At 41.9% G+C, this 113,186-nt stretch carries 82 protein-coding genes, 2 tRNA genes and 1 pseudogene; 38 read left to right on the forward strand and 47 right to left on the reverse strand.

Annotation, left to right across the window (positions count from 1 at the left end):
* Window positions 1–158: 158 nt before the first annotated feature.
* The 3 genes from H6F42_RS19440 (at window position 159) to H6F42_RS19450 (ending at window position 1,850) form a co-directional block, all read left to right on the forward strand.
* Window positions 159–683: a DUF1993 domain-containing protein gene (locus H6F42_RS19440; protein WP_190401042.1), complete on the forward strand. Its 525-nt coding sequence runs from the start codon at window positions 159–161 to the stop codon at window positions 681–683.
* A 13-nt stretch (window positions 684–696) separates the two neighbouring features.
* Complete coding sequence (locus tag H6F42_RS19445; protein ID WP_190401043.1) at window positions 697–1,185, forward strand: AAC(3)-I family aminoglycoside N-acetyltransferase; 489 nt, start codon at window positions 697–699, stop codon at window positions 1,183–1,185.
* Window positions 1,186–1,412: 227 nt separating this feature from the next.
* Complete coding sequence (locus tag H6F42_RS19450) at window positions 1,413–1,850, forward strand: HHL1-like protein (RefSeq protein WP_190401044.1); 438 nt, start codon at window positions 1,413–1,415, stop codon at window positions 1,848–1,850.
* Between the two features lie 45 nt (window positions 1,851–1,895).
* Here the strand turns inward: H6F42_RS19450 and H6F42_RS19455 are convergent, their stop codons facing one another.
* Complete coding sequence (locus tag H6F42_RS19455) at window positions 1,896–3,680, reverse strand: DUF3685 domain-containing protein (RefSeq protein WP_190401045.1); 1,785 nt, start codon at window positions 3,678–3,680, stop codon at window positions 1,896–1,898.
* A gap of 381 nt (window positions 3,681–4,061) precedes the next feature.
* Here H6F42_RS19455 and H6F42_RS19460 point away from each other — a divergent pair, with 381 nt between their 5' ends.
* From H6F42_RS19460 to opcA, 7 genes are all read left to right on the forward strand, one after another.
* Entirely contained in the window at window positions 4,062–9,938 is a 5,877-nt protein-coding gene (locus H6F42_RS19460; protein WP_190401046.1) for an AAA family ATPase, read from the forward strand.
* Window positions 9,939–9,969: 31 nt separating this feature from the next.
* Window positions 9,970–12,891 (forward strand): GAF domain-containing protein, encoded by a 2,922-nt coding sequence (locus tag H6F42_RS21695; protein ID WP_199289202.1) that lies wholly within the window; start codon window positions 9,970–9,972, stop codon window positions 12,889–12,891.
* Between the two features lie 95 nt (window positions 12,892–12,986).
* The gene (locus H6F42_RS19470) at window positions 12,987–13,439 is read left to right on the forward strand and encodes a response regulator (protein WP_190401047.1); all 453 of its coding nucleotides are present in this window, start codon (window positions 12,987–12,989) and stop codon (window positions 13,437–13,439) included.
* A 307-nt stretch (window positions 13,440–13,746) separates the two neighbouring features.
* Window positions 13,747–16,494, forward strand: a complete 2,748-nt coding sequence (locus H6F42_RS19475; protein ID WP_190401048.1) for a DNA topoisomerase (ATP-hydrolyzing) — start codon at window positions 13,747–13,749, stop codon at window positions 16,492–16,494.
* 48 nt (window positions 16,495–16,542) lie between these two features.
* Window positions 16,543–17,388 carry an AAA family ATPase gene (locus tag H6F42_RS19480; RefSeq protein WP_199289204.1) on the forward strand — a complete coding sequence of 282 codons (846 nt, stop codon included), beginning with the start codon at window positions 16,543–16,545 and terminating at the stop codon, window positions 17,386–17,388.
* 98 nt (window positions 17,389–17,486) lie between these two features.
* Window positions 17,487–19,016 (forward strand): glucose-6-phosphate dehydrogenase, encoded by a 1,530-nt coding sequence (gene zwf / locus H6F42_RS19485; protein WP_190401049.1) that lies wholly within the window; start codon window positions 17,487–17,489, stop codon window positions 19,014–19,016.
* A 101-nt stretch (window positions 19,017–19,117) separates the two neighbouring features.
* Window positions 19,118–20,239 (forward strand): glucose-6-phosphate dehydrogenase assembly protein OpcA, encoded by a 1,122-nt coding sequence (gene opcA, locus H6F42_RS19490; protein ID WP_190401050.1) that lies wholly within the window; start codon window positions 19,118–19,120, stop codon window positions 20,237–20,239.
* Between the two features lie 85 nt (window positions 20,240–20,324).
* Here opcA and H6F42_RS19495 read toward each other — a convergent pair whose 3' ends face one another.
* The 3 genes from H6F42_RS19495 to H6F42_RS19505 form a co-directional block, all read right to left on the reverse strand.
* Window positions 20,325–20,645: a hypothetical protein gene (locus H6F42_RS19495; RefSeq protein WP_190401051.1), complete on the reverse strand. Its 321-nt coding sequence runs from the start codon at window positions 20,643–20,645 to the stop codon at window positions 20,325–20,327.
* 177 nt (window positions 20,646–20,822) lie between these two features.
* On the reverse strand, window positions 20,823–21,923 hold the full coding sequence (locus H6F42_RS19500; protein WP_190401052.1) for an AI-2E family transporter: 1,101 nt from the start codon (window positions 21,921–21,923) through the stop codon (window positions 20,823–20,825).
* Window positions 21,924–22,005: 82 nt separating this feature from the next.
* Window positions 22,006–22,707, reverse strand: a complete 702-nt coding sequence (locus H6F42_RS19505) for an ATP-binding cassette domain-containing protein (protein ID WP_190401053.1) — start codon at window positions 22,705–22,707, stop codon at window positions 22,006–22,008.
* Between the two features lie 196 nt (window positions 22,708–22,903).
* Between H6F42_RS19505 and H6F42_RS19510 the strand changes: the two genes are divergently transcribed.
* The gene (locus H6F42_RS19510; RefSeq protein WP_190401054.1) at window positions 22,904–23,635 is read left to right on the forward strand and encodes a Uma2 family endonuclease; all 732 of its coding nucleotides are present in this window, start codon (window positions 22,904–22,906) and stop codon (window positions 23,633–23,635) included.
* A 60-nt stretch (window positions 23,636–23,695) separates the two neighbouring features.
* On the opposite strand, the gene H6F42_RS19515 is transcribed toward H6F42_RS19510, so the two are convergent.
* The gene (locus tag H6F42_RS19515; RefSeq protein ID WP_190401055.1) at window positions 23,696–25,099 is read right to left on the reverse strand and encodes a DUF2079 domain-containing protein; all 1,404 of its coding nucleotides are present in this window, start codon (window positions 25,097–25,099) and stop codon (window positions 23,696–23,698) included.
* Between the two features lie 183 nt (window positions 25,100–25,282).
* Here H6F42_RS19515 and H6F42_RS19520 point away from each other — a divergent pair, with 183 nt between their 5' ends.
* Window positions 25,283–26,662 carry a hypothetical protein gene (locus H6F42_RS19520; protein WP_190401056.1) on the forward strand — a complete coding sequence of 460 codons (1,380 nt, stop codon included), beginning with the start codon at window positions 25,283–25,285 and terminating at the stop codon, window positions 26,660–26,662.
* A 66-nt stretch (window positions 26,663–26,728) separates the two neighbouring features.
* Here the strand turns inward: H6F42_RS19520 and hemF are convergent, their stop codons facing one another.
* The 5 genes from hemF to H6F42_RS19545 form a co-directional block, all read right to left on the reverse strand.
* The gene (gene hemF, locus H6F42_RS19525) at window positions 26,729–27,748 is read right to left on the reverse strand and encodes an oxygen-dependent coproporphyrinogen oxidase (RefSeq protein WP_190401057.1); all 1,020 of its coding nucleotides are present in this window, start codon (window positions 27,746–27,748) and stop codon (window positions 26,729–26,731) included.
* A 371-nt stretch (window positions 27,749–28,119) separates the two neighbouring features.
* Entirely contained in the window at window positions 28,120–28,689 is a 570-nt protein-coding gene (locus H6F42_RS19530; protein ID WP_190401058.1) for a hypothetical protein, read from the reverse strand.
* Window positions 28,690–28,993: 304 nt separating this feature from the next.
* Complete coding sequence (locus H6F42_RS19535) at window positions 28,994–30,295, reverse strand: glutamyl-tRNA reductase (protein WP_190401059.1); 1,302 nt, start codon at window positions 30,293–30,295, stop codon at window positions 28,994–28,996.
* Window positions 30,296–30,581: 286 nt separating this feature from the next.
* A tRNA-Arg gene (locus H6F42_RS19540) sits at window positions 30,582–30,655 on the reverse strand.
* A 66-nt stretch (window positions 30,656–30,721) separates the two neighbouring features.
* Window positions 30,722–32,023, reverse strand: a complete 1,302-nt coding sequence (locus H6F42_RS19545; RefSeq protein WP_190401060.1) for a TldD/PmbA family protein — start codon at window positions 32,021–32,023, stop codon at window positions 30,722–30,724.
* A gap of 405 nt (window positions 32,024–32,428) precedes the next feature.
* On the opposite strand from H6F42_RS19545, the gene H6F42_RS19550 reads away from it, so the two are divergent.
* Both H6F42_RS19550 and H6F42_RS22375 read left to right on the forward strand, forming a co-directional pair.
* Window positions 32,429–33,925, forward strand: a complete 1,497-nt coding sequence (locus H6F42_RS19550; RefSeq protein WP_190401061.1) for an Ig-like domain-containing protein — start codon at window positions 32,429–32,431, stop codon at window positions 33,923–33,925.
* Window positions 33,926–34,150: 225 nt separating this feature from the next.
* A complete protein-coding gene (locus H6F42_RS22375) occupies window positions 34,151–36,133 on the forward strand; it encodes a HAMP domain-containing sensor histidine kinase (RefSeq protein WP_190401062.1) in 1,983 nt (660 codons plus the stop codon).
* Window positions 36,134–36,285: 152 nt separating this feature from the next.
* Here the strand turns inward: H6F42_RS22375 and H6F42_RS19560 are convergent, their stop codons facing one another.
* A complete protein-coding gene (locus H6F42_RS19560; RefSeq protein ID WP_190401063.1) occupies window positions 36,286–37,992 on the reverse strand; it encodes a flavin reductase in 1,707 nt (568 codons plus the stop codon).
* Window positions 37,993–38,324: 332 nt separating this feature from the next.
* Here H6F42_RS19560 and H6F42_RS19565 point away from each other — a divergent pair, with 332 nt between their 5' ends.
* Entirely contained in the window at window positions 38,325–38,567 is a 243-nt protein-coding gene (locus tag H6F42_RS19565; protein ID WP_190401064.1) for a 2TM domain-containing protein, read from the forward strand.
* Between the two features lie 33 nt (window positions 38,568–38,600).
* On the opposite strand, the gene cpdA is transcribed toward H6F42_RS19565, so the two are convergent.
* Window positions 38,601–39,425, reverse strand: a complete 825-nt coding sequence (gene cpdA, locus H6F42_RS19570; RefSeq protein ID WP_190401065.1) for a 3',5'-cyclic-AMP phosphodiesterase — start codon at window positions 39,423–39,425, stop codon at window positions 38,601–38,603.
* A gap of 230 nt (window positions 39,426–39,655) precedes the next feature.
* On the opposite strand from cpdA, the gene H6F42_RS19575 reads away from it, so the two are divergent.
* Complete coding sequence (locus H6F42_RS19575) at window positions 39,656–40,882, forward strand: HD domain-containing protein (RefSeq protein ID WP_190401066.1); 1,227 nt, start codon at window positions 39,656–39,658, stop codon at window positions 40,880–40,882.
* A gap of 117 nt (window positions 40,883–40,999) precedes the next feature.
* Here the strand turns inward: H6F42_RS19575 and H6F42_RS19580 are convergent, their stop codons facing one another.
* Together H6F42_RS19580 and pdxH are read right to left on the reverse strand one after the other, a co-directional pair.
* Window positions 41,000–42,130 (reverse strand): CO2 hydration protein, encoded by a 1,131-nt coding sequence (locus H6F42_RS19580; protein WP_190401067.1) that lies wholly within the window; start codon window positions 42,128–42,130, stop codon window positions 41,000–41,002.
* A 202-nt stretch (window positions 42,131–42,332) separates the two neighbouring features.
* Window positions 42,333–42,971, reverse strand: a complete 639-nt coding sequence (pdxH, locus tag H6F42_RS19585) for a pyridoxamine 5'-phosphate oxidase (protein ID WP_190401068.1) — start codon at window positions 42,969–42,971, stop codon at window positions 42,333–42,335.
* Window positions 42,972–43,256: 285 nt separating this feature from the next.
* On the opposite strand from pdxH, the gene H6F42_RS19590 reads away from it, so the two are divergent.
* The 5 genes from H6F42_RS19590 (at window position 43,257) to H6F42_RS19610 (ending at window position 47,507) form a co-directional block, all read left to right on the forward strand.
* On the forward strand, window positions 43,257–44,747 hold the full coding sequence (locus H6F42_RS19590) for a hypothetical protein (protein ID WP_190401069.1): 1,491 nt from the start codon (window positions 43,257–43,259) through the stop codon (window positions 44,745–44,747).
* 69 nt (window positions 44,748–44,816) lie between these two features.
* Window positions 44,817–46,172: a tetratricopeptide repeat protein gene (locus H6F42_RS19595; RefSeq protein WP_190401070.1), complete on the forward strand. Its 1,356-nt coding sequence runs from the start codon at window positions 44,817–44,819 to the stop codon at window positions 46,170–46,172.
* A 190-nt stretch (window positions 46,173–46,362) separates the two neighbouring features.
* A complete protein-coding gene (locus H6F42_RS19600; protein ID WP_190401071.1) occupies window positions 46,363–46,590 on the forward strand; it encodes a hypothetical protein in 228 nt (75 codons plus the stop codon).
* Window positions 46,591–46,602: 12 nt separating this feature from the next.
* Window positions 46,603–47,154: a peptide deformylase gene (gene def, locus H6F42_RS19605; RefSeq protein WP_190401072.1), complete on the forward strand. Its 552-nt coding sequence runs from the start codon at window positions 46,603–46,605 to the stop codon at window positions 47,152–47,154.
* A complete protein-coding gene (locus H6F42_RS19610; protein ID WP_190401073.1) occupies window positions 47,145–47,507 on the forward strand; it encodes a DUF2237 domain-containing protein in 363 nt (120 codons plus the stop codon). The genes def and H6F42_RS19610 overlap by 10 nt, the downstream gene beginning before the upstream one ends.
* Window positions 47,508–47,537: 30 nt before the next feature.
* Here the strand turns inward: H6F42_RS19610 and pyrF are convergent, their stop codons facing one another.
* Window positions 47,538–48,248 carry an orotidine-5'-phosphate decarboxylase gene (gene pyrF / locus H6F42_RS19615; protein ID WP_190401074.1) on the reverse strand — a complete coding sequence of 237 codons (711 nt, stop codon included), beginning with the start codon at window positions 48,246–48,248 and terminating at the stop codon, window positions 47,538–47,540.
* 177 nt (window positions 48,249–48,425) lie between these two features.
* Here pyrF and H6F42_RS19620 point away from each other — a divergent pair, with 177 nt between their 5' ends.
* Both H6F42_RS19620 and H6F42_RS19625 read left to right on the forward strand, forming a co-directional pair.
* Window positions 48,426–50,984: a mannose-1-phosphate guanyltransferase gene (locus H6F42_RS19620; protein WP_190401075.1), complete on the forward strand. Its 2,559-nt coding sequence runs from the start codon at window positions 48,426–48,428 to the stop codon at window positions 50,982–50,984.
* A gap of 163 nt (window positions 50,985–51,147) precedes the next feature.
* Window positions 51,148–51,219, forward strand: a tRNA-Gln gene (locus H6F42_RS19625).
* A 52-nt stretch (window positions 51,220–51,271) separates the two neighbouring features.
* Here H6F42_RS19625 and gloB read toward each other — a convergent pair.
* The 7 genes from gloB to H6F42_RS19660 form a co-directional block, all read right to left on the reverse strand.
* Window positions 51,272–52,048 (reverse strand): hydroxyacylglutathione hydrolase, encoded by a 777-nt coding sequence (gloB, locus tag H6F42_RS19630; RefSeq protein ID WP_190401076.1) that lies wholly within the window; start codon window positions 52,046–52,048, stop codon window positions 51,272–51,274.
* Window positions 52,049–52,116: 68 nt separating this feature from the next.
* A complete protein-coding gene (locus H6F42_RS19635; RefSeq protein ID WP_190401077.1) occupies window positions 52,117–52,521 on the reverse strand; it encodes a hypothetical protein in 405 nt (134 codons plus the stop codon).
* Between the two features lie 72 nt (window positions 52,522–52,593).
* Window positions 52,594–53,196, reverse strand: a complete 603-nt coding sequence (locus tag H6F42_RS19640; protein ID WP_190401078.1) for a VWA domain-containing protein — start codon at window positions 53,194–53,196, stop codon at window positions 52,594–52,596.
* A 245-nt stretch (window positions 53,197–53,441) separates the two neighbouring features.
* Window positions 53,442–54,071 carry a retropepsin-like aspartic protease gene (locus tag H6F42_RS19645; RefSeq protein ID WP_190401079.1) on the reverse strand — a complete coding sequence of 210 codons (630 nt, stop codon included), beginning with the start codon at window positions 54,069–54,071 and terminating at the stop codon, window positions 53,442–53,444.
* A gap of 332 nt (window positions 54,072–54,403) precedes the next feature.
* Window positions 54,404–56,806 (reverse strand): glycosyl transferase family 36, encoded by a 2,403-nt coding sequence (locus tag H6F42_RS22380; RefSeq protein WP_190401080.1) that lies wholly within the window; start codon window positions 56,804–56,806, stop codon window positions 54,404–54,406.
* 309 nt (window positions 56,807–57,115) lie between these two features.
* The gene (gene thiO / locus H6F42_RS19655; RefSeq protein ID WP_190401081.1) at window positions 57,116–58,198 is read right to left on the reverse strand and encodes a glycine oxidase ThiO; all 1,083 of its coding nucleotides are present in this window, start codon (window positions 58,196–58,198) and stop codon (window positions 57,116–57,118) included.
* Between the two features lie 33 nt (window positions 58,199–58,231).
* Entirely contained in the window at window positions 58,232–58,882 is a 651-nt protein-coding gene (locus H6F42_RS19660; protein WP_190401082.1) for a class I SAM-dependent methyltransferase, read from the reverse strand.
* A 509-nt stretch (window positions 58,883–59,391) separates the two neighbouring features.
* Between H6F42_RS19660 and crtR the strand changes: the two genes are divergently transcribed.
* Entirely contained in the window at window positions 59,392–60,270 is an 879-nt protein-coding gene (crtR, locus tag H6F42_RS19665; RefSeq protein ID WP_190401083.1) for a beta-carotene hydroxylase, read from the forward strand.
* Window positions 60,271–60,363: 93 nt separating this feature from the next.
* Here the strand turns inward: crtR and H6F42_RS19670 are convergent, their stop codons facing one another.
* Together H6F42_RS19670 and H6F42_RS19675 are read right to left on the reverse strand one after the other, a co-directional pair.
* Window positions 60,364–60,663: a DUF760 domain-containing protein gene (locus H6F42_RS19670; RefSeq protein ID WP_190401084.1), complete on the reverse strand. Its 300-nt coding sequence runs from the start codon at window positions 60,661–60,663 to the stop codon at window positions 60,364–60,366.
* Window positions 60,664–60,798: 135 nt separating this feature from the next.
* Complete coding sequence (locus tag H6F42_RS19675; RefSeq protein ID WP_190401085.1) at window positions 60,799–61,167, reverse strand: single-stranded DNA-binding protein; 369 nt, start codon at window positions 61,165–61,167, stop codon at window positions 60,799–60,801.
* Between the two features lie 333 nt (window positions 61,168–61,500).
* Here H6F42_RS19675 and H6F42_RS19680 point away from each other — a divergent pair.
* A pseudogene (locus H6F42_RS19680) lies at window positions 61,501–61,611 on the forward strand (IS5/IS1182 family transposase); the annotation flags it as partial.
* Here H6F42_RS19680 and H6F42_RS19685 read toward each other — a convergent pair.
* The 3 genes from H6F42_RS19685 to H6F42_RS19695 form a co-directional block, all read right to left on the reverse strand.
* Window positions 61,612–64,296, reverse strand: a complete 2,685-nt coding sequence (locus tag H6F42_RS19685; protein WP_190401086.1) for a response regulator — start codon at window positions 64,294–64,296, stop codon at window positions 61,612–61,614.
* A 52-nt stretch (window positions 64,297–64,348) separates the two neighbouring features.
* Complete coding sequence (locus tag H6F42_RS19690) at window positions 64,349–69,022, reverse strand: PAS domain S-box protein (RefSeq protein ID WP_190401087.1); 4,674 nt, start codon at window positions 69,020–69,022, stop codon at window positions 64,349–64,351.
* Between the two features lie 247 nt (window positions 69,023–69,269).
* On the reverse strand, window positions 69,270–71,297 hold the full coding sequence (locus H6F42_RS19695; protein ID WP_190401088.1) for a serine/threonine-protein kinase: 2,028 nt from the start codon (window positions 71,295–71,297) through the stop codon (window positions 69,270–69,272).
* A 305-nt stretch (window positions 71,298–71,602) separates the two neighbouring features.
* Between H6F42_RS19695 and H6F42_RS19700 the strand changes: the two genes are divergently transcribed.
* Window positions 71,603–72,499, forward strand: a complete 897-nt coding sequence (locus tag H6F42_RS19700) for a branched-chain amino acid ABC transporter permease (protein WP_190401089.1) — start codon at window positions 71,603–71,605, stop codon at window positions 72,497–72,499.
* 63 nt (window positions 72,500–72,562) lie between these two features.
* Here the strand turns inward: H6F42_RS19700 and H6F42_RS19705 are convergent, their stop codons facing one another.
* Both H6F42_RS19705 and moeB read right to left on the reverse strand, forming a co-directional pair.
* Window positions 72,563–73,024, reverse strand: coding sequence for a DUF29 domain-containing protein (locus tag H6F42_RS19705; RefSeq protein WP_190401090.1), 462 nt, complete (start codon window positions 73,022–73,024; stop codon window positions 72,563–72,565).
* Between the two features lie 89 nt (window positions 73,025–73,113).
* Entirely contained in the window at window positions 73,114–74,286 is a 1,173-nt protein-coding gene (gene moeB / locus H6F42_RS19710; protein WP_190401091.1) for a molybdopterin-synthase adenylyltransferase MoeB, read from the reverse strand.
* A gap of 393 nt (window positions 74,287–74,679) precedes the next feature.
* Between moeB and H6F42_RS19715 the strand changes: the two genes are divergently transcribed.
* Both H6F42_RS19715 and H6F42_RS19720 read left to right on the forward strand, forming a co-directional pair.
* Complete coding sequence (locus tag H6F42_RS19715; protein ID WP_190401092.1) at window positions 74,680–74,934, forward strand: hypothetical protein; 255 nt, start codon at window positions 74,680–74,682, stop codon at window positions 74,932–74,934.
* Window positions 74,935–75,214: 280 nt separating this feature from the next.
* Window positions 75,215–75,538, forward strand: coding sequence for a DUF1825 family protein (locus H6F42_RS19720; RefSeq protein WP_190401093.1), 324 nt, complete (start codon window positions 75,215–75,217; stop codon window positions 75,536–75,538).
* Window positions 75,539–75,593: 55 nt separating this feature from the next.
* On the opposite strand, the gene H6F42_RS19725 is transcribed toward H6F42_RS19720, so the two are convergent.
* From H6F42_RS19725 to H6F42_RS19750, 6 genes are all read right to left on the reverse strand, one after another.
* Window positions 75,594–76,337, reverse strand: a complete 744-nt coding sequence (locus H6F42_RS19725) for a ComF family protein (RefSeq protein WP_190401094.1) — start codon at window positions 76,335–76,337, stop codon at window positions 75,594–75,596.
* A gap of 27 nt (window positions 76,338–76,364) precedes the next feature.
* On the reverse strand, window positions 76,365–76,910 hold the full coding sequence (locus tag H6F42_RS19730; RefSeq protein WP_190401095.1) for a DM13 domain-containing protein: 546 nt from the start codon (window positions 76,908–76,910) through the stop codon (window positions 76,365–76,367).
* A 101-nt stretch (window positions 76,911–77,011) separates the two neighbouring features.
* A complete protein-coding gene (locus H6F42_RS19735; RefSeq protein WP_190401096.1) occupies window positions 77,012–80,767 on the reverse strand; it encodes an AAA family ATPase in 3,756 nt (1,251 codons plus the stop codon).
* A gap of 197 nt (window positions 80,768–80,964) precedes the next feature.
* Window positions 80,965–81,504, reverse strand: coding sequence for a hypothetical protein (locus H6F42_RS19740; RefSeq protein WP_190401097.1), 540 nt, complete (start codon window positions 81,502–81,504; stop codon window positions 80,965–80,967).
* A gap of 249 nt (window positions 81,505–81,753) precedes the next feature.
* Window positions 81,754–82,323 carry an aspartyl/asparaginyl beta-hydroxylase domain-containing protein gene (locus H6F42_RS19745; protein WP_190401098.1) on the reverse strand — a complete coding sequence of 190 codons (570 nt, stop codon included), beginning with the start codon at window positions 82,321–82,323 and terminating at the stop codon, window positions 81,754–81,756.
* Between the two features lie 18 nt (window positions 82,324–82,341).
* The gene (locus H6F42_RS19750) at window positions 82,342–83,700 is read right to left on the reverse strand and encodes a cytochrome c biogenesis protein (protein ID WP_347272337.1); all 1,359 of its coding nucleotides are present in this window, start codon (window positions 83,698–83,700) and stop codon (window positions 82,342–82,344) included.
* 360 nt (window positions 83,701–84,060) lie between these two features.
* Here H6F42_RS19750 and lpdA point away from each other — a divergent pair, with 360 nt between their 5' ends.
* Window positions 84,061–85,464, forward strand: coding sequence for a dihydrolipoyl dehydrogenase (gene lpdA / locus H6F42_RS19755; protein WP_190401099.1), 1,404 nt, complete (start codon window positions 84,061–84,063; stop codon window positions 85,462–85,464).
* Between the two features lie 112 nt (window positions 85,465–85,576).
* On the forward strand, window positions 85,577–86,749 hold the full coding sequence (locus H6F42_RS19760; RefSeq protein WP_190401100.1) for a VWA domain-containing protein: 1,173 nt from the start codon (window positions 85,577–85,579) through the stop codon (window positions 86,747–86,749).
* A gap of 124 nt (window positions 86,750–86,873) precedes the next feature.
* Here H6F42_RS19760 and H6F42_RS19765 read toward each other — a convergent pair whose 3' ends face one another.
* The 3 genes from H6F42_RS19765 to H6F42_RS19775 all read right to left on the reverse strand — a co-directional run bounded on the left by H6F42_RS19765 (window position 86,874) and on the right by H6F42_RS19775 (window position 91,184).
* Window positions 86,874–88,436 (reverse strand): AMP-binding protein, encoded by a 1,563-nt coding sequence (locus tag H6F42_RS19765; RefSeq protein WP_190401101.1) that lies wholly within the window; start codon window positions 88,434–88,436, stop codon window positions 86,874–86,876.
* A 172-nt stretch (window positions 88,437–88,608) separates the two neighbouring features.
* Window positions 88,609–89,979: a hypothetical protein gene (locus H6F42_RS19770; protein ID WP_190401102.1), complete on the reverse strand. Its 1,371-nt coding sequence runs from the start codon at window positions 89,977–89,979 to the stop codon at window positions 88,609–88,611.
* A gap of 65 nt (window positions 89,980–90,044) precedes the next feature.
* On the reverse strand, window positions 90,045–91,184 hold the full coding sequence (locus tag H6F42_RS19775) for a cysteine synthase family protein (RefSeq protein ID WP_190401103.1): 1,140 nt from the start codon (window positions 91,182–91,184) through the stop codon (window positions 90,045–90,047).
* Between the two features lie 105 nt (window positions 91,185–91,289).
* On the opposite strand from H6F42_RS19775, the gene rppA reads away from it, so the two are divergent.
* The 4 genes from rppA (at window position 91,290) to cutA (ending at window position 94,599) form a co-directional block, all read left to right on the forward strand.
* Window positions 91,290–91,976, forward strand: coding sequence for a two-component system response regulator RppA (rppA, locus tag H6F42_RS19780; RefSeq protein ID WP_190401104.1), 687 nt, complete (start codon window positions 91,290–91,292; stop codon window positions 91,974–91,976).
* Window positions 91,969–93,351 (forward strand): two-component system sensor histidine kinase RppB, encoded by a 1,383-nt coding sequence (rppB, locus tag H6F42_RS19785; protein ID WP_199289208.1) that lies wholly within the window; start codon window positions 91,969–91,971, stop codon window positions 93,349–93,351. The genes rppA and rppB overlap by 8 nt, the downstream gene beginning before the upstream one ends.
* A gap of 112 nt (window positions 93,352–93,463) precedes the next feature.
* On the forward strand, window positions 93,464–94,174 hold the full coding sequence (gene psb29 / locus H6F42_RS19790) for a photosystem II biogenesis protein Psp29 (RefSeq protein WP_190401105.1): 711 nt from the start codon (window positions 93,464–93,466) through the stop codon (window positions 94,172–94,174).
* An 89-nt stretch (window positions 94,175–94,263) separates the two neighbouring features.
* Window positions 94,264–94,599 (forward strand): divalent-cation tolerance protein CutA, encoded by a 336-nt coding sequence (gene cutA / locus H6F42_RS19795; RefSeq protein ID WP_190401106.1) that lies wholly within the window; start codon window positions 94,264–94,266, stop codon window positions 94,597–94,599.
* Between the two features lie 30 nt (window positions 94,600–94,629).
* Here the strand turns inward: cutA and H6F42_RS19800 are convergent, their stop codons facing one another.
* From H6F42_RS19800 to ndhL, 4 genes are all read right to left on the reverse strand, one after another.
* Window positions 94,630–99,318 (reverse strand): PAS domain-containing protein, encoded by a 4,689-nt coding sequence (locus H6F42_RS19800; protein ID WP_190401107.1) that lies wholly within the window; start codon window positions 99,316–99,318, stop codon window positions 94,630–94,632.
* A gap of 356 nt (window positions 99,319–99,674) precedes the next feature.
* Entirely contained in the window at window positions 99,675–101,372 is a 1,698-nt protein-coding gene (locus H6F42_RS19805; protein WP_190401108.1) for a hypothetical protein, read from the reverse strand.
* Complete coding sequence (locus H6F42_RS19810) at window positions 101,369–101,698, reverse strand: DUF3007 family protein (protein ID WP_190401109.1); 330 nt, start codon at window positions 101,696–101,698, stop codon at window positions 101,369–101,371. The genes H6F42_RS19805 and H6F42_RS19810 overlap by 4 nt, the downstream gene beginning before the upstream one ends.
* A gap of 367 nt (window positions 101,699–102,065) precedes the next feature.
* Window positions 102,066–102,299 (reverse strand): NAD(P)H-quinone oxidoreductase subunit L, encoded by a 234-nt coding sequence (gene ndhL, locus H6F42_RS19815; protein ID WP_190401110.1) that lies wholly within the window; start codon window positions 102,297–102,299, stop codon window positions 102,066–102,068.
* 188 nt (window positions 102,300–102,487) lie between these two features.
* On the opposite strand from ndhL, the gene rpsJ reads away from it, so the two are divergent.
* The gene (rpsJ, locus tag H6F42_RS19820) at window positions 102,488–102,802 is read left to right on the forward strand and encodes a 30S ribosomal protein S10 (RefSeq protein ID WP_009625825.1); all 315 of its coding nucleotides are present in this window, start codon (window positions 102,488–102,490) and stop codon (window positions 102,800–102,802) included.
* Between the two features lie 56 nt (window positions 102,803–102,858).
* On the opposite strand, the gene H6F42_RS19825 is transcribed toward rpsJ, so the two are convergent.
* Window positions 102,859–103,014 carry a hypothetical protein gene (locus H6F42_RS19825; protein ID WP_190401111.1) on the reverse strand — a complete coding sequence of 52 codons (156 nt, stop codon included), beginning with the start codon at window positions 103,012–103,014 and terminating at the stop codon, window positions 102,859–102,861.
* 70 nt (window positions 103,015–103,084) lie between these two features.
* Between H6F42_RS19825 and H6F42_RS19830 the strand changes: the two genes are divergently transcribed.
* Together H6F42_RS19830 and H6F42_RS19835 are read left to right on the forward strand one after the other, a co-directional pair.
* On the forward strand, window positions 103,085–104,098 hold the full coding sequence (locus H6F42_RS19830; RefSeq protein WP_190401112.1) for an MBL fold metallo-hydrolase: 1,014 nt from the start codon (window positions 103,085–103,087) through the stop codon (window positions 104,096–104,098).
* A gap of 88 nt (window positions 104,099–104,186) precedes the next feature.
* On the forward strand, window positions 104,187–105,086 hold the full coding sequence (locus tag H6F42_RS19835; protein WP_190401113.1) for a M23 family metallopeptidase: 900 nt from the start codon (window positions 104,187–104,189) through the stop codon (window positions 105,084–105,086).
* A gap of 23 nt (window positions 105,087–105,109) precedes the next feature.
* Here H6F42_RS19835 and H6F42_RS19840 read toward each other — a convergent pair whose 3' ends face one another.
* Together H6F42_RS19840 and H6F42_RS19845 are read right to left on the reverse strand one after the other, a co-directional pair.
* Window positions 105,110–105,937, reverse strand: coding sequence for an A24 family peptidase (locus H6F42_RS19840; protein ID WP_190401114.1), 828 nt, complete (start codon window positions 105,935–105,937; stop codon window positions 105,110–105,112).
* 134 nt (window positions 105,938–106,071) lie between these two features.
* Complete coding sequence (locus tag H6F42_RS19845) at window positions 106,072–106,470, reverse strand: DUF4189 domain-containing protein (RefSeq protein WP_190401115.1); 399 nt, start codon at window positions 106,468–106,470, stop codon at window positions 106,072–106,074.
* A gap of 108 nt (window positions 106,471–106,578) precedes the next feature.
* Between H6F42_RS19845 and H6F42_RS19850 the strand changes: the two genes are divergently transcribed.
* Window positions 106,579–107,373, forward strand: coding sequence for an RNA methyltransferase (locus tag H6F42_RS19850; protein ID WP_190401116.1), 795 nt, complete (start codon window positions 106,579–106,581; stop codon window positions 107,371–107,373).
* 43 nt (window positions 107,374–107,416) lie between these two features.
* Here the strand turns inward: H6F42_RS19850 and H6F42_RS19855 are convergent, their stop codons facing one another.
* Together H6F42_RS19855 and H6F42_RS19860 are read right to left on the reverse strand one after the other, a co-directional pair.
* The gene (locus tag H6F42_RS19855; RefSeq protein ID WP_190401117.1) at window positions 107,417–110,884 is read right to left on the reverse strand and encodes an AAA-like domain-containing protein; all 3,468 of its coding nucleotides are present in this window, start codon (window positions 110,882–110,884) and stop codon (window positions 107,417–107,419) included.
* A gap of 135 nt (window positions 110,885–111,019) precedes the next feature.
* Window positions 111,020–112,945, reverse strand: a complete 1,926-nt coding sequence (locus H6F42_RS19860) for an AAA-like domain-containing protein (RefSeq protein WP_190401118.1) — start codon at window positions 112,943–112,945, stop codon at window positions 111,020–111,022.
* Window positions 112,946–113,186: the final 241 nt, after the last annotated feature.

Here is a 113,186-nt window from a genome sequence, read left to right on the forward strand (position 1 = left end):
CCTGCGTTATACTCTGACCAGTTGCGGATCTGATATTGCTCTTTCATTGGCTGTTTTGCCATCCTTATTTATATTTAATCTACCCTTCCATCCCTCTTTTATGCAACAACGCCATGTAAAATTAAAGAAGAGACATCAAGAAATATATAAAAAGTAAAATGGAAAATCAGCAGATCAAAGCGCTACAAAATATCTTTAGTTCTAGACTCGACACGTTGAGCCATTTCTTAACGTTAGCGGAGAGCCATTTCGGAACCGATGTGGAGTCTATATTGCAGCGCCGTATAGCTCCCGATATGTTTCCCTTCGGCACACAAATTGTATTTACTTGCAATCAGCCTCGCAACTTCGCATTGTGGTGCTTTGGACAATCGCCGAACAACTTGCCCCCTGACTTAGCATCTTTAGGTGAGGCTCGTGGTCATATTTCCTCCACTCAGGAACTGTTAGCAAGTATCGATGTTCCTGACGCTACGCTGTCAGAGACCAAGCGAGTTGAACTTGGGCAAGGTCTATACCTCGAACTATCTGGACTCTCATACGTGGACGATTTTCTAATGCCAAACTTTTACTTCCATTTGACGACAGCATACGACATTTTACGTATGGAAGGAGTACCCATAGGTAAGCGCGATTTTATGAGGCATTTGATGCCTTTCGTAAAGACCCAAGGTAACTCATAACATAGAGTGAAAAATGTCATTATCCGAAACAATTAGCATTCAGCAGCTTTCCGCCAACGACTTGGCACTTATGGAAGGATTATTAACTGTCTTTGGTGAAGCCTTTGAGGAAGTTGATACCTATAGCTCATCTCGTCCAAGCGATGCCTATCTCAAGCGCTTGCTGGGTAGCGATTATTTCATCGCACTTGCAGCGCTAAAAAATGGAGCAGTAGTCGGAGGTCTCACCGCTTATGAACTTCAGAAATTTGAACAAGAGCGGAGTGAAATCTATATTTATGATCTAGCTGTTGCCGCAGAACATCGGCGTGAAGGCATTGCCACAGCATTAATTCAGGAATTAAAGAAAATTGCTGTAGCACGAGCAGCTTACGTTATTTTTGTACAGGCAGATATCGGCGATGACCCTGCGATCGCACTCTATACAAAGCTTGGTGTGCGTGAAGATGTACTTCATTTTGATATTGCTGTTGACGATGCTAGCGATCGCCTTGAGGACTAGATCTTTCGCTGACTTAGCGATCGCCGTGGATATTACTTTTAAGCTAAGTTTGAGGTCTATGGCGTTCTTGGCGTTTGGACTACCTACTTAAAGAATGATTGTGTTTAAGTCATCTACTAAAGTAAACTTTTGTAAAGACATTTAGTAATTACCAAGATTTGGTGTGTGCTGTGAAGGCAGCATATACCAAACAACTCAAAACTATTTTAAAAAACAAAGGTTAAGCTATGCCTGTAACTAAACCAACTGGATTTGCCCAGACTTCTGGTCAGCCTAAGAAAAAGAAAAAAACACCCAACAAGCATCAAGTCGCTGCCAATAAATATGACGAGATGAAAGACAAGGGTTTGCCTGAGTTCAATATTTATATTCGGATCAAGGGCAAAGAATGGGTTCCTGCGGGTTCGATGGCAGTGGAACGTAGTAATCAAATCAGTCGAGCTATTTTTCAACAAGAGGACGCTCTGTTCAAAGGTGCGGTGCGGCTCTATCCCATCCTGCGGAAGTTCAAAGAGGATCTTGAGTATGGCTACCGTCTGAAGGAATTTCCTGATGAGGAAATCACCGTAGCCGTTCTTCCTAAGCCGACGATTGGAGACAAGGTGAAATATGCTTTTGCAAAGGCTAAGGAATATTTTAATAGCGTCACGAAGAAGTCTAAATAGAAGTAATGAATATATGTTGCCTGCTATGCAGGCGACATATATTCATTACTTCTTGGAGCGATTGTCTTGCCAAGCATTTCCAATCCCTTGCAACACACCTCGTCCAATCAAGCCTATCCCTTGCCCAATCACATTAGTTAAGACATATACAAATCCACTACCCAGAAACCTGAGCGCAGATTTTAGTCTGGGCGCGATCGCGTCCTGTAGTTCTAACACTAAAGTTACGGCAAGTTGAACTCCTTCTAATTGCTCAAGCTCTAAACTACGTGGTGCGTAGATACTTACTTTTCTTATACAGGGATTGGCAAAGACAAAGAGAATATGGCGACTCTCAAAGATTAATTGAGGATCGGTAATATATTTTTCTAAGCGATATTTCCAAGAAAGGTCATTGCGAAAACGCTCAATCTCACGGGTAGCCAAAAGGTTATAACGATAAAACTTTTGCTTGATTTCTTCTAAATCTGCAAAGTGATTTAATAATGGCTGAATAACAGCATTGGCAATTTGGATAATTAAATTATCTAAGATTAATTCGGCTCTTTGCATTGCTTCGGGCGTTCCAATAGCAGCACTGGAATTGTTAATTATTAATTCTGTATTAAACAATAAGTGAGAAATCAAATTATCTAGCTGCGGTATTTTATCGAGAATTTCTACTTGAACAATATCGATATCTTTGAGTAAGACATCAACAATATTTATTTCTGAATCAATGGGGTCACTAACTCGATAATATTTACCAAAAAAGTTAATGACCGTTTCTTGCCAAATATTTTTTAAGATAGTTGGGATTTGTTCGCCTAGTTGTGATGGTTGAATTTGGGCAAAGCGAAGTTCTGTCAAGCTATTCTCTACCTGTCGCAGGGCAATATATAGAAGTTCGCGTTTCTTATCCTCTTTGAGAATATCAATTTCTAAGGAGGTTTTACTGATATTGCTTAAATTAGCCTGTAGTTTAGTAACGGTAAGATCCCACAAACTCGCTTGAACAGCCAAAATATTATTCAGATTATTGGGGTTTCGTTCTTTATTTAAATCATCAACGACTTCTACGGAAGGTTGAGAAATTTCTCTTTCTACATTGTTAGATATTTTTTTTGTACCCCATAGTTGATTTATGAGCCAACGTGCCGCTTGTAATTCCCTTGCTTGACCTGCCAAAACCATTTGACTTAAGCGATCGCTTAATGGATTTTCTACGCCCAGATTTGCGGTGATTTGAGCTTGTATTTGCGTTAACTCGCGATCAATGCGTTTGAGTCCAGATAAATAGAAATTGTTTCGGATAATTGCTAAAACGCTCACAGGTTCATTGGGAAGATTGGTAACTTGTCTTTCACTTAGTTCTATTCCTAAACTATCGCGATCGCGATAGTATTGATGCCCTGTGGCAACTTGGCGAATAGCTCTAATTAACTCTTCGGGCGGAGTTGCTTTGAGGCAAACGCCTTCAATCCCTGAACGTAAGGCGATCGCTACCAAGTCAGATCGCAGTGACGAAGTTAGTAGCAGAATAGGCAAATGGGGATATGTGGCTTTCAATTTCTGACCTAGCGCCAAGCCTCCTGCCCCTTGAGATTTATTAATTTCCCCGATAGGCTCTAGCGACTCGTTCAAGTTAAGATCGAGTAATACTAAATCAAGTTCTAATTTCCCCTCTGAAGTTTTGGGTATTTCTTGGCTCAAAATCTCTAAGGCAATTTCCGCAGCATTCGCTTCAGCGACAATTGATATATCTGCGAACTGTTCCAGCCAAGAGCGCATTCCCAGACGAAAAATGCGATCGCCATCAATCAGCATTAGTCTATATATATCATTACTCATTGGCTATTTTATTAGATTACTTTGAGCTGTATTGAATTCTTTTGAAAGTATATAGCAATCCTAAATGAGTCATGAGAAACAGAAGCTTATCACAAGGGGCTTAAGCCTCTTGCCTTTTTCATAAATGAAATAAGATTGCTATATTAGTTATAAACGAGAGTTATATGGCTGCTGCCATTCTTGTGAGGTCACAAAACCAGAAGACGAATTGTGGCGCAAAGCGCCACAACTCGATTAAATATAAAACCCCAAAACCTGTGGCGCACGCTGCGCGTGCGCCACAGGTTTTGGTTCTGGGCTTTAATTATGCCCAGCTACTTATAACTAAACTAAAATTTCCATGCGTATAGCTCAATAAAAATATCACCGAACTATAAAACAATGCTTAATATAACTGGATATACGATCGCCGAGAAAATTTACGAAAGCAATAATTCTCATGTTTATCGAGCTATTCGTCAGCAAGATAGCTTGCCCATAGTAATTAAAATTTTGATGACCGAATTTACTACTTCCCAATTAATGGGCCGATATAAATTAGAGTATGAAATCACCAAAAAACTTAGCTCAGATTTTATTGTTGAGGCTTATGATTTAATCCCCTATCAAAATGGATTTGCGATCATTTTAGAGGATTTTGGTGGAGAATCTCTAAGTGACTTTTTGACAGAAAATGAGCTAGAACTAGAGCAGAAATTAAAGTTAGCCATTCAAATTTGTGAAGGAGTGATTCAAATTCATTCAGCGAATATTATTCACAAGGATATTAATCCGTCAAATATAGTTATTAATGCAAATACTAATCAACTAAAAATCATTGATTTTGGTATAGCTTCATCCATACAAAAGGAAACCTCCTTAGTTGCTGGACAAAATGATTATCTAGAAGGTACTTTAGCCTATATGTCTCCTGAGCAAACAGGACGGATGAATCGATCGCTGGATTATCGGACTGATCTCTATGGGATGGGTGTCACTTTTTATCAAATATTAACCCAAAGATTACCATTTCAGTCTGAGGATCAATTAGAGCTAATTCATCAACATTTAGCCCTAGAGCCAATCCCCTTAAATTTAATTGATGCTCAACTTCCTCCCATTCTATCGGACATCATCTTAAAACTACTAGCCAAGAATGCGGAACAAAGATATCAAAGTGCGTGGGGCGTAAAGGCAGATCTAGAAGAATGCTTAAAGATGTTACAGACTCAAGGAGTAATTGAGCCTTTTGAGTTAGCAATACAGGATATTGCTGATAAGTTTTTGATTTCCGAAAAGCTTTATGGCAGAACAGAAGAAGTCAAAGTTTTATCATCTGCAATGGAGCGAATTGTGGATCGAGATAAACCTAGCGATCGCCTAGAGATTATTTTAGTCTCAGGCTACTCTGGCATTGGAAAATCTAGATTAGTTCAAGAATTTCTCAAGGCAATTACTAAAAATCACGGTTATTTTATAACAGGTAAATTTGATCAATATCAGCGTAATATTCCCTATTCAGCTTTTATTCAAGCTTTTCAAAATCTAATTAAATATCTTCTCACTGAGAGCGCTGAATCGCTGAACAATTGGCGTATTAAACTTAGGGATACTTTAGGGGCTAATAGCCATTTAATTACACAGGTGATTCCCAACTTGTCAATAATTTTAGGAGATACATCGCCTAGTTCGGAGGTGGATATAGACAAAAACATATCTGCAAGTGAATCGCGAAATCGTTTCAATTTAGCCTTTCAAAATTTTATTAGCCTATTTGCTCAGCCTGAACATCCTTTGGTGATCTTTCTGGATGATTTGCAATGGGCTGATCTTGCCTCTTTAGAGTTATTAAAAAATTTAGCTTCTTCCTCGGCAAAAAAATCTCTACTTTTAATTGGAGCCTATCGCGATAATGAAGTAAATGCTGCTCATCCGATGATGCAAATCATGGAACTTATTCGGCAAGATAATGGAATAATCAATCATCTTTATTTGTCAGAATTAAATATTTTTGATGTTAATCAGCTTATTGCCGATACATTACATTGTTCTCCAGAAGATTCCTCTGCCTTGGCGGAACTACTGCAACAAAAGACAGGTGGCAATCCGTTTTTTATGAATGAATTTCTTAAGTCGCTGTATGACGATCGCTTAATTAATTTTGATTACCTATCTCGACGTTGGCAATGGTCGATTACCAAAATTCAGGAGCGAGAAATCACTGACAATGTGGTGAGTTTCATGGCTGACAAAATCCTCAGACTCCGCGATCGCACCCAATATTTATTACAAATTGCCGCCTGTATTGGTAATCAATTTGATATTGAAACTTTAGGTATGTTAGCTGAACTCTCCCCAGTTGAGACTATGCATAGTTTGATGGAGGCGATCGCGGAGGGGCTGATCTTAACTTTGGGGCATAATCCTCAATCACTTTATTACAGCATCGAATTTAGCCAAACTAAATCTCATATCATTTATAAATTTGCCCACGATCGCATTCAGCAAGCGGCTTATTCGTTAATTCCCGAAGCAGATAAAGCGCTATTGCATTATGAAATTGGCAAACTATTGTTAGAAGATTTACTGGCTAAGTCGAAATCCAGTGCTACATCCCTTACTAAATCCAGTACTATCTCAAGCGCTAATTTCCTAGAAAACATCCTTCAAGATAGCTTTGACCATCAGATTTTTATGATTGTCAATCAATTTCGTTTAGGTATTCAAGAGGTCGCGGAGTCAGATTCCCGTGTTTATATAGCCAGACTCAATCTGAGGGCAGGTCATAAAGCAAGGCTATCCTATGCCTATGAATCAGGTTTGCAATATTGTGAAGTAGGTTTACAACTTTTAGGTGATGAGCCTTGGACAGATCAGCCCCAATTAACACAGGATTTATATCTAGAAGCCACCACTCTCGCTTGTTTAGCGGGAAGATTTGATCGCGTTGATGAAATGTCCGCGATTGCATCTGACCATATTCGAGACATCCTCGATCGCGCTAAATTTGTAGAAGTCCAGATTCAATCCTTAATTGCGCGAAATCGATTGGGAGAAGCGATCGCGATTGCCTTAGATATGCTGCATCATTTGAGCGTAGATTTGCCGCAGCAGCCACAATCTGAAACAATGCAGCAATCCCTAGCCAATATTGCCCAAATTATAGCCATTGTCGGGAATGTCTTAGCCTTGCCCCAAATGAGCGATAAATTCATTCTGGCGGCTATGAAGATTTTGAGTAATATGGCTTCGGCGGCTTACATTGGTTCGCCTGCGCTGTATCCCCTTATCGTTCTGAAGCAGGTAGAGCTTTCCTTAGGATTTGGCAACACCTTAGAAACAGCCTATGCTTTCTCTACTTACGGCTTAATTTTATGTGTAGGCGATGACATCGTGGCAGGTAATCAAGCAGCCGATATTGCGCTAGCCCTGATGAATAAGTCCCATGCCCTTGGATTTAAAGCCAAAATATTCAATCTGATCTATCACTTTGTCCGACCTTGGCAAGAGAGCGTGCGGCAATGCTTAGCCCCCTTACTTGAGGGCTATCAAGCGGGACTCGAATCTGGCGATCTAGAATTTGCGGCTTATTGTGTATATAACCACTGCCAGCTAGCCTATTTTGGCGGCGAAAATCTCCTCAAAGTTAAGCAAGATATGCAGAACTATGGCGAGGCGATCGCGCTTTTAAAACAGGAAATAGCCCTCAATTTCCATCAAATTGGGCAGCAGGCTGTTTTAAACTGGCTGGGCGAAGCCGAGAATCCACTGCTCTTAAAGGGTGCGGTTTATAACGAAGAGGAGCGATTACCTTTGCATATAGCCGCAGGCGATCGCTATTCCATTGGGACTTTTTATGTGCAGAAGTTGATTTTGACCTATCACTTTGGGCAATCACAGGAGGCGATCGCGATCGCCAAACTTGCCAAGCAATATAGTACGGGGCTGGTGGGCGCAATTCAATCTACGGCTTTTTATTTCTACCATGCCTTAACTCTCTTGACTGCTGATGAAATAAAAGAAGCGGATTCTGAGATTTACCAAGAATTTACTCAAGATCTCGAAAAGCTTGATTTTTGGGCTACCCACGCTCCTTCTAACTTTAGTCATCGCTGTCAACTGCTGCGTGCCGAATTAGCGCGAATTTCTGGACAGAGACTAGAAGCGATGGATTTATACGATCAGGCGATCGCCTCCGCTAAGGCTAATCAATATATCCAAGAAGAAGCCCTTGCCAACGAACTAGCCGCTAAGTTTTATCTAGCCCAAAACAAGGTGGTGATTGCTAAAGCCTATATGCTGGAAGCCCAATATGCCTATTTGCAATGGGGTGGGCTAGCGAAAATTCAACATCTCAAAAATGAATATCCGCAACTACTCGCCCACATTACTACCGAACTGACAACTACTACAAAAAAACCTAAGCCCACCACAAATCCTAGCCTGACTCAATCATCCTCTAGTAAATTAGAACATCTAGAACTAAGTGCAGTATTGAAATCCTCTCAAGCGATCGCCAGTGAAATTAATCTGGAGCGCTTACTGGAATTACTGATGAGTATTCTCATTGAGAATGCAGGCGCACAGATAGGATATCTACTCTTGCCAACTCAGATCTTTATTGATTCCTCCAATATGGAAATAGAGAATGAATGGCAATGGCAGATAGAAGCCGTCAAATCTATTAACGATCAAAATGTTCAAGTAGTCCAGTCGCAACCCATCGATCTGACCGCGACTAGTCAAGATCAAGAAACTTTAGTCCCTGTATCTTTAGTAAATTATGTAATTCGTACCCATGAAAAGATTGTGCTTCACGATGCCACCCATGAAGGCGATTTTCAAAATGATTCATGGATTAGGCGACATCAGACAAAATCACTTTTATGTATGCCCTTGATCAACCAAGGCAAACTCATCGCCATTGTGCTTTTAGAAAACAATTTAGTTGCCCAAGCCTTTACTCCAAATAGGGTAGAGATTTTACACTTACTTTCTTTTCATGCCGCGATTTCCATCATTAAGGCAAAGCTATTACAGCAGCAACAAGAACGAGAAATTGCCCTCCAGCGATCGGAAAGAACTTTACAAAATATCGTAGCTGGAACTTCGGCAGTTACAGGGGATGATTTTTTCAAGGCTTTAGCCCAACACATCGCTGAAGCCTTAAATGTTAAATATGCATTAGTGACTGAACTAGTGGATAACAAACTGCACACTCTCGGATTTTGTGCCAACGGAGTGCTGCTACCTTCTATCTCTTATCTTCCCGCCCAAACGCCCTGTGAAATCGCTTTAAATCATGGCGAATTTATCTGTAATAGCCTTGTGCAGCAAATGTTTCCCGAAGATTTAGATCTCGTCCATATGAGAGCCGATAGCTATATGGGAATTGCGCTGAAGGATACGCAGGGTCGAGGGATCGGCAATTTATGTATTCTCGATACGGAACCACTTCGGGACATCGAAAGGTTTGGCAATATCTTACAAGTATTTGCGGCAAGAGCATCGGCAGAACTTCAGCGCGAATCCGCCAATAAGGCTTTGTATGAACTAAATCAATCCTTAGAAATGAGGGTAAATCAACGCACGGCTCAACTAGAAGCTGCTAATAAAGAATTGGAGTCTTTTGCCTATTCTGTTTCCCATGATTTACGTGCACCGCTTAGGGCGATTGTCGGGTTTTCGCGCATATTGCAAGAGGATTATGGCGATCGCCTAGATAGTGAAGGTAATCGATTTATCAAGGTAGTACGAGATAATGCCCAACGCATGGGAGAACTAATTGATGACCTCTTAAATTTGTCGCGCTTAAATCGCAAGGAAATCTCCCGTCAGTCCATTTCAATTAACAGCATGGTACAGAGAATCTTAAAAGATTTTGATACCGAGATTAATAATCGACAAGTTGAGGTGAGCGTTGATGATTTGCCTGATTGTCAAGCAGACAGTTCACTGCTCACTCAAGTATGGATTAACCTCATTTCCAATGCAGTGAAATACACCAGCAAAATTGCCAACGCCCAAATTAAGATCGGGGTTCAGTCCCACAATCAGGAAATTATCTACTTTATTCGCGATAATGGAGCTGGATTTGATATGCAATATGCTGACAAGTTATTTGGAGTATTTCAAAGAATGCATCTTGAACAAGAATTTGAAGGAACTGGCATTGGACTGGCGATCGCCCAAAGAATTGTTCAACGTCATGGCGGACGTATTTGGGCTGAGGCAGCCGTTAATCAAGGCGCGACTTTCTACTTCACAGTTCCTGACTAAGTTGTAGATAAAAATGAACTTAATAAAAAATTTGAAATCAAAGTTGTTTCTCAGTCGCCCAGCGATCGCCTTAATCATTCTTATAATCACGGGATTTGTCGGAAACTATTGTCGCTGGACGTTATTTTTTGATATTGATTTTATATTTGGTTCGATCGCTGTTTGGATTGTGGTTTGTCTCTATGGCTTAAGATGGGGAACCTTAGCAGGGTTTATTGCGGGATATTGTACTTATGTAATTTGGCATCATCCCTATACCACCGTAACTTTTACCGCCGAAGCATTATTTGTGGGATGGCTATTTCATAATCGACAGCAAAATAATATTGTTTTGCTCGATGCGCTTTTTTGGCTATTAATTGGAATGCCATTAGTCTGGTTATTTTACGGGGTGATTCTGGGCATTGATCAAACTCAAGTTTTGATTATTTTAATGAAGCAACCTGTCAATGGGATTTTTAATGCACTCATGGCAAGTTTAATGCTTACTCACTTGCCGATTCATCATTGGATAAAACGACCTGCCTCGATCAACAATTTATCATTACAACAAACTCTTTTTAATTTATTAGTTTTATTTGTATCAGTCCCCACACTTTTGTTAATTGTTCTTTCAAGCAATCAGGTCGTTGATGATATTAAAAATACAGTTCGCTTAAATCTAAATGATGCATCGCGTTATTTAATTGTTGAAGCACAAGGCTGGTATGAAAGACGGTTAGTGGCAGCAAATGGACTTGCCGAATTAGCATCAACTACACCAATACAGAACAACTTAATTCGCCAAAGAGTTGCATTTACGCGACTTAACTTTCCTGATTTCAAACATATTTACTTTTTAGATGAAACAGGAACTACTGTTTTTGATTTTAACAGTGATAATAAGATAGTTGAAAGCGCTTTTAATCAAAATGACTATTTCGAGCAGCTTAAGAAAACGCCTCAGCCTATTCTCTCGCCTGTAATGTTTCAACCCGATAGATCTAAATTCGCAATCGCTTTATTAGGTGTGCCAATAAAACGGGATGGTAAATTCGTGGGTGCGGTTTTAAGCGAGATAGATTTAAGCAAACTGACAAATTTATTTCAGTCTAGTTTAGACGGAGAAAATTTAGATATTTTACTGCTCGATCAACAGCAGACTGTTGCTTCTAGCACCAAATCAGAATTAATTGGCAATCCAAAATTTGACTGGCGCAAAGATGGCAAAATCAGTCAAATTGATGAAAATTCTTACCATGTACTTTCAGTCAAAAGCAGCTATCTCGTAATGGTACAGTGGCAAAAATCTCAGTTTATAAAAGAATTTAAATTAAATACAAATTTCCCTTGGACAATGGTTGTCCAGATCGCCGCAAAACCCTATGTCCAGCAAATTGAACGTATTCACACTCGTAACATGGCGATATTGCTATCAGTGTCAGCATTAGCGCTAATTTTAGCAGCTCTAGTCAGTCGTCAAATAGCAAAACCGTTACTCCAGTTAGCAGAAATTACCACCAACTTACCAAATAAACTCCTAGATCAAGAACCAATCTATTGGCTACGCAGCTCAGTTACGGAGTTAGTAATATTAATCAAGAATTTCCGTGCCATGTCTTCTAGTTTGCAACAGAAATTTCGAGAAATTAATCAAGCTAATGAACTTTTGGAATTGCGTGTTCAAGAACGAACTCAAGATTTGAGTGAACAAAATCGTCGTATAGAAATTTTTGCAAAAGTTACCCTAACAATCCGTCAATCTATTGAACTTAAAGAAATTCTGCATAGAACAGTTATCGAAATCCACAAAATCCTCCAAACCGATCGCGTATTTATTTATCAAATCAATCCCGATTTAACAGGAGATGTTGTAGAAGAATCTGTAGTTTCAACTTATCCAGCTTTAATTGGTTTTAAAATATTTGATCCTTGTTTTCCTGATTGTATAAATGATTATGTTCATGGGCGTATCAGCGTAATTAATGACATCGCTAATTGCGAGCTTAAATCTTGTTATCTTGATTTCCTTAAACAATTTGATGTCAAGGCAAACATCATTGTGCCAATTTTACAAGCTGATCAGCTTTGGGGATTGTTAGTTGTGCATCAATGCGATCGCCCACGTCAGTGGCTACCCTTTGAGATTGAGTTTCTATTGCAATTAGCAAACCAATTGAGTATTGCGATATTTCAAAGTGAACTAGTCGTTAACCTTCGCCAAAACGAACAATCTTTACAGCATCTCAACGAACAACTCGAAAATCGTGTGTCGCAGCGTACTGCTGAGCTAGAATCTGCTAATAAAGATCTCGAATCTTTTGCCTATTCTGTTTCCCATGACCTCCGTGCACCATTGAGGGCGATCGATGGATTTTCGCGCATATTGCAAGAGGATTATGGCGATCGCCTAGATAGTGAAGGTAATCGATTTATCAAGGTAGTACGAGATAATGCCCAACGCATGGGAGAACTAATTGATGACCTCTTAAATTTATCGCGCTTAAATCGCAAGGAAATCTCCCGTCAGTCCATTTCAATTAACAGCATGGTACAGAGAATCTTAAAAGACTTTGATGCCGAGATTAATAATCGACAAGTTGAGGTGAGCGTTGATGATTTGCCTGATTGTCAAGCCGACAGTTCACTGCTCACTCAAGTATGGATTAATCTCATTTCCAATGCAGTTAAATACACCAGCAAAATTGCCAACGCCCAGATTAAGATCGGGGTTCAGTCTCACAATCAGGAAATTATCTACTTTATTCGCGATAATGGAGCTGGATTTGATATGCAATATGCTGACAAGTTATTTGGAGTATTTCAAAGAATGCATCTTGAACAAGAATTTGAAGGAACTGGCATTGGACTGGCGATCGCCCAAAGAATCGTTCAACGTCATGGCGGACGTATTTGGGCTGAGGCAGCCGTTAATCAAGGCGCGACTTTCTACTTCACAATTCCTGATAAGTAGCTAAGCCCCAAGGCTATGACGTACACCGTACGCCACAGCCTTGAGGGTTTATATAATTGCGTCCAGCTACTTAGCGAATAACCTAAATTAATCTTATGACAGATCAATTTCTAAGCCAATCCGTCTTTATTTTGTTAGTAGAGGACAATCCTGCCGATGCCGAATTAGCAATTCGAGCTTTACGTCGTGGTCGGATTAGTAACCCCATTCAAGTATTAAAAGATGGTGCTGAAGCTCTCGATTTTATTTACTGTCGTGGTGATTATACGCATCGGGAATTTACAGACTTCCCCAAGTTGATTTTGTTGGATTTAAAGTTACCTAAAATTAGTGGTTTAGATGTATTAAAACACCTTAAGTCCGATCAAAGTACGCAATCAATTCCTATTGTGGTTTTGACTTCTTCGGCACAAGATAGCGATGTCATTGAGAGCTATAAACTAGGTGTCAATAGTTATATTGTTAAACCCGTTGATTTTGAGCAATTCAATCAATCCATTGAGCGACTAGGATTTTATTGGGTCGTGATCAATAAAACACCGTTTTAAAGCCCAACCAATTAATTTTTTAAAGTTCTGCAAGCAGAACTTCAAAAAATTAATTGGTGTTACGATGAAAATTTCATAAAAACCAGAGTCAAAAGCTGTGATGCTTGCTGTATGTACATCACAGCTTTTAAAATTTTATATTTAATTGCAACCCGCTACTTAGAAGAAACGATCGCTTCAGCAGTCAATTGAGCGGCGATCGCAGGAAAAATCCTTACGCATCGGAGCCAAAGACACTACACGACTTGATTTTGCTGTTACATTGTTTTTGTTATCGTGATTTTCATGTACAGCGTTCGTAGATTTTATGGCAAAGCAAGGGCAGCAACAGCTAGATTTTTGGTCGGAGTCTAATGGGGGAAACATCATACCGACTTCACTGCATACCGAAATGCAGCGATCGTATCTAGAATACGCCATGAGCGTCATTGTCGGTCGGGCTTTGCCTGATGCCCGTGACGGTCTCAAACCTGTGCATCGGCGCATTATCTACGCAATGCATGAGCTTGGGCTAGTCCCCGATCGCCCCTTTCGGAAATGCGCCCGCGTCGTTGGGGATGTGTTAGGTAAATATCACCCCCACGGCGATCAATCGGTTTACGATGCCCTTGTGCGCTTAGTGCAGGATTTTTCGAGCCGTTATCCCTTGCTGGCAGGGCATGGCAACTTCGGCTCGGTGGATAATGACCCTGCGGCGGCGATGCGTTATACCGAATGTCGTTTGGCAGCGATCGGCAACGAGGCTTTGCTGGGGGAAATCGAGGAAGAAGTCGTTGATTTTGTCGATAACTTTGATGGCTCAGAACAGGAGCCTGCGGTACTGCCTGCTCAATTGCCGATGCTATTGCTCAATGGGGCGACGGGTATCGCCGTGGGGATGGCAACAAATATTCCGCCTCACAATTTAAGTGAAGTAGTAGATGGCGCGATCGCCTTGATCGATAATCCCCATCTGTCCGATGAGCAGTTGCTCAGCATAATTCCTGCGCCCGACTTCCCCACAGGTGGGATCATCATGAACGAGGAGGGGGTGCGCGAAGCCTATCTGACGGGCAAAGGTAGTGTGACCATGCGCGGTGTTGCCTCCGTCGAGCAGATGGGCGGCAAAGGCACTGGCAAGCGCCAAAAGCAAGCAATCATCGTTACCGAGTTACCCTATCAGGTAAATAAATCGGCATGGATCGAGAAAATTGCCGAACTGGTGAACAATAACAAAATTGACGGTATTTCCGATATTCGGGATGAAAGCGATCGCACGGGAATGCGGGTAGTTATTGAATTAAAAAAAGATATTTCCCCTGAAGCGGTGATTGATCAGCTATATCGCCAAACCGCTTTGCAATCAAACTTTGGGGTAATTCTCCTTGCGCTCAAGGGTTCTCAACCCAAGCAAATGACTTTGCGCGAATTGCTGCAAGAGTTTCTCGAATTTCGTGAAGAAACCCTATCGAAACGCTTCCGCTATGAATTAAAAAAAGCACAGGAAAAATCGCATCTATTGGAAGGATTAGTCATCGTCCTTCAAGATATTGATCGCCTGATTAGAATTTTGCGATTTGCCAATAATAGCGCCCTTGCTAAGACGGATTTGCAGACCGAGTTTGCCCTTTCGGAAACTCAAGCGGAAGCGATTCTCTCGATGCCTTTGCGCCGTATCACCGCCATTGAGCAACAAAAGATTCGTGAGGATTTGGATGGGTTGCAGCAACAGGTGGCGAGATTAGAGAGATTGCTAAGCGATCGCCGCGAGTTAATGAAATTTCTGAAGAAGGAATTGCGCGATCACAAAAAACACCACAGCGATCCAAGGCGTACTCGTCTGGCATGGCAGTTATTAGAGAATTATCAAAATCAACAAAAGCCCGTAGAAGTTGCTGCGAGTTCTCCCGAACCGACAAAAGCTAAGAGTAGTAAAGGCGATCGCGCAGTCCCGAAAACTGCTCAGGAAACCTCGATTCCCCCCACGGTAGAAGTTGCCACCGTTAAGGAAAAAAGTCCAGAGAAAAAATCTCGTACTTCTCCTAAAACCTCTCAACCCGTAGAAATTCCACTTCTATCTTTAACTACGGAGCTAAACATTCCCGTTGCCGAACCACAGGATATTACGGTGCAACTTACCCATAAGGGCTATATCAAGAGCTTTGAGAGTAGTGCCAAAATCTCGCAATCGGTGGATCTCGGTGAAGATGTGACGATCGCTTCCTACAATACCCGCAGCGATCGCGAGATGGTAGTACTCACCAGCGCTGGTAAAGCCCTCCCTCTAGCCCTAGTAAATATTCCCCTTGTCAAAGGCAAAGGACGCGGCACACCCTTGATTACTCTTTTGCCTGACAGCACCGAAAATGCCGTTTCGCAAATCGTTTCGCAATTTGTTTGGGAAAAGAATCCTGAATCAACGGAAGGATTAGTTTTACTATCCAGTCAAGGCAAAATCAAGCGATCGCCCCTTGCCGAATTTGCGGATATGACCGCAAGGGGGTTAATCGCCGCCAAATTTAAAGAAGATGATTCTCTCTTCTGGGCGGATGTGGTGAGCGTTGACCAAGAACTGGCGATCGCCACTTCCGCAGGTCGGATTCTCCGTTTCAAAGCCGATGAAACTCAAATTCCTACGATTGGACGCGCCGCCGCAGGTAATATTGCGCTCCGCTTAGGCAGTTCCGAATCCCAAATTGGTGTGTCAGTCCTCGATTTGGCGAATTATCCGAATTCTGAACTAGTCTTAATCACTGCCGAAGGATTCGCCAAACGGATAGGGGCGGCGAATATCAAAGCGGCGATGCGGGGAGCCATTGGCGCTCAAAGCTTTAAATTCCAGTCGCGCACCGATCGCCTAGTGAGCATGGTGGCGATCGCCAATCCCCGTCCCGATCTACCCGTTACTTTCTTGATCGGTCAAGAAAATGACATCGGCTTGAGAACTGTGCAAATGCCTCTAGGTGCAATTCCCCTAGAATCGCCTAACAGTCAAGGACGCTCCATCTTTGCTGGAGAAAGCGATCTGGTGCGATCGGAAAAAGTTATTCGCGTAGCTACTCCTGTTACGACTTAAAATTATAAAAGCAGAGCTTTGCTCTGCTTTTATAATTCCTGTAAAACCATGCTAACAGTCTATTTCACCATCGGTCTACCAGCCTCTGGCAAGTCCACATGGGCAAAAAACAAAGTCGATAAAGCGCCCAATAGCATCAAGCGCGTTAATAAAGACGAACTTCGCGCCATGTTAGACAATTCCTATCACTCCAAGGGAAATGAGAAGTTTGTTCTGGATATGCAAGACCAAATTATCAAAGCGGCTCTAGAGAATGGAAAACATGTCATTGTTGATAATACGCACCTATCCCCCAAGCATGAAGCCAGAATTAGAGAACTCATCAAAGGCTTAGCAGGATTAGAAATAGTAGATTTTCGCCATGTGCCTCTCGAAACTTGCATTGAGCGAGATTTGAAGCGCTTTAACTCCGTTGGTGAAAAGGTAATTCGTGATATGTATAACCAATTTATCGCCCCACCCAGAGCCGCCAAACCTGCCCATAATCCTGATCTGCCCGACGTAATTCTCTGCGATCTAGATGGCACGATCGCGCTAATTGGCGATCGCAGCCCCTACGATGCCGCCAAATGTGAGCAAGATTTGGTTAATGAGCCAGTGCGATCGATATTAGAAACTTCAGGGAAGATGGTGATCTTTGTCTCGGGAAGAGAGGATAAATACAAGCCTCAGACTTTAGCATGGCTAGCAAAGCACCAGATTTCCTTTGATGGTTTATATATGCGAAAATCGGGCGATCAGCGCAAAGATAGTATTGTCAAAAAAGAGCTTTACGATGAATTTATTCTCGATAAATACAATGTTGCTTTTGTCCTAGACGATCGCGATCAGGTGGTTAGAGTCTGGCGTGATCTGGGCTTAACCTGTTTGCAGGTTGACTATGGCGATTTTTAAAGCTGTGAGTAAGTTGTGATCCTAAAGTAAAACAGGCGATATTTCAGGAAACTGGAATGCATTCGCTAAAATCTACCTAGCGTTCAATAGCCGAGCCTGTGGTACAAATACTCGAAAATCCCTTAAGGGTTGGTTTACAACAAGAAAGAACACCTGAACCATTGATCCTCGTGATCTTTGGCGCGTCGGGCGACTTAACTATTCGCAAGTTAGTCCCCGCCATCTACCAGCTTAAAAAGCAGCGTCGTCTGCCACCAGAACTAACCATAGTTGGTGTGGCGCGACGACCTTGGAGCCACGATTATTTCCGTGAGCAGATGCGCGAAGGTGTGGAGAAATTTTCCGTAGGTGTGGGAGCAGAGGCAATTTGGCAAGACTTTTCTGAAGGCTTGTATTATCAATCTCTGGATATGTCAAATTTGGAGGACTATCACAAACTTGATGAATTTTTAGGACAGCTAGATAAAGAAAGAGGTACTCGGGGTAATCGAGTCTTTTATTTAGCCGTTTCGCCTAACTACTTTACCGATGCGATCGAGAAACTAGGACAAGCGGGGATGATCAAAAATCCTCAAAAAACTCGATTGGTCATTGAAAAACCCTTCGGTCGCGACTTATCCTCTTGTCAAGACCTCAACCGTGTAGTTCAAAAAGCTTGTGACGAAAAGCAAATTTATCGCATTGACCACTATTTAGGCAAAGAGACAGTTCAGAACCTTTTAGTATTGCGCTTTGCTAATGCAATTTTTGAGCCTTTATGGAACCGTCAATTTATTGACCATGTCCAAATCACCGTCGCTGAAACCGTTGGGGTAGAAGACCGTGCGGGTTATTACGAAAATTCGGGCGCACTTAGGGATATGCTGCAAAACCATTTAATGCAGCTATTTTGTCTCACTGCGATGGAGCCACCAAACTCGATGGACGCGGACTCCTTGAGAAATGAAAAGGTGAAGGTAATCCAAGCAACCAGTTTGGCGGATACCCGTAAACTCAACCGCTCCTGTGTACGGGCGCAATATAGTGCAGGATGGATGAAAGGTAAGCCCGTAGAAGGCTATCGCCTCGAACCAAATGTTAATCCTGCGTCCCTTGTGCCAACCTATGTGGCGATGAAGTTTGAGGTGAATAACTGGCGTTGGCAAGGCGTTCCCTTCTATTTGCGGACGGGTAAACGGATGCCTAAGAAAGTTAGCGAAATTGCAATTCAATTTCGAGATGTGCCTTACTTGCTATTTCAGTCTGCGGCAAAACAGGTATCTCCCAATGTCTTGACTTTGCGAATTCAACCTAACGAGGGGATTGCGTTGAGATTTGAGGCGAAAATGCCGGGGGCTGATCTGCGATCGCGCTCTGTGGAGATGGACTTTGGCTATGGTAAGACCTTCGGGATCGAAGGTTCCGATGCCTACGATCGCCTATTACTAGACTGCATGTTAGGGGATCAAACGCTCTTTACACGCGGCGATGAAGTGGAAGCTGCTTGGAAAGTGGTGACCCCCGCCCTCACAGCGTGGGAAATGCCCAATGATCCCATCGTTGTCCCTCAGTATGAAGCAGGCACATGGGGACCTTCAGAAGCTGAGCAGTTAATCGAACAAGATGGGCGGCAGTGGCGACGGTTATAAGGGACCATAAAGATTTTTGATGATGTGGCTTCGCCGCACCATCAAAAATCGGTTCCGAAGCCCTAAGCGTTTTTATCCATTAGTGATGTTTTTAGAAATCTATGAGTAAACAAACAAGTTCCGTAGTATCTTTGCAAGCTCCCAAAGATGTCTCGGTATCTCAAGTCGAAGCAGAGCTAAGTAAAATCTGGCAATCCTATGGAGAAAACTCCGCCGCAAGAGCTACTACCTTCAATCTGTTGGTCTATGAACCAGAAACGATGGGGGCAGCCTCACGGATGGCTTCAGTAGATGCGATCGCCTCTCAAAGTCCCTGCCGCGTAATTGACCTCGTCGCCCTTGACGAAGAAGATCAAGGCATATCGGCACAGGTAGCCGCCTACTGTCCCATCCAAAAATCCCGTAGTTCGCTAATTTGCGGCGAATACATTACCCTGTCAGGCGCAAAAGCCGCCTTCGAGCGGGTGCATAGTATTCTACCCGAACTATTGATCCCCGATTTGCCAGTGTTTTTGTGGTGGAAGGAAAGTCCTGCACCCAATACAAGGATGTTTGAAAAGATGGTGAATCTGAGCGATCGCTTGATTGTCGATTCCGCCAGCTTTACCGAATCAGAAGTAGATCTGCTCAAAGTTCAAGGCATGATTGATTCCAGTGTGCAAATTGCGGACTTAAATTGGCAACGCCTCGCACCTTGGCAAGAACTTACGGCTCAAGCCTTTGACCAACCCGATCGTCGCGCTGCCGTCTGGGAAATTGATGGGATCACCATTGACTACGAACGCGGCAATAGTACCCAAGCCCTAATGTTTTTAGGATGGATTGCTAGTCGATTGGAATGGACGCCCTTAGAACGAAATTTAGAAGGTGGTGACTACAATATCCAGCACATCACCTTTGAAGGTCGCGATAAGCTAATAATCAAGGCGGAATTAGCGGAGATCCCTGTGGGTGACGCTGGTGAAGTGATCGGAGATTTGATTGGCTTACGTTTAATAGCCTCTAATCAAAATACTGATGCTTGCAATGTATTCTGCTCCGAGTCTACGGGTTGTATGCGGATGGAAGCAGGCGGTGGCGCTCAAAACTATCGCGTGCATCAAGTATCACCCCTATCCGATCAGAGTGCGGATACCTTGCTTGGTCAACAGCTACAGCATTGGGGACGCGATGTTTTATACGAAGAAAGCCTCGCCCTTGCGACCAAAATAATTGCTCTGTAACAAAAAAAGAAGGCTCGCTAATGCGAGCCTTCTTTTTTGCTACAGATTAAGGACTGCACGCAGTGCAGTCCTTAATTATTTATGATTAAAATTCTTCGATTTCTAGCTGTCCGACAATAAAGGCGACACAGCCAAATGCACAGGTAATCGGTAGAGGGTTTTTCAAGATGAAGCTAAATATGGAGGCTAAGCAAGAAATAGCGATCGCCGCTAAAGTCCAAAACTTTTCGTCATCGCTCATGCCCTTAGCAGCCTTAATCGCCCGAAGCGTATCGTTAGGTATAGGCAATGGCATCACCGAGCTAGGGGGAAAAGCCCAATAATTACAGCAACGCTCAACAAATAGGTCAGTCCAACCATTTTCCCGACACCATTCATCGATCCATTCATCCCGAAAACGCTTCATATACACAAATTACCGCTGAATCTCTAAAACAAGAAACATGAGCAGCGAAAAGAGCCACTCATGTTTGTTTTGACTAGATTAACAGGATGTTCTCTAAATGGGGCAGAAGTTAGGAAAACTTATCAAAAACCAACAAATAAGTGGCGGTGCGAAGCACCGCCACTTATTTGTTGGTTTTTATTTAATGGAGATTTCTTGATGATCTTCGGCAATGATCGCAATTGGCTCTTTGGACGCTGGCGTAACATTCACACCGCGAATTGTGTCGAAAGTGCCTTTGATAAAACCAGCGATCGGAACCGCCACTAGTAGCCCTAAAACTCCATTTAGCTTAAAGCCAATATCAAGCGATATCAACATCCAGACAGGATTTAAGCCCGTGAGTTCACCAACGATGCGAGGGCCCAGTACATTCTCCACAACTTGAATGATCCCCACGGCAACTAATAAGACCTTCACCCCTAGCCAAAAATTTTGTAAGGCAATTAAGAGGCTAACGGTAATAATCGTGCTAGAGCCGCCAAGGGGAATCAAACTCGCAATACCAATGCCAAAGCCAAAAAGTTGCGCCAGTGGCACACCTAAAATTAACATGGCAGTGGTTTGGGATACACCGAGAATCGTTGCAAGAGTAACCTGTCCAACAATAAAGCGTTCAAAATTGCGCGGTAGCAAATTACGAACCTGCTCGTTCCATTTAGGAGGTAACCAACTTAGCAAACCATTCCAGAGATATTCACCACGCAAAACGAGGAAAATCGAAAATATTAAGGTTAAAAAGATATTAACAATACTACCGATCGCACCAAAGACAATGCTAAAAAGTTGACTGGTTATCGATCGCAGGACTCCTGTTAATTTCTCAATGAGTTGATTAAAGGTGCTACTGATATCGATGGGCAGTTGCTGAGCGATCGCCCAAGTCTCAAGAGTTTGTAATTGTTGCTGTCCCGACTTAATCCAATCAGGCAACCGCACCAATAATTCATTAGCCTGAGCCAAAATTAACGGTACAAGAAAAATAGCAAGAGTGCCAAGTAGCATGAAAAAGATGAGAATCACCAATCCAGCGGCAACGCCTCGCTTAAATTTCAATTTTGTTAGAAAGCGGATGGGATAATCTAGCAAAAAGGAAATAACTGTCGCTGTAATGAGAATGCTGACTAATGGTTGCAATTCTCGACATAGCAATAGCAATAACCAGCCGTTAAGGAAAATTAACGGAAAAGTTAAGCCGAGCGAAAACCAACGAGGCAGCTTGTTGAGAGTCTCAATCATACGAAACAATATGGTGCGCTAGGTATCTACTTAAAATTGTGCGTTAAAAGTGTTGGATAAAACACAAAATCTGAAAAAGTTTCTAGCCTAAATAAGCTTGACGTACCCTTTCGTCAATTAATAAATCCGATGCTTGCCCCTCAATCGTAATCATTCCCGATTCCATCACATAGCCACGATTGGCATTTTGCAAAGCTAAATTCGCATTTTGTTCCACTAATAAAATCGTTACACCCGATTTATTTAGCTCCACAATTGTTTTAAAAATTTCGCGGACAATCTGAGGAGCTAGCCCCAAACTAGGCTCATCTAGTAAGAGCAACTTGGGGCGGCTCATCACAGCACGGGCGATCGCCAGCATTTGTTGCTCTCCTCCGCTTAAGGTTCCTGCAAGTTGGTTACGTCGCTCACCAAGTCGCGGAAAAATCTGAAACTGTTTTTCAATATCGGCTTTAATGCCCCAGCGATCACTCCGCAAAAAAGCACCTAATTCTAAATTATCTAAGACCGTTTGCCGCGCTAAAACTCTACGTCCCTCGGGACTATGGGCGATACCCACCTGCACTATTTGATCGGGTCGTAAGTTGGTAATATTTCTACCGTTATAAATGATCTCTCCCGATCGGGGCGAGACTAGGCGCGAGATCGTCCGTAAAGTGGTGGTTTTACCTGCTCCATTTGCCCCAATCAAAGTAACTACTTCACCCTCATTAACGCTCAGGCTAACATTCTGCAAAGCCTGAATCCCGCCATAGTTAACACTAAGGTTGTTAATTTCTAACACCGATCCTCTTCTCCCAAGTTTTTAGTCTTAGGTAAGTATAGGCGGCACATGCCGTTATCTTTTATCACGTTGACGACAGTTATACTAAGTAGCTAGACATAAGTAAACTAAAAACCAAGAAGATTGTTCCGCCCGCATAGCGGGCGGAACAATCTCTGGTTTTAGGTTTAATACAATATTGCTTTGGAGCAGTGTAATGGTTCTTCTAAATGTCAACCCACCATCGGTTAGCGAGAATCTAGTCAGTGAAGTTACTGAAGATCTAGATGAAGATTTAATTGACGAGATTAAGATACCGCCCACAAATCTATATAGTGATGAGCCACAATTGGAAACAGATTTTCACCGCGAACAAATTGATCTCTTAATTCGCCTCTTAAAATATTTTTGGCGCGATCGCTATGATTTCTATATCTCTGGCAATCTGACCGTTTATTACAATCAAAAACAACTCAAATCAAGGGACTTCGCGGGACCAGATATCTTTGTTGTACTGGGGACGGAAAAACGCGATCGTCGTAGTTGGGTGGTTTGGGATGAAGACGGAAAGTATCCCAATGTGGTCATTGAATTGCTATCTAATTCGACGGCGAAAGTAGATCGTGGTGCAAAAAAACAACTTTATCAAGATGTCTGGCGCGTTCCTAATTACTTTTGGTTTCATCCTGAAACTTTAGAATTTGCAGGATTTCATCTAGTTGATGGTAAATATGAAGCTTTGATTCCTAATGCTCAAGGATACCTATGGATTGAGCAACTAGGAATATATCTCGGCATTCATGAGAATCAACTGCGCTATTTCACTCCTGATGGTGCGATCGTGCCACTACCAGAGGAACAAGAACGCATAGCTAAAGAACAGGTTATGCAAAGGGCTGAACGATTGGAGGCAATTTTGCGATCGCAAGGCATTGATCCCGATCAATAACAAAGCTAAAAATAAAGTCGCGACGCGACTTTATTTTTAGCTTTGTTATTGATATAAAAGTCACAAATTCTTTTTTGCAAATAAATAAACATCATCTTTTTGATACTCAAGTTTAAAACTCGATATTTGCTTTGCTTGTTCAACTAAACTTAGAGTATATTCGCGATCGCTTTGATAGCCAGAATGTCGAGTATTTAAAAGAATATAATCAAAGTCTGCAAGCTGATAGCTGGAGTTTGAGAAAGCTAGCCTAACCTGCGATCGGTGGGTAACATGAGGTGCAATTTCATGGGTTGTTAAAATACTACCCTTTGTATTTTTTACTAGCGCGATCGCCTCCTGATTTGCTTGCCAAGTATCCAGCGATTGCAAATATTCTCCCGCAAATAAATTCAAACGAGACATCGCCACAAAGGCTAAAACTGTCCAAAAGACAATAAATCTATATCTCCATTTTTTTTGATCTGTAAAATCATTAATTTCTGAAATTACCATTAAGATTAAAACTGGCAATACTGGTAAAGGATAATGATTTGATAGATATCTTTGTTGAGGATCATTGGACAAAATATTCATAATAATAGTTGGAAGAACTATTATTAGATAGTTTAAGTTTTTATATCTTATGCACCAAATATAAGGCGCAAATAGTAAAAGTAAGTAAACTAAACTATCAACTGAAAACAATTTCGATAAAATTAAATTAGGTTTCCAGAAAAGATTGCCTAATATACTTGAATAGGATTCTCCTAAATAGCTATATCGCAAAGCAAATCTCTCTGTACTAGCCCCAAAAGTAGGCATAATAACTTGAGTTGCTATAAGAAACCAAAATATACCTAGAAATATAGTAACTAAACCAATTTTTTTTCTTTGATTACAGAAAATTAGCCATATTCCTAATGCAATTGCTATTAATGAAAAAACGGCTTTACTAATAAGTAATCCTATTATGGATAAACTGAAAAGTCCGAGTTTATTTTCCTGTGACCATACAATCGCCCATAACAAACACGGCAAAGCAAATATATCAGGATGAAAATCATAGGTAGAATTAGCATTAAATAATATTGGTGACAGTAGATATATTGCTAATATCAAGTTGAGATTTTTATTAGATAAGCTCCATTTTTGAGATAAATTTACTATGGGAAATATACTGATCGAAATAGCGATCGCCTGTATCAAAAATAGCCAATGAATATCTGGATAAATTTTATAAAATAGGCTTAAGGGGTACAATATGAGTGCTGCGTGATCACCCAGCATGTGTATATCAATGATGGTGGATCTAGGATATAAACCTTGGCTGATTAAATATATTCCTTGATCAAAAAACCCCAAATCTAATGCTCCAGATTGAAATAGAGCATGGCGAATACTACTAAAAAAGAATAAAACTAATGTACTAGTTACCACCAGTATAATAATGGAATTAATTTTTGAAAAGGTAATCTTTCTCATCGGATTTATTATTTTAAAATATTTTTATAAACAAAGAGATATTTCTAAATATAGCAATCCTATTTCATTTGTGAAACAGACAAGGAGCTTAAGTCACTTGTTATAAACTTCTCTTTCTCCTGACTTTTAGGATTGCTATAAATAAAGAAAAATTACTTTGGCTTTTGATAACAAGGAATAATCATGCAAGCTATTAGACTGCCCCGATATATTACCGCAACTTTATTTAGTATATTGTTATTTGGATTTTGCTTTTTAATAGCCTCTTTAATTGATCCCAATACTTTCCATAAATTCTTTTCAGCGATTTCCCTACAAGCAGTAGAAAACAATCAGAATATAGTAGATAAAGCAGGCTATTACTATGATGTAAGTGCCTATGCAAATATGGCTATATTAGATCAATGTCAAGCTTTTTATCCTATGTTTTCATGGATAGCAAGATTTTTATTTCATCCACAAACATTTGAACAGGCAGTTATAGGACTAAAAATTATTTCTTGTATAAGTTTCACAATAAGTATTCCCATATATTTTAATCTGCTTGAAAGAATTTCAAAAAGTAAAGCGATCGCCTACTTACTGACCTTTATTTATACTATTAGCCCAATGGCTATTTTTAGAGTGATTGGCTATACAGAAGGAATATTTGCACTTCTTAGCCTCATTTTATTATCAATAATAATTAGTGAAAAAATAAATAAAAGTATTATTTATATTAGTGCTTTCCTAATTGTTTTAGTGATGTCATTAACTCGCCCTGTATCTCTACAGTTGATTTTTTCATCTTGTACTACTCTTATAATAATTGTCTTTATTGAAAAGGCTAAAAGTAAATTAGATTGGCAAGAATTATTTGAGAATTATAAATATAAATATCGTCATTTGATAATACTATCGCTAATGATTATTACTGCCACAATTATAGGCTATAGCATTTATGGATATTTATGCTTCCAATCAAGAGGAGATTTCTTTGCGCCTTTTAACGATCAAAAGCTATGGGGAAAAACGTTAGGATTTTATCCACAAATATTTTTATCATTGGAGTATCCATTATTTGAACAAATATCCCTATACTTCCCCGTCATATTTCTGTTTGGGATAATTATTTGTTTATATAGCTTTATAAATTCAAGTGATATGGAAGTATTCATTCCTCAATTTCCATTGTTCTGGGGATTAATAAGTCTCTATCCTTCTATTCTCATCGCTATTTATATATTTGTATTTTTAATTAAAGGAAGAGATAAAAAGAGCATAATTACTATTAATTTATCCAATTCCCATAAAACAAAAAAACTATTTAGTAGCTATACTTTTTGGTTTTGTTTGAGCTTTGTTTTGAGTCACATCTTCATCAATTTGTTTACTGTTGATAAAATCTATAGCCTTGCTCGATTTACATTCAGTTTGCCATTCTTTTTTGTGTTTTTAGGCTACATCTTACAGAATGTGAAACATCAAAATATTATTAATATTTTAAAATTGTTTGTTCTCATTGAATCTATCGCTTTAATTGAGCAATGGGTTCGTTATGGTCGAAATTTATGGCTTGGTTAATATAATCCCAAGAAAAAAGAGATTTGCATAGCAAATCTCTTTTTTCTTGATGGATGAGGATCGCCTTTAGAACTTCCAGTTAGCCCAGTCTTGAGGCTTTAAGAATGTTTCATGAAGTTCTGCTTCGGGAGTATTTGGTTCGGGCTTGTAGTCGTAATCCCAACGCACGAGAGGAGGTAATGACATGAGGATTGACTCAGTGCGTCCATTGGTTTGGAGTCCAAAGATCGTACCGCGATCATAGACTAGATTGAATTCTACATAGCGTCCACGACGATAGAGTTGCCATTGCTTTTCACGATCGCCATATTCCATATTGCGGCGACGGTTAGCGATCGGTGTATAAGCTGGCAGAAAGGAATTACCGCAGGTCTTAATAAAAGCAAAAATTTCTTCCCAAGTCCGAGGCACATCGCCGATCTCATCACTCATCACTTGAGCCGTGGTGGAATCATTACTATTTTTGTAAAGTCCATCCTCACCATTTTGGTAGTCAAAGAAAATACCGCCTACGCCACGGGTTTCGCCACGGTGCTTGAGATAGAAGTAATCATCACACCATTGCTTAAAGACAGGGTAGTAATGAGGATTATGGCGATCGCAAGCATCCTTCAGAGTAGTGTGCAGATGATGAGCATCTTCGGCAAAGCCATAGTATGGCGTGAGATCGAGTCCACCGCCAAACCACCAAATGGGGCCCGCTTCAAAATAGCGATAGTTAAGATGAACGGTTGGTGCATAAGGATTATGGGGATGCAGCACCATTGATGTACCCGTGGCATAAAAATTATGCCCTGATGCTTCAGGGTGTTGGCGCAGAATGGCTGGGGGTAATTGGGTGCCAGATACTTCCGAAAAATTAACGCCACCTTTCTCAAAGTAATCGCCATCGGTAATTACACGAGAACGCCCACCGCCGCCTTCAGGACGCTCCCACTGATCTTGTTTAAACTTTGTTTTGCCGTCTAGCTCTTCTAAGCCTTGGCAAATACTATCTTGTAAGCTTTGCATAAATTGACTTACGCGAGCTTTAGAATCTGTCGGAACTTTTGGGGATACCTTCGGTGCAATAGGAGCGATGGTCATAATCGTTTCGTAGGATTTTTTCAGAGGTTGGACTTAGTCTTTTATAAATTTTTGTAAGCCATGCCCAAGACACGATATAGGCGCTTTGAGCAAAACTCATGAAAGTGTTTTTGTATCACTCGTTAATTACTTTACATTTATCTGTAATATCTCGGTGAAATGTAAAGCATTGTGTAGCAACTTTTTGTACATATAGCTGTGGTCACTTGCATTAGGACAAATCAAAAGCAGAATACGAGTTGCGGCGCTTCGCGCCGCAACTCGCTTCTGGGGTTGTATCCTCACAATATTTCTGGAGCCAATTTTATTTGTCAAATTGTATAGCAATGAAAGGAATCTCTGATAATTGCTTGGCATTTGCACAGGGTAAATTACAACATAAATAGACAGTTATTATTTCTTAAAAACTTTAGAGCCGATCCATTCTCTAAATGAGATAGGTGATCAGGCAAGTAAGGTATTTTAATACTGTATAAATTGGCTGTTGACTCTTGAGATGTCTTAAACTCAATACACCAATCCTTATCAGAGTCTTCTTTAACACTAAAAACCCAACCATCAATCACCTCACCACCATTTTGAATGATCTTAGAGGCTCTATGTTTCGCCCATAGCCTTTCCATCCATTTGAACAGGACAGGATTAGAGAAAATTGAAAGTAAATTTAGTACTGCTAAACCACTCACTCCGAATCCAGCAAATTGGATCAACATGGCAACCTGCGGCAAGTTCCTGATGTTCACTACTTTTGCTAGTTGAATTAACCCCTGAGCTAGGGCAAATGGAATGAAGATTATTCCAATCACAAATAGAATCGGCATTTGAAAGGCTCTGTAAATACCATCCACAATCATTAAGCCTTCTGGCAAAGGGGACTCTCCACGAATAAACGCCTGATTTTGAGGATAAAACAGCGTGTAAGAATCAAACCTAGGAATCATAGTGAATATAATCAATCTATATCTCGGCTCAGTATCTCAGATAAAGATCCCCGTCGGTCTTCGCAAAATTTTTTGTTTTGGGTAAGTACCTCGGCTTAATAAAACCAAGAACCCAAATAAGCTGATTCGTCCGCAAAGCGGACGAATCAGCTTATTTGGATTTTATATTTAATTATGTCTACCTACTTATTACATCTTGATCGCTTCCCAATTATCTGATTGCGACAGGACACATCCTGAAAGGGATTTCTGATAATTTATCGAAATTAAACAATAAAAAAGCCGCCTACAGGCGGCTTTTTTATTAACCTTCTTTCAGTTGGCTAGAAGGTGAATCTAGGTCAAAGAGAACTTGCAACATTTGCATGGCGCGGCGGCGCGTCTCAATGTCTTGCTGTGCGCGAAGCTGCACCATTGGATCATGGAGGATTTTATTGATGATGCCGCGAGTCATGCTCTCGATTACATCCTGATGCTTATCTGCAAAATCATTACCGAGACGGGATAGGGCTTTTTCCATTTCCTGCTCGCGGATGATTTCCATCTTTTGACGGAGTTTGCTAATAGTGGGGACAGTCTCTAGCGATCGCCACCAGCTATCAAATTCCGCCACACAACCTTCTAGCAAAACTTCCGCTTGCATTGCCATTTGGCGACGGCTTTCTTGATTCTCAGCTACTACGGCTTGCAAATCATCAACGTTGTAAGCTTTTGTATTTGGTAACTCGTTGACATCAGAACTGATATTGCGCGGTACAGAAATATCAACGAGAGTCAAGCCATTGTGATTTGAGGCGATCGCTTCCAGATTTTTGCGACTAATAATCACCTCAGTCGAAGCTGTACTAGTAAATACCAAGTCCGAAACTGCCACACAGTCAAACATCTGATCTAGAGAATGAATATCGAACTGAGCGCCACTAGACTCAAATTCTTTGAGCATAGTCTCAGCACGCGCACGAGAACGATTCACGATCGCAATCTTTTGTGCGCCTTTAGAAATTAAATGCTTGACCAACAGGCGGGACATCTTGCCCGCACCAATGATGGTGGTATGTTTATCTGATAAATTTTGCAGTTTAATTTGAGCGAGTTCTACTGCTGCCGAACTAATCGACACCGCACCCGTACCAATTTCAGTTTCCGTGCGAACTCGTTTACCAGCCGATAGAGCTTGTTTAAAGAGTTGGTTGAGGATTCGACCTGCGCCATTATGTTGCTGGGCAAGACGATGGGTATTTTTGACTTGGGCAAGAATTTGTCCTTCACCAAGCACGAGACTATCTAATCCTGAAGCAACCCGCATCAGGTGAGTCACGGCATCTTGACGGAGCAGAATAAACAGATAGCGACGGAGGAACTGTAGAGGTAGTTGGCTAAATTCCGCAAGAAACTGCATAATTTCGCGAATGCCACCTTCGGCTTCGTTGGTGACTACATACAACTCTAAGCGGTTACAAGTGCTTAAAATTGCAGCTTCTTCGATACTCGGATAGCTCATCAGTTGAGCGATCGCTGCTTCCATGCGATCCTCTGGAATACTCAACTTTTCTCGTACTTCCACAGTCGCCGTTTTGTGACTCAAGCCAACAACTGCAATATTCATATCGTAAATGCGTTTCTTATTTGGACTAGAAATTATTATCTTATTGAATGAGCTTATCAGGCGATCGCTACCACTGTAGTAGGTACTTATTACTCCTTAACGTTCTGTAATACGATCACTTTAAATTAATGTTAGTGATATTACAGCTTGTTTCGGCTTTGTGTAGTGTGCCTAAATTTTGAAAAAGCTTACAAAGTAAGCTTTTTCAAAATTTAACTGGGTTTTAAGAAGGCGCACAGCCCTGTAAGTAAGGCTTAACTGATGAAATTTTAATTAAATTGTGGTACGGGACTGATCGGGATCGAACCGATGACCTAGCGCTTAGGAGGCGCTTGCTCTATCCAACTGAGCCACAGCCCCAAAGAGGGTATTAACTAGCTCATTATAGCAACTACCTTTAAAAAAGGAAGCTGCTATTTCGATACTTTAACCTCGGCTAGTGATCGATAGTCCTTCGACGATCATTGCTGGGACATATAAAGAACCGTGCCAATGCCGATCGCTTGCCACCCCAATCACCTGATTAAGCGCTGTATAGATATTTCCTGACACCATCGTGTCTTTGACTCGACCGACGATTTTGCCATTTTTAACGCGATAGCCCAAATCGACATTAATCGAAAAATCTCCCGATAAATCGGAATCATCACCTAAAACTTGATCGACAATTAAGCCATTTTTTAAGGTTGCCGCTAGCTCTAAAATATCGCCTTGAATCGTTTCGCTCGCGGCGATCGCCAAATTAAATAGCCCCGGACTAGGATAATTTCCCAAATCGCCGCGAAATCCATTACCAGTCGCAGCAATCCCTAATTCCTTACAGGTGCGAATATCGCCATAAAATCCTTGCAAAATACCGCGATCAATCCAAGTAAATTCCTGTGTGGGCGTACCTTCATCATCAAAGGGAGCGCTGTAAACCCCAAAATTCGGGTTTTGGCTTATTGAAAACATAGGCGCGATCACAGGTTGTCCCACCTTCGCTAGCCAAGGTGTTGCCTTTTGCTGCACCTGTCTACCACTCATGGCGATCGCCACCACTCCCCACAACAAATCCGCCGCCTTACTCGTAAAAATTACGGGTACTTTGCCCGAAGGTGCGGTGGCATTTTTTTTCGCCCATGCTAAATATTGCAGAACTTTTTGGGCGATCGCGGATGGCTCTAGCTTGCCCCGTTCCGACTGCCCATACCAAACATTCAGAAAGTCATCGCCTCGCGTCACTTCAGCCGTCAGCGCACCATCCACCGTGATGTCTTGATAGCCGCAGTCTAGTCCTTTGCTATTAATGATCCTGACCGTCTCTTGGCTACATTCCCAATCCGCCCCACAAATTGCCTCTGGATAATGCTCTAATACCTCAGCGATCGCCGATTTCCCCCAATCTACCATTTGCTTAACGCTAACTTCTTCGCCATAGATTTTGGGATAGTCGATCACCGTCGAGTCTTGCAGTAAAATCTCTTCAGGTTCGCTGAGGGTGCTTAAGGCGATCGCTTGATCCACTAAGTCCTGCGGCTCTACCGTACCGTAGGCAGTTGCTAAACCGACTTTGCCATTTTGCCAAATCCGTAAACCTACTCCTTCTGCATCAATACTTTCGAGTTGCTTAAGCCGATTTGCTTCAAAAAATACAGGTCGGGAAATAGAGCTTGATGCATATACTTCTGCGGCTTCGCAGCCAGATGTAAGGGCTAGTTCTAGTAATTGTTCGGGAGCGATGGTCATTGCTAATTGATTAAGGTTGCTCTATTTTAAACTGTTCAAGTCATGCTTTCAAAAAAGCGATTTTGTGGTTTCAAGCGCCAAAAAGATGTTTATTCGATTCTATGAACTTGCTACTCCCTTCTCACTCAAGAATTAGGTAGGCGGCGCTTCGCGCCGCCTACCTAATTCTTGTCTATTTCTTAGACGGAGAAGGGCGTAAGAAAGAAAATAATCCTGAATTCCAAGATTTTGCTACAGAGATTCTTAAGCCCTTTGAAAAGTTTAATATTAATGGATATATTGAATGGAAAAAGTAGGAGGGTTCTATTTAATAGTCGTAAAAAAGCTATAAAATCCACACATTCTGGCGATAAGTCTCTATTTTTAGATAAAAAACTCAAATAAAAAATTTAACAATAAGCTGATATGCAACTTAGTCCTCGCTTTAAGCTCTTTTCTCAACCCATCGATCGCTATGCAATTGGTTTAGTCGCCATATTAAGTATAGCGATTGCGATATTGCTATGGATTGGCGATCGCACTGCCCCACAGGTGAGAGACTTTAGCTGGCAAGGACAGAGAATTGATGCCAGCAATATCTCCTTTGTCTTGACTTTTAATCGCCCGATGAATCGTGAAAGCGTCGAGCAGAATCTGAAATTTGAGCCGCCCCTCGCAGGTAAGATCAGTTGGTCATCGCGGCGCATGTCCTATACGCCGCTAGCACCTGCGACCTATGGCAAATCCTATACAGTAAAGCTCGAAAATGCCTATGATCGCTTTGCAAGTGAGTCTGGTAAAAAAATTGCGATCGACCCTTTTACAGGACTCTTTAAAACTCCCAATCCCTACTTTGCTTATATTGGCTCCCAAGAAGAAGAAAAAGGTCGCCTTGTCCTTTACGATGTGCTACAAAAGGAGAAGCGAGTTTTAACTCCTCCTAATCTAACTGTTCTAGATTTTCGGATTTATCCTGATCGCCAAAAAATTCTTTTTGGCGCGATCGAAGCGGTGGGGCAAAGCTTACTCGATCAAAAACTCTATGTTGTAACGACGGGAATCGATCGCGAAGATCGCTTAACGGCAAATTCACCAGAAATAAAACCTGTTCTTGGTAGTGATGACTTTCAAAACTTTAAATTCGATCTCTCGCCCGATGGCAAAAATATCTTGGTGCAGCGTCTCAGCCGTCAACAAGTTGGACGCTATGGACTCTGGCTTATCAAAGACAATCAAGCACCACGATCGCTGGATAATCAACCAGGAGGGGATTTTATGTTTACGCCCGACAGCGCGTCGGTGGCGATCGCTCAAGGCGAAGGAGTTGCGATTCTGCCCCTTGAGCCGCAAGCCCCACCGTTGGACTTTCTCCCCAGATTCGGTACTGTCCTAAATTTTGGTAGAAGCGGTACACAGGCGGCGACAATTAAATTTAATAAGGACTATACGCGATCGCTATATTTAGTAAATAATCAAGGCGTGCAAAAAGAACTTACGAAAATTAATGGTTCCATCCTTGGCGCTCAATTCGATCCTCAAGAAAAAAACCTCTATTGCCTTCTTACGGATGTCGAGCAGGATACCGCTAAAAATATCTTTCGAGAGAAGCCCTACCTCGCCGCGATCGATCTAGAATCGGCACAATTACGAAGACTTCTCGAACTTCCATCTCAAAGAGAAGTTCAATTTAATATTTCTCCTGATGGACAATCAATTCTTCTTAATTCTGCTATTCCCAACAGTAATGCCTCTAGCAATACTCCATCAAGTACCGAAGATTCGGCTCAATCCACTAGAAGTTCTCAAGCTTCTCAAGTTCCAACCCAGTTGATTATGCTATCAGTTAACAACTCAGATAGAAACAATTTACCTCAACCTGAAGTATTACCTATGTTTGGTAAGTTTGCCCGATGGATACCCTAGAGTTATTTCTAAGCTTCTGGCTTAGAAATAACTTTACACACTGAAGAGCATAGCTTGCTACCAGAAGCGAGTTGCGCCGCAAATCGCTTCTGGTTTTGTGTCCTAACAAGAGGCAATAGCTATAAATTAAGCTTAGGTTAACTCTAGGTTATAAGTCTTAGCTTGTATCTAACTTGACCTAACACCTAATATGAAAAAAACACTTTTTATAATTTTGGGGGTTACGTGGTTAAATCTGTTTTGCTTGCTCAATTATCAGAAGAGCAATCATTGATGTGGCATAACGTCCTAACCTCACATCAGCTTGAAGTATGGGCAACCCCTGAGACTGAAGATTTACTCAAGTTACTTGACCAAAAGCGACAAACTAAACAAACCTTACCCAATCTAATTATTGCTGATATTGGTATCAGATACGGGGGAGGGACATCCTTGCTAGCTACGGAACTTTGCAAATGGTGTGCTGATAATGAGCCTAATTTAAAAGTTCTATTAGTTAACCCTCGTCAAACTCAAATCAAAGAAGTCGAAAAACGATGGGCAACTCGTCGGGGAGCGAGCGATCTACTTCCTAAAATTTCGCTAGACAATTTAGAATCTGCTTTTACAACTGCGGCTCAATCGCTAGATCTAGAGGTTAATGCTGAGGCTCTCAGGATAGCGATTAACAATCTCAAACGCCAACAGTCTCAACCAGACAAGGGTGCAGTCAAAGGGAAAAATATTAGAAAAACTGCTACTGAAGAACTAGCCCGCAAAATGGCGATGATTCCTCTGATGGTGATGGCTAATGAACCTAGCCACGAATCTCAGGATTCCGCTACAGATTCTTTACAACATTCCAAACGAAAATTAGCTCTAGATTCATCCATAGGTGAACTAAATTTATATGACATCAAAATTGATCTAGAGCAGACTGGTGCTTCAGCTAGCCAACTTTTTAAAGACAATCCTCTATTACCTGCGGTAATTATTTATGACCAAGATAACTATGTGGGAATGTTATCTCGTCGTCGTTTCTTTGAATGCTTGAGCCGTCCCTATGCTCTAGAGCTATTTACAAAAAGACCTTTGAGAGTACTTTACGAACAAGCACAAGCGGAAGTTCTCAAACTTCAAGGCAATATGCCTATTGTTATGGCATCGCAGTTAGCCTTGAGTCGTGTTAGTGATGATATTTATGAGCCTCTGATTGTGCATTTAGATGGTGATATTTATTCTGTATTAGATATTCACGATCTCTTACAATCTCAGTCATATATCCACGAACTCGCTACTAAACTGTTACGCGAGCAGACTCAAACCACCATGTTTCAAACAGAAAAGATGGCTAGTTTGGGACAAATTGTGGCGGAAGTATCCCATGACATTCGCAACCCTGTATCGGCTATTTATGGCAATACAGAGTGCTTGATGACTTATATCGAGGGGGTAGTGAAAATACTCAGAACCTATGAGAAAGAATATGGAACCACAGCCCCAGTCATCAAAGACATCTTAGAAGAGGTGGATTGGGATTTTGTGCGATCGGATTTGCCGCAAGTAGTGCGAAGTATTCAGTCTGGTTCTCGATATTTACGCCGACTAGTGGATACTTTACAGAGTCTTTCTCATATGGAAGATCAGGCTAATCCCGAACCCATTGATCTCTTGGATTGTGTCGAAAGCAGTTTAACAATCCTGAGTGGTCGAATCAGAAATATTCAGATTGTCAAGAACTACGTCAATCTTCCCAAGATTAATGGATTTACCGATCGCTTAATTCAAGTGTTTATGAACTTGATTAGCAATTCTATTGATGCATTAATAGATTTGAAATCTCAGCCTGATTTGATTAAGCAGAGATCTCAGATGCTGCTTAAGGAGGCTGATGGGCGCACAAGTGGCAATGTGCAAACTGAAGAGCAGATTGTATGGCAGCCTCTAATTATGCTCACGGCGGCGATCGCGGAAGTTGACAAGTCCCAATGGATTTCTATTAAAGTTGGGGACAATGGTTTAGGTATTCCGAAGGAAATTCAAGATCGCATTTTTGATAATTTCTTTACTACTAAGGGGCAAGGGAAGGGGACGGGGCTAGGTTTAGCGATTTGCTATCAGATTGTGACTCAACAGCACAATGGCAAGATTGTGCTGCGATCGCCCTATCTCAACAACAATGGTGACGTTACTATCGGAACTGAGTTTGAAGTACTGTTGCCTATCTAATACCAAAGTACAAAAGTGTTGGCACACTTTTGTACTTTAAAACCAAACCCCATAGTTTTTTTTTAATAAAGGAATGGTTACGCCCTTTCTTCAGTGGGTATAAAATCCAAATTTTGGAGTGCGGCGGAGCCGCACTCCAAAATTTGGATTATTTAATAATTACTGGCGGTTTTACGGTGATGGATGGCAGTTAAACCGTTGGATTGTAAAAGCTTCCCATTTTCCACGATCGCATAGACTAGCCAATGATCGCCACATTCCATCCGTTGAGCGACCCGACATTCCAAGTAGGCTAAACCTTCGGGCAAGATCAGTCCACCTTCCGTATCTTCTACGTTGACATCTGCAAAGCGGTCTTCCCCCGGGGCAAATTTTTTCATGAAGTGGCGGCGTAGTTGTTTGCCCTGCTCCAAGATATTCAACACAAAGCGATCGCCTTCAAACATATAAGTCTCGATCGCCCGATCCTTGGCTACAGCGATCGTTAATCCTGGAGGATTGAAGGTTGCTTGCGATACCCAAGACGCGAGCATAGCTGTTGAAATTTCGCCCCGTTTGACTGTCAATACGCATAGGGAACCAACGATGCGTCCTACAGCCTGCTCAACGGTGCTACCAGGATTTAAAGTCGTGCGGACTTTTTTGGCACGTTTTAAAGCTTGTGCAAAGTCAGTGCCTGTTTCTTCGCAAATTTGGAGTGTGGCTTCGGTGGGCTTGAATTTGATGCGGATTGGCTCAAAGGCGAGGGTGTAGCCCGCATCCTTCAGCTTGCCAGCAATAATATCAACGGCTTCACCACTCCATCCGTAGGAACCGAATACACCTGCTTGATAGCTTTTAGTAGCGGTTGATAGGACGATGCCTAAAGCAGTTTGGACTTGGGTGGGCAAATGTCCTGCGAGGGTAGGTGATCCAATTAAAAATCCAGAGGATTTTTCGATCGCTGCCTTAATTTCTTCTGGTTCTACGCTTTCGCAATTAATTAGCTCAACCGCTACTCCTGCTTTGGTAATACCTCTAGCCAAGGCATTGGCGATCGTCGTGGTGTTGCCATAGGCGGACGCGAAAAGCAGAGCCACGGAAATATTTTGTTGCTTCTGGGCTTCGCTCCATTGGCGATAGAGATTAACTAATTCATGCAGTCCGTAGCGAAGCATAGGACCATGACCGGGGGCATAAAAGCTCGTCGGTAACTCTGCTAACTTATCCAGAGCAGACTCCACCTGACGGACTTGGTTTGCCATCGTGCTATCAAAGTAATAACGGCGATCGCCTAAGAGTGTACTCCAGCCTTCATCAAATACTTGATCGCCGCAAATATGCGCTCCAAAAAACTTATCGGTATAGACAATTTGCGTCTTGGTGTCATAGGTGCAAAGCTCGTCAGGATGGCGTGGGGTAGAAGTGGGAATAAATTTGAGAAGATGCCCTTTGCCTAAGTCAAGGGTTTCTTCACCCCGTACCACCTGTATTTTTAGCTCCCGTTCTTCGTCAAGCTCCTGACGTAAAGCGATCGCCCCCGGATTTGTGCATATAAAGGTAAGGCGACTATTAATTTCCAGTAAGGCTTTGATAGTGTCTATACGGTTAGTATTAACATGCCCCAAAATCACATAACTAATATCGAGAATATTGGTACGTTGACTAAGTTCCTTGAGATAAATTTCGGTAAACGTCCCCCCCGGAGGATCGATTAACGCCTGTAAATTTCCTTGAATCAAGAAGGAATTAGCCGTAGTCCCTTTTTCGAGGGCATATTCAATTTCAAAGCGCAGGCGATTCCAACTACGCGATCGCAAGGCTAAGGTTTCGGCAGCAATGTAGATTGCTTGTACATCGCGGGGTTTATTGTTAGTCACGATTGCTGTCTCCAAACTCTTATGCTTCTTAATCTCAATCATAGCGATCAAGAGTTAACACAGCATAATTTCATGCATAGTTTTTCTTATATAGCTGTGGTCAGTCTTGTTATAGGACATAAAACCAGAAGCGAGTTGCCCGCAACTCGCTTCTGGGGTTTGGATTTCTCCTAATGCAAGTGACCACCGCTATAGCAACACTTCGGACAGATTTAGAAAACAGATTTTCGACAATCCTGAGGCTTTACTGGAAGTCAAAGTTTGCCCCATTAGCAAAGACCAAGTTTTGCGCTAGCATAGGCTTAGACTAAAGTTAGAAATTTCTATCCCTCATGCCCAAGCTATCCAAGCCGCCAGATCCTAACGATCCTGAGTACCAAAATCTCGAACGTAGAGTTAACTTTTATTTACACCTTGCCCTTTATTCTGCTTGCAGCACTTGTATGTGGTTTGTGCAATCTATTACTGACAAGGTGTGGATATGGTCAGTATGGGTTGCCATCATCTGGGCAATATTGATTCTCGGTCATGGAATTTGGGTATTTGCCAAAGAAAAGCAAGTTCCTATCACATAAAGAAGAAAGCGGTGCTTTGCACCGCTTTCTTTTTTAATAGCCCACTGCGGCTAAATCTGGGTGGAAGCTTCCTATTTTGAGACGATGAATTTCAGTTTCTAGAGTGCCGTCAGCGTAAAGCCGTAAATATCGAAATCCGGGAGGTTGGCTGTCAATTTGAAATTTATAATTTTGAGGCTCAAATTGAATGCAAGTGGAAGGCGTAACTAAACAACGCACGGAGTTATGAGGGGTTTCATAAATTTGGTCGAAGGCTTGATGGGCATGACCATTTAAAACGACTTCTATTTGGGGATGCCGATCGCATATTTCCCAAAACTCTTCTTGATTCTCTAGACAGATGCTATCAATCCACTGAGAGCCAAGGGGAACGGCAGGATGATGGAAGGTGATTAGAGTAGGGCGATCGGGATAAGCATTGAGCGTATTCTCTAAATAGGAAAGTTCTTCGCCTGATAGATAGCCATACACCGCGTCTACAACAACGGAGTTAAGGAAGAGAATTCTCCATTTGCCGATGTCTAGCGATCGCCGTAAATGCACATATTCGCTAGGCAGATGGGATTGCATGAGGGGTATATCGTCATGATTACCCGCTAGGCAGTAGGCAGGGATTGCGAAATCATCAAGGCTTTGGCGCAAGCGTGTGTAAGAAGCGATACTCCCGTCTTGGGTTAAGTCCCCCGTCAAAAGCATTGCATCAATTGGTAATAGACTGCGTTTGACTTCTGTTAAGACAGCTTGAAAAGAAGCTTCAGTCTGAATTCCCAACAATGACTTGTTGATATCTTCAAATAGATGAATATCGGTTAACTGTGCAATTGAAAAAGAATTACCGCAATTTGTCTTGCCTTTCATACTACCTATGCCTGTACAAATAAGCTTTAAGTAGCAACCATTTATTTCTGTACTAATTTCTAGGTTTGATTAGGATTAATCGAGAAATTAGCAACTGCTCAGCCCATTGAGCAGATAGCCAAATTTTTTCAGATTTTGATTTTATCAAAAAGCTTATATCTGCTTATTAACTTATGATAGCTGTAATCGGTACGATGTGATTTGTATCACAGCCCTCTTGGTTGAGTTTTATGCTATTTGGTAAGTCGCGTACTTATAACGATCCTATTCATGGCGCAATTACTCTTGATGGTAGCGATCGCACTGAGTTTTTATTGATTCAATTAATTGATACGCCTGAGTTTCAGCGCTTAAGAAGAATTCATCAACTCGACATTGCCTATTTTACGTTTCACGGTGCAGAGGGGTCACGTTTTACCCATTCTCTAGGCGTAATGGCGTTAACAAGGCGAGCTTTTAACGCTATTACCGCAAAATATCCCTACCTCGAAACCCATCGGACTGCGGTGTTAGTCGCCGCCCTCCTGCACGATCTGGGTCATGCTGCCTATAGTCACGCTTCGGAGGAAGTATTTGGTAGTAACCATGAAATATGGACTTTACGATTAATAAAGTTCGGCAAAATTGCGGAGATCCTCAACAACTTTTCTTCTAATTTAGTTGCGGATTTAGAAAAAATATTTACAAAAAAATATGCTGTACCTTTAATTTATCAACTAGTTTCTAGCCAAATAGACTGCGATCGCCTTGATTATTTACAACGCGATGGCTATTTCACAGGCGCGAAATATGGGCAGTTAGATATTGATCGAATTTTGCTAGCGATGCGCTTTGATCCTATTTCTCAAAACTTAGTGATTGGGCGTAAAGGCATCGTAGCGATCGAGCATTATTTGACGGTGCGATACTTCATGTATTTGCAGGTTTATAACCATGCTAAAAATTTAGCGGCAAGGTTTTTGTTAGAAAGAATTTTCCGCAGAGCTAAGTTTCTGATAGCCGATGGCAGATCGGGGGGCGAATTTTTTAGCGATCGCACGATGACGGCTTGGCTAACCCAAGATCCGCAAAGTCTTAGCTGTGAGGATTATCTTGCCTCCGATGATGTGGTGTTTGCTTACCATATTCATCGCTGGCGCGATAGTAATGATGGAATTTTGGCGGATTTATGTCGTCGTTTTTTAGATCGAGATTTGCTGCACGCGACGGATATTTCCCATCTAGATGATATTCAGCAGCAAGAAAGCCTGAATAGTTGGTATGCCAAACTCACATCTCAAGGAATTGAGCCGAAATACTATTGTGGTATTAGGGTTTCACGAACCAAGGGCTATAGCATTTACCGACAAGGGATTAATATCCAAACGGAACAAGGTTTACAAGATATTTCCAAAATGTCCCCGCTAGTACAAGCGATCGTGCAACCTATTCAAAGAGCATGGTTAGTGCATCCATAAGAGATTTTTTAAAAGTGTTGCTTTGCAACACTTTTAAAAAATCTCTTGTTTGGGCTTCAACAGCAAGTCAGTGCTTATGCAATAAATAAAAAAAGCCGCGAAGCGGCTTTTTTTTATTTATTGCAATGTGTATAGTCGCGATCGCGATAGACGATCTAGCCAAGGGTTAATAAATTTGTCATTGACTTCCTTCTCTTGAGGATCTTTGGTCTCAAAAGGATGAGGTGCTAATCCGCGCAAAGCTGCCGTAGTCACGCAAAACATTGACTTTTGAAAAGACAAACAAATTTTTACCAATAAGTCCTCAGCCCCGCGATCGCCAGATTGATAGAACTTTTGGAGATATTCGGGCAAATAGTGCCGCATATCCTGCATTAACAAAGTTGGCGGAATCCCTGCACCACCGACAGGCAAGGGATCGGCATAGAGTACGCCATAGTTAAACTGCGATATTTCTGTAGATATTTGATGCGCCTGTGCGTTGTAGGACACCGTGCCTCGGAAAGGGAAGGAACGGAAAAATACCGCCTCAACGTAGGGAACTGCGGTATCCATCAAAAAACTCAAATTGGCGGAAGCTGGCACAATTTCGTAATCTTTGCCCTTAATTTCCACTTTATAGGTGTAGGGTACGCTCGCGGCGGCGACTAGCCCATCCTGCACATGACGCACCACATCGGGAATACTCTTAATTTCGCCACGGTCGTAGCGATCGCTTAATTCTAAAAACATCGGCGACATGAACGACCAGAAATAACCCAAGGCACTGTAATAGGTCAATAGACGCACCTGTTCAGGCAAAAAGTCTGGGAATAGACCATTTAAAACGGTCATTATGGGATTGCCCTTCACTTTGGCGGCGATCGCGGCTTTAGCTCTGCCTTGAAAATCCTCAGAGTCCAAATAGGCATCCAGCCCACCACCACCATGCCAAAACATCGCTTTCATACAGTATTCGGCGAACTCAAAGTTAATGCGATCGTGCCACCAATGACGACCTAGTTTATTTAGCGAAAAACTGCCATTAAAAAACTTAAAAAATGGGAAAACAACTAAAAATTGATTTTCAGAAACATAGGTGAGATTTCGATAATATTCACCGAGGACTACTCCATAGCTTTTGAGGATACCAACCACCTCTAACAAGTTATCGGGCGAGTCTGGTAGTAAAGCCCCTCCTTCTTCGAGACGTTCCTTTACCGCAGCAAAGGCGGGTTCAACTTTTTTATTTGGTATCAGTACACTCATATTTAAATTTTGTTAATAAATTTTGTTAATTAGCTTTGTATAGCAATCCTACAGCGCTTAGCGCTGTAATGTTTGAGCGATTTCTTCAATAGATCTTCCCTTCCCACCCAAGGAATAGGTATTAAAAAGTGAATAATTAAAGGTGCGCAGCGGAGCCGCGCACCTTTAATTATTCATTGGGTTTAATCGCATTTAATCGTGATTAAGGTGCTAGGCGTTGAATTTGCCATGGGCGATCGCCTTGAGGGGTATATAAAAAGCGATCGTGTAAGCGATTGGAGCAACCTTGCCAAAACTCAAAGCTATCAGGCACTATGCGATATCCACCCCAAAAAGAAGGCAAAGGAATCTCTCCATCTAAAAATTTGCGCTTTACTTCTTCAAATTGCATTAGTAGAAGTTTGCGAGAGGAAATTACCGAACTCTGTTGAGAACTCCAAGCCCCTAACTGACTGCCTCTAGGTCGGGAAGTAAAATATTCCCAAGATTCTGCGGTAGTCACCTTTTCGGCAGAGCCAGTGATATGGATTTGACGTTGAAGAGGTAGCCAAGTAAATAGAATAGAAACGTTATGATTTAGTTCTATTTGCTGTGCTTTTCTACTTTCGTAATTAGTAAAAAAAACAAAGCCCTGACGATCAAAATATTTTAATAAAACTGTTCGCATAAAGGGCTTACCCTCTGCTGACACCGTCGCTAAAGTCATGGCATTTGGTTCTAAGAGTTCCGCATGGCAAGCTTGCTGAAACCAAATTTCAAACTGTTTAAATGGATCGTCTTGCAGGTCTTTTCGTCTTAGCTGGGATTGTTTATATTCCTCTCTTAATGCATGAATATCCATTAAATACTCTCTAATTTGATCATTTCTCTAAGTAGGGGGGCATAATTAATAAACAGAACTTAAACCTGTGGCGCACACTGTGTGTATCAAAGGTTTAAAGGTTTGATATTTAATTACGCTTAATTACTTACACCTCATTTAGTATACTTTACTTAATATAAGAGTTTTTATTTAGCCATAGGCAAAAACAAAACCCTAAAACTCTTGCTAGGATTGATTTTTGGTTTTTAAGTGAGTATACACTCATGGAAAAACTGCTATAGCTAACCTACGAATCGATGGATTATGCAAAACCTTCCTCAATACACAACCTATCGATCTCTCCTAGACCAAAGACAAGGGCAAGGTTTCTCGGAAGCCGAGGCAATAGATATTTTACGCCAAGTACTTTCTCAACTCACCAAACTGCACGCTCTTAAGCAAGCTCATGGGGCAATCTCACTGGATACCGTTGCCTATGATGCTAGTCGGATGTATATCGTTTTGCTCTCAGGGCAGGGGAATAACTATCCAATTTACCTCGCTCCAGAAGTCGCCATAAATCGAGAAGCTACGCCTGCGGGGGACATCTACGCTCTGGGTGTTTTCACGATCGCCTTATTAACAGGTTTACCACCTGAAAAGCTCAAAAATGCTCGCAACGAATGGGATTGGGAAGATCATTGTAATGTTAGTAGTCGATTCATTCAGATTCTAAATATTACGCTATTTGATTCGTTAGACTTTCGGTATGTAAATGCAGGACAAATGTTGCGATCAATTCAGTCAATTCTCATCAAAGATGATGCAGAACTTGCGATCGCCGAAAATATTTCTGAACTAGTTTTGCCAGACCATAATTCAACAGCAATAAATTTTGCGAAACCCTTGCCCTTACCTCCTTCTAAGCTAGGATCAGGGGAATCAATAGCAAATCCCCAAAGTACCGAAAAATTAGATTTTAGCTCTAACAATAGACCAGAAATAAGTGAACTAAAAGCAGAACTTCCTGATTCTCCCACCTATAGAAGAACGAAATTTTCGACTGATTCTAATCAACATATATCTCGGTCAAATGCTAAGGGAAGAAAAGGTTTTTTGCTACTTTTACTTTTGGGAATAGGAATTATGGGTGTGGGGATAATTGCCATTTATTTTTTTAATCAAACCAATAATCAGACAAGTTCTTTAAATTCTTTAAAGAATCCTCTTACCAATACTGAAGCCTCTAACATTAAAAATCAAACGGTGGCGACAGTATCAGAAGCGACACGCCTTGAGAATGCTCAAAAAGCTGAAGAAAAATTGAATAGGCTGATAGGCTCGGCTAAAGCTAAATATGAAAGTACGGGAAACCTGATGGAAGTCAAGACAATTTTGCAGGAAATTCCCGCTAGTAGTAGCCTGCGCCCCAAAGTTGATCTATTAATCAAACAATGGCAAGAAGATATGAAAAAAAATAACGAGGCGATCGCCAAAGCTGAAATAGCGATCACCAATGGCTCTGGGCAACAGGCGATCGATATTTTAAAGAGTATTTCGTCAACTCCCTATTGGCAACAACGCAGTAAAAAGATTTTAGAAAATGCCAAGCAGCAGCTTAATAGAAAGATGGAAGCCCCACTTCCTATTGCGCCACCCTCTGAGTATGTGCCTCCTCTAAATCCAGAGCCGCCAGTAATCAATCCAGAAGTTCCCGAACCCCTCGAAACTCCTTCCTATAACGCGCCTTCGTATTCTCCACCTTCGTATTCGGCTCCTCCTAAAGAAGCACCACCACCGAGAGCAGCTAACTAATACCAATAAAACTAATTCTACTTGGTATGTTCCACAATCATCGAAAATAGAATAAATCAGATAAATAATATGAATTCTCAATCTTTACTTTGGCGATCGCTACCCTACTGGCTGGTTCTATCAGGACTTGCTCTGGACTTTTCAGGATTAGTTAATCCTCCCGTAGCTTTGAGCCAAAGCCTTACCTGTGATATTGGCTCTCTGCCTCTCCATCCCGGAAACTACAAATTGCGCGGTAGCCTTTACCTTAAAAAAGATCAATTTGTGGAAGCGCTAGATTGCTTTGAAATTGCTCTCCGAGATCCTCGCGGACAGAAAGATCCCGAACTCTGGAATAACCGTGGGCTAGCCTTGGCAGGTTTAAAGGAGTATAGCGAAGCGATCGCCTCCTATGATATGGCTTTAAAAATCAAACCAGGTGCTAGTTTTGTTGATCGCGTTAAGCCTGTAGTAAAACAAGAAGACTACTATCTATGGTGGTTTAATCGGGGTACAGCCTTGGTTGATTTGCAAAGATATCAAGAGGCTCTCGATTCCCTCGATAGGTCATTGAAGATTAGATCAGACTATGGATTTGTGTGGTTTTATCGAGGACTCGCTCTATTTCGATTAGAACGCTACGAAGAAGCTCGTCGTTCCTATCGGCGTTCAGTTTTACTATCGCCTAATACCCCTTACAATTTGAAATTTAGACCATTATTTAGTATTCAAGACTATGTTGTGTACTATGGCGAAGCAGAGGCAAAATCGAGATTAGGACGCTACAAAGAGGCTATTAGGGCGTTTGAACGTGGCAAAAGCATTCGGCTGAGTAATCCTGACATGAAGTTCTTTCAAAATAATATTGATGAAAGTTCCTATGAATCCTATATTGAAGGAATTCGCTTAATGGATCGGGCGGAATATGCGAAAGCCGCAACAATTTTTGATCGCATAATTGCGACTAATCCCAAATATGCGAATGCGTGGGACGCTAGAGCCGATGCCCTGACTCTTCTAAAATCCTATCCTGAAGCTATTAGCTCCTACGATCGCGTCATCGCTCTCGAACCCGATGACTATGCCAGTTGGTACAAAAAAGGCAATGTGCTGAGGAAAGCAAAACGCGATATTGAAGCTTTGCAAGCCTATCAAAAAGCGCTTGATTTATCGGGTGGTTTCGCAGAGGCATGGCACAATCGCGGTCTGATTCTCTATAGCCAAAGCAAGTATGACGAGGCGATCGCTGCCTATAGTCGCTCTTTAAAAGCTAATACCCTCTGGGGCGGTGTCGAACGCATTGACACGGAGTATGGCATCGCTGTGTGCCAATACGCGACTAAACGCTATCGCGAGTCATCCGCCACGGTAGACCAAATTTTAAAAAAGCAACCAAATTATCAAGAAGCTTTACAACTGCGTAAGCTACTGAAAAAAGTTTTATAGCGCTTTGCCATAAAATCCCCGCTAAGAACACCTTTAAAAGCGTTGCGAAGCAACGCTTTTAAAGGTGTTCTTGAAGTTTGTTTGCCCAAAAAAGACTAAAAAGAGAGTTGTAGTGCAAAAGCGTCACAACTCTTTTGGGTTTTAGGTTGATGCTAAAATATGCCTTGATATTTTGTGAGGAAAGCAATATATGTCCACTAGACGCAGTGATAGCGCATTTCCCATGGCCTATAACCGAGACACTGATAGCTTGGTTGAGGGAATGACTAAACGTGAATATTTTGCGATTATGATTATGCAAGCCTATACTTCGACAAACACTAAGTTTGAAGATGAGTACCAAAAAGCACGATTAGCCGTTGCTGAAGCGGATGCGTTGATTGATATTCTTGCCTACGAAGCCAATCCCAAAGGGTAATAGATAACTATCATGTTAGTTCCTGTCCTAGAAAAGCTATTTGCCCAGAAATTATCAATTCATCAGTTAGGCAATCCTGCATTACGGGCGATCGCGCAACCGATCGCCAATGTGCGCGATCGCCAAATCCAAAAACTAATTGATGATATGTTAGTTACGCTCAAGGAAAGCAAGGGTGTGGGCTTAGCGGCTCCGCAAGTGGGGCAGTCTCTCCAGTTGATTATCATTGCTTCTCATCCGAATGATCGCTATCCCCATGCGCCACAAATGGAACCCACGGCAATGATTAATCCCCAAATCATTGGACATACCCAAGACACTGAAAAAGGATGGGAAGGTTGTCTATCCGTGCCGATGATTCGAGGACTTGTGCCACGCTATCGAGAAATTGAGGTGGAATATCTCGACCGTCAAGGCGATCGCCAAGTTATTAAACTAACTGATTTCGTGGCAAGAATTTTTCAGCATGAGTACGACCATCTCGAAGGCAAAGTTTTTCTAGATCGCGTTGAAAATACGTTGGATCTGGCTTCGGAAGAGGAATATAAAAAATTATGGCAGTAGTCAAAAATGTTTTGGGTGAAAATCTTGCCCTTTGTTGTTCATCGCCCGTAACAGGATTTTATCGAGATGGATTTTGTCAGACGGGAGCGCAAGATATGGGTAAACATGTCATCTGCGCCCAAGTTACTGATGAGTTTCTGGACTATACCAAGGCTCAAGGCAATGACTTACGAACACCTGCACCAATGTTTAATTTTGTGGGACTAAAATCGGGCGATCGCTGGTGTTTATGTGCATCCAGATGGAAGGAATCGCTTGATGCAGGGGTTGCCCCACCCGTAGATCTGGCGGCTACTCACGAAGCGGCTTTGAAATATGTATCTCTAGACGAACTCAAAAAACATGGGATTTAAACCAAACATCTCGCTCAGCGAGATGTTTGGTTAGGTTAGATTTTGACAAATCTGTTCCCAAGCAGCGACGGGATCAGGAGCCGCATTAATCGGTCTGCCAATAACTAAATAATTTGCCCCTGCGGCGATCGCTTCTTGGGGAGTCATCACTCGACTTTGATCACCAAGCGCCGATCCTGCGGGACGTACCCCGGGGGTTACAAAGCAAAAATCCTTACCAAGCAGCGATCGCAAATTTGCCACCTCATGGGGCGAACACACGGCTCCCGTCAGCCCACTTTCCTGAGCTAATAACACCAATTGCGAAACATAGTCGGAAACTTCAAGACTTACCTTAAGGTCAGAAGCTAATTCATTAGCAGAAATACTCGTTAGTAAGGACACCGCTAGTAATTGCGTGGATGAGCCTAGCACCTCCCCTTGGGCCGCCTGCATCATCGCCTTGCCTCCAGACGCATGAATTGTTAGGAAGTCCGCACCGTATTTAGTGGCTACGCGACAAGCCGAAGCAACGGTATTGGGAATATCATGGAGCTTGAGATCGAGAAAAACCTTTTTATGACGCGCTTTTAGCTCCTGCAAAATTGTGTTGCCATCAGCAATAAATAGCTCTAGCCCGACTTTCCAGAAATTTACCTGTGGTAAGCGATCGCACAAAGCGATTGCCTCAGCCGCCGAGGGCAGATCAAGCGCCACAATAATTTTGTTTTTCGGATCTTCAGGGTTAAGGTTTATTTTCATTGCTTTATCGCAAATTTGAACGATACTAGAATCCTATGGAGCTTTACGCTATTTGAGTAACTAAATATTTTTGTTGAAAGTGTTGTAAAGCAACACTTTCAACAAAAATATTCTGGTTTACTAAAAAGCAGAGCGTTGTCATCCTAATCCTATTACGTATTGACGTTCGGAGGAGCTATGCGGGCGGTATTGATGGCAGGCGGTTCAGGAACGCGATTACGTCCCCTAACTTGCGATTTACCAAAGCCGATGGTTTCGGTGTTAAATCGTCCCATTACAGAACATATTCTTAACCTACTAAAACGTCACGGCATCCGTGAAGTTATCGCCACCTTGCATTACCTGCCCGATGTGATTCGGGAGCATTTTGGCAATGGTTCGGAATTTGGCGTAAATATGATGTACGTGGTGGAAGAGGATCAACCCCTCGGAACCGCAGGCTGTGTCAAAAATGTCGAAAGCTTACTCGATAGTACTTTCATGGTCATTAGTGGCGATAGCATTACGGATTTTGATCTCACGGCTGCCATTAAGTTTCATCGCGCCAAAAAATCTAAGGCAACGCTAATTTTGCGACGGGTTAGTGAACCTATGGCTTTTGGCGTGGTGATTACCGATGAAAATTCTCATATTCAAAGATTTTTAGAAAAACCCTCTACGAGTGAGGTCTTCTCCGATACGGTCAATACAGGGATTTATATTCTCGAACCTGAAGTTTTAGACTTCCTACCTGCTAACGAACCGAGCGACTTTTCTACGGATTTATTTCCCACGCTCTTAGATAAAGGTGTGCCAATGTACGGCTATATCGCGAGCGGCTATTGGTGTGATATTGGGTCTTTAGAAGCCTATCGTCAGGCGCAATATGATGCGATTCGGGGGCGAGTACATATTGATTTAGACTATGTGCAACTGCGTACAGGACTGTGGATTGGTAAGCATACGGTAATTTCGCCGACGGTGCAGATCGAGCCGCCCGTTTTAATTGGGAGCAACTGCTCCATTGGCGATCGCACTAAAATTTCGGCAGGTACAATCATCGGCGATCGCGTCACCATTGGCTCCGATTGTGATCTACAGCGCCCGATCATTGGCAATAGCGCCATGATTAGCGAGGAATGTCACCTATGGGCTTGCACCATTGCCCGCAATGCGCGGATTAGCCGTCGCGCCCATGTGATGGAAGGATCGGTAGTTGGTTCTAATTCCGTAATTGGCGAAGAAGCAAGGGTATTTCCCAACGTTCGCATTTGGCCGAGTAAGCATGTAGAATCAGGCGCAACTCTCACCACCAACTTAATTTGGGGGGCGATGGCATCGCGAAATTTATTTGGACAGCATAGCGTCTCAGGCTTAGCCAATGTCGATATTACTCCTGAGTTTGCGGTAAAACTAGGCGCAGCTTACGGCGCGACTCTGCGCCCCAATTCCCATGTGATGGTTTCGCGAGATCAGCGCACAATTTGCCGAATGTTAACGCGATCGCTAATTTCTGGCTTAATGTCCGTAGGCATTAATGTGGAAAACCTTGAAGCCACAGCAATTCCCATCTCAAGGTTTATTGCGCCTAGTTTAGGCGTTGTCGGCGGCATCCATGTGCGCGTCCATCCCGATCGCAATGATTGCGTAATGATTGAGTTTTTAGACTCCAATGGCATCAATATCAATAAGTCCACCGAAAAGAAAATTGAAGGGACATTTTTTAAAGAGGATTTCCGTCGCGCTCGTATCGAAGAAATTGGCGAAATTAGCTATCCGACAAGGGTTTTAGATTATTACAATAGCGGCTTTGCCAAAAATATTGATGTAGAGGCGATCCGCTACAGCGATTGCAAAAAAATAGTTATAGACTATGTGTACGCCGTCTCGGGAGCAGTGCTGCCAAGGATTTTAGGAAAATTTAGCACTGATGTGGTTGTTCTCAATGCCAGCCTTAATGAAGTCGCGCCTGCGCCTGTCGATCGCGAAAAAATGTTGACGCAGTTAACCGATGTGGTCAAGGCGGTTAGGGCTAATTTCGGAGTACAGGTTTTTGCTAATGGCGAGAAATTCATCTTAATTGATGAATTAGGAAAACCAATTCGTGACGAATTGTTAACAGGCTTGATGGTGGAAATGGCGTTAATGTCGAAACCAGGCTCCACCGTAGTAGTGCCAGTGTCAACTTCGGGGCTGGTCGAACTGATTGCCGAACGCCATGAAGGTAAAGTAATCCGCACAAGGGCAAATCCCACGGCTTTAATGGCAACCTGTCATAACAATACGGGTGTGGTATTAGGTGGCTCGGCAGACATGGGCTTTATTTTCCCCCAACTCCATCCGGGGTTTGATGCCATGTTTAGTATTGCCAAAATTATGGAATGGATCACGCTCCAAAAGCGATCGCTCTCTCAAGTCCGCACGCACCTGCCCAAATGCCATTTCCGTAGCCAGACGGTGCGTTGTCCTTGGAGTGTGAAGGGTACATTGATGCGCCACTTGGTAGAGTCCTATGGGCAGGAAAAAATAGAACTAATTGATGGCGTGAAAATTTTTTATAGCGATCGCGATTGGGTGTTAGTCCTTCCTGATGCAGGCGATCCTCTAGTCCATGTGTTTGCTAATGGCTTTGATACGCCCTTGAGCAATGGTCAAGCTTGGGCGGAGCATCAATTACAGGAAGTATGCAGTCACATAGAGGGTTTTTGTAAGCTACAGGTTGCTTTATCGAAGGATTCTGTACTTTTAGATAGTTGAAAACCTCCCATACAATAGAGCAAGGCTTTGCGCCGTCCCATTTTATGGGAAGTGCATAAAAAAATTTAAAAATGGGTTGACAAAACCCCATATCCCTTTGCTATAGTAATTACCGCGCAATCAAAGAGATTTGAAAAACGCGTCAACACTAAGAAAGACACAATGGGGTGTCGCCAAGTGGTAAGGCAGCTGGTTTTGGTCCAGCCATTCCGAGGTTCGAATCCTTGCACCCCAGTTAAAAATCAAAATATAAAAAAGCTCCTCTTTGAGGAGCTTTTTTATTGAGGTCAGCCAGCGAAATTATCCTTTTGTCCGCGAATTCTGGCAAATACGCGATCGGGAATATCAATCCCTGCCGATCTCTGAATTGCTGGCACATCCCAACGCATAAATGGATTAGTCCGCTTTTCTAAACCAATCGTTGTGGGAACCGTAGATTCCCCCCTTTGACGCATTGCTGTCGCAGTGACCATCCTTTCTTGTAGATCAGGATTTTCACGATCAACGGTGAGGGCAAACTTGAGATTGCCCAAGGTGTACTCATGGGCGCACCACACACGAGTATCGTCAGGCAATTTCCGCAATTGATCGATTGATTCCAGCATTTGGGCAGGAGTGCCTTCAAACAATCTGCCACAGCCACCCGCAAATAAAGTGTCACCGCAGAATAATTCCCCACCTTGATCACCGACCGCAGGGAAATAATAGGCAATATGGGCGTAAGTATGTCCGGGGACAAAAAATACTTCGGCTTCGCGATCGCCAAAGTTCACGCGATCGCCGCCTTTGAGAAATACTTGCTGATGGGGAATGCGATCGTGATCCTTTTCACCACCATAGACAATTGCATGGGGAAATTTTTTGATCAGGGCGTTATTACCACCCACATGATCGCCATGATGATGGGTATTAAAAATGGCTACTAAATTTGCGCCAAGTTCTTCTAATTTAGCTAAAACTGGTTCGGCTACAGCAGGATCTACGACTGCGGCAGTATTACTGGCAGGATCATGGAGGACAAAAATGTAATTATCACTTAAAACTGGCAGACGATAGATGTGCATAGGATCGATACTTATCAGTTATTTAATATTCAGTGAACCAGTAGAGGGGCTAAGCCCTTCTACTGGTTCTATTTTGCAGCAATCAAAGCGATCGCTGCTTCTAAACGCGAAGGATAGTTCTTGGCAAATCCCTCAAACCATAAGCCCTCACCCGATAAAGGATCGAGAATTTTGAGCCATTCGGTAGCTTGTTGAGTGAATTGCTGTTGTTCTTTAACTTTTTGGCGATCGGCTACCTGTTGTAAGTCATGATTAATTGCCTGATGTCCCACAGGTGGAACTTGCTGTACATCAATTTCAGGTTTTAGAGCCTTAGATTCATTGGATGAGTTATTTCGTAAATCTGTCAATAAGCGATCTAGCGAACTTGGATTTACCACAGCTTGATTGGGTAGATCTGGACTCGCCTTGCTAGATTCAGGAGCTTGGTATTTAACTTGTAGATCCGTAAGAATGGATTCAAGAGATTCCATTTGATTTTTGCTATTGGTTTATATCGGTTTTCTAAGGATTGCTATTTAATGATTAGAGGTTACGGGGAAACTCTAATCATTAATAGCACTCATCAATACTTCCGCTAAGGTCATGTCTTCCATATCATTAATAGTGATAGTGTCCACAATATCGAAATTAGCCCCAATGCTCTGCAATTTATCGTCAAGGGCTTTTAGGAAATCCGTCGCGCTGGCATCGGAACCAACTTGAATAAAGGAAATCGCCAGTTCTGCATCAGAACTCATGCGACGAGTCGCTTCAATGATGACTTCAAACACCGAACGGCGATCGTCTGGCTCTCCATCCGTAATTACCAAAATAGTTTCACCAGACTTGACTTGACCAGCTTTTTTGCGCTGAAAGAAATTGTTAATCGCATCTTGCAAAACTGCGGTTAAGTTTGTGCCGCCCATCGGATCATTCTCTTGGAAAATTTGCTCAACTTTCGCCGCCGAAACATTATCGTATCGCTTAAACTTCCCTGAGAATAGATAAACGGTAATTCCATCTGGATCTAGTTGATCACATTTACGCGCAAGGGCAAGCGTAGATTCTTTAACCACTTCCCATCGACTTTTGCTGTAACCTCGGTCAGTATTAGACATACTGCCACTTTTATCGATGATCAGAGTATAGTCACGTTTGTCTAGCATATTAATTTTTCTTAAAATCAGGAACTAGATTTAATTATAGCTGTCGTCAGTTTCGTTAGGGATACACAAATCCAAAGTTAGTTACGGCAAGAAGAACGGTAACTTAACTTTTGTCTTTTTAGTAGTACTAAATCAGTAAATAGCACTGTCTATCTTTACTTAACCTGCTTTGCCTTCAAACCTAAAAAAATAAATTTATTCGTCTCGCAATATATCTTTTCTTTATTTCAATAAATACTCTTAATTTAAAAGAGCTTACGAGGTGATAGTTCAATTTCTGATTGACCAATTTTAATATCAAATTTTCCAAAAAAATCATGTCCTAGCAAGCCAATATTAGAGTTTTTAGCAATTACAACAGGCATGACTTGAATTTTGAAAGAACCTAGCTCGATAGATTTAACTTCCCCCACCCCAAATTTTACATTGCTACCATCAGCAATATTAAAATTTGCATAGTTATAGGCAACAACATTAAGTGCTTGTGCCATTTCAGCCGTAATTAAAGTATGACTTGCACCAGTATCAAAAATCATTTCGTAGGTAAGATTGCCATTAAAAACCACATCAATTATAGGTATTTTGTTGGCAAATCTCTTAATCCGAATTTTAATGGTTCCATTCGGTTCCGCCCTGACATTATCAGACGGGAGGTTTGGTAATGTAGGTGGGAGATTAGAATTAGGTTTAGAGTAACTACCACTGCATAGTTTACTAAGATTAATTCGCTGCCCTCGCGAGTTAATCATAAAACAATCTGAAGAATCTTGAGCGATCGCGCTGTCACTCTGGATTACCAAAGGCATGGAATATAGGCTTATATGAAGGAGAATAGCAGTCACCATATTGCTGACAAGTTTGTGGGCTGGTTTCATATAAGTTTTCCGCTAGAAATAAAGTTTAGGCTGGGGTTTTGGGTCAAGATTATTTCATTATAGCGTTAGTCATTATTTATCTCTAATTCTTAAAATATATACAACTTTAAGGTTGCGACCATATACCAAGGAAAGAGTTTTTATTTGTTCTAAGCAATCATTTCATTGTTAAAGTAAATCTTACGTATAAAGTACGCCATAATTTTTTTGACTCTTATATTTGATTTTTCTTAGATACTCCCTTCCCACCAAAGAATGATTAGTGCGGCGCGAAGCGCCGCACTAATCATTCTTTGGTTTTAATGTCTGTTTGGAGACTGGGAAGAAAGTATCTATATATTAATGGCGATCGCAATCTCCTCACCTTCATACTTAGTAGGGTCAATAAACTTCCCTTGTATAACTTGTCCATTGACCAGCATCTGTTTAACCCCACTATGATTAGTTACGGTGAGCGAGAGAGTCTTGCCGCGAAACTTGCGTTTTGCCGTAAATCCAGACCATTCACTCGGAATTTTGGGATCGATGATCATCCCTGTAAATGTTGGCTGAAATCCTAGGATGTAATCAATGCCGATGCGTAACATCCATACGGCTGTACCTGTGAGCCATGAATGGCTTGCCTGACCTTGAGTTTCATGATCAGGACTGGTGACATATTCAGGATAAACATAGGGTTCAGTCTCAAAGCGATCGCATTTTGCATCAGTCGCCTGTGAGGAATTAATCGGCATCATGCGGCGATAGATTTCCCAAGCAAATTCCGTATCACCATTGAGAATGGAAGCTAGCACAAACCATGAGGAGGCATGGTTAAACACTGCGCCATTTTCTTTCTTTCCGGGGACGCAACGACTGATTAAGCCAACCGTGTCGTCAATTTCCGTAAAGGAAGGCGCAACGATTTGCATTCCAAAGGGAGTCGCTAGATATTCACGACTACTTGCCATCGCTTTATCAGCGCGATCGCTGGGTGCGAGTTCAGAAATAACCGCCCATGATTGGGCATTGAGGAAGATTTTGCCCTGAGTTGCCGCCGATACCCCAATCGGTTCGCCATTGTCACGGAAGGCGCGTAAATACCATTCACCATCCCAACAGATATCACTAGTTACTTGACGCAAATGCTCATAAAACTTCTGGAATCGATCAAGAGCTTCGCGATCGCCTTGTTGTTCGCAGACTTGCCATGATTTTTTCAGTACATAGCCCAAAAAGAACGCACCCCAAGTGGTTTCACCCTTGCCCTGTGAGCCAACATGGTCGAGAGTATCATTCCAATCGCCTGTAAAAATGCGCGGCATTCCGCGTTCGCCTGTATTAGCGATCGCAAAGTCTAGCGCTCTTACTAAATGCTCATAGACTGTCCCTGAAGTCTCATCGTGGTAAGGAACTACTTCTTCTAAAATCGAAAAATCACCAGTCTCTTTGAGATATTCGACAATGCCAAAGGGAATCCAAAGGGGGGTGTCGGAATGATTGGTGCGTTCGCCTGTATTGGTTAACACAAAATAGTTATGTAGAGTGGAACCGTCCTTAAATTGGAAGTTGAGCGCTTTAATCAACCGTTCCCGCACTCTTGCAGGATCAACCATGACCACACCAAGAATATCTTGGAAGCGATCGCGCATTCCCGTCCCAAATAGCAAACCGCCGTGATAATAGCCTGAATTTCGTGCCATATCGAAAGTTACAGCCGCCTGATACTGATTCCAGACATTGAGCATCGCATTAAATGCTTCATCGGGTGTTTGCACCTGCACGCAGGACAAATGGGCATCCCATTTTTGTTTAAGTTGGAGGAATTGGCGATCCATCTTGCTCCCCTCTCCTGCGGGAGAGGGGCTGGGGGTGAGGGTGGGACTTTCTCCCTTTGGCGCAATCTCCAAAGTTACCGCAAAATCCACAGAACCATTCGCTGCCAAGCTAACCTTTGATTGCAAAGCCACCACAGGATCACCCGCCGTGATTTCCGTATTCTGCATCACCCCCGTTTCTACCGCTACAGGATTTGCTTCCGATCGCCATCTCCCGATAAAAGTATCGAGACTGCTATCAAAGCCAGCGATCGGCAAACTCTGCGAAAAATAGATCTGATACTTCCAATCAATATTCGGTTGCTTAACAGAAACCCCTTTATTCAAAACCCAATAGCGGCGCGTAGCGACCAAAGCTTGCAAATCTTGATCAAAATGAATATCCGTGAAATGTTTATCATTCGGTTGATTGATTTGATCATTGAGAGCATTCCCCATCAACAATTCCAAAAATGAATAAATCTCTAAATCGCGAGTCTCTCCTGAAAGTTCGGTTAATTTCACGCGCCAAACTTCAGCATTGGTATCAGTCGGAACGAAGTAGGTAATTTCACCACGAATTCCATTGATTTCCGTCGTGATTTTTGTATATCCCTGTCCATGCCGACATTCATAAAAGTCATATTTTAAATCAATTGTCGGAGCCCAACTCAGCGACCAATATTTCCCCGTTGCACCATCTTTGACCATCACATAACGACCGGGGCGATCCCAAGGCAGACAGTTATAGCGCATTCGACTGATGCGATTATCCCGTGGCGATTCTAAAAAGCTAAAGCCGCCGCCTGTATGGGAAATTAGCCCTGCATACTGGCTATTCCACATATAGTTAAACCAAGGGCGCGGGGTGCGCGGATTTGTAATCACAAATTCCCGATAATCTTCGGTGTAATAGCCGTACTGGTTTGCGATCGCCACAGTTTAAAATTTTCCTTATTTGTATAATGATTAGGATTTTTGCGGTTTTGCCACAAAAATTCTAACTAGAGTGCGACTTAGATTATCTCAATTTTTTTCGATACTTGTTTAGATTTTTGGCATTGCATATTATTCATATAGCTGCCGTCATTCTTGTAGGGACAAAACCCCAGAAGACGAGTTGCGGCGCTTCGCGCCGCAACTCGTCTTCTGGGGTTTTATGTCCTAAGCCAAACTTACATTGCTATAAGGGAAAGATCTTTTGGTTTTTACGCTTGAGGTAGAAAAGCAATAAATGAACCGAAAGAATTAGCTTAAAACGGCAGATCTCTGGGGCGAGGGGCAATTCTCCATACTTAGAGATTGCTTCAGGAGTGGCTGAATATTTGGATCGATAATGTAATCACTTATCCATTTAGCGGTAAGAGGAGCAAAGAGAATTCCATTGCGATAATGTCCAGTTGCTAAAATTAAATTCTCATAATCGCTAGCTCCTAGAAGTGGGATTTCATTAGGAGCATGGGGACGAAATCCCCACCATGTTTCTGTAATGGGCATATTCGCGATCGCTGGATAAACTGCGATCGCTCTATTTAATAACTGAGCTACACCAGCGGCTGTATTGCCTTGAGAGAAGCCATTATCTTCAACCGTCGCGCCGATGACAATGGTTCCATCTTGGCGCGGCACTATATAGCAACTAGGGGCATAAATTACCCTTTGCAATAACCGATCGCGATCCAGTACCGAAATCATTTGTCCTTTGATGGGCTTAATTGGTAAAGGCATTAGCGCCCTTGTCCAAGCCCCTGTTGCTAAAACATAGCGATCGCTTTGCATTTTGCCAGCACTAGTTTCTAGATGGGTAACCCGCTGGTGATCGCGTTCAATTTGATAAACAGTTGTCCCTTCGAGAATTTTAATTGATAGGGATCGCGCTGCGGTTAATAGAGCTTGAGTGAGTTTACGATTATTTACCTGTCCATCTTCAGGCAGCCAGAGGGAACCTAAAACTGATTTCCCTAAACCTGATTGTTTTCTATGAGTTTCTATCTGATCGATATATTTAGGATGTTGAGATATTTCTAGGCGATCGCTTTCCGTTAAAACTGGAGCAATCATTCCACAACACCAATAGCCACAATCTTGACCCGATAAGCGCATCAAGTTGGCAATCCATTGGGGATACATTTCACGGCTACGAATGCCAAACGTTAAGAGATCACCCTCTAGTCTCTCGGCTTCAGGGGCAAGCATTCCAGCCGCAGCCCATGTTGCCCCTTGCCCACAAATTCCACTCTCTACGATGGTAACGCTTGCACCTTTTTGAGAAAGGGCGATCGCTGTAGACAAGCCAATAATTCCACCACCAATTATTAAAATATCAGTCATTTTATTGTTCCTTCAAGCTTTCTGTAGCGATTTTTAACCACAACGAGTTGCTACTACAGCATAGAATGGATCGCTGCTGGCTAAACCGAGCATTGCTAAAAAGGGAGAACTAGGTGGAACATTTGCCACTAATTCGGGCTTGGTAAATCCCTTCGGCACAGAAGCAAAATACTTGTATACCAACTTGGTGCGATCGCTTTCTGAACCATCTCGCCATGCTTGAATAGCTTTTTGATAGAACATCCGATTGGAGAAGCTGATAATGGCAATTCCTCCCACTTTTAAAATTCGATGAATTTCCGTAAAGACGGCTTCAGGATATTGCAAATACTGTACGGAGACGGTGTTAATCACCGCATCAAAGGATTGATTAGCAAAGGGTAATGCTTGTTGCTTGTTTAAATTTTGCACAAAATAATGATTTAACCGAGGGTTACGAGCCAACTCTTCCGCATTTAATCCATGTCCTTCTACATGGGCAAAATCTAGTTCTTCTGGTAAATGTGAAACCCAGCTACTCATGAGATCGAGAATGCGCGTATTTGGCTCTAGTCTTTGGCGATAAAGCTCGGTTAACTGCTCAATGAAGCGATCGTCTACATGCTTAACAAAACGCGGATATTCATAAAATAGCAAGTCATCAGAATTATCGAGTTTAGTACGTTGTTCAGAAGCAAGGTTCATAGGTATCGCTGTCGCCAAGTTTGTTATGACTTAACTCCAAGAGAGCGCAACGTATGGCATTGCTGCCCTCTTGGAGTTAGGGTTTATACTCTATATGATAGCAATTCCTCTAAGTTCGACAACACTTAAAAGAGCTAAAAACTATACGCTGTAACAGCTTACTGCTTTATCAATGAATAATTGGGTGTGCGCGGAGAAGCCGCGCACACCCAATTATTCATTTTAATAACACCTATTATTTGGCTGAAAAGGGAATATCCCTGTAATTTACAAGTTGTGCTTTTCCCACAAAAAGAAAGGCGGCGCGAAGTGCCGCCTTTCTTTTTTATGGGGGAATAGTTGCAATCTCGCTCTATTGTCGGTAGCATAGGACATAATAAAAAATGTAATAAAACGCAACAATAAAATATATTTTTAAAATATATTTTTGAATATATTTTGGTTTTGGCGATTGGCAAGCCCAGAACGCATACTAGATAAAGATAGGAAATTGATTAAGGAGTGACAAAATGCAGCAGCAGGGCAAAGCCCTAACTGTTCCAATCGGTCTGATGGGTGCAGCGCAGGGATTTAATCCAACAGTACTACTGCTACTAGGTTCGATTGTTTTAGCAACCGCATCAACCACAGGGTATTGGGTATGGGGCTGGGCACACTGGCTCGTATTTGTTTGTAATTTTTCGTCGCTTTACGTACTGGGTACGGTGATTCACGATGCTTGTCATGGTGTAGCTCACCCTAACCGCATAGTTAACTCGGCGATCGGTCATCTTGCGGCTGTATTACAAGGTTTTGTGTTTCCTGTATTTACTCGTGTGCATATGCAGCACCACGCCCATGTGAATGATGAAGAGGACGATCCCGATCACTACGTTTCTACTGGGGGACCCCTCTGGTTGATTGCCGCAAGATTTTTCTATCATGAAATTTTCTTTTTTCAGCGTCGTCTATGGCGTAACTATGAGCTACTAGAATGGGCGATTAGCCGTTTGATAGTAATTGCCACTATTTTTGTGGGTTATCACTATGGCTTCCTCGGTTACATGATGAACTTTTGGTTTGTCCCAGCCGCAGTTATGGGGCTTTTGTTAGGGCTATTCTTTGACTATTTGCCTCATCGTCCCTTTATCGAGCGATCGCGCTGGAAAAATGCCAGAGTTTACCCAAGCTGGTTTTTGAATATTATGTTGCTTGGTCAAAACTATCACCTAGTCCATCACCTTTGGCCGAATGTGCCTTGGTACTACTACGAGAAAGCCTATTACCAAATGAAGCCTTTGCTTGATGCTAACGGCTCTCCACAGACCTTAGGGCTTTTCAGAATGCCTGACTTTGCGGGATTTTTGTATGACGCATTTTTAGGTATCCGTTTTCACCACAAGAAATAAAAAAAGAGAGTAGCTAAGCTACTCTCTTTTTTTAAGCAAAAGCCCAAAAGATGAGAGGTGGCACTTTGTGCCGCCTCTCATCTTTTGGGCTTTTTATTCGGCGGAAGCGAGGGAATTATCTAACTGCATTCTGGTTTCCATCTGGCGGATAAAGTAACCCGTCATCATTGCCGAGCCAATTAATCCAGCTAAATTATCGCGATCGCTCGTGATGCTGACGTTAAAGTGTTGTGAAGGGAGTATGCCAAAAAGATTTTGCACATTCTGACTGATAATTTGCTGTGCTTCGGGACTCACAGATTGAGCTACTGCTGCTAAGGTTTCGGGGGATTGATTTTTTAGATAGTCGAGTAAAAGGTTGTTGCTGGAATTTAGTTCCCCAATGTTAAACATGATTAATTTTCCATATCTAGTTTGAGCTAACTATATTTTTACCGATATCTCTAAGAGTGTTTAAGGCGGAAAACCGTATTCAACCGAATAAAGATCTTCAAACATAAAGGCGGCGCTTCGCGCCGCCTTTATGTTTTAGAAATCGTCATCATAGGTACTGGTGCTACTTGCGGCTTCATTGTCGCGGCGCGAACCTAATAGCTCAAGGCGATCAACTCGGATTACGGGCTTTTGTCTTTCGTCGCCAGTGTTGCGATCGTTCCAGCGATCGAACTTGAGCGCACCCGATACACCAATGAGACTTCCCTTTTTGACATAGTTAGCCGCGACTTCTGCGGTCTTGTCCCATACTTCTAGGTCAAACCAATCGGGTGGCTCATCACGATTGCTGGTATTGCGATTAACGGCTAGGGTAAAGTTCGCAACCACTTTGCCTGACTCAAAATATTTGACTTCAGGATCTCGTCCTGCCCGCCCCACTAGATGAACTTTGTTGAGGGTCATAAGATTAAGTGTAAAAAAGGTTAAGGATATTTTTGCATCTTAACCTATAGTAATCCAAGTTTTTCTTACAGCGCTTTACGCTCAAATCCGTAGCAATAAATTTTTTAAAAGTGTTGCTTTGCAACACTTTTAAAAAATTTAAGTAGCTAGGCATAATTAAAAATCTGGAACCACAACCTGTGGCGCACGCAGCGCGTGCGCCACAGGTTTTAGAGACTGTTTGAAAAGGTGGAAGTGATTAGAAGTGAGTAGAAAAGAGCGGAAAAGAGTGTTAAGGGATAATAAAGTAAAAGGGGCTACAGGAGACCCAATTTATGATAAGACCAGCATAAGATTACAGGCTTCACAAATGACCAGTGGGAAACTTTAACACCACTCATCCAAGAAGCAAAAACAGGAGGTCGTCCCCGTACAGTGGACATGAGAGAGGTGTTAAACGCGATTTCAGTCACTCTCTAAGAGTTCTTGAATGGAATTAGATAGTGTTCGCAAGCGAAAGGGTTTGCTCATGTAATCGTTAGCGCCTGCCTCTATACATTTTTCTTGATCGCAACTCATAGCTAAAGCAGTAAGTGCAATAATGGGAATATTTGCGGTTTCTGGGTTAGAGCGAATTAGTTTGATTGCTTGCAAACCATCCATTTCAGGCATTTGAATATCCATCAATATAATATCTGGTTTTTGAGCGATCGCCATGTCCACAGCTATTTTTCCATCAGACGCGGTACATACTTGATAATTCTTACTTTCTAAATAATCATGGACGGTTTCCATATTGGCAGTATTATCATCAACAATAAGAACTTTGTAAGGGATATCTCTATTGCTTGAGTATTCTGAAGTTTCCGATATCGAAGGTTGTAGATTTAGGGGATGATTAGGGGATGAATCAGATTGGTAGGGAAGCCTGATCGTAAACTTACTACCTTTGCTTGATTCACTTTCAACGCCAACAGAACCTCCATGCATTTCGACAATTTTTTTCACCAAAGATAAACCTAGCCCAGTACCCGCATATTTACGGTTGAGCGTGCTATCGATTTGGACAAAGGTTTGAAAGAGCTTACCAATGTCATCAGGATTAATACCAATACCTGTATCGATTACAAGGAAATCAATATAAACTTTATGTTGTTCACCTTCACTAGAAACTTCAGTGATTTGGACTTCTAAAGTAACAGTTCCGCCATCGGGTGTGAACTTTACAGCATTAGTAAGCAAATTGATTAATGCTTGGCGCATTCGTAATTCGTCAACTTCGACATAAACCGATTGATTTTGTTTGATGCGACTGGGAATATTGAGGATTAGTTGAATATTCTTTTTATGAGCGAGTTGTTTTATAAAAACAAAACTATCATTGCATAGTTTCTCTATTTCTATTTTTTCAAGATGTAATTCTAGTTTCCCAGATTCAATTTTGGCAAGATCGAGAATATCAGTGATCAGTGCTAATAAATGCTGACCGCCAGATTCAATAGTAGTAATTGCTTTTCTTTGTCGTTCGTTTAATTCACCGAAAATACCTTCTTTTAGAGTCTCTGACATTCCCAAAATTGCATTGAGAGGTGTGCGTAATTCATGGCTCATATTTGCCAGAAATTCGTCCTTGAGACGAGTTGCTCTAGCTAGTTCAATATTGGCGAGAGCTAAGCTTTCATTATTCTTTTGGAGTTGCAACTCACTTCTTTTTAGATCTCCTGTGCGCTGTTCCACCCGATCTTCTAGCTCTTGATTTACGAATTGCAGAGCTTTTTCTGCTTGGATTTTTTCTGCTAGTTCTATTTGTACCTGTTGATAGAGATTAGCTTGGGAAATGGCGATCGCCATTTGATTGCTGACCTGATTAAATAGTTCAGATTCCCATGATTGCCACAAATGGGGCTTGCTATGATGGGCTATGAGTAGACCCCAGAGACTTTCATTTTGAATAATTGGTGCAATTAGTTTCGCTTTAACTCCAAGATTTTGTAAGAATTCTCTAAGGCAAGGTACCATCTCAGTACTATCGAGATCACTAACGGAATAGATCCGTCCTTCGATATAGCGTTGATAAACTTCCTCAGGAAATATCTCTGACGAAAAAACATGATCCACCATAGCTTCTAATTGCTCAGAAACGGATTCTGCTACCATCTTGCCACTACCATCAGGCATCAGGAAATATACCAAAACCCGATCTACTCCCACAATTCTTCTTAATTCTGTAACTGCGGTATTTAAAATTACTGACAGATCAAGGGAATGACGGATACTAAGCGTTAAGTCAGCGACGACCCCTTCTCGTTCTAGTTGCTGATATAGTTCTAATTCATTTTGCTTACGGACTGTAATATCTTCTTTGACTGCAACGTAATGTGTTATTTTGCCATCAGCATCCTTAATTGATGAAATTGAAGCATATTCCCAATACAGTTCACCATTACGCTTCTTATTATGAAATTCACCATGCCATTCATGACCGTTAGCCAGCATTTTCCAAAGATGCGTATATTCCTGCTCAGGGGTATTACCAGATTGGAGAATCCGAGGATTTTTACCAATTACATCTTCTAATTTATAGCCTGTTAGTTCTTCAAACTTAGGATTTACATAAGTAATATTACCCTTCACATCTGTAATCACAATCGAAGTAGGGCTTTGTTCTGATACCTTAGATAGGATTTTAATTTGTGCTTCTGCGGCTTCCCGTTGAGCGATTTCTGCTTGGAGTTGTTGGTTTTGCTTGGCTAAGTCTTGACTGAGGCGGCGCAGTTGTAAATGTAACTCTAATCTGGCTATCAGTTCTTCTTCTTGAAATGGTTTGGTAACGTAGTCTACTGCACCTAATTTAAGCCCTTTAACCTTATCAGCAGTACTAGCGAGAGCTGTCATAAAAATGACGGGAATATCACGAGTAACTTCAGATTGCTTAAGTTGTTGACAAGTCTCAAATCCGTCAATTTCGGGCATGAGAATATCCAGCAAGATGAGATCGGGCTGAGCTTTAGTGATTTTCTGAATTCCACTCAGTCCATCCATCGCCACCAAAGTTTTATAGTCAAATGATTTTAAAGTTTCAGATAGAACCTTAACATTTGAGGGATTATCATCAATGATAAAAATAACTGGTGGCTTTGAGGATGGCATATTATTCTAGTTACTCTAGCTCTTAATATATATCTGGGGGAATGGAGAAATATTACGTTTCCTTAGAAGAACGATTGTTTGTCAAGTCTTGTAACAATTGTATAATAGCTTGCTCGTCAAAATCCTTTACTAAAGCTAGGAGTCTATCAGCAAAACCTTGATATTGCGGATCGAGTTGACTAATTCTCCGTGATTCTTGCTCGATCGCACTAAAATCACCAACCTCCAATGCCTTGAAAATTTCTTCTAATTCAGATTCTATGGGAATAACTAGGCGATCGTCGCTATTAGTCACAGATTTTATTGGTGGCAATAAATCTTCATAGATCCAAGATAGTTGTAGATGCTCTTGTAACTTATCTAAGAGCATAGCCGAATCAATCGGTTTTGCTAAAAAATCATTGCAACCAGCATTAATACTTTTTAGCTTTTCTACCTCTAAAATGCTAGCAGAGAGAGCAAGGATCGGGATTTGCTGAAATTCGGGCTTTATTCTTAATCTGCGGGTCATTTCAAAGCCGTCCAGTTCGGGCATCACCATATCAGCAATGATCGCGTCCACAGCATTTGTTTGGGCTATTGATATACCACTATAACCATTATCTGCTTCTAGGACTGTAAAGCCCAATGGTTCTAGTAAATGTTTGATGACAACTCGATTGACCCTGCGATCGTCAACTACCAAGATTGTCAACCTTCGCCCTTTATAGCCTGTAATCTTTCCGTAATTGTCGCTACTGGAATTGCTCTTGTTAACTTGAAGATCAATGGTATCGACTTTAGGTAGTTCTAGGTCAAACCAAAAGCGACTACCTTGATTTAGCTCACTTTTAACTTGTAACGTGCTGCCCATAATGGTTACTAATTTTTGAGAGATAGCTAATCCTAAACCAGTGCCTTCAGGACGATTATTGCGATCGCCCACCTGCTCAAAGGGTAGAAATATCTTTTCGAGATTTTCAACGGCAATACCCTTGCCAGTATCAGCAATCGTGAAGCGGATTCTGGGAGAAATTTCGGGCGATTTTGTTGCATTCTCATCCTTGCCAATATTTTCATTACTATTTGCTAAGGATTCATTTAATGGAGCTAAATCTACCCTTAGGGCTACATGACCGCGATCGGTAAATTTAATCGCATTGCCTAAAAGATTGAGCAAGATCTGACGCAACCTTTGCTCGTCTGTAATTACATGTTCGGGAATGCGATCGGAAAATTCATACAAAAACATTACTCCTTTCTCTTCAGCTTTGACCTGACAGATATGAGCAAGTCCTGTTAACAGATTCGATAAGGAAACTGCTTTTGGGGAAAGATCTAGTTTTTTTGCCTCGATTTTTGATAAATCCAAAATTTCAGATATCAAATCTAGTAAATGCAATCCACATTGCTGAATTATATTAAAGCCTTCAATTTGTTTGGCGGTTGCTTCAGGATCTCGTTGGAGAATCTGAGCATAGCCCAGAATGCCATTGAGGGGTGTCCGCAATTCATGGCTCATGCTTGCTAAAAATTCACTTTTCGCTTGGTTCGCTGCTTCCGCTTGATCTTTAGCTTTGGCAAGGGCTATCTCGTTAGCTTTGCGATCGCTAATGTCTGCCGCCATCGAGATGATCGTGCGTCTACCATCGGCAATGCGTCCTAAGGGTGCAGAGGCAAAACTCCAAATTAGCTTGGAGCCATCTTTCGTCGTGACCTCAATTTCTCCTTCATCCCGCTTATCGGTGAGTGTATAGATATCTTGAATGATCTCTTGGACATGTTGTATAGATAAATTATTGGCTCCATAGGCTTTAGCGATCCAATCGCCGATGGTGGGGATATCTTCGATACTATAGCCAGTGAGTTCTGTCCAAGCTTGATTGATTTGCAATACTTGCCCATCTTCGGCATGAAAGATAATCGGGAAGGGAGCATTTATAATGGCGCGGCGTAATCTTTCTTCACTTGCTTGCAGCTTTAACTCTGAGGCTTTGCGATCGCTAACATCCATTGCCATTGTAATAATTATCTGTCTACCATCGATCAGTTTACCTAAAGGGGAAGAACTAAAATCCCAAATCCTCGTCGAACCATTTTTGGTAAAAAGCTCATATTCACCATCATGGTTAGATTCAGTGATTTCATAGACTTTATCAATTTTCTTTTTTACAGGTATATAGTTTTCACCATAAGCTCTCCTTGCCCATTCACCAATCGTCGGTATATCTTCAATCGTATAGTCGGTCAATTCTGTCCAAGCTCGATTAAGTTGCAGAACTTCTCCATCAGCTGCATGGAGAATAATCGGGAAAGGAGCATCGGTGATTGCACGGCTAAGTCTTGCTTCACTCTCTTGGAGAGCAGATTCGATCCTTTTTTGTTCAGTGATATCCATCGCCATCCCAATGATCACTTGTTTCGGTTCCGTCAAATCGGTAAGGAAGGCTGAGTCAAATCTCCAAATTCTTGGCAATCCATCGGCACTGATAATCGTAATTTCTTTAGCTAGCGGGTGATCGCGATCGCTTTGACTTTTTACTAAGCCATAGGCTGATGGCATCAACATTGGTAATTGCTGACTACAGAACCGATCCGTCCATGCTGTGATTTCCTGAATATCGCGATCGGCAAATCCTGATTGATCAATCCAAGCGCGATTGATTTGCAAAGGTTTGAGATTACCTGAATAGAGAATGATGGGGAAGGGTGCGTTAATGATTGCTAGACGGAATCTTTCCTCATTTTGCAAGAGGGCTATTTCTACTTGTTTGCGGATTTTTTCGGATTCCGCAAGACGGAGCGCTAAACAGACATCTTCACTTAATTCTATTAGTAATTTCACGACATCATCACTAAAAAAACCTACCTCTGAGGCATAGAACACAATTGCGCCAACGGGGTTTCCGTCAATTGTGAGGGGCAAGGCGGCATTGGCTTTGAGGTTATAGCGGTGGGCGATCGCTTGCCATGGCAATGTATGGGGATCATTGAGAAAGTCGTTAGTTACGATAGGTTTTTTCTCGTTAATGGCTCGACCCGCAGACCCTTGGGCAATTGGCAAGGCTGGATCAACGGAGATCTGGATTTCCTTGGTATAGGCGATCGCTTTACCTGCCGCCGCTACCACTTCCACCACCTTAGTTTGAGGATTAGGAATACCCACCCAAGCTAATTGAAATCCGCCATAGTCGACCGCAATTTGACAGATTGCAGGCAATAGCTGCTGCGGATCTTGAATGCGAACGATCGCTTCGTTAATACGACTTAAAAGCGTATGGAGTTGAGTGGAGCGTTTGAGTTGATATTGAATCTTGAACAGCTTAGTCAAGTCTTGAACGAATACGAAAAAATGTCCTTTACTTTGGGCAAAATAAGAAATACCGAGTTGGACATCAATGATGTCGCCATTCTTATGTTTCCATTTTTGCTGCAAGCGCTGTTTTTTAGTTGCGAGAATATTGGCGACAAATTCTTCAGGCTGAAAATCTTGATCTATTACCAAATCGAAAATAGTCAGAGACAATAATTCATCGGTGCTGTAACCTGCGATCGCTCCAAAAGATTCATTTACTTCCAGAAATTTACCATCGCTGTCGATCGTGGCATAGCCATCAAGGGAAGTTTCGATCGCCGTAACATAACGCGAGGTATTCTCGGCAATGATCGCTAATCTTTCAACTTCTGTACTTTGTTCTAGGGATTTAAGGGCTAATTTCCCTGATTTTTTGACTTGGTAGATAACATACAGCAGCAGTCCCATCAATAGAACTGCAAGACTACTAATCGTAATCGCCAATCGTTGCAGAGGCGCATCTGCTTCGTTGATATCAATTTTGGAGATCATTAACCAAGGTGTGTCTTTGACTCTGAGGGATGCGGCTAGTACAGTCTCATTTCGGTAGTCTAAGGATTTTAAGATGAAGGGCGAGGTCTGAGATTTGACAGCCTGTACGGCAAAAACATCAGATTTATCTAGGGATATCGTAAATTCCAACACCTGTATTTTGGAGTTGCGTAAAGGGCTGAGATAGCGGATTAAATTATCTTCTTGCCTAACTAAGACAGTTTCGGCAGTGCGACTAGATGTCGGCCAAGAGTCTAGCAACGGAATCAAATAATTATTCGGGTCAGACTCTAAGTAAACGGCTCCCAAGAGAGCTTTCTTCTGATCGTAGATGGGAGCTAGTATGCCATAGACGATTTTTTTGCCTTTGCTAGTCTCGCTTCCATTGAGATCAATTAACTCAGGTTCGCCGAAATTAGGAACAGATTTGATCTTTTGGGTAAAGGTATTTGTTACGGTTGCAGGTAAATCATCATTCGCTTCTGACTTCCAAACTGCCCTGCCTTGGCGATCAAGTAAGATGATTTTTTGATAACCATAGGCTGCTTTTGTAGCAATGATTGCAGGCTGTAAGGTTGCGGCAACGGCTCTTGAAGTCTCATTTTGAATAGGATTTACGCTCGCCTCGATTGTGACTCGTACCGATGGTCTAGCGGCAAAAATCTTTGCATCAGCTTTGCGCTCCTTTAGCCATTGTTCAATCTGCTGTGATTTTAATTTGGCGATCGCTAACAAATTTTCTTCAGTATTTTGTTGTATCTGCGCCCCAAACCACTGAAAAGCCCCTAATCCACCACCACATATACCAACCAAAGCGATCGCCACCCCCCACATCAAATTTCTGGTAGCTAAAGGATGTGATTGCTTAATTTTCTGATCCTGTGGCAATTTATTCAACATGTCTGTTACCTATCCAAATATTAAGTAGGCTTTAGGGCAATTGAAAATAAGCTCTGCTCAAAGTGGTAATTATGACCTCCACTTATTTGATGAAATGAGTTCTTAAACTAGATAATATTTCGTATTCTGATCCTAACTGTCGATGAAGGTCGCTATCGAATTATTTATAATCTTTCGGATCAGTCCATCAACGATTACTTTGTACCCTTTAATATCGAAAGTCCTACAGACAAAACAATTACAATTCCTAAAATTTGGGTAAATCCCAAACATTAATATTTTTGTCTTGACCACTGCTAATTAATTTGAGATTGTCGGACGAAATAACTAGTGAATTTACCAAATCTACATGACCGATTAAATTCGCAATTGATGATCGATTTTGCAAATTCCATAAACGGATCGATGCACTATTATCCTTGATATCACTTCTTTCCTTACTACCACTGACTAAATATTTGCCATTGCTAGTAATGGCAAGGGAACCAATGACTTCATCATGCCCTGTTAATACAAAGAGTTGCTTGCCAGAGGCGAGATCCCATATGCGAATAGATTTATCATTACTGGCACTAATTATTTGCTTGCCATCGGGAGTGATTAATACGGCGGTAACTCCTGACTGATGCCCCTTTAGTTCCTTGATGGTTTCGCCTGTTTTCACATCCCAGATCCGCAATTCTTTGTCACGACTGGCACTAACTACTACCTTACCGTCAGGGGCGATCGCCACACCCCAGATTTTGTCCTTATGACCCGTGAGCGTTCGTAGCAGTTTACCTGTAGAGATTTGCCAAAGGTTTACGGTGTTGTCGTAACTACCACTAGCGATAAGGTTGCTGGCGGGAGCGATCGCCAAATTATTGATTAAATTTGTATGTTTACTTAGGGTTCTCTCGATCTTACCCGATGCAATATTAATAATTTTGATATTTTTGTCTTGACCAGCAGTGGCAATTTCGCGATCGGAAATAAATACTACGGCTCTTACCCATCCACCCTGATCGCGAATTTCGCGAATTGGATTAGGATTGTCATTTTCTAAATCCCAAAATTTTACAGTCCCATCATCACTAGCACTAGCAAGCGTCTTCCCGTTGGGGCTTATCGCCAGATTTTGGACGTTATCACTATGTCCTATAAAATATCTCGTAGGCGTAATGCGCTTTTGGCGAAACACAGGCAATTGAATATTAATTTCTTCGCCAATTACGGAAATTTTAATCACAGTCCCAATGCTTAGCCCCGCGCAGGCTGCAACGATGACAGCCACGGTTAAGACAATTGGAGAAGGAGGTTTGCGCGTTGATTCTTTCAACGCTTTTTGGATAGATTTCCGCTTAGAATTTTTGTGATGAGGCGCTAACTGATCAATTTTCTCAATTTCCTTAAGTACTTTTAAAATTGATTCACAGTTAACGGGGCGATCGCTAGGCTTGCGGGCAATAAGTACATCAATGAGATCGCCGAATTCATCGGAAATTTCGGTAGCGTGCGATCGCCATTCAAACATATCGCGAGCAGGGTTGTAGTAGTCAAGGGGATACTTGCCCGTGACTAGATGAATCATTGTACAGCCGAGGGAATAAAAATCGGACTGCGGCACGGCAAAGCCTTTTTCCTGCTCAGGAGCCGTGTAGCCGACAGAGCAAATGCTAGTTACTCCTTGTAATCCCCCGATTTTGGCTAAATAGGTATGGGTTGCTTCGCGGGCTGTCCCAAAGTCAATCAATACTAATTGCCCTGAAGGGGTCATCATGACATTGGCGGGTTTAATATCGCGATGAAAATAGCCTCGGCTATGGACAAGGCTCAGAATTTCCACTAATTGCCGTAGCCACACGATCGCCCGTTTTTGAGCGATCGGTTTATTTTGGCGTTGATTGATCCATTCTTCGAGATTCAAGCCAAGGATTTTTTGCATCACGATCCCATGCAAAATCTTGCCATCTACAAGGGTGTGATGCACATAGGTTTCTATTTTGGGTATTCCCGCATGTTCAATCTGTCCCAATACAAAAGCCTCTTGCTGGAACAGAGAGACTGCTTTGCTATCCTCATTTAATTCTTGTTTAAGAATTTTTAAGATCTTGGCTTGTCCTGCGGGATTTTCAATCTCGTATACAACTCCAAAGCCCCCAGAGTCATTTAATAATTTAGTAACTGAATAACAATCATCAATCAATAGTTCGGAACCACAGCTTTGACAAATTGAGTTATCGTCATTGTCTGGATGGTTAGGAACTTTACAACTAGGATTAATACATAGACGCATGGCATTTTCAAACGTACCAGTCTAGACTTACTATATCGCTAGCGCAGTCAAATTTATATAATTCTGGGACAAGTCTGCAACGCAGACTTGTCCCAGAATTATTGGGTTTTCTTGTCAGCTTTACTTTTGGCGCTATAGCCAGTTATTTTAAGGAGAGTTGCAGTCCTTAGCGCCGTAATACCAAAACTAAAAACGCCATAGCCATTTTTAGTTTTGAAAACCCTTACTGGGTTTAGTTTTTAATTCACAAAAGTGTTGGCACACTTTCATGAATTGGTATAACTCTCCTTAATGATGAATAATTCATGATTGAATACATCACAACTCTTTTTATTAATGCATCCATTTTTGCCCTATTCAGTTTGGGGCTAAATCTTCAATGGGGATTTGCGGGTTTAGTTAACTTTGGTCATGTTGCCTTTATGACCATTGGCGCATACACAACCGTTTTGCTTAGTCTCAATGGTGTGCCTTGGTTTTTTGCCTTTTTGATTGCCGCCGCGATCGCAGGACTACTCGGCATCTTGATTGGCAGCACGGCTCTCAAATTACGCGAAGACTATTTGGGGATTGTCACCATTGGCGTATCGGAGATGGTTCGCCTTTTTGTGAATAACGAGGAATGGCTGACCAAAGGGACAAGAGGTGTTCAGGATTTTCCCTTACCTCTGGTTAATATTGTTTCGCGTCAAAATTATTCGTTTGTGTTAGCGGCTCTCTTATTAACTGTCGTCGCCATTATTTACTGGCGATTAGAATGGCTAGTGCGATCGCCTTGGGGAAGAGTTCTCAAAGCAATTCGTGAAGATGAGGAAGTGGTCAAGGCGCTTGGTAAAAACGTATTCTGGTATAAGCTCCAAGCCTTTGCGATCGGCGGGGCGATCGGCGGCTTAGCTGGTTCCTTTTATGCATGGCAATTAACCACCGTCTATCCTGATAACTTTGTGCCGCTAATTACGTTCCAAGCTTGGACAATTGTGACTATTGGGGGTGCGGGTAATAATCTGGGAGTAATCCTCGGAGCAGCACTTTTTCAGTTTTACAATGCTATTCCCCGCTTTTTACCTGAGCAAATTCGTGCGGACGGTGGCAGATTTGAGGCTATTCAACTAATCCTCATTGGCTTAACCTTAATCCTCTTGATGCTATGGCGACCACAGGGACTTTTAGGTAATAAAAAAGAATTAACTTTAAACAGATAAGTTTTTTCACCTAAGTACTAGTAAGGCGGCACTTTGCGCCGCCTTACTAGTACTTAGTGATCGCTACTCCCAAAAATTAGTATTGAGCAACGTGTCAATATCTCGCCCAAATTGCCATGTATCAGGGAATTGGTACTTTGGGTAATCATCTCTAACTGTTTCAAGGGCAAACTCGAAAGCCTCTAATAGAGACTCATCCCATACAGTTTTGAGGCTAGGAGTCTTTTGTAATCTGCGTTTTAGCCGCCTGCGTTGCTCTCTAATGGTGCGCTCCCATCCGTTAAACTCTTGAGGCATATCTACACAAAGCCGCTTCAGACAATGCTCTATCAAGGTTTCTAAACGACTTTCTAGCTCGTCACGATAGGAATTTCCCAAAGCCTCGATCTCCTCTAACAGGTTTTCTAAATCTAAATGGTCAAAATCTCTAGCCTTTAGCTTAGCGATCGTGTCTTGAGTCCATAGCAAGAAATCAGATTCATATAAGGAATTACGAGCGATTGTTTGAGTCGTTGCTTCGTTCATATTTTTTAGCTCCTCTGCTCTTGTTAAAAAGATGGGCGGCGCGAAGCGCCGCCCATCTTTATCTATTTGGCATTACCTTAAATAAGGTCTTAGTATTTCGGAACCGAAGGATCGACTTGATCGCTCCATGCATTAATACCGCCCTGTACATTGATCCCGTCAATGCCAGCTTGCTTGAGAATGCCTAAAGCCTTCATCGATCGCCCACCCATTTTGCAATGTGCGATTAACTTATGCCCATTGAGCAAAGCCTTGACCTTCTCTACACCATTACCATTTTCGATTTCTGGCAAAGGTACTAGCACGGTATTGGGGATTCGCCCAATTTCCCATTCATTAGGATTACGCACATCGATAATTACATAATCCGATGCGCCAGCATCAATGATCTCTTTAAGTTCTTTGACGTTAATTTCGGCGATCGCCTTTTGTGCTTCCATTTCAGTTTCTTTTTGTTGGGGAATACCACAGAACTGCTGATAATCGATCAATTGCTCAATTACAGGACGTACGGGATTAGGACGTAGCTTGAGTTCGCGGAAGGACATCTTCAAGGCATCGTAAAGCAATAAACGTCCACTGAGAGTGTTTCCTTGTCCGAGGACAATTTTCACAGTTTCTGTCGCTTGGATCACCCCAATAATTCCGGGCAAGATCCCTAAAACACCACCTTCCGCACAAGAAGGCACTAGTCCGGGAGGTGGTGGCTCTGGGTAGAGATCACGATAGTTGGGGCCACCTTCATAATTGAAGACCGTGGCTTGTCCTTCAAAACGGAAAATTGAGCCGTAGACATTGGGCTTATTTAGCAAAACGCAGGCATCATTGACGAGATAGCGGGTGGGGAAGTTATCCGTACCATCCACCACGATATCGTAGGGAGCCATGATTTCTAAAGCATTTGCCGAAGATAAATGCGTGTTGTATAGATCAATTTGGCAATAGGGATTGATCTCCAAGATTCGCGCTTTTGCCGATTCGATCTTGGGCTTACCAACAGTACTGGTGCTATGAATGATTTGACGTTGAAGGTTAGAGGTATCTACCACATCAAAGTCCACGATACCGATGCGTCCGATTCCTGCGGCTGCGAGGTATAACAACAAAGGTGAACCCAAACCACCTGTACCGATACACAGTACGCTGGCAGCCTTGAGTCGCTTTTGTCCTTCTACCCCAACTTCAGGCAATATCAGATGCCGCGAGTAGCGCTCGTAGTCATCTTGGGTGAGTTGAATTGTATTTGGGTCTGGATTGAGCATGATTAAGTAAATCGCACTTGGTAGCTTTGGCGATCGCGGCTTTGATTAAACAAGAACTGATAATCAAGGCGATCGCCTCGGCTGATGTATTTCTATTCTAGATTTCTAGTTTACGCCTTATTGCGATGATGTATGGTTAGAGCAAATCGCTTGAGACCATTGGTTTATGAAATCAATTGTGGGATTTTAAGCATCTGTGGTGCTGATAAACTCACAATTAATGGTGATGAAAGTCAAACAACGCCTGACTTTCGCTAACACCAAGTTTCAATATACAAACAATATAAGAATTGCTTGCATATTGTTTGTGTTTAGAGCCAATCGCCTAACAGCAATTTAACATTTACAAAAATTTAGAAAGTTTGATCAAATCTACGGAGTACGATGAAGCCTATGGACACCCCCTATATTTACTACATTCCGATTTATCCTGATGATGATAATTGCGAAACTCTTATGCACCTATTTATGGGTAATGCTGGGTTAGATGCAGAAATTTTGAGCTTACTTGAAGATCTCGACGATCGCGAACATAAAGGCGAAGCAGTTGATTATGTTCATGAGTTAGAAGCCAAGTTTGGGTTAAAGCGTTTGTCAGTGAGATTTCTACCCCGCAACCGCGATCGCGCTGTGCCGATCATGACTTAAAATACCGCGCTTTGCGCGGATCTAGCCTTAAGCAAATGGCGACAGCTTAAAATCCAGATAAAAGTTTAAGGGGCTTGCAAAGCAAGCCCCTTAAACTTTTTGTAGAGTCTGACCCTGCAAGTCCTTAATCCAAAAGATGAGTGGCGGCGCTTCGCGCCGCCACTCATCTTTTGGGTTTTGCTCATCTCTTTTGGTGTGATATCCCCACTTCGGGTGGTTTATGCAAAGATGACCAAGATTGTAAAATCAGAATAGATGTAAGTTAACGAGAGCGTTAGTCATGGCATTTTTTGATTCTGAGATTGTTCAACACGAAGCACGTAATCTATTTCAAGATTATCAAGCCCTCACCCAACTGGGTGGCAGCTATGGCAAATTCGATCGCGAAGGCAAAGTTCTCTTTATCGAAAAGATGGAAGAGATGATGGATCGCTATAAGATTTTTATGAAGCGTTTTGAACTTTCCGATGATTTTATGGCGCAGATGACCCTTAAGCAATTGGAGAGCCAATTAGGTAATTTTGGGATTACGCCGCAGCAAATGTTTGAGCAAATGCACATGACTTTAGAAAGAATGAAGTCTGAGCTAGAGCAGCAAAAGTAACTCTCCCGATCAAACTCAATATAGACATCAATAACAGAAAATCTCAGTTGATAGTTTAACTATTTTGTGGTTTTGGTAATTGAAATTGGGGACGTGCCAAAACTATGACTGCACAAGTACGAAACTGGTGAGTAGCGAGGGTAGCGATCGCTTCGCGAATAGTTGCGCCAGTGGTATAAATATCATCAAAGAGAATAATATTTCGTTGATTAGAATTATGTTGAAAAGAAACAGTAAAGGCTCTTGCTAAATTTTCGATGCGTTCTTTACTACTTTTTGTCTGCATCTGAGCCTTGGTATCTTTTACCCGTTGTAACAACATGGCATTACAAGATAGGTTACTTAGCTCACAAAAGCGTTTTGCTAATACTTCTGCTTGGTTAAATCCTCTAGATTTTAGTTTATTAGAATGAAGAGGAATTGGAACTACCGATAGTTTTGGAAAAGCTTGCCTAAGTTTTTGAGATTCCGTGGATCGCTTCCATGTATCTGCCATTTTTGCGGCGATCGCTTCCATAATTTCAGGATGATTGTCATATTTACAAGAGGCGATCGCTCTTTTTAAGGCTCCATCATAAATCCCCCAACTATAAAGCGGTATATTCGATGAAATAGGGTGATCCTTTTGCAAAAAGTCTGCTGACTGATAAGCCATAATTTGGCGATCGCAATCCTTACATAAAATGCCATCCGCAGGACGTTTGCATAATGGGCAGTTGGCTTGCCAGAGCGAGTCACCAATGGTATTTGCTAGGCGATCAATTTTTAAGCTGCTAACAATAGACTGGAGCCATTTCATGCTTTTTGATATTTAAATAAGGATTTCTTAGGTCAATGTCACAAAGCCGTAGGTTTTATTCATCTTGGCACACCAAACAGCAACTGATTTGAAATTGTTCAACTTAGTATCTTTAGGAATTTCGTACTGTTGTTTCCCACTATTGCTTTTGAGTTTCTCAATCACAATGTAGTCGGCTTCATCAATACCATAGTTAGGCGGAGCCGCGACACTAGACAAGTCAGGAGCTTTATGGAAAACAATTCTTAAATCAGGACCTGCCGCAGTTTTGAAACCTTCATCAAGTTCCAGAATAGTCTTATCTCCTTCAATGAGAACCTTGGCTTGACCAGTGACAGGATAGGCAACTGAGACAAATTTTCCTGAACGTGGGGTAGATTTTGCTGTAGCTGAACCATCTTTTGGGGTTGCATCACTATTAGCAGCGGATGGTGTAACTGGTGAAGTATTAGTTTGCTCAGGTTTTGATTCACAACTAATCATCAATATTGCAATCAAGATGATCGGACTCATCTTCATACTTTTGGTGATGATTTTTGTGGCAATAGCTTTAATAATTTGCTTGTTAATCATATTAAAATTGACAATTTTAAAACTTAGTTTTAAATCTAATTTGGATTATTTACTAACCTTCAAACCCAAGGATTAGGGTTGCGGCGCGAAGCGCCGCAACCCTAATCCTTGGGTTTGAAGGATTTATCTTTGCATATTGTCTGCACATAAACTGTATCTTCACTACCTATATTAGTCTGACCCAAAATATAATCTTGAAGTAAATTACAACCTAGTCCTTTAAGACTCGCTAAATCAATATTCCAAAGAATAACTGTACCGTCATTACTAGCTGAAGCTAGCTGTTGTCCATTATTCGCAAAGATCACATTACTAATCGCATCATTATGCCCCTTAAGGGTATATATTTCAGCACCATCAATATTCCAAACTTTGATAATTCGATCAGCACTAGCAGAAACTAATTGCTGACTATTCGGAGAAAAAGCAACACTAGCGATCGCATCGTTATGTCCCTTCAGAGTTCGTAATTCTTTACCTTCACGACTCCAGATTTTGATGGTTTTATCAGCACTAGCCGAAGCAATATATTTGCCATCATTGGAAAACGCGACACTATTGATTCGTTCAGTATGTTGACCCAAGGTTTGTAAGGTTTTCGATTGAATATTCCAAATTCTGACGGTTTTATCTTTGCCAGCTAAAACCAATTGCTTGCTATCAGGAGAAAAAGTAATGCTAAAGATCTCACCGATATTATCACTGATAGATTGAACTTCTTTGCCCTCCATATTCCATAACTTCACTGTCATATCGAGACTCGCTGAAGCCAAATATTGACCATCGGGAGAAAATGCGATCGCATTCACCACACTGCTATGTCCCGTGATTGTTTGGAGTTCCTTGCCTTCACTATCCCAAATTTTAATTGTGTCATCGGAACTAGCCGACGCAATTTTTTTACCGTCAGGAGCAAAGGCGACACTTCTTACCACTTGAGCATGACCTAAAAGAGTTTTTAATTCTTTCCCATCATTACTCCAAATCTTCATCGTTTTATCCGCACTAGCCGAAACAATTTTTTGGCTATCGGGTGCATAAGCAATATTTCTAATTCCCTTACTGTGACCTTTGAGGGTGAGTACTTGCATCCCATCAACATTCCAGATTTTGACAGTTTTATCACCACTCGCTGAAGCTAGACTCTTGCCATCGATCGCAAAGGCAAGACTTCTCACAATTTCGCTATGTCCTTTGAAGGTTTGCAACTCTTTCCCTTCAGTACTCCATAGCTTTACGGTTTTATCAAGGCTTGCGGAGGCTAAGCTCTTGCCATTAGGGGCATAAACCACCGCAGTTACCTTGTCGCTATGCCCTTTGAGCGTAAATAACTCTTTCCCTTCCAGATTCCATAGTTTCACCGTGTTGTCTGCACTAGCGGAAGCTAATTGCTTACCATCAGTGGAAAAAACAACACTTGTCACCTCACCGCTATGCCCTCTGAGGGTTTGGAGTTCTTTACCATCATTGCTCCAAATTTTGATAGTTTTATCAACACTGGCTGTAGCCAATTGCTTGCCGTCGGGCGAAAAAGTCGCATTCAGAACTTCATCACTATGTCCCTTAAGGGTTTGTAACTTCTCTCCATTGCTCAAGGCAATTAAGAAAATTTCTTTGCCGCTAGTTATTGCCAATTGCTTTCCGTCAGGAGAGAAGGCTACGCTATTAATCCCTTCGCTAAAATCAAAACTTTTGACCTCTTTGCTCTCAATATTCCAAATTTTGACAGTGCGATCGATGCTTGCCGAGGCGATGTACTGGCTATCATTGGCGAAAGCAACGCTAGTCACAACATCTTTATGTCCTGCGAATGTATGTAATTTTTTGCCATTGACATCCCAAAGCTTAACAGTGGTGTCATAGCTACCCGTGGCAATATACTTACCATCTGGAGAATAGGCAACTGTGGAAACATCACGACTGTGATCGGTGAGTCGATTTTTTTCCTTGATGTTATAGATTACTTCCTGCGTTGCCAAAGCAACCCGCATTTTCGTGTCGGAAGAAGCAAGGGAATTATTAGGCTCTTGTTGTAGTCTAGATTCTGTCTGGACTGCTTCTAGCAATGCTTCAATTTGGAGATTGTCATACAGCAGCGATGTCATTTTGTAACTGTTAGCAATAAAGCCTTGATTGACATTCGCTTTATTCGCTTCGTAGGCATTTTTTTGAGCAATTAGGGCTAACCCAGAGACAATAACTAAAAAAGAAGACAAGGCTCCAATCGTAATTTGGCGGCGGCGTTTGACCTGTGATTCCTGTTGCTTACTCCATGCAAAACTAGCATCAATAAACTCATTTTCTAAATTACTCAGTCCTCCCAACTTTTCAAAAGCTTTCGCTTCTCTTAACGTATATAACTGCTCTAGTCTAGCTCCTTTAAGCAATTCAGCCCTTGCTTTTGCCTGATTATGCTCTTGCCTGATCCTTTGCCAGCGATTAGTTTCATCGGCAAGATAGTTTTTAAGAATGATCGTTTCCTTCTCTTCTTCCAACCAGCGCTTTAGTTCATCCCAAGAACTTAATAGCACCTCATGGGCAATTTCCACGGTTGCAAATTGCTTTTTACCCGCCGTACCTTTAAAATCCAGCCCCTGCACGTTTTGATATTCGGTACTACTTACTAAGAGATTTTCCTTAACAAAACTGGATAGCAACTTCTGTTCTAATTCCTTGCCGACAAATTCGCTTTGATTGGCTCGACGACTGACAGGACGGCTACCACCCTCGGTATCTACAATATTGACTAGTTTTAGAAATATTTGCTTAGTAAACGATCGCTCGTCTACGGATAAATTTCGATAGAGCTTATCGACACGACTTTGCAAAGCACCACGCACCCCCTCTAATTGATTGTAGGTAGAGATATTGAGGGTGCGATTTTCGATCTGAGCGCGACCATCTGTGCCTTGGGTTTTAGATTCCGTTTCCCATAACAGATTGAGGCTATATTGCAATAATGGTAAATAGCCCCTCTGTCCGCGCACATCTTGAATGATTTGTTCCACAAGTCCTGTTTCAAAGACCACCCCATGCTTAGCGGCGGGTTGCTCGATCGCTTGACGCAGTTCATCAGGGTGCATTTCTGTCACCAAATGAATATTATCCTTATCGAGAATTGTCCCTAATGCTGGATAGAAACTAAATTGTTCGAGGAAATCTGCCCGCATTCCTAGAATAATGCGGATTGCGCCATTGCCCGACTTGACGATTTTGACGATCGCCTCAATGAAGTTTTGCCTGATCGTTTCATCACCACAGTTAGTAAATATCTCTTCAAATTGGTCAATAAACCACAACCAGCGCTCATTACTACCCTTGAGGCGCTCAATTAATTGCTGTAGCGAATCTGCTTTTTTGTTGAGAACAATTTGTGCATCACTTTCACTAAATTGATAATCTTTCTCTTCATTCAATAAACACCGATACAAGGATTCAAAGGGATCTTGGCTAGGCGTAAAGATAAAATCCTTGAGAGCTTGATCGGATAGAGATTGTTTTAGTTCAGGGATAACTCCTGCCCGAATAACTGAGGATTTGCCGCTTCCTGATGCACCTGTAACAAGGATTAAACCACTGATGTTAATGGCATCCAGCAATCTCTTGATCAGTTTATCTCTTCCATAAAAGCGATCGCGATCGGCAGCATTGAAGCGATTTAATCCTTTATAAGGGGATGATTTGATGAGAGGTTGCTGAGTTACCTTTTGCGCGGAAATTTGGATAATCTGCGTTTCAATGACCGTATTTTGGGTGGGCGCAAAGGTAATAATATTACTGCTGCCTTGAATATTGATATTCTGAAGAACGTTCTCTTGATTTTGAGAAACGTTATATTCATCCTTACTTTCAGTCATAGGATTAAAGGTATTAAGTAGGTAAGTCTAAGTAAAGTTAAGATCTCCGACTTTTTTTGAAAAGTATAAATTATCTCTAACAAGCGCCAAAAAAGTCGGAGATCTAGGCAGTTTATAGATTTCTTTAGGCTGCTTACTTATACAACACATAGAAGTGGCGGCACTTAGTACCGCCACTTCTATGTGTATTTGCCCTTTTATGGGATGGGAATTCCGTAAAGCTTAGCGACAAAAGAAACTACTTTCATCGTTGGTTCTTGGAGAGATGAAACTCCCTCCAATCCTTGCTTTAAATTCAAGATTGTCTTTTCGATAAAACTTGGATTGGGTGTAGGTTTCTGTAACTCTTCTGCCAATTTTGTTACTTCAGCGCTGGCTGGTTCCTTCAGCAAAGGATTGACTTCAGCACTATTAGCAATGCTTTCCTTGAGTTGAGATAGATCTTCTAAAGCTTGTTTAACTTCAGGACTGGAAACATAACTCTGATTAAAGTTTGATGTCACCGCCACATTGCCGCCCTGATTCTGTACTGGTGCAAAGTTTAAGGCGTTATTACCACCACCACTAAAGTTAATTCCACTCAAACTATTACTTTGATTCTGCCCTGATGTCGCTGGTTTACTATCGTTAGCATCTAGCAATTGACTGACCTTTGCAAGTAACTCTGATTTATCAGCCGCAGACATCGAAGCCACAACTGGGCGCAGCATATTCAAAACCATTTCAACTTGAGACATAGGCGATCAATATCCTTAAAAACTACCTATAAAACATCCTAATATGATTAATATATAATTTAAAGTAATTTAAAGTAATTTAAAAAAACTACGAAAAAGTCAATATTTAGTTCAGCATAACGTGCTTTACGCTTTTTTAAAATTTATATGGGTTTTAAAAGCGGTGGCACACACTGCGCGTGTGCCACCGCTTTTAGGATTTTGTATTTAATTGTGCTTATTATTTGAACATCAGTTCTCTAAACAAATTCAAGATTTTTTCTTAAAGAATGGTAATGCACCTTTGAGAAGTTCTAGAACACTTTTATCTTCTAAATTATTAACAGTCTCTCCATCTACAGGATATTTAAAATCTAGAAGTAAAACAATGCGAGTCTGAGTACCACGATTCCAAGCTTCATGCTCAGTGGTGTCGTCAAATACCAAGGTTTTTCCCTCTTGCCAACTGCGGGTTTCGTCACCAACCCTCAAGCCACAACCCTCACACCCAATTAATCCTAAATGACAGCGCAATACGCCATCGGGATAGCCCGTATGGGGCTTAATATGGGTTCCGACCTTTAGAGACGAAAAACCTGCGGTGACGAGATTAGGAATTTGTTCAATTAATTTGGTAGTTTCGGGACAGAGAAGACAATTTTTATCTAGTTTCATGCCAAAGGCATATAGCCCAAAGATATCCCAGCCGTCTTGGTAAAGATGCTTTTCTGGCCATTCGACAAAGCTGCGATCGCTTAGTTGTTCTAATTCGCGCCGAATGGTGAGCCAGTTGTCTTCTAAAATCTTAGTAAAAGGGAAATCTTGAGAATTTTTATACATAAGTTTATTTAACTGTAATTAAGCAGCGACTCCAGACGCGATCGCTGGTTGATCAATCACATTTGTAACATCGATTAATTCTGCCTCAAAACTGACCTGTGCGCGATTGGTTTTACCACCCACATAGAGGCGATCGCCCACCTGCAAAGCCCATACCTGTGAATGACTGATATAACTCATTACCACCCCCAGCATCAATAGCCCAAATCCTGTGTAAACGATGGGAATTCCGGGGTCAGCCTTAATTTGTAAGCCAGTGCTACCGATCGCCTCTTTTAAATTAAAGGTAATGCCATTAATTTCGGCACTACCGCCTGAGCGTACTGTCGTTAGCAAATTCCCTTTCTCATCGTAAATCAAGAAAGTACCTTGCAAATCTGGAGTAATTAAGGTGATTCCAGTACTCAAATCAGGATTAGTGGGAATCCATGTTCCCCACACTTGACGACCTCCATTTTGAGATTCCAATTTATTCATTGGCAATTGCAAAATCGGGCTTTTATTCAAAGTGAAGCGAATAGCGTGAATATCCCAGTTTGCTTGATAAAAGCTCACTCCTTTATATTTTAAAGGTTTATTTACATGAATTGTTTCGCGATCGACTTCTTTTCCATCCTTATCCAGAATAGATAGATCAGAATAGAACTGATCGACCATTCCTTTAGGAGTGTAATCAATCCAAAACCGATTCACCCGCACTGACCAATCTTTAGGAACTTGCGAAGCCGACCAAGCCCCTGCTTCAGTAATATTTTTGACCTGAAATGTATTGCCACTAGGAACCATTTCCTGAGCGATAAATCCTGTTAAAGAACCCCAGATGGAGCCAATCAAAACGATCAGCATACTGGCATGAACGATAATGGGTCCAATTCTACCGACTAGTCCTTTACGCGCATACAGGCGATCGTCGGCTTGATATACTTTGTAATTCTTGTTCTGTAAAGCTTGCGCCAGTTGATTTAAGTTGCCGCCAACAATTTCGGTCGCGAGGGGCAGTTTGTTAAAGCTTTGGGGTTTAGTGTAGTAAAACCAACGTTTGGCAGCTTTAAGAATCGGTAATTGGCGGTTAAAAGTGCAAGCGGTCAGGCTTGTACCAAAGAGAATTAAGAGAGTAAGAAACCACCAACTTCCATAGACATGTTCTAGTCCGATCGCAAGGATAACTTTGTATGACAAGAAACCAAACAGGGCGGGATGTTCGGGATAATTTTCGCGATAAAAATCAAGGGATTGCCCCTGCTCGATGACTGTGCCGAGGATGCTAAATAGGGCAATGAATAATAATAGGGCGATTGCTACTTTGAGGTTAGCAAGGAGAGACACCACCTGATGCCGCCAAATTTGCTGTGCTTGAAATCGGAGTTTTTGAAACACGTCACATCAATGATTACTACTTCTAGCTTAGATTTTACAACTCTTTCAACAGCAATCCCCGTCCTCTCTAACAAACAAGACCACTCTTCAGCCTTAATAGCGACCTCCCTGCCACCTTACTGGGTTATATCAAATGAAGAAATGGCGTAGCCATTTCTTCATTTGGTATAACCTTACTGGGTTTGATTTTTAAATCACGAAAGTGTGGCAACACTTTCGTGATTTGGCATTAGGTGCGACACCTTATTATTTAAATGCTTTTGAGATTTGGCGATCGCTAAGTAATAACCTCAATAGGTAGCTAACACGAGCCCCAAACGATGTAAAAATAGTAGATCGATTCTACTGGAGAAAGATTAGGTGTCGGACAAATTTGATTACGATTTGATCATTATTGGTGCTGGCGTTGGTGGACATGGCGCAGCCCTCCATGCCGTCGCTTGTGGCTTAAAAACAGCGATCGTCGAAGATGGCGTAATGGGCGGAACCTGCGTTAATCGTGGCTGTATCCCCTCCAAGGCATTACTCGCAGCTTCGGGACGGGTGCGCGAAATGCGGGCAAAGTCTCACTTAAAGGCCTTAGGTATTGATGTCGGTGAAGTAAATTTTGATCGCGGGGCGATCGCCAGTCATGCCGATAACTTAGTACTGAAATTGCGCGGCGACTTGACCAATAGCCTCAAGCGATTAAATGTAGATATCTTGCAAGGTCGCGGCAAAGTGGCAGGCGCACAGAAGGTCAGCGTCGGCGACAAAATTTACAGTGCCAAAGATATTATTCTCGCTACTGGTTCCGAGCCATTTGTGCCACGCGGTATTGAAATCGATGGCAAAACAGTATTTACCAGCGATCAGGCTGTACGTCTAGAAACCTTGCCCCAATGGGTAGCGATCATCGGTAGTGGTTACATCGGGCTTGAATTTGCCGATGTTTACACAGCACTGGGTTCGGAAGTAACGATGATTGAAGCGTTAGATATATTAATGCCCGGATTTGATCCTGATATTGCCAAGATTGCGGAGCGTGTACTTCTCAAACCTCGCGATATCGAAACTAGAACTGGTGTATTTGCTACCAAGATCACCGCAGGTTCTCCCGTCAAGATCGAACTTACTGATGCGAAGACCAAGAAGGTAGTGGAAGTTCTGGAAGTGGATGCTTGTCTAGTTGCCACAGGTCGGATTCCGCTTACCAAGGATCTTGGATTAGAAAGCGTTGGTATTGCGCCTAATCAGCGTGGATTCATTGATGTGGATGACACGATGGCAACTTCCGTTCCGCATCTTTGGGCGATCGGGGATGCGACGGGCAAGATGATGTTGGCTCATGCAGCTTCAGCACAGGGTATTGTTGCTGTCGAAAATATGTGTGGTCGTGCTTCTACGGTTGATTATCAAAGTATCCCTGCGGCGGCGTTCACCCATCCTGAAGTCAGCTTTGTCGGCTTGACTGAACCACAGGCGAAAGAAAAAGGCGCAGCGGAAGGCTTTAAGGTAGCTACGGCAAAGTCTTACTTTAAGGGGAATTCTAAGGCGATCGCCGAGGGAGAAACCGAAGGCTTAGCCAAGATTGTTTACCGCGAAGATACGGGCGAACTTTTGGGCGTACATATCATTGGCATCCATGCTTCGGACTTGATTCATGAGGCTTCAGCAGCAATACGCGATCGCCAGACGGTGCAGAAGTTAGCGACGATTGTTCATGCTCACCCAACGCTCAGCGAAGTCTTGGATGAAGCTTATAAACGCGCAGCACATATTTAACCCAAAAGCGCCCTGATAGGGTACTTTTGGATTGAATTAAAAAGAGCTAATACTAAAAAAAACAACATGGCTACACCATGTTGTTTTTTTAACCTGTTAGTAGGATAAACAAATGACAGCTAGAGAACAACAAACCACAGCCGAACGCCTGCGCCGATGGCGCTTGATTCTTGGGGGTGGTGCTGCTGATGGCATCGGTGGTGGTGGGCTTAGCGATCGCGATTTAGCGATGGATGGAGCCTTAGGAGCTTTGTATGGTGATGATAGTCCTGACTCTCAAGAACGTAAAGGGGGATTAGGAAGCTCATCACCCAAGGTAGCGCGATGGCTAGGGGATATTCGCACCTTCTTCCCGACTTCCGTTGTCAGGATTATGCAACAGGATGCTTTAGAAAGATTGAACCTCCAAAGAATGCTATTGGAACCCGAAATGCTCGAAGCGATCGAGCCAGATGTGCATTTGGTATCCAATCTTCTATCTCTTAGTGGGATCATGCCTAGCAAGACTAAAGAGACGGCGCGGATAGTTGTACGGCGAGTAGTTGAGGAACTTCAACTTAAATTAGAAAATCCCACCAGACAAGCCATACTGGGTAGTCTCAATCGGGCTACTCGCAATCGTCGTCCTCGCCATAATGAAATTGATTGGGCTCGGACTATTCGCGCTAATCTCAAAAATTATCAACCTGAATATCGAACTATTATTCCCGAAACCCTCATTGGCTATGGGCGCAAGCGTTCTTCCCTGCGTGACATTATTCTCTGTGTCGATCAAAGCGGCTCAATGGCAACTTCTGTAGTTTATGCAGGGATTTTTAGTGCCGTGTTAGCTACTCTGCCTGCGGTCAAAACGAGTATGGTGGTGTTTGATACGGCCGTTGCTGATTTAACAGAATTACTCCAAGATCCAGTGGAGGTTCTCTTTGGTACACAATTGGGCGGAGGAACGGATATCAATCAGGCGATCGCCTATTGTCAAGGTTTAGTTCGACAGCCCCACGAAACGATTTTTGTATTGATTAGTGATCTCTATGAAGGGGGCAATAATCAAGAAATGCTGAAGCGAATTGCGGCGCTAGTGGCTTCAGGTGTGCAATTTATCACTTTATTAGCTTTAAATGATGATGGTGCGCCATCCTATGACCATAACAATACAGCCGCGATCGCGAGTTTTGGTGTGCCATCTTTTGCTTGCACTCCTGATCTGTTTCCCGACTTGATGGCAGCCGCTATCAATCGCCAAGATATTAGCCAATGGTTAGCTTCTCAAACTAGCAATAAATAGAGGATTCACCCAGTGAATCCTCTATTTATTGCTATCAACAGTCTTAACCCAAGAAGCGAGTGGCGGCGCAAAGCGCCGCCACTCGCTTCTTGTTTTGTTAGCCCCATTCCTTCGAGAACCACTGCTAGATTTGTTGCTGTCTTAGCTCTTGAGTCAAAATATTTTTTTGGATTTTGCCCATTGCATTGCGGGGAAGTTCCTTAACAAAAAAGATTTGCTTAGGACATTTGTAAGAGACTAAACGCTCTTTACAATGGGCGATTATTGCTTCAGCATTAACGTTATCACCATCTTTTAGGGCGATCGCCGCAATTACTTTTTCGCCAAAATCTTCGTCAGGCAAGCCAATTACTGCCGATTCTTTGACAGCTTCATGACATTCCAATACGTTTTCAATTTCTTTTGGATAGACATTAAATCCGCCTGTAATGATTAACTCCTTGGCACGACCGACTAGGTACAGTCTTCCGTTATCATTTGCGTCCTGATATCCCAGATCACCCGTGCGAAACCAGCCATCCACAAAGGCTTCGGCAGTTTTATCTGGCATTTGCCAATAGCCTTGAAACACATTTTCGCCCCGAATCCATACTTCCCCCACCTCCGATCTTTTTACATCTACACCATCGCGATCGCCTTGATAATTAACAATCCGAATTTCTACACCACTTAAAGGAAAGCCTACACTCTTAGCTTTGCGATGTTCGGGATCGATTAGATTTGAGGCATTCATTCCAGTTTCGGTCATCCCATAGCGTTCGAGAATACGGAAGCCTGTCATTTGCTCGAATCGATGGAACTGTTGATCGCTGAGGGGAGCAGAACCAGAGATAAAGAGGCGCATTTTGCTTAAGTCTGGCTTATGCTCAAGGTTTGAGCCTAGGCTTGACCATGTATTGATTAGCCGTTGATAAATAGTGGGAACACCCATAAAAATAGTGCAACCTTTGGTGGCGATCGCCTCCCACGCTTTTTGAGGTTCAAATTTCTCAAACATAACCATTGTCGCTCCCGCATGGAGACCGCCCAAGGTCGCCACATTTAGCCCATGCACATGAAATAGAGGTAGCACATGAAGCAAAACATCGCGATCGCTCCACCCCCAAGCTTGATGCAAAGCCTTAGTATTGGCGATCAGGTTACGATGGGAAATAGCTGCGCCTTTTGATCGACCTGTCGTGCCTGACGTATAGCAAATCATGGCAATATCATCGCCACTCGCTGGATATGTAAGCGGAAAATCGGGGGCTAAGTCGAGGATGGTTTCTTCTTGAATGAGGATTTTTAATTCTGATAAATGGGCAATCGTATTTTGAACTGTATTGGGTAAAGTATTTGGGAATTTAGCTAATATAGCTTTCGTAGTGATATACAAAGAACTGCCCGAATCGGTTAAAAAATAATCAATTTCCTCGGGGCGATAGTCAGGATTAAGAGGTAGAGCGATCGCTCCGATAGAGAGAATGGCAAAATGCCAAAACAAAAACTCGACACATTTCGGTAGCTGCACTGCGACGCGATCGCCTTTTTTAATTCCCATGCGATCGAGCTTAGCGGCATAGCTTTGTACCTGAAGGCTAAATTCTCGATAAGTCCATACTTTCTGCTCAGTGAATCTCTCAAAGATAATTGCTGGCTTGTTTTCATACTGAGTAGCCGTTTCTAAGATGAACTGAGCTAAATTCATGACTAGATTTACCTAAAGTTTTTGCCTCAGCGCCAAGCGCCGCCTTTAATTTTGACATATAGCCGTGGCTCTTCCTACCCAAGAATTAGCTGTGCGGCACGAAGCGCCGCACAGCTAATTCTTGGGTAGGAAGGGAATATCCCAAATTACAAAATGATGGAGCCAACATCTACTAGGAACTCTTGCGATACAACTGACCCCACAAACAGATTAATTCTGTGACCATAGCTGCAACCATAGCCACTGCTGCTGAAGTTGCTCCCGCGAGATGATTTTGAATGCTCAAGAACGCTACAGTCAATAAAACGGCTGTACCTAGCCAAGTTGCCAAATTAACTCGATTCGTTTTACCTTGACCGACTAGAAAACCCTGACCAGCATTCTGTAACGCTGTGAGCATGGGGATAATCGCGCAAACCAAAATCACAGGCTTTATTTGCGCGACCAAAACCATATCATTGCCAATAAAACTGCCTATAACTTGGTCACTGATCGGAGTAGCGACCATCAAGAACAAAATCAGGGAACAAGTTAATCCAATACTCAGGGCAAACATAAATAAGCTAGAGAAAGCCATACGTGCATGATATTTGATGACAATTTGCTGCACCATGCGCGTAGAGTTCGCAATCACTAAAACTAAGCCCCAAGCGGCTGACCATGAAGCGATCGCTGTTGTGGCATCATCACCACGACCGAGAATACTCAGAAGCAAAGCCCTTCCCCCCCATACCACTAACATTGAATTAGCTAAGGGATAGTAAAACTGCCATACTTGTTTAATATTTTTTGGAAAATTGGAATCCACATCCGACACTTTAGTTAATTCCACAGCATCCAATTTAGATATTTTATTAGATACTTTAGTTACAGCACCCAACTGATAGGCAAATGCGGTAATCAAGATTGCTTCACAAGTTACCCCAATCATTAGTGCGCCCCCTGCCAACAGCCATCCCGAGAGCTTTAAGCCAAATCCAATGGCGAGGGTAATGCATAAAACTGCTAATCGCAACAAACTTGCTTTAGCTAGAGCCGCCGCGTGACCGTGATAAATCAACAGTCCTTGAAAATAACGCCGCCAAGCAATGACAAAAGCCCATCCTCCCATAATTAGGATGATATTTTGCACTGAAGCCGCCATATTGGCAGGAATTGCAAGCCATTGTATCCCCACTATGCTAAACACTGGTGGTAGAGCTAACAAGTACAGTAATCCGCTTAAAATACCGCCGCCTAGAAGAGTGAAACGCCAAAGTGCTATTCGTGAAGCAGCATTACCAGCTAAGGCATTAGAAGCATGGAGAATCATAATAATTGGACTTTCAAACAGAACGGCTAATGACTTAGCAACGCCCAAACTGGCAAGATTAACCTGTGCCTCTGGTAAATAAGCCAAAGTCATAGTTACGGCAGGATCACCACAAGCCATAGTTACATCACTAAGAGACAGGGGCAAAAATTCTCGCCATAGGTCGATTAGGGTAATTCGATCTGAAGAATTAGTAGATAAACTAGACGGTGAACTAGAAATATTTTTCATGCTTTAAGAATGTTTCATATATTTAAAATGCTTTACTGGATAAGTCTTTAGGTAATTATGAAACGCTAATAATCTGCTAAAACTACAGGAGATAACTCATTAATTGCATTGACTAGGGATTCATTTTCCCATAGTTCAATGTTTTGAGCTTCGAGCCAATCAGGGTTATAAACTGTTTCAAGATAGCGATCGCCGCGATCGGGATTAATTAAAACCATGGTCTGTGAAGTGCTATGAAGTTTGGCATCAGCTAAAGCCGCCGCAGTAATTGCTCCAGTCGAAGCTCCTAACAGTAGTCCTTCCTTTCTGGCTAAGCCATGACAAACAGAAAATGCTAGAGCATCAGTGACGTTGTAAGCCGCATCAATCATCTGCCGATTAAAATTTGGGGGCGTAAACGATAGTCCTAAACCTGTCATTTTGTAAGGATGGCGGGGCATCCCAAAAATCGCCGAACCTGCCACATCCACGCCAATAATGCGAGTTTGAGGATGATATTGACGAAAATAGCGACTAACGCCACCAATCTGTCCCGCCGTACTCACGCCGATCACTACGGCATCGGGTGCTTTTGGACAAACTGCCATAATTTCTGCTGCGGTTTGCCAGTAATGGGCTTCTAAGTTGTTGGGGTTTAGATGCTGGCATGGATACCAAGCACCATCAATTTCGGTGGTCAGGGCTTTAGCCTTTTCCATTCTGGCAACTTGCATTGAACCTTGAGCATCGGCGGCACTGGATGGAACTTCTACTAACTCTGCACCATAGGCAGTCAACATCCGACGAATCGTCGGTGAAGTCTTCGCATCAATGACAATCATCACTCTATAGCCACGCACCGCGCCAACGATCGCTAGACCGATGCCAAAATTACCTGAACTGGATTCAATGATTGTGCCTTCTTTTTGTAATAAACCTTGGGCTTCCGCTTGCTTAACCAAATAGGCAGCATTCTTTTCTTTGATGCTTCCCCCAGGATTACAGGATTCTAACTTTAAATAGAGATTATGTTCGGCACATAAAGGGTGAATTTGGTTTAGCCTAACTAGGGGAACTTTTCCTAGAGCCTCTGTTACATCGGCACATAAATTAGCAACATTAGCGGTAATCTGTGGATATAAGGAAATAGAACTAATTTGATCCAAATGGGCAGGATGTAAGGTAGGGTTCGGTGGACATTTCGTAAATTGATTTTCGTAGCTCATATTTGTAATTCATGTTGGTAACTCATCAATGGGATTAACCTCCCTCCCTAACTAAAATGCCAACCTTAAATGAAACTACGATGAAACAAACAGGAAATCCTTAATATGCGGTTATTGTTAGTTGAAGACGAACCAGATTTGGCAAAAGCGATTTGTACGGCTTTGCACGAACAGGACTATGTAGTGGATTGGGCAGAAGATGGGCAAATTGCTTGGGATTATCTCGAAATCGTCAGTAATCATTACATCGTCGCAATTATTGATTGGATGTTGCCTAAGCTATCGGGATTGGAACTGTGCAAGATGATGCGCCAAAAACTTTATTCTTTACCAGTAATCATGCTAACAGCTAGAGATAGTATGGCGGATCGAGTCATAGGTTTAGATGCTGGAGCAGACGATTATTTAGTTAAACCCTTTGGAATGGAAGAGTTATTAGCGAGAATTAGAGCCTTACAGAGACGTACACCGACTTTTCAGCCACCACAGTTACAAGTGGGCTCGTTATTGTTAGATTACGGTACTTTCACCGTGCAGAATATCCACGATCCAACTACAGTTCCCATAGTTTTAACGGCTAAAGAATTCCAACTTTTAGAATATTTCATGCAACACCCCCATCAAGTTTTAAGTCAGGATCAGATTCGGCTGCGACTGTGGGACTTAGCTGATGAATGTATTAGTAATGTAGTAGCCGCCCAGATCCGTTTGTTGAGACGCAAGCTTATGGAATGTAACTATACCAAAGGCGTTGATACAATTAGAGGATTGGGTTATCGCTTTAATGTCTAAATTTATGGCTGGCTATAGTCAATCACAGCATCGACAGATATTTTATCGGTCTCGATTACAGTTATCACTGATTTACGTTGGGGTCATGGGGATGATTTTAATGGTCTTTGGTTATGTGGCTCATGTGGCAATCACTTACTCTTTTACGCGGATGACTGATCGAGAGTTAGAAGTGTTAGGGCGCTTAGTTACAGATAGAGTTCAAGATCAATTAAAGTATCCTGAGAAATTTAATTTGGATAACGACCAAACCACTGTTCATCTGTGTTTTCTTAAGCAGACTTGTGTGCCAAGCGCCAAAAAATCATCCCTTGAATCCTTGATTAAAAACGGTTACTATGTGAGGTTTTTGTCTCTTTCTGGTCAAACAATTGCCGCTATATATGATGATCCAGAGCGATTTCCATCTAATGCAAATTTAAGCTATTCCTATGATGTGTTAGACCAGCAAAATCAACCCTATCATTTACATTTACTGCCTCTAAAAACTACAGCAGGAGAACCTTGGGGGTATTTACAAGCAGGGCAGTCAATAGGGCAAATGAACAGTTATATGGTTAGTCTTCACTGGTTTATGGTGATTGGTATCCCATTAATTATCATATTAATTAGTTTAGCGGCTTGGTATTTAGCAGGCTGGGCGCTACGACCGATTCAAGTTACTTATGATCGGATGGAACAATTTACGGCTGATGCTGCCCATGAACTGCTTACTCCGATCGCTACTAGTCAAGCAATTTTAGAAGTAGCTCTATCGACCGAAAAGAAACTAAAATCTGTGGCTCCTGAATTTATCAAACAACAGCAAAACTTAGAAGCGGTGGCACGCCAGATCAAAAGGTTAAAAGATCTCACCCAAGATTTACTGCTACTGTCAAGATTGGAGAGAGCCGCAACCGCCATAGTCCAACAAAGAATTTGTCTGAATGAAATGGTCGAAGATGTTGCCGAAGAATTGATGACTTCAGCCCACATAACGGGGATAAATTTATCAGTTAATTTATGTAATCAATTAGTCTACATTACAGGAAATTCCCAGCAGATTTATCGATTATTATTGAATTTAGTCTCTAATGCTATTCAATATACACCTATGGGTGGTTTAGTCTCTCTTGAGTTAAGGGAATCGGCTTATCAGGCAACTATCATAGTCAAAGATAACGGTGTAGGTATCGCACCAGAACACTTACCTCGCATTTTTGAGCGATTTTATCGAGTGAATCACGATCGCGCTCGTAATAGTGGAGGCTCTGGTTTGGGCTTAGCGATTAGTTTAGCTATTACTAAGTTTCATCGAGGGAAATTAACAGTACAAAGTACTTTAAATGAAGGTAGCGAATTCAAAGTTACTTTACCGATAGCACGCCTGAAGTAATGTGCTATTTTGTTTTTGAGTAAGCCTTAATTTATCTACCGCGATAGACTTGATGCCATGTCTATCTGTGCGATGATTATCTCAACTATCTTGTCGTTAGGTTTTGTTGACTGTGAATACTGTCCGTACTGTTTCTGATACCAAAAAAGATTTTTATTTAGCATTCCCCAAGCCAGTCAATCAGGTCTATCGACGGGTTGTAGATGAGCTTTTGGTGGAGATCCATCTGCTAAAGGTTAATCAAACATTTGTGTATGATCCAATTTTTGCCTTAGGCTTTGTAACTACCTTCGATCGCTTTACTGTTGGTTATAAGCCCGAAACCGATCGCTTTGCGGTATTTCATGCTCTATGTTCGGCGCTTCAGTTTGACTCTGATCGCATTCGTCAAGATGCCGCTACTCTCAGCGACCTTGCAACGAGATCGCCAAACGAAGTAAAAACTTTGCTTACCAGCCTCGACTCAGGTATTCATCTGGAACCCTTGTCTGGTCACTTGCATACTATTGCCAACAAACAGAACTTTAAATATAGCCGTTTGCTAGGCGTAGGTCTGTATGCCTTGCTAGAAATCACCGATCCAGAGGCGATCTCTGATAATGCTAAACGGGAAGAAGTGATCAAGGTAGTAGGCGAAATCCTCAAATTTGGTAGCGATCGCTTACTTAAGGATGTGGACTTATACCGCTCCAATCTGGACAAAATTGAGCAAGCCCGTCAGATGATTGCCGACATGGTTGAGGCGGAGCGCAAAAAACGCTCCCAAAAAGCTACGGCTACAGAAACTGGAGAATCACCCAGCGAAACTGCTGAAAATAACTAAAAAAAGATGGTGGCGCAAAGCGCCACCATCTTTTTTTTAATTGCATGGCTATACAGATAGGTTTTAAGAAAGCGCAAAGCGCTGTAACTATGACAAAATCAGAGCCTAACCTTATTGTCATCATGACAACCCTGCCTGACCCCGAACAGGCAAATAATATTGCTAAAATCTTAGTCACCGAAAAACTTGCCGCCTGTGTGCAAGTGATGCCCCAAATGACTTCCACCTATCATTGGCAAGGTGAAATCTGCCATGATCCTGAGCATCTAGTCCTCATCAAAGCTTTGCCCAGTAAATACGAGGCACTTGCCTCACGTTTGCGATCGCTACATCCCTACGAAACGCCAGAAATTATTGCGCTACCTGCGATCGCAGTCGATCAAAGTTACCTCAATTGGGTGACCAGCTTAGGTAGCATAGAATAAAGAGAAGGCGGCGCTTCACACTTGTCTTTCTTAAGTGGCGATCGCTATATATGCGCTCTCTAGGACTTGAATCAAATCAGGTAGTTGAAGCGGTTTGCTGATGTAATCCTGCATTCCTGCTTGTAAACAAATATCGCGATCGCCTTGTAAGGCGTTTGCTGTCAGCGCAATAATCCAAGGTCGTTCCGCAAATTCTAACCATATTTGTTTTGTAGCCGCTAAGCCATCCATCTCAGGCATAAAAATATCCATCAAAATTACATCGTATTTTTGACGACGCAATGACCCTAAAACTTCTAAGCCATTAGCAACAACATCAACTCGATAGCCTAAACGATTAAGATATTTCGTAGCTACTTTTTGATTTACCAAATTATCTTCTGCCAACAAAATCTTGAGGGGGAATCGACTGGCAAATTCGGCATCAAATAGAGAGTTATCTTTCGATTTGACGACCAAATCTATTTTTGAAGCATTACTATGCAGTTGCAATAAAGAGGCATATATCTGCGATCGCTTGGTCGGCTTATTTAGATAGATAGTGATTTTGTCAGATATTTTGTCAGAATTTAATTGTCCATTTTTACTTCCTTTCATTAATAAAAGCAGAGGTAATGATTTGGCGATCGCTCTAATTAGGCTGCCGATGTCACTACTATCAATCATCTTTAATTGATTTAAATCATCTAATAATGCTTCATCTAGAGGGAGACAGCCAACAATAGCCAAATCAAACTTTTTACCTTGTTGCAACCATGCGATCGCCTCTTGAGGAGATGATGTCGCCCAAACTTCCATTTGTAAAGCTTGCGATAAAGTGATTAACTCTTCTCGGTTGATATTATTATCTTCAAGGATTAAGATCTTTTGACCAGCTAGAGCCGTTCCTACATGAGGTTCTGTCGTTTCATGATTAGCTGCCACAGTAGAAATTGTAAAGGAGAAAGTAGAACCTACATTTACTTCGCTATCAACTAACATCTCACCACCCATGAGTTTTGTTAAGCGATTAGCGATCGCCAGTCCTAAGCCCGTGCCACCATATTGACGAGTAGTAGAGGAATCGACTTGACTAAAGGGTTTAAAAAGACGATCGTAACGGTCTTTAGGAATTCCAATTCCTGTATCCGTGATTGTAAATAGTAGTTTATATTGCTTCTCTACGAGAGGGCGATCGCTATTCTCATCAGCAACCATCTGCTCTCCGCTCTCCACTACCGATACCCGCAAAGACACCGAACCTTTGGGCGTAAATTTAACAGCATTCCCAAATAAATTAACTAAGATTTGACGTAAGCGCGTAATATCACTCACAATCCACTCAGGTACACCTGCGGTAATGCTATAAGCCAGTTCTATGCCTTTTGCCGACGCTTGCGAAGCTAATAAATCAAAGCAATCTTCAATGCAATTACGGAGATTAAAAGATTGAATGTCTAAGCTAAATTTCCCAGACTCAATTTTAGAAAAGTCCAGAATATCATTAATAATTGTTAGCAAATTATCGCCACTTAACCTAATAATCTCTGCAAATTCCTGCTGTTCTTCATCAAGATTTGTATCCAGCAATAAACTAGACATACCAATTACCGCATTCATCGGAGTCCGAATTTCATGACTCATTGTCGCCAGAAACTCACTCTTCGCCCGATTTGCTGCTTGCGCCGTTTGCATAGCTTGCAATATTTCTAATTTAGTTTGTTGTCTCTCTAAATGCATGGCAAGAGATGAAGCGGCAATAGTTAATAAATTAACCTCAAAATGCTCTCTGATTAACTCTTGTGCATAATCATGAAAGCTTATGAATCCCCAGAGTGAGCCATTAATAATAACAGGCATCAATAAAATTGAGTACACTCCCTTACAAAGCAAAATTTGTTTGTCGGCTTCATCAATATCAGACAATGTGACATGAATAATTTCATCCTTAGCCAATTTATGTAACCATTGAGAATTAATCAGATGATTAATAAATTCTTGTTGTTGTGATGCTTCATTTCTAATAATTTTTTCCGAATACCAAGCAGCATAAAGACACACCTTAACTCTATCAAAATCGTCCACTTCATAGGTGAAAATTTTTGCACTGGAAAACCCTGATACTAGCCCCAGCAATTTCAAAATATTTGTATAGTCTTGAGTGGAAACACTTTCAGAAATAAGATGTCGCTGGACATCCACAATTGTCGCTAAGTAGCTTTCTCTTTTTTCTAAGGTAGCAAGGGCTAACTTGCGATCGGTAATATCATTATTCGCACCCACCAGACGCATGGGCTTCCCTTCTTCATTCCAGAGTCCACTTGCCTGAGTTAATATCCATTTATAACTTCCATCATGACAGCGCATCCGATATTCGCTCACATAGCGCGGAGCCTTATGATTAAGATAATTTTCTTGTGCTTCTATAACGCGATCGCGATCGTCGGGATGGATTAAGTCTAGCCAGTCGATATGTTCTTCCGCCTCGGCAGGAGGCGGAAAACCTAACATCGTAAACCAACGATGGGAACGAAAGATTGTATTGGTTTCAAAATTCCAGTCCCAAATTCCATCATCAGCGGCTTGAATAGCCAACTGCCAACGCTCTTCGCTCTTTTGCAAAGCTAAGGTAATTTGTTTTAAATCAGTGATCTCCGTAACAATTCCATTCCAGATAATATTGCCATTGTCCTGAAGAGTAGGTTGTGCTCGCCCTGCCAACCATTTGATCTTGCCACTAGGAGTTTTAATGCGATGTTCATTAACCCAAGCAGTTAAATTCTGAGCAGAAATTTCTATAGATTGATAAAATGCTTCCAAATCTTCAGGAAGAATGAGATTAAAAACACTGATTACGTGCTGACATATTTGCTCTGCTGTCAACTCATAGAGGTTATAAGCCCCTTGACTGATAAATAGCATGGCATCATTGCCATTAACATCTCTTTGAAATTGATAAACAGCACTGGGGATTGCATCAGTAATTTTTTGGAGACGCAGTTCACTTTGTAAGAGTTCTTCGGTGCGCTCTTTTACTCTGACTTCTAAATTGTAATTAGCATCTTGAATTTCACTAAATTTATCGAGCAGAGCGCTTACCATAACTTGAAAGTTATATCCAAGAGTGTCGATCTCTGCAAGATGACTAGGCTCCCACACAAAATCCGATCTAGCCGAAAGATTTTGTTGCAGATTAGTTGTAAGATGCATCAGCCTAGAAATAGGCTGGTGCAACCTCCTACTGAGCTTATTCGCAATTAATACTGTAAATAAAATAATTAATAGAACAATTCCTAAAATATAGGTATGGAGATTTTCCAGAGTGTCTATATATGCAACTGGCGACGAACGCAATACTAATATCCAAGGAATTTGATCATAGATAGAAGTTCGTTGAATATAGTAGGATTTGCGCCAGCGCGTCATAGCCGAAACGCCTTTGAGTCGAGGAAACCATTGGGATATATTTTCTCTAAAGGGACGTACATCTCCATTTTTCTGTAAATCAAAAAGTTCACCTGTTTGGAAACTCGAAGAGTCACTAGCAATCACTTTATTATCATGATCAACTAAAAATGCTTCTAAGTTAGACCGCTCGGCATCTTGTCTGAGAAAATCTTTGAGTAAATTTATTTTTAATGTGCCAACAACTACACCATTAAATCGACTATCTTTAACAATTGGAATAGCGATGTCTAAATGGGCGTCCTTGATCATTCCGTCATTATCATGAATCTTACTAAAGACAGGCTTTAAGGTTAAACGAGCTTGATTGAAGATATCTTCTTCACCTATATAGAAACCCAAAGCTGCTCTTTCGACATTAGAGACCGCAGGAAAAATTGTGAGGATATTTGATTGGGCATCGGTTAAGTAGATATTGGAATAGGAAGGTGTCGCCTTAGCTAAAGTATCTGTAGCAAACTGCAATCGCTCCCAGTTTTTCTCGTCGGTTGCCAATTGAGCGAGTTCTTGCAGTACCAATAAATCTTTACTAAGGAGCGTTTTGAAATCACTGACAAGGTCAGCAGTACCCGATCGCAATTGGCGATCAATTTCATTATCGATATATTGGAGAGATTGAGAACCCATCAAAATAGCGATCGTCAGCACAGGGAAAAAGACAAATGCTAAGAGTAAATGAAATAGCATGTGCTGAATGGAAAGATTATGTTCGGGCAGTTGCCGTTTATGCAACCATTGGCGAATTGGCAAATAATCAATTAAAAGGTGAGCAATAAGGGAATTAAATGAACCATTAATAATTTGTTTTAAAACAACTAAAATAACCGAGCTAACACTAAATTTCAGAAAAAAGAAATAGAAACAAAAGCAGAGAGGTGCGCCCAAGCTTAACCAATAGAAAATAACCAGCAAAACCATGTTGCCCGATCGCCTGTGATTATCTCGATAGGTTAAGCCAATTCCCACCCACACCGCTTCTAAAATCAGCAAAATTGCTGCATAGGGTTGTCCCCATAGAAAATAGGTATGAATACTGGCGATCGCTCCAATCAAAACTCCTAGCTTAGTGCCATAGAGATAAGTGGCAATCAGAACAAAAATGCTTCCAAATAGAAAATCTACCCCAAAAAATAGTGGTAACCGAAAGTAGTTTCCTAAATAACTCAAAATTACAAACAATAAAAATATGCCGATAGATTTAAAGCTGAATTTAGGCTTAAATTTATCGTTTGAGAATTTATGAGTAATTTTTGAGATTAACGAAGGGATTTTCATGAAACAACTTATGTTACTGAGGCGCGTTGGTAGACGACAAAAATCAGGCTTTTTGTATTAGGGCAAATCGAAACTCCAGAAGCGAGTTACGGCGCTTCGCGCCGTAACTCGTCTTCTAGTTTTGTGTCCTCACAAGAAGGGTAATAGCTATATATTAAATATAAAACTTCAATAAGCTAATTTGTTTATTTGTCACATGAATTAGCTTATTGTCTTTGACTTCTCTTATTCCGTTCTCACTCAAAAATTAGTGAGGCGGCGCAAAGCGTCACCTCACTAATTTTTGGGTTTTAATCTCTATTTTTATAAGAGGAAGAGAGTAAGCTAAATTACTTATTTTTTTGTGTAAGTCCTAGTTATTTCAAGATTATTAATTCACCTTTATCGCTAGCAATTTGAAACTCTTCGCCAAAATCGCAGGTTGTTAGCTCTCCCAGTTGAATATTGCGATCGAAGTTAGTTAGAGAGGGATTAATTTCTAGCGCCCTTAAATAGAGACAGAGACGAGTCATTTCTACGGATTCTTCTACCACATCACAGCCAAACAAATTATGCTGCAAAATATGCAATAAGACTTCGGAAGGAGTCTTGTGGACAATCTCCTCATTTTTGCTAAATTCATCAGAGAATTTAGTTAGCAAATAGTGAATGCGTTCATGCTCGGAGATTAAAAATTCTAAAGCTGTTGCTAAGAAAACTCCCGCCCCACATTTTGGATGCAGGATTTTAATATTTAAGAGACGTTGCTGATATTCCTTGCAATAGGCTAACGTATCTTGCAAGTTATTCTCATGGCGATCGCCTTCTACCAAATCTTTTTTTAAACCTAAATGTTGTTGCAAAGTAAGAATCACGGATTCACTCTGCAAAATAGTTTTGCAAGGCAATTTGGGGGTTCTCCGCTTACTGAGATTGCCCAAATCTTTACGGTATTGAGATAGCTCCTTAATTGATTCATCAAAAAGGCAGGTCAGAATATGGCGGGTAATATCTTCGTGAAAATCAAACCGCGCAATTTCTTTAATTTGACGGCATAGCTCATCGCCCACAAAGAGAGAATTATCTAAAATACTATCGCTTTCAAAGAGACTAAATGGATAGGCTCTTACAGGGTTCTGGTAATGAGAATTGCCATTTTGTACCCAACTAAATATTGCTTTGTAATTCTCCCAAATAGGCTGTTCGACATAGGGATTAACAAATTCGTAAGCATCTTTAATTAAGTTTGCTGGTAGAAGCGATCGATCTTCACAACAGGCGACAAATAGAATGCGATTTAATAATTTCTGAGCTTGATAAATCGCTATAGATATAGCATCTTCTATTTTGATCTGCGGCTGATTATCTAAACTTGATTGATGAGGATTTGGGGCTTGAGCTAGTAACAATAAACGATAGCGAAAATCCTTAATCAGTTGACTACGAATTTTGTAATAGTGACTGTAAAAATTTTTGAGAACTTCCGCTTCAAGCTGATGAGACTCTTCAAGTAATTGAGAAGTACGTGATCGCTCTTCACTATTAGCGATTCCCCTTAACAATGTCCGTCGCGACAATACAAAATAAAAAGCCTTGAGTTGTTCTAAATCTGCTAACGACTCCCAAGAAAATCTCTGGCAAAACAAGCCCGATACATCGCGATGATAAAGGCAAATTTCCCGATAGTCTAAAACAATTAGCCATTCTGTCGTCTCATGTTCGGGTGGGGGCTTAACGATCGCCCCTTCTTCGGCAGTATTGACCCTAATTTCGGCAATAACATTAACCGCAGTTTCCGTAAAAAATCCTAGGGCGGGCTTAGGATGTAGTTCTAGTTCCCAATTGCCCCCGTTAGTCTCAAACGGAGATTTATATCCCAAAATATCAACAAAAATATCATGTAAAAATTGCGCCTCGGCAATTAGGTTGGATGGCTGCCCTGCCTCCGCAAAGCCTAGCCATTTCTGCACTATTTGATAGCGATCACCCAAATCTCTGGGAAAGCCAAAAGAATTCACCCGCCTCGCTAGCGGCTTAGGATGAAATAGAGAATAGTAAGGCGATCGTTGATTCATTCATCTGTAGTGGCATTTTGCGTTAATTTCTTTTCCGCCTCAACTTCTGCAAGCAACTTTTCTCGCTCTTCGGGCGACATTTCTTCTAAGCGTTTAGCCAAAACCGCTCTTTTGTAATCATCTAGCTGTTGATTGTAGGTCATAGTTTGCGTAATGGCTCGAAATACATAGGTAAAAACCCAAGCCATCAGCACACCGACTAAAACAACTTGACTCCAAACTCCCGCATTATTGGTATCTAGCCCAAAAGCGCGAAAAATGCCAAAAACAACTCCTCCAAATACAAAAAAAGCCGAAACAATTGCTATGGCATCAATACGACGCATGAATTTAATCTCTAAAACATTTTTATTAATTTTTTAATCAAAAACACCAAAACATTGAAAGGGTTAGGACTTACGCAAAGCTAACGGATTTAGTGGGTTTTGGGTAGATGTGACGCGGGCGAAGCCCGCGTCACATCTACCCAATGCGTAAGTCCTAATGATTACAAAGCAACACTTTCAAAAAATTTCTCGATTTGGCTGGAAACGCAAGGCGCTGTAGGGTTGCGCTACCTAATGTTAGGTATAGCTGTAGTCACTTGCATTAGGACAAATCAAAACCCAAGAAGCGAGTGGCGGCGCGAAGCGCCGTAACTCGTCTTCGGGTTTTGTGACCTAATTAAAATGGCAACAGCTATAGTTAGGCAACTTAAACTGGTCTTGCTTGGGGACGAAAATTGAAGAAAGGCGAGATCAGCAACAATCCGGGAAAGAAGAAGAAGGCAAAAAAGCATAGTATTACTCGTTCGACCGAGCCTGTTTTATACCAACGCGCTTTGAAATAAAACAACACTATCAAAGGGATTACCAACAAATATGCACCTGCGATCGCTGCGTAAGCGGCTACAGCATAGAGAGTAGGATCAGGCGAAAGAAACGACATATTTCTAGAAAGGTTTGTGTAGTTGTGTCTGATTAAAGATTGTAACAGTTCAAAAAAGCAATTTTAAAGTTTGCGATGCCTTGGGCATCACAAACTTTAAAATTGCTTTTGGGGTTTGTTTGATTTTAGATTGTTAGGGTGCTAACATAAGAAACGCTGAAAATTTACCCGAATACATTCCTAAGACTGTGGCACCTCAACAACAAAAGATTCGGATTCGTCTAAAAGCTTTCGATCATCGCCTGCTAGATTCATCCTGCGAAAAAATCGTCGAAACTGCTAATCGTACAAACGCTGCGGCTGTTGGCCCTATTCCTCTGCCAACCCGTCGTCGTATCTATTGCGTTCTCAGATCTCCCCACGTAGATAAGGACTCTCGCGAACATTTTGAAACTCGCACTCATAGTCGCATTATCGATATTTATCAACCATCTGCAAAAACCATTGATGCTCTCATGAAGCTAGATTTAGCTGCTGGTGTAGATATTGAAGTGAAGCTCTAAAGTGCAACTTTAAATCAAGCCCAGTAAACAGAGTAGACACTTGGTGACTCCTCTATTTACTGGGCTTTAGTCTCAGCAAGAGGCGGCGCATTGCGCCGCCTCTTGCTTTTGCGTCCACCAAATGGCGGCATCCCAGAAAGCCCAAAAAGGCGGCGCGATCGCATCGCCTTTTTGGGCTTTCTGGGATTACGGTATAAAATGCGACAACTCAAATATCTGAGTTATTTGGTTTAAACTAGGGGAGAAATGAGAGAGCTTAACATCTGGCTCTGAGGAATTAAAATGCTGAAAAAGCTAAGACTTAAGTACCTTTTAGCGTTTGCCCTAGCGGCGATCGCTGCTATAGCAGTCATGCTCTTCGGTCATGACAAAATGCCTATTCAAGCTCAAAACCAAGTAACTAAACTAGCGCAGACTCAGCCTGCGGACTCAACTCCTAAAACCGTCAGCTTGCAAAATGCAGGGTTGCAACTCCAAGAAGTTGCTCAAGGTGTTTATGCACTGATTGCCAGTACTGATTTTCCTCCCGCCAGTCCTGCGGTAGCAATTTGTAATGGCGGCTTTATCATCGGTAGTGATAGCGTACTGGTGATCGATCCTTTTCAGACTTCTGAACTGGCGGAACTGATGATCGCCACTGTGAAATCACTCACTGATAAGCCTATTAAATATGTGCTTAATACCCATTACCACTTCGATCATACAGGCGGCAATAGCGCCTTTGTAAAGCGTGAAATTCCTGTGATGGGGCGTGGGGTTATCCGTGAATATATCCAAAGCGGCAAAAATAACACTGGTGGCGTAACTCCACCTAACGTAATTGTTAATAGTCAAACCGATCTTTGGCTAGGCGATCGCCAAGTCAGAATTGAGCGTGTAGATGGTCATTCGGCGGGAACTGACTTAGTTGCCTATGTACCTGACGCAAAGGTCTTATTTACGGGTGATATGGTTTTTAATAAGCGTATTCCTTACACTGGCGATAGCGATATTCGCCAATGGCAAGGCAGTCTATATCGCCTAATTGCGACTTATCCCGAAGCCAAGGTTGTTCCCGGACATGGGGATGTCACGGATGTGACTGGTTTACAATCTCAACAAGCCTATTTCTCTTGGCTAGAGCGTACTGCGCTGGAGTGGAAAGCCCAGATTTTAAGCAAGGAGCAAGTCCTTCAGAAATTCGCCCAAGTACCTGATGCGTACAAAGACTACAAATTTAAAGGCATATATCCCTTAAATTTAGAGTCTGCCTACGAACAGTTTACTCGTAGCAAAATTATTCCCCTAATTCCTTAAAACCAAAATAATGTTGTGGCGCAAAGCGCCACAACATTATTTTGGGGATGGAAATATCTATTTCAGTTGTTTATTAACTGTTGCTATCATGCTGCGTTCTTATAAGTTCCCCTTCCAGCTATCTTTCAAATTGCCTTTGCTAATTGGTTTAAGTTTGCTATCAGCGATCGCCACGATCTTGATTGGCGTATCTCAGGCTGATGCACTGCAAGCCATGCTGAAGCCGAATAACCCTAAGCTTGGGGAAACGGTATCTGTCTGGATTGCCACTAACCAAGTGGGAGCTATGCCTACGGTGTCGGTTAATCAAAAGCAATTTCCTGTATTTGCGATCGCCCAGAATCGCTGGCGAGCTTTTATACCGACTACACCCCTTGATAAGGCAGGATCACGTAATGTCGTGGTCACAGGCGAAGGGTTTCAGCAGGTTTTACCAATGCAGGTAGGCGATCGCCAATTTCCGACGCAAAGTATTTGGCTGAATGATTCGGGCAGTGGCTCGGAGCCGACAGATTATGAATGGGATAAGGTTTCGGCATTTAAGAAATTAGTCACACCGCAAAAGCTTTGGAATGGGGCTTTCTTGCGACCTAATGAAGGCGAAATTACTACGGGATATGGGGTACGGCGTTATTACAATGGCGAATTTGCTAATGACTACTACCATCGAGGTGTGGACTACGCTGGCGGAACAGGTTCTCCAGTGGTTGCGCCTGCGTCGGGTTATATCCGCTTAGTGGGAACTGTGGATCAGGGCTTTGTGTTGCATGGCAATACGATTGGCTTAGATCATGGTCAGGGTGTGGCTAGTATTTTCTTGCATCTCAGCAAAATATATGTGAAGGAAGGGGATTACGTTAAGGCTGGTCAGGTGATTGGGGCAGTCGGTGCAACTGGAGCCGTTACGGGTCCGCATCTGCATTGGGGTTTGTATGTTAATGGTGAAGCGATCGATCCTGTGGCATGGCGCTATGAAGGGGTGGAATAAACAAACTCAAGAAGTGAATTACTCTAAGAAATTCCAAACCAGCTTAGGTAGTTATTAAGAATATCTTTGCCAAAAAACAGGGAAATTGCGCCGCCTACAGCTAAAAAGGGACCAAAGGGAATTGGTTGTTGTTTGCTTATATTTTTGAGCAATAGGGCGATCGCTCCCACCAGAGTCCCGATCGCGGACGCTAATAAAATCGTCAGCAAAATATTTTGCCAGCCGAGCCACATCCCGATCATTGCCGCAAGTTTGGGGTCTCCGCCGCCCATCGCTTCCTTTTGCAAAAATACTCTTCCTGCAATTCGCATGATATCCAGTAGCCAAATCCCTAAAACTGCGCCCCCGATGCCAAAAATGAGATGTCCTGCCAGATTGGTGCGATCGCCTGTGTTCACAAAAACTAAACTAGCTTGATAGATCAGTCCCAATCCTAAACCAGACTGGGTGATCGAATTGGGCAGAGTCATCGTATCAATGTCGATCATGGCGAGAGCCAATAGCCAACTGAGAAATAGGGCATAAAAGCATAAAACTGGAACTGGTTGCGAAGTGCCGAAATAAGCTGCTACACACCAAAATAAGAAGCTTGTTAAAGCTTCGATCACAGGATAGCGCCATGAAACGGGGGTATGACAATAGCGACATTTACCCTTAATTAAAAACCAGCCAATCACGGGTAGATTATCGCGAGGAGCCAGTGGGCGTAGGCAATGGGGACAACGAGATGGGGGATAAAGGATGGACAACCCCGCAGGAACTCGATAGATCACTACGTTTAAAAAGCTACCAATACAAGCTCCTATGGCGATCGCCAAACCCTGTATAAAAAGAGATTCGATTAATAGCAAAGATTTAAGGTAAGTAGGTAAGCAATATTAAATATAAAACCCCAATAAGCTTATTTCCTCGCTTTGCGAGGAAATAAGCTTATTGGGGTTTTGATCGAGAAAAGAAGGGCGGCGCAAAGCGCTGCCCTTCTTGTTTAATAAGGCAAACAAATTGTGCGGGTGACTGAGCAATTTACCCCATCATAGTCGCGGCATACCTTACGAGCAGTTCTTTCTGCTTGTCTCTCATCGGTTGACCAACCAGAACCTGCTGCACCATTAGAACCTTCAGCGATTGACATACAGGCATTGCGAGTCCAGATTAGTACCCGACAATCTCCAGTACCTGCCAAGCTTTCACATTCGCTTAACGCACGATTTTCAGCCGCTGCACGGGTGCGATAATTCCAAGAATAGCCTTTATCTTGAGTTGATGGCGATCGCGCAATAGCTCCATAACTATTTTGGGCATTTGCCTCGACGGCTCCTAGCGAAATGGTCGGAATTGCAACAGCCGCAGCGATCGCTAGAGATTGCCAGAAACTTTTAAACATAAATTGTCCTGCCGTTTGTGTGGGTAAAACCTTATAGCATCTATAGTAATATGCCAATTATGCTAGCGATGTGTTAGTTAGCATATTTTAAACAATGGGAGTCACAATTTGCTCACAAGCACCAAAAATCCATTAGTAAAACAATTGCGATCGCTGGGAGAGAATGCCAAAAATCGTAAAGAATTAGGGCTTTTTTTAATAGAAGGAACCCATGCCTTAACGGAAGCGATCGCCACAGCTTATCCGCTATCGATAATTTGCTGTACAGAAAAATGGATTTCCACTAATCCAGATTTATACCAACAAATAGAAGCTTTTACTGATGAGATAGATAGATTAGAAATAGTTTCTGAGGAAGTGCTGCAAGCGATCGCCACTACCCAAAATCCTGATGGTGTAATTGCGGCGGCCTTTTTGCCATCGGGAGAAATTGCCCATATCAAGAATTTGGGCTTAGCCCTTGAAACAATTCAAGATCCCGGCAATATTGGCGCGATCGTGCGATCGGCAGTGGCGGTTGGTCTTGATGGCATGTTAGTTAGTAGTGACAGTGTAGATTTGACTAATCCCAAAATCATTCGCGCCACCGCAGGTCAATGGTTTCGTTGTGCGATGCAGACTTCTAATTCCCTTACCGATGATATTCGTAAATTAAAGGCGCAGGGAGTCAAAGCGATCGCGACTTTACCTAATGCAAAGAAAACCTATTGGGATTATGACTTTACACAACCCACGGTAATTCTTTTAGGAAATGAAGGCAATGGCTTATCCGATGAGCTAATAGCCCTTGCGGATGAAGCCGTATCTATTCCTCAAAGCGATCGGGTGGAATCTTTGAATGTGGCTATTTGTGCAGCGCTATTGCTTTATGAAGCAAAGCGACAAAATCTCAATAATTTATAGAGGAAGGGCGGCGCAAAGCGCCGCCCTTCCTCTTTGGGCTTAATTATCTTATGCTAGGGATGGAGTAGGTATCAAGATGCTCTTGAACCCAATGGCTTCCTAATTCCATTAAATGTTCTAAGCTAAAATCCCATAAAATGACGCTGCCATTCACACTTGTAGAAGCAAGGATGTCTCCTTGGGGATTAAAACACACACTTTTAACCGTTGCTTGATGCCCCTGTAGAGTTAAAAGATCTTTGCCATCTAAACTCCAAATTTTAACATGGTGATCGCTAGCCCCAGACGCAAGAGTATTACCATCAGGACTAAAGCACACACTCCTGACCTCCGCATTATGTTCATTCATACTTTTTAGGATTTTCCCATCCAGATTCCAGATTTTAATGCTCCCATCCTTACTTCCACTCGCAATGGTTTGACTATCGGGGCTGAAAGAGACGCTATAAACTTCTCCCGTATGTCCAACTAAAGTATTTAACAAAGTTCCATCCCAATGCCACAACTTAATTGTTTTGTCTTGGCTAGCTGTGGCTAACATATTACCGTCAGGACTAAAGCAGACTTGATAAACAGCGTTAGAATGACTGGCTAATATATGTATCCATTCTCCATTCCTTGTCCATAGTTTAACGGTGCTATCGGCACTAGCTGACGCGAATAATTCTCCATCACTACGGAACGCCACACTGTAAACAGAAGCTGCATGTTCGTTATATATACTTTTAATTAAACTTCCCTTCTTATTCCAAATTTTGATGGCGCGATCGGAACTAACCGATAATATCAATTCACCATCGGGACTAAAACATACACTATTTACGCTTTCTTTATGCCCCTCAAGAGTAGTCATAAGTTTTGAGTTAGGGAGCCAAATCTTAGCCGTAAGATCGCTACTAGCGGATGCGATAAAATAACCGTCCGCACTAAAGGCAACAGAATTTACTTCATCAGTATGTCCTACTAATTGGGGTAGCGAGTTCCCAGCAGTCCGCCAAAACTTGATGGTGGTATCCTGACTACCTGATATCATCGTACTACCGTTATGGTTGAAGTTGATAGTATGGACTCCACCTCTATGCCCCAATAGAGTCTTTAGTAAGTTTCCCTGTAAATCCCAAATCTTAATAGTCCGATCCCTACTAACAGAAGCAAGAGATGTGCCAGCAGGATGAAATTTCACTCCTAAAACCTTATCGGTGTGACCTTCAAGAGCGGCGATTAGATTGCCTTCCATATTCCAAAGCTTAATATCTTGACCACGGCTAGCAGATGCGATAATTCTTCCTGATGGCGATATATCAATATCTTCAATAAATCGATCATGGGCTTTAATAGTTCTAATAAGTGAGCCGTTGATGTTCCAGATAATCAAGGATTGATCGGCACTACCTGAAACTAGGCGATCGCCATTTGGACTAAAACAGATACAGGTTATCCATTTAGAATGACCACCATTAAACGTATTAAATAGAGTTCCATCATCTTGCCATAACCTGATTTTCGCATCTTCGCCACAGGATGCAAATACGGCATCCGTAGGGCTGAACTTTACGGCTAACACTGGAGCTTGATGATCCTTAAGAATTTGATAAGGCTTCTCGTTATATAGCTTGGTTAGTCGATCCATTTTCCATAGTCTAATCGTGCCATCACGGCTCGCCGAAACGAGACTTTGACCATTACGGCTAAAGCTCAGACTAGTAATCCAGTTGGAATGTCCAACCAAGGTTTGTTTGAAGTTGCCTTTGAGATCCCAAATTTTGATTGTGCGATCGCTACTGCCCGAAGCCATCAGGGAGCCATGAGGATGCATGGCGATCGCGGTGACAATATCGAGATGAGCCGCAATGTAATTGTATTCACGCACATTGTAAACAGCTTGATGTAGAGCCGTAATGCCATGCATTCGGAGGCTAGATCTTTCTCCGATAGAGGCTTCTAATCTCTGGAGCTTTTTGCCCGCCTCCATGGACTCGATCAAAGATTCAAAATGTTGATTGAGTATGAATGTTGCCTTAGCCGATGCACCTTTAAGTACAACTTCTGCTTCCATTAAACTGGCTTGCAGTTTCTGTTGCATATCCATCAATCTAATTTTTGCCTCTTGTTCTGCTTCTAAGGTTTTTTCTAATCTTCGCTTTGCCGCCGTGAGGATTTGATTAGCTTCGGCTTGAGCGAGTAAAGCCATTTCTACTTCTCTTTTCTCCAGATCTTGACTAGCCGAAAAGAAATGGTAGTCATAGTTGCTCAAATGTTTATCTACTGACCAACCTAAGGCATCTTGCAAAGCCTGTCCGCGAAGTAATCGAGACTCGTCTTGACAGGTTGAGTCCATCCAAGCTTTAAAAGCTTCTCCATAGGGTCGCAAGTTAGCAAGAGCTTGATTTACCCAATTGAGATTAAATATAGCTGCATAAATGGGATTGTAAACTCTTAATTTGCCTTCTCTCTTCACTACTAGTCCTGTAATTCTTAATTCTGTTTGTTCAGGACTATCATCGGCAATAATCCCACCTTCAATATTTTTTTTCAAAGATGGCTCGGAGACTAAAATCTGTTGATATAAACCCAGCAATTTACCCTGTCGATTTTCGCTACTCCAGAGGATGCGATCGCGAATTGTTTTAAAGTGTTCAGGCTGATCTTGAGCTTCCCAGTTATCAATTAAGCGCGATCGCACTAAGTTACTGACCCATACGAGTTCATGGTTTAGGGGAATCGAGTCGGATGAGGTCAAGATGATTTGACAGATTTTTTGGGTGAGAAAGGGTTGACCTCCCGTATAGGCAAGGATCGCTTTGAGGACAGCAACAGGATTTTGAGATTTTGAGATTAATCCTCGCATTAAGGGTTTTGCTTCCTTTAACTGAAAGCCCCTTAACTCGATCGCTTGACCAATGTTAAAAGGTGTGCGCTGCTTATCTTGGATGAGATCGGCAGGTGTCGCCACCCCAAAAAGCGCAAAAGTCAAGCGATTGTAGGCAATGCGATCAGCTCGACGATTAAAGGATTCACGGATCAAGGCGAAGAAATCATCAACGGGAAAATTAAGGCTAAGAATACTATCAATTTCATCAACAAATAGAATAATTGGGGAAGATATCTTTTTGAGAAGTCCTTCGTCCAGAAACTTGCCAAAGCGCTGGACTGGTGACAGTAGCGTATTTTTTTCCCACCATTCCTCCAAATCAAAGGAATTATATAAATTTAAGCTACTGAGAATACTATCAATTAGCCCCGCATACCACTGCTCGGGCGTAATATCCGATGTACCGATCGCCGTAATGTCCACAGCCGCACAGGTAAAACTCTCCTCTTGCAATCGTCTCATCGTGCGAACCCGCAAGCTAGATTTACCCATCTGGCGAGAATTTAACACATAACAGAATTGTCCCGCCTTTAAATTCTCATATAAGTCTTTATCAGCTTGTCTTTCTACATAGGTGGGTGAGTCTAAGGCTAGACTGCCGCCCACTTGATAGAGATATGTGTTCTTATTTAAGAGCATTGTTTAAATCTATGTAAAAGAACTCTAGCCAAATAGATTGAGCGCAAAACCGAAAAGAGAGATGCAGCGAGAAGCGCTGCATCTCTCTTTTCGGTTTTGGATTTGTCCTAAACATAACTGGCTACCCCAATCATCCTATTCAATTCTTAAACTTTGACGAAAATATAGACGATAAAGATCGCACATTGGAATAACTAGATTTCCTTGAAATTTAACCATACCGATACTCCTCAGCTTAAAGGCGATGCGACTATCTAAATGTAAAGGGCGATCGCTGGATACCAGTTCTCGAAAAGCAGCTAGCATTTCGGGATCTTCCTGCAAATTAACAAGTTGACGACGGAGATGGTTGCCATAGATGCCGTCTTCCGTCGTAGCCTGTTGGATTAATTCCACCAAATTTGTTCTTCCTCTTGCAATTTGATAGAGAGCCTGTCTCGCGAGATAGGGATGTCCACCCGTAAGGAGCATTAATTGATGGATGTGGCTAGCTTGCCAATCAAGTTGATGTCGCTTTATCAAATCTGCAAGTTGATTCAAGGTGAGTTCAGGCAACTCAATCGGCAGTCCTACATTAAAAGGAGACTGATTAATATTTAAGGGAATATAAACTTCTTTGGAATGAACAATTACTAGGCGTAGCTTTTTCCAAATCTCTTCGTTTTTGGCTTTTTCATGCCAAGCTCGCAGCAATCCAAAAAAATCTGAGGCAATTTTGGGATATTGAAAAATTAAATCCACTTCATCGAGTCCTAATACCAAAGGCACATCTGTAACCGAGAGCAGATAGCGCTGAAAATATTTTGTACATTTATTTTTACTTCCCAATACGCCTTGCCAGTATTCTTCTAAATTGTCTTCTAGATTTAGCTCAGCGGCAATACTCGCACAAAACCATTGCAGAAATATATCTAGTTCACCAAACACATCACTATCTGCTTGCTGAAAATATAAATGAGCGACTTTATAGCCTTTATATTTGCCATAGGCAAGAGTACGCGTTAACAAAGATGACTTACCCATTTCGCGAGGAGCCTTGATCCGAATGAGTGCGCCTGCTCGGAGAATCGTTTCGCCGCAATCTTTTTCGATGGGCGGTCGCTGAATATAAAAGCGCGAACCTATTTCGATTTGTCCTGCTGGTTCTTCTAACTCAAAGGGTGATGGGGAAGTAGATTTTAGAGTTAGAGTAGTGACGGCATTAGAATTTTTGAGAAGCTTGGCTAAATCTTGTAAAGTTTCCTTAGCATCTAAATAGCGTTGGCGGTAGTCATAAAACACCATTTTGCTAATAATCGCAGCTAAACCTGAGTTAATTTTGACGTTAGCCAGACCACAGGCAAGGGGGACACTGTATTCTTTAGTTTGCTCATCCTTAGGTAATTCTTTAAGCCCTAAACCTGTTAAAGCCTGCAAACACATCATCCCCAAAGCGTAGATATCACTACAAAATTTGGGTTGTCCTGCCATTTGCTCACTAGGCATATATACCAGAGAGCCTACAACGACAGTTCTGGTTTCATTATTTGCTTCTTGCAAGTTTTCCAATACATCACTATTTAGAGCCTTAACGGTTCCAAAATCAATGAGAACGATTTTGCGATCGCTATGGCGGCGCATTAAATTCGTGGGTTTAATATCTCGATGGATCACCTGAGAACTATGAACAAAAGCTAATACTTGCAAAATATCGATTAAGGCGGTGACTAGCTCTAATTGACTCCATTTGCGACCATTTCCAATTTCTTTGTCTAAGGTATGCCCTTCAATAAATTCTTGGACAAGATAAAATTCACCCTTCTGTTCAAAATGAGCAAATAATCGCGGAATCTGATCATGATTTCCCAGATCATGCAAAGTTTTTGCCTCAGAATCAAATAGCCGCTTGGCGATCGCCAGTTCTTGAGGTTTACTAAATTGAGGCTTTAATTGTTTAACTACGCAAGTGGGAGTATTTGGCAGTTGTAAGTCTTTTGCTAAAAAAGTACGCCCAAAACCACCTCCACCTAAAGGTTTAATGATTTGATATCTTCCTGCAAGAATTTCTTCACTGCTGGTCATGGGGATTGGCAAAGCTCACTTTTCAACTAATTAATTATCACTTTAATATTGAACCAATAATTCAAAAATATAAGTGCTAAATAATTAAGTACCTCGGCTTAATAAATATAAAACCTGTGGCGCACGCTGCGCGTGCGCCACAGGTTTTATATAGCAAAGCAAGAGTTAGTTAGTACAAACCAAAACCCAAAAATCGAGTTGCGGCGCGAAGCGCCGCAACTCGATTTTTGGGTTTTATGTC

It is taken from the genome of Pseudanabaena sp. FACHB-1998, from assembly GCF_014696355.1.
GTDB lineage: Bacteria > Cyanobacteriota > Cyanobacteriia > Pseudanabaenales > Pseudanabaenaceae > Pseudanabaena.

Coding starts and splice junctions, on each gene's coding strand:
- H6F42_RS19775 (WP_190401103.1), bottom strand. CDS start 91,184: ATGAGCTACGAAAATCAATTTACGAAATGTCCACCGAACCCTACCTTA.
- H6F42_RS19510 (WP_190401054.1), top strand. CDS start 22,904: ATGGTTCTTCTAAATGTCAACCCACCATCGGTTAGCGAGAATCTAGTC.
- rppB (WP_199289208.1), top strand. CDS start 91,969: ATGTCTAAATTTATGGCTGGCTATAGTCAATCACAGCATCGACAGATA.
- H6F42_RS19535 (WP_190401059.1), bottom strand. CDS start 30,295: ATGAATATTGCAGTTGTTGGCTTGAGTCACAAAACGGCGACTGTGGAA.
- H6F42_RS19590 (WP_190401069.1), top strand. CDS start 43,257: ATGCAAAACCTTCCTCAATACACAACCTATCGATCTCTCCTAGACCAA.
- crtR (WP_190401083.1), top strand. CDS start 59,392: ATGCAGCAGCAGGGCAAAGCCCTAACTGTTCCAATCGGTCTGATGGGT.
- H6F42_RS19500 (WP_190401052.1), bottom strand. CDS start 21,923: ATGATTGAGACTCTCAACAAGCTGCCTCGTTGGTTTTCGCTCGGCTTA.
- def (WP_190401072.1), top strand. CDS start 46,603: ATGTTAGTTCCTGTCCTAGAAAAGCTATTTGCCCAGAAATTATCAATT.
- H6F42_RS19805 (WP_190401108.1), bottom strand. CDS start 101,372: ATGAATCAACGATCGCCTTACTATTCTCTATTTCATCCTAAGCCGCTA.
- H6F42_RS19725 (WP_190401094.1), bottom strand. CDS start 76,337: ATGAAATGGCTCCAGTCTATTGTTAGCAGCTTAAAAATTGATCGCCTA.
- H6F42_RS19810 (WP_190401109.1), bottom strand. CDS start 101,698: ATGCGTCGTATTGATGCCATAGCAATTGTTTCGGCTTTTTTTGTATTT.
- H6F42_RS19860 (WP_190401118.1), bottom strand. CDS start 112,945: ATGACCAGCAGTGAAGAAATTCTTGCAGGAAGATATCAAATCATTAAA.
- H6F42_RS19670 (WP_190401084.1), bottom strand. CDS start 60,663: ATGTTTAACATTGGGGAACTAAATTCCAGCAACAACCTTTTACTCGAC.
- H6F42_RS19620 (WP_190401075.1), top strand. CDS start 48,426: ATGCGGGCGGTATTGATGGCAGGCGGTTCAGGAACGCGATTACGTCCC.
- H6F42_RS19455 (WP_190401045.1), bottom strand. CDS start 3,680: ATGAGTAATGATATATATAGACTAATGCTGATTGATGGCGATCGCATT.
- H6F42_RS19715 (WP_190401092.1), top strand. CDS start 74,680: ATGGACACCCCCTATATTTACTACATTCCGATTTATCCTGATGATGAT.
- H6F42_RS19695 (WP_190401088.1), bottom strand. CDS start 71,297: ATGCGTCTATGTATTAATCCTAGTTGTAAAGTTCCTAACCATCCAGAC.
- H6F42_RS19685 (WP_190401086.1), bottom strand. CDS start 64,296: ATGCCATCCTCAAAGCCACCAGTTATTTTTATCATTGATGATAATCCC.
- H6F42_RS19440 (WP_190401042.1), top strand. CDS start 159: ATGGAAAATCAGCAGATCAAAGCGCTACAAAATATCTTTAGTTCTAGA.
- hemF (WP_190401057.1), bottom strand. CDS start 27,748: ATGACCATCGCTCCTATTGCACCGAAGGTATCCCCAAAAGTTCCGACA.
- H6F42_RS19835 (WP_190401113.1), top strand. CDS start 104,187: ATGCTGCGTTCTTATAAGTTCCCCTTCCAGCTATCTTTCAAATTGCCT.
- H6F42_RS19515 (WP_190401055.1), bottom strand. CDS start 25,099: ATGAGAAAGATTACCTTTTCAAAAATTAATTCCATTATTATACTGGTG.
- H6F42_RS19730 (WP_190401095.1), bottom strand. CDS start 76,910: ATGATTAACAAGCAAATTATTAAAGCTATTGCCACAAAAATCATCACC.
- H6F42_RS19765 (WP_190401101.1), bottom strand. CDS start 88,436: ATGAATTTAGCTCAGTTCATCTTAGAAACGGCTACTCAGTATGAAAAC.
- H6F42_RS19565 (WP_190401064.1), top strand. CDS start 38,325: ATGCCCAAGCTATCCAAGCCGCCAGATCCTAACGATCCTGAGTACCAA.
- H6F42_RS19770 (WP_190401102.1), bottom strand. CDS start 89,979: ATGAAAAATATTTCTAGTTCACCGTCTAGTTTATCTACTAATTCTTCA.
- H6F42_RS19745 (WP_190401098.1), bottom strand. CDS start 82,323: ATGTATAAAAATTCTCAAGATTTCCCTTTTACTAAGATTTTAGAAGAC.
- cpdA (WP_190401065.1), bottom strand. CDS start 39,425: ATGAAAGGCAAGACAAATTGCGGTAATTCTTTTTCAATTGCACAGTTA.
- H6F42_RS19735 (WP_190401096.1), bottom strand. CDS start 80,767: ATGACTGAAAGTAAGGATGAATATAACGTTTCTCAAAATCAAGAGAAC.
- H6F42_RS19595 (WP_190401070.1), top strand. CDS start 44,817: ATGAATTCTCAATCTTTACTTTGGCGATCGCTACCCTACTGGCTGGTT.
- H6F42_RS19575 (WP_190401066.1), top strand. CDS start 39,656: ATGCTATTTGGTAAGTCGCGTACTTATAACGATCCTATTCATGGCGCA.
- H6F42_RS19480 (WP_199289204.1), top strand. CDS start 16,543: ATGCTAACAGTCTATTTCACCATCGGTCTACCAGCCTCTGGCAAGTCC.
- H6F42_RS19740 (WP_190401097.1), bottom strand. CDS start 81,504: ATGTCTCAAGTTGAAATGGTTTTGAATATGCTGCGCCCAGTTGTGGCT.
- H6F42_RS19645 (WP_190401079.1), bottom strand. CDS start 54,071: ATGAAACCAGCCCACAAACTTGTCAGCAATATGGTGACTGCTATTCTC.
- H6F42_RS19520 (WP_190401056.1), top strand. CDS start 25,283: ATGCAAGCTATTAGACTGCCCCGATATATTACCGCAACTTTATTTAGT.
- pdxH (WP_190401068.1), bottom strand. CDS start 42,971: ATGGATATTCATGCATTAAGAGAGGAATATAAACAATCCCAGCTAAGA.
- H6F42_RS19610 (WP_190401073.1), top strand. CDS start 47,145: ATGGCAGTAGTCAAAAATGTTTTGGGTGAAAATCTTGCCCTTTGTTGT.
- H6F42_RS19495 (WP_190401051.1), bottom strand. CDS start 20,645: ATGAAGCGTTTTCGGGATGAATGGATCGATGAATGGTGTCGGGAAAAT.
- ndhL (WP_190401110.1), bottom strand. CDS start 102,299: ATGTCGTTTCTTTCGCCTGATCCTACTCTCTATGCTGTAGCCGCTTAC.
- pyrF (WP_190401074.1), bottom strand. CDS start 48,248: ATGAAAATAAACCTTAACCCTGAAGATCCGAAAAACAAAATTATTGTG.
- H6F42_RS19545 (WP_190401060.1), bottom strand. CDS start 32,023: ATGACCATCGCTCCCGAACAATTACTAGAACTAGCCCTTACATCTGGC.
- H6F42_RS19720 (WP_190401093.1), top strand. CDS start 75,215: ATGGCATTTTTTGATTCTGAGATTGTTCAACACGAAGCACGTAATCTA.
- cutA (WP_190401106.1), top strand. CDS start 94,264: ATGACAAAATCAGAGCCTAACCTTATTGTCATCATGACAACCCTGCCT.
- H6F42_RS19640 (WP_190401078.1), bottom strand. CDS start 53,196: ATGCTAGACAAACGTGACTATACTCTGATCATCGATAAAAGTGGCAGT.
- H6F42_RS19700 (WP_190401089.1), top strand. CDS start 71,603: ATGATTGAATACATCACAACTCTTTTTATTAATGCATCCATTTTTGCC.
- H6F42_RS19475 (WP_190401048.1), top strand. CDS start 13,747: ATGGCAAAGCAAGGGCAGCAACAGCTAGATTTTTGGTCGGAGTCTAAT.
- thiO (WP_190401081.1), bottom strand. CDS start 58,198: ATGACTGATATTTTAATAATTGGTGGTGGAATTATTGGCTTGTCTACA.
- H6F42_RS19445 (WP_190401043.1), top strand. CDS start 697: ATGTCATTATCCGAAACAATTAGCATTCAGCAGCTTTCCGCCAACGAC.
- H6F42_RS19600 (WP_190401071.1), top strand. CDS start 46,363: ATGTCCACTAGACGCAGTGATAGCGCATTTCCCATGGCCTATAACCGA.
- H6F42_RS19845 (WP_190401115.1), bottom strand. CDS start 106,470: ATGTTTAAAAGTTTCTGGCAATCTCTAGCGATCGCTGCGGCTGTTGCA.
- H6F42_RS19470 (WP_190401047.1), top strand. CDS start 12,987: ATGACAGATCAATTTCTAAGCCAATCCGTCTTTATTTTGTTAGTAGAG.
- moeB (WP_190401091.1), bottom strand. CDS start 74,286: ATGCTCAATCCAGACCCAAATACAATTCAACTCACCCAAGATGACTAC.
- H6F42_RS19800 (WP_190401107.1), bottom strand. CDS start 99,318: ATGAAAATCCCTTCGTTAATCTCAAAAATTACTCATAAATTCTCAAAC.
- H6F42_RS19760 (WP_190401100.1), top strand. CDS start 85,577: ATGACAGCTAGAGAACAACAAACCACAGCCGAACGCCTGCGCCGATGG.
- gloB (WP_190401076.1), bottom strand. CDS start 52,048: ATGCACATCTATCGTCTGCCAGTTTTAAGTGATAATTACATTTTTGTC.
- H6F42_RS19635 (WP_190401077.1), bottom strand. CDS start 52,521: ATGGAATCTCTTGAATCCATTCTTACGGATCTACAAGTTAAATACCAA.
- H6F42_RS19855 (WP_190401117.1), bottom strand. CDS start 110,884: ATGCTCTTAAATAAGAACACATATCTCTATCAAGTGGGCGGCAGTCTA.
- H6F42_RS19830 (WP_190401112.1), top strand. CDS start 103,085: ATGCTGAAAAAGCTAAGACTTAAGTACCTTTTAGCGTTTGCCCTAGCG.
- H6F42_RS19550 (WP_190401061.1), top strand. CDS start 32,429: ATGCAACTTAGTCCTCGCTTTAAGCTCTTTTCTCAACCCATCGATCGC.
- rppA (WP_190401104.1), top strand. CDS start 91,290: ATGCGGTTATTGTTAGTTGAAGACGAACCAGATTTGGCAAAAGCGATT.
- H6F42_RS19530 (WP_190401058.1), bottom strand. CDS start 28,689: ATGATTCCTAGGTTTGATTCTTACACGCTGTTTTATCCTCAAAATCAG.
- opcA (WP_190401050.1), top strand. CDS start 19,118: ATGAGTAAACAAACAAGTTCCGTAGTATCTTTGCAAGCTCCCAAAGAT.
- H6F42_RS19450 (WP_190401044.1), top strand. CDS start 1,413: ATGCCTGTAACTAAACCAACTGGATTTGCCCAGACTTCTGGTCAGCCT.
- H6F42_RS19675 (WP_190401085.1), bottom strand. CDS start 61,167: ATGACCCTCAACAAAGTTCATCTAGTGGGGCGGGCAGGACGAGATCCT.
- H6F42_RS19580 (WP_190401067.1), bottom strand. CDS start 42,130: ATGAGTGTACTGATACCAAATAAAAAAGTTGAACCCGCCTTTGCTGCG.
- H6F42_RS19690 (WP_190401087.1), bottom strand. CDS start 69,022: ATGTTGAATAAATTGCCACAGGATCAGAAAATTAAGCAATCACATCCT.
- H6F42_RS19705 (WP_190401090.1), bottom strand. CDS start 73,024: ATGAACGAAGCAACGACTCAAACAATCGCTCGTAATTCCTTATATGAA.
- H6F42_RS19660 (WP_190401082.1), bottom strand. CDS start 58,882: ATGAACCTTGCTTCTGAACAACGTACTAAACTCGATAATTCTGATGAC.
- H6F42_RS19460 (WP_190401046.1), top strand. CDS start 4,062: ATGCTTAATATAACTGGATATACGATCGCCGAGAAAATTTACGAAAGC.